Genomic DNA, 110,661 nt, shown 5'->3' with positions numbered 1-110,661 from the left:
AGATCGCGACCATCTCGGGGCGGGAATAGCGCGGGATCATCGTCTCGTCCTTGTGACAAACAAGCCCTCATCCTGAGGAGCACTCTGCAGGAGCGCGTCTCGAAGGATGCTCCAGAAGGCGCTCGCTGGATCATCCTTCGAGACGCCGCTTCGCGGCTCCTCAGGATGAGGGCTGTACTAAAATCTCAAACCCACTGCCCGCGCGCGGCTTCAGCCGCCTTGCGGATCGCGGAGATATTGGCGGCATAGGCGGCAGGCCCGCCCTTGAACACGGCAGAGCCGGCGACGAGAACATTCGCTCCGGCCTTTGCCGCGAGCGGCGCGGTCTCAGGGCTAGCCCCGCCATCGATTTCGAGTGCGATCGGCCGCTCGCCGATCATAGCGCGCACCCGGGCGATCTTCTCGAGCACGGAGCGGATGAAGCTCTGCCCGCCGAAGCCGGGATTGACCGTCATCAGCAGGATCAGGTCGAGATCGTCGAGCAGCGGCTCGATGGCGCTTTCATGCGTGCCGGGATTGAGCACGATGCCGGCCTGCTTGCCGTGGTTCCGAATTGTCTGCAGCGTCCGGTGAGGATGCGGCCCGGCCTCGACATGGAACGAAATGAGATCGGCGCCGGCCTTGGCGAAGGCTTCGACATAAGGATCGACCGGCGCGATCATCAGATGCACGTCGAAGAGCTTCTTGGTGCAGGGGCGGATCGCCTTCAGCACATCCGGCCCGAAGGTGATGTTGGGCACGAAATGCCCATCCATCACATCGCAATGGATCCAGTCGGCCCCCGCCTCGTCGATCGCGCGCACCTCCTCGCCCAGCTTCGAGAAATCGGCCGAGAGGATCGAGGGGGCGATGCGGATGGGAGCGCTCATGCGCCAAGCGTTTAACGCCCGCAGGCCGGCGCCGCAATCAAATCCAGGTGCTTTTTCAGCGCCGCTTCACCGGGTATGACAGCCGCCTGTCGGCCTCAGCCACTTCCTCCGCCGCCGCCGCGAAGGCCGGCCGGCCGCTCAGGCGGCCAAACCAACCGGCAAGCTCGCTATAGTCCGCCAGGGACGGGCCACCGAGACGCAGAGCCCACAGCAAGGTCATAAACAGCCCGATATCGGCCACGGACAACGCTTCGCCGAAGAAGTCGCGGCCGGCCAATCGCTCATTGAGCCCGCAATAATACCGCGCGAGTACGGCCTCGGCGATCAGCGCATCGGTCTCCTGCGCCACCCGCTTGTTGCGGTCTGCCGTCGGCGGCTCGCTGCGATGCATCAGCGGGCGCACGGCCATGAACAGGATTTCGTCGGCAAAAAGCTCGTCCAGTCGGCAGCGCGCGCGCTCTGCCGGGGTCTTGGGATAGAGCGAAGGCTGCGGGTAGGCCTCATCGAGATATTCGAGGATGATCGTGGAATCGTAGACGACCAGCCCCTCATCGTTCAGGATCGGCACCTGCCTTTTCGGGTTCAGCGCCAGCACTTCAGGATGCCTCGGCTCATAGCCCGCGGTCTGGCTGAAGGGCACCATGATGCGCTCAAAAGGCAGCGCCTTCTCTCGCAGCGCGATCTCGACCTTGCGGGAGAACAGGCTGAGCGGTCCGGAATAGAGCGTGATCATGACGGCGAGGCCCCGGTTACGTTGGGGCGACCTTCGCAAAGCGAACCGTCAGCTCGCGGCAGGAGACTTCAGGCCTCAGACTTCAGGCCCAAGACTTCAGGCCTCCCTGCGGCGAATACGCGCCGCAAGGCCGCGCAACAGCCAAGGCTGCAGATAGATCGGGAACTGCGCCAGGGCAAAGAACAGGAAGGTCGAGGGCGGCACGCCGGCTCCCAGCGCGGCGACGATCATGCCCATGTTCCGCTGGCCCGAGCCGTAGCCGATCATGAAGCGCTCCGAGGCCGGCAAGCGGCGCAAGGCGAGATAGGCCGTAAGCAGCCCGAAACCCGAGACAGCAAAGACGCAGGCCAGGAAGAGCAGCACGCGCTTGGGATCGTCGATCGCCGCCTGCGTGACGCCGTCCATCGCGGCGATGGCGAAGATAAAATACATCAGCACGCCAAAACCATCGAGATTGGCCTTCATCCCCTTGATCCGCTCGACACCGAGCCAGACCCGCAAGGCCGCGGCGACCGCCATGCCGCCGCCGACGAAGAGCAGAAGCCTGAACGCCAGCACCCAGCTGTCGAGCGGCACCGCGGCGCCCGCCAGCAATTCGACCAGGAAGGGCGCGACGACAGGACTGACGATCGTGCTCAGGATGACGCAGGCGATGATCAGCGACGGCTCGAAGCCATAGAGGATCGCAACCGCCGGCGACGACATGATCGGCGGTGCAGCGCCCATGATGGCGAGCCCCAGCAGGAGCCCCGGATCGAGCGCCTCCCGGCCAAGCAGAAGGAAGGCCCCGCCGATCAGCAGGACCGGCGCCGCGACCAGCCAGAGACAGGAGAGGATGAGCTTGCCCGGCCGCCGCACAAGCCCGGCGATGATGCCGAGATCGGCCCGCATGAACACAATCGTGGTGAAGCAGAAGATCGTGACCGGCAGCACCGGACGCGCCGCAGCCGAGAACTGCGGCAAGGCCAATCCGAGGAAGATCGAGAGCGCGAAACCCTGCGTGCCATGACGGCCGAGCCAGGCCAAAGCGGCGGCGATTGAAGCGGCGAAACGCGAAAGCATGAAGGCCCGGTTTGGACTGGAAGGGCTGCGACACTCGCCGATCTCGCGCCTTGCGTCACCCGCCATCGCCGCAGGCCCGCCCTGCGTGCGCAGAAAATTGCAAGAAAAAGCCGGCAAAGCGAGACCGGCGCACAGTGTTCGGCCGATTGGCGCAAATCTTGCGAAACTTTGAGCGTAAGGCCGCAAAAATGCGCCGTGGCGCTGACATCGCCCCATAAACGGCTATTTTGCTGCAGCAGCGGGCTGGCAGGAGCACAAGATGCAGACGGATACCATCGTCCTCGGCGCAGGGATCGTCGGCATTTCGGTGGCGCTGCATCTGCAAAAGGCGGGCCGCTCCGTGCTGCTCGTCGACAAGCGCGGTCCGGGCCAGGAGACGAGCTACGGCAATGCCGGGCTGATCCAGCGCGAGGGTGTCTACCCCTACGGCTTCCCGCATGATTTCGGCGCGCTCATCCGCTACGCGATGAACAACACCATCGACGCGCATTACCATTGGAACGCGATCCCCAAGCTCGCGCCCTTCCTGTGGTCGTACTGGATGCATTCGCGCGCTTCGCAGCATGAAGCCATCGCCCATAAATATGCGACGCTGATCGAGCATTGCGTCAGCGAGCATGACGCGCTTGCGCAGGAAGCCGGCGCGACCAATCTGCTGCGCCGCAAGGGCTGGATGAAGGTGTTCCGCACCGCAGCCCAGCAGGACGCGCGCCTGGCCGAGGCAGCACGCTGGAACCGCGATTTCGGCCTGAACTACCGTGCGCTCGACGTCGCCACCTTGCGCAGCGAGGAGCCGCATCTCGACCAGAGCCTGATCGGCGGCCTGCACTGGACCGACCCGGTGACGGTGGTCGATCCGCTGGGCCTGTCCAAAGCCTATGTCGCGCGGTTCGAAGAGCTCGGCGGCAAGCTCGCGCTCGGCGACGCCAGCACGCTGGTGCAGGACGCCACCGGCTGGAGCGTGACGCTCACTGATGGCACCAGGGCCCAGGCCAAGGACGCTGTCGTCGCGCTCGGCCCCTGGGCCGATGTGGTGACCACCAAGCTCGGCTACCATCTGCCGCTCGCGGTCAAGCGCGGCTACCACATGCATTACAAGGCGCAAGGCAACGCCGTGCTCAACCACCCGGTGCTCGACACCGAGCGCGGCTATTTCCTCGCGCCGATGCTGCAAGGCATCCGCCTGACCACGGGCGCCGAATTCGCCGACCGCGATGCACCCAAGACGCCGGTCCAGCTCGCCCGCGCCGAGCCGATCGCCAGGACGCTATTCCCGCTTGGCGAGCGGGTCGATGCCGAGCCCTGGCTCGGCCGCCGGCCCTGCACACCCGACATGATGCCGATCATCGGCCCCGCGCCGAAGCACAAGAACCTGTGGTTCTCGATCGGCCACGCCCATCATGGGCTGACGCTGGCGGCCGTCACGGGCCGGATGATCGCCGAGATGGTGACGGGCCAAAAGGTCTTCGTCGATCCGACGCCGTTCTCGGCTGCGCGCTTCGGCTAGGCGGCGTCATCCCGTGCGCGCTGCAGCGTGAAACGCTGCTGCGCAGACACGGGACCGCGTGACGAGAGGACGCCTCTATTCTAAGAGCGGTCCCGCATCAGCGCAGCAGCACTTCGTGCCGCAGCGCGTGCGGGATGACAGCCCTGCACCGCGCGCCCTCGCCTCGCGCTCCGCGACCTGCCACCATTGCCGCTGCTCTCGATTCCAGCCCAAGGTTGCGCCATGGCCCTCGCCGAAGCCCCCGTTCAGGACAATGCCTACGTCGCCGCGCTCGCACTGCTCGACCGCGCGCCGATGATCGACGGCCATAACGACCTGCCCTATGTCATCAGGCTCGACCGCAACGCCAAGGGCGATGTCGGCGTTTACGATCTGGCGAAACTGCATCCCGAGGTCGACACCGACATTCCGCGCATGCGGGCCGGCAAGCTCGCCGGGCAGTTCTTCGCGGCTTATGTGCCGCCGAACCACCCCAAGCCCGCCGGCTTCGCGCTCGCCCAGATCGCGCTGATGCGCGACATCCTGAAGCGTCATTCGGACGCCTTCCGCCCCGGCCTCTCGGCCGCCGATGTCGCTGCAGCCAAAGCCGAGGGCAGGATCGCGCTGTTCATGACGATCGAGAACGGATCGGCGCTCGACAACGAGCTCGATGCGCTCGACGCCTATTACGATCTCGGCGTCCGGCTGATGACGCTTTGCCACAACGGCACGCATGACTGGTGCGATTCCGCGACTGACGCCCCAAAGCACAACGGCCTCAGCGCTTTCGGCAAGGAGGTCATCGCGCGCATGAACAAGCTCGGCATGGTCGTCGACCTCGCCCATGTCTCGCCCAAGGTGATGCACGATACGCTCGACGTCAGCAGCGCGCCGGTCGTCTGGTCACATTCCAACGCGTTTTCGCTCTGCGACCACCCGCGCAACGTCCCCGATGACGTGCTCGACCGCGTCGCCGGCAATGGCGGCGTGGTGATGGCAACCTTCGTGCCCGATTTCATCAGCCAGGCCGCGCGCGACTGGCACCGCCCGGTCAAGGACCAGTACGGCAAGACGCCCGAAGGGCTCGATTACGCCAAGGCGGAACAAGAGATCGAGCGCAAGGCCGGGCCGCGCCCCAAGGCGACGCTGCCGCAATATTGCGACCATCTCGACTACCTCGCCAAGCGCATCGGTCACGACCATATCGGCGTCGGCTCGGATTTCTTCGGCTGGGTCAATCCCGATGGGCTCGAGGACACCACGGTCTTCCCCTCGCTGATCGCGGAATTGATCCGGCGCGGCTGGTCGGAGGACAACCTCGAAAAGCTTGCCGGCGGCAACACGCTGCGAGTGATGCGGGCGGTGGAGAAGGCTGCCGCCTGATTCGTAGAGGCGGCGCTGAAAGCATCACCTCAGGATTTCAACGTCTCCAGATTGCGCGCTCATCTGAGCGCGCTCAATACGTGTAGAAATGGGTGATTTACCGGCCAGAAACCGTTGATTTCATTGATCCTTAACCGCGTTCGCTAACCATCCCGGCCAGCAGCAGCAGCTCGAGATGGCTATGATCAACCTGAACAATATCAAGATCGGTACGAAATTCGTCAGCGCCATCATCCTGATGGGCCTGATCGGGCTGGGCGCCTGCCTCTATGCGGGCCAGCAGATGAAGCAAGTCGATACCGACTACTCCACCATGCTGGACACCCGCCCCAAGGCAATCCTGGCGAGCGCACGCGCCTCGCGGACAGCAAACGACCTGATCGCGCAAACCTACAAGATCATCGCCTACCCTGCCGGTGCGCCCGGGATCGCCGAGGCCAAGGCCCAAGGCGAGGCCTCCTACAAGGACACCCTCGCTTATCTCGCCGAGGCAGCTACGATTTTGCCCGACATGAAGGAGCGTTTCGAGGGCTTCGCCACGCAGGTGCGCGGCTTGAAGGCCTCCGTCGATCAGGCCATCCAGCTCGGAGAGCAGGATGAGAATACCAAGGCGCTGGCGGTGATGGGCACGCTGGACGGCAAGCTTCGTGGGCTCATCAGCGACATCGTCGCCTTCAACGCGGCGCTGATCAAGGATCTCGATGCCAGATCCAATGCATTGACCGCGACGACCGAGCACACCGCCGCCATCACGCTCGCAGCCAGCGTCGCAGGGCTCCTGCTCGGGCTCGTCGGCGCCATCCTGATGTCGTCGCGCACCATCACGCGCCCGCTGGACCGCCTGAAGCTTGCGATGAGCGAGCTCGCCGCCGGCAATTTCGACACGGCTGTCGAGGGCGACGCCCGCAAGGACGAAGTCGGCGCCATGGCCAAGACCGTGCTCGTCTTCAAGCAGAACGGCCTCGAAATGCGGCGGCTGGAAGAGGAGACCGCGCAGTCCCGCACCGCCTCCGAGACACAGCGCCAGCAGACCGAGCGCGACCGCGCCGCCAATGCCCGCGAGCAGGAACGCCTCGCCACGGAACAGCGCGAGGTCATGGATCTGCTCGCCGGCGGTCTCGACATGCTGTCCAAGGGCGACCTGACCTGCCGGATCGATAGCGATGTCGCAGCCGCCTATGAGAAGCTCCGCGACGACTTCAACACGGCCGTCTCCCGCCTCAGCGAGACGGTCTCGACGATCCAGGCCACTTCCACCGATGTCGGAAACTCGGCTCGCGAGATCAATATGGGCGCTGACGACCTGTCGAAGCGCACCGAGGAGCAGGCCTCCTCGCTTGAAGAGACCGCGGCCACCACGGAGGAACTCGCAGCCTCGGTGAAGGCCTCGGCTACAGCCTCCAGGCAGGCGGTCGCGCTGGCCGAACAGGCCATGTCGGTCGCGGAGAAGGGCGGCGCCATTGTCACCAACGCGGTCGATGCGATGGCTCGGATCGAACTCGCCTCGAAGAAGATTTCGGACATCACCTCGGTCATCGACGAGATCGCCTTCCAGACCAATCTGCTGGCGCTCAACGCCGCGGTCGAGGCCGCCCGTGCCGGCGACGCCGGCAAGGGCTTTGCCGTTGTCGCCTCCGAAGTCCGCACGCTGGCGCAGCGCTCCGGCGACGCCGCCAAGGACATCACCGCGCTGATCGGCGAATCCGGCCGCGAGGTCGAGCAGGGCGTGGCGCTGGTGCGCTCCGCCGGCGAGGCGCTCAACCAGATCGTCGAAGCCTCGCGCAAGGTCTCCGCGACCGTGACCGACATCTCGGCGGCTTCGGCCGAGCAGGCCAACGGCATCGACGAGATGAGCCAGACCGTGGCGCATATGGATGAGATGACCCAGCAGAACGCGGCACTCGCCGAGGAAAGCGCGGCCTCGGCCACATCGCTGCTGAGCCAGATCCAGCGCCTCAATGGCCTGGTCGCGACCTTCCGGACCCATAGCAACTCAGCCGGCCAGCAAGCTCCCGCAGTGCAGCCACAGCGCCGCTACGCCGCCTGATCTCAAGCCGGCAGGCCTTCCGGCAGGGATCGTTTGCTCAAAAGCAGAGATCGCTTCTCAGAGATTGCTTGCCGAAGCTGCTCCATCCGTTAAGGGCTCGCTCTCTATCCGAGAGCGAGCCCATTTCATGACTGGATCCGGCACAGACCGCACGCGCCCGCCGACCACGGCGCCGGCCCCGGTCATCATCCTGGTCGAACCGCAGATGGCCGAGAACATCGGCATGTGCGCCCGCGCCATGGCGAATTTCGGCCTGTCGGAGATGCGCCTCGTCGCGCCGCGCGACGGTTGGCCGACGGGCGGCGGCCTGAAGAAGGGCGCAACCTCCGCAGCCTCTGGCGCGACCCATATCCTGGAGAACGCCAGGCTCTTTCCAGACACCGCCTCGGCCATCGCCGATCTCAACCATGTCCTCGCCACCACCGCCCGCGAGCGCGGCCAGATGAAGCGCGTGGTCACGCCGGCCGAGGCGATGCCACCGCTCACGGAGCGTGTCAGTGCGGGCGAACGCGTCGGCATCCTGTTCGGGCGCGAGCGCATCGGCCTGACCAATGAAGAGATCAGCTTCGCCGACGCGATCCTGACCTTCCCGGTCAACCCGGCCTTCGCCTCGCTCAACCTGGCGCAGGCCGTGCTGCTCGCCGGTTATGAATGGTTCAAGGCGACCGGCGGCGAACCGCCCTTCCGCGAGAGCAACACCTCGCCGCCGGCGACGCGCGAGACGATCCTGTCGATGTTCGATTATGTCGAGGGCGAGCTCGACATCTGCGGCTTCTTTCCACCGGGCAAGAAGCCGGCGATGACCGCCAATCTGCGCGACATCCTGCATCGGCTGAGCCTGACCGAGCAGGAGGCGCGCACCTTGCGCGGTGTGTTCAAATCGCTGGCCGAAGGGCCGCGGCGGCTGCGCGTGCCCAAGCCACCGCATGGCGAATGAAAAAGCCGGCCGCAAGCGGCCGGCTTTCGACAGTGTCAGCCGGCGCCGTAGCGTCGGCCGAGAGATTCGTTCTCAGAACTGGTACTTCATCGTCGCCTTCACGGTGCGGCCGGGCTCGCTGTAGTAGTCACGGCCCTGGGGGCGCGCGAGCGGGACATTGACGGCATCGAAATACTTGCGGTCGAAGATGTTGTAGACGCCGACCTGCAATTCGAGGTCCGCGATCTGCGGCAACGGCCGCCACCACGCCGAAGCATTGAAGATCGCATAACCCGGCGCCTTGAAGCCGGTGCCCGCTGAGACCGTCGAGACGTCGTCGCGCGCCGCCGCCAGCTTGGTCGAAACCTCGGCCCCCCAGACATCGGTGCCATAGGCGATCGCGACGATGCCCTGCACCGGCGGGATCGAGTTCAGGAAGGTGTCGTTGTCCTTGTTCTTGCCGCGGGTATAGGCGAAGGAGCCGCGCACCAGCCAGTTCGGCGCGAAGGCATATTGGCCGTTCGCTTCGAACCCCTGGATCTCCGCGCGGTTGATATTCTGATAGCTGGTGATGCCCCCTTGCGGATACAGCCCACCGACGCCCGCGGCCTGAACCTGATAGGTCTCGATGAAATTGCGGTAGTTGGTGTGGAAATAGGTGATCGAGCCGCCAAGCTGCTTGTCACCGAAGCGCAAGCCGACATCGATGCCGTTGCCGACTTCAGGACGCAGATTCGGATTGCCGGTGCGCAGATAGGTGGAGGTTCCGCCGAAGCGGCCATAGAGTTCGTCCGCCGTCGGCGCCCGGAAGGTCTTGGCCCATTGCGCGAAGACGGTGACGTCCTTCACCAGGGCTGCGTTCTTCAGGATGTCGTATTCGAGCCGGAGGCGCGGCGACCAGCCCGTGTCGCTCGATGACGGCGGCAAACCGACCGGACGCGAGCCGCCATTCGTGTAGGCCGGTGTATCCTGCGGCTTTTCCTCGTACCAGTCGAAGCGCACGCCGGGCGTGATGCGCAGGCGGTTGTCGATCAGGCCGATCTCGTCATGTGCGTAGAGGCCGACGAGCTTTCCGTCGACCTTCGGCTGGTCGGCCTGGTTGGTGAAAAGGTTGTTGCAGGTGGCGAGCGCCCCCGTGAAGGCACCCGACGCCGGGCGCGCCGGGCAGTTGTCGACGCCGGCCGAATACTGCTCGAGCGAGCTGGTGCGCAGCTCGGTGCCGAGCGTAACGCGGTGCGACAGGACACCGGTCTGGAAGCTCTTCAGCACATGGCCGTTGAAGCCGTAGGCGTTTTCTTCGTTCTCGTTGTTGCGGGCATAAGGCCCAATGATGCTGGTGTAGCGCCAGGCGTTGGTGATGTCGTTGCGCTTCAGCCGCTGCCAGTAGAGCGTGGCATGGGCTTCGTCGAGAAACCCTCCCGGCCGCTTGTAGTCATAGGTCAGCGAGACCCGGTTGCGCTCGACGTCCTCGCCGGTCTCGTAGGCGCCCGGACGGAAATTGCCGGTCAGCGAGACCGTGTTGTTCCGGACCTGGGTGCGATCCGCGCGCTTGAAGAACTCGGCGGTGAGGCCGAAGCGATGGTCGCCGACCTCCTGATAGATCTTGCCGAGGAAATTGTACTGGTTGAAGTCGCTCGGGTTCGGCGCCGTACGCGTCGCGCCGATGCTCTTGTTCGAGCCCTTGCTGTCAATCTCGTGGCCGTCGCGGAAGCCGCCCTGCAGCAGGACGGAGGTGTTGCCCATGCGGGCAGCAACCGCACCGCTGCCGAACCAGGCCCGGTCCGTGCTGTCATAGCCGGTCTTGGCGAGCGTGCCATAGGAGCGGCCGTTGCGCAGCAGATCCTCGGGGTCGAGGGTGCGCACGGCGAGCGCGCCGCCGAGCGCACCGCCGCCCAGCGTGCTGGCGCCGCTGCCGCCGCGCAACAGGTCGAGCGTCGAGAGCGAATCGAAATCGAAGGCGTTCTGGGCGCCGCGAGTGATGCGCGTGTCGATCAGGAAGGGTTGGCGGATGCCGTCGATCGTCGTCAGCACGCGCGCGCCGTCGAGGCCACGGATGTTGAGCGAGTTGTTCTGGCGGTTGAAGCTGATCCCGGCTTCGACGCGGTTGGCGAGATCGGAGAGGTTCTGGACCTGCTCGCGGTCGAGCTCCTGGCGCGTCGTGCGGGTCGTCGTCGGCCCGTTGAGCAGCGCTCCACCGGGCACGCCCTCGCCCTGGACGTTGATCTGGTCGAGAACCACAGGACTGTCCGGATTGGCCGCGCTGGCCGCCGGTTGCGAGCGGCTTTGTTGCTGCGCGTAAGCCGGCCCAGCCATCAAAGCCAACATCAAGCTTCCAAGCGCCACGCCCCCGCGCAGTCTAGCGGAATAATCGCCCATCGCCCAAGTCCAGTCCTTGTCACCGCAGCCCAGCGACATCGCCGCGCCATCGGAGATTAAAATGAATATAAACAAGGCCTTATACAGCGGTATAAGACGAAGATCAGATATTTGCCATATTTGTAGCTGTCAATCTTTTGCGGAACCGCGACTAAACTATAGATTTATTCTAACGAACAACTGAGAGGCCAGATCGATCGCCTCGAATGTGGCAACCCGCCAGGGAACGTTTCGCCACAGTCCTCTCCTCCCGATCTCGTGATCGTCACAACGCCGCCGCAAGGCAGCTTGCTATTGCAACGCACAAGCGCCGGCGCATCATGGGCGGGCGCCATCAGGGAACCCACGCATGCTCGATCGCCGGAGCCTCTTGGTCGGAGCCAGCGCCATGGCGGCCACGCTTGCCGGAACCGGGCGCAATGCCTCGGCCGCCGATGTCGATGTCGTCATCATCGGCGCGGGCGCGGCCGGCATCGCTGCCGCCCATGGCCTGAAGGCGGCGGGCCGCACGGTGATCCTGCTCGAAGCCCGCAACCGCATCGGCGGCCGTGCCTTCACCGACACCTCACTCGGCCCCGCCTATGACGCCGGTGCGATGTTCATCCACTGGGCCGAGCGCAACCCCTGGGTCCAGATCGCCCGCGAACTCGGCGTCGAGACGCCGAACGAACCCTGGGGCGGCGGTTTCCGGGTCTTCGCCGACGGCAAGCCCATGCCGGAGACCGACCGGCTGAAGCGCCGCAGCGCCTTCGGGCAGATCGACCGCAGGCTGGAGACTGTCGATCTGACCAAGCGCGACCTTTCGGTCGCCGAGCTGCTCGGCGATCTCGGCCCCGACATGGCCCCGGTCGCCTCCTCGGGCCTGCTGCTCTCGATCGGCGAGGAATCGGAGCGCATCTCGGCGCGCGACTACCAGCGGCTCTGGGCGGGCGACGACCTCGTCGTGCCCTCAGGCTATGGCAATCTCGTCACGCGCCATGGCGCGGGCCTCGACATCCGCCTGAACGAACCGGTCAGCACGATCGCCTGGGATGGGCCGGGCGTCGTCGTCACCAGCCCCTCCGGCAGCTTGCGGGCGAATGCCTGCATCGTCACGGTGCCCGTCGGCGTGCTCAAGGCGGGCGCGATCCGCTTCACGCCCGAATTACCGGCGACGACACGCGACGCACTCTCCGGCATCGGCATGGGCGCATTGACCAAGATCGCGCTCAAGGTCGAAGGCGAACGCTTCGGCGTGACTCCGGGCATGAGCTTTCTCGAGGCCGGCTCGCCCAAGGCGCTGATGAATTTCGACCTGTTCCCCGACGATCAGGACATCGTCATCGGCTATTTCGGCGGCGACCATGCCCGCGAGCTGGCGAAGGCCGGGACAGTCGAGGCACAGGCCCATGTCACCGATCTGCTCTCGCAGATGCTCGGCGGGGATGTCCGCAAGGCGGTCAAGGCCTGCTCCTTCCCCGCCTGGTGGACCGACCCGTTCTCGCTCGGCTCCTATTCGGTCTGCCTGCCCGGCAAGGAGACGGCGCGCGACGCACTGGCCCAGCCGATCGGCGGGCGCATCTTCATCGCAGGCGAGGCAACGGCCGGCGGCGGCGCGATGACGGTCGGCGGCGCAACGCTGGCCGGGCGGGTGGCAGCCGCGGCGGTCGCGCGGCTCAAGGCCTAGCTGTACCGTCGCAACGGGTCAGAGCACGAGCTCCCAGTTCTGCCCGACCAGATCCTGCCCGAAAGAACGGTGCCTCTCCTCAGCCACCAGCGTGAACCCCTCCGCGCGATAGATCGCGCGGGCTGCATGCAGGATGTCATTGGTCCACAGCACCATGCGCCCATAGCCGGCGGCGCGGGCGAAGCTGATCGCCTCCCGCACCAGCGCCTTGCCGAGGCCGAGGCCCCGCGCGTGCCTCTCGACCAGCACCAGCCGTAGCTTGGCGACCTCCACCGTTTCCTCCACCACGAAGGCCGACCCCACCGGCGCGCCGTCCAATTCGGCGATGAAGCAGCGCTCGCGCTCCGGCTTGTACTCGCGCAGGAACTTCGCCGCGATCTCGGCCACCAGCGCCTCGAAGCTGGCATCCCAGCCATACTCCTCGGCATAGAGCCGGCCATGAGCCAAGATCACCCAGCCAATATCGCCCGGCCGGTGCTGGCGGATGAGCGAGCACCCCGGCGCAGGTCGGGTTCCAGCGAGCAGGGCCTCGGACTGGTCGAGCGCATCGATCAGCCTGGCCTGCTCGGCCGGCGAAAGCCGGGTCACGATCGCCGCCGCCTGATCACGAGAGGCCGCATCGAGGGGCTGGAATGCCTCATGCCCCTTCTCCGTCAGCCGCAGGCGCAGCGCCCGCCCATCCTCGCGCGAACGTTCGCGCGCCAGCCAGCCCGAGGCGGCAAACCGCTGGAGGATGCGCGAGAGATAGGCGGGATCGAGCCCGAGCCCACGCGCCAGCTCGCTGGCGAGCCAGTCGTCGCGCTGCGCCAGTTCGTAGAGCACGCGCCCCTCGGTCAGCGCGAAGCCCGAGCCGTGCAGGCTGCCTCCAAGCGCGCCGACCCAGCGGGTATGAAAGCGGTTGAAACGGCGGATCGCCGCGATCGCGGCCAGGTTCGCGCATTGCATGGGTCATCCTCCCCTGGGGAAGGATCAACAAGAATAATGGACGGAGTCAACTAATTGTCGAAATCTGTCACATACCGGAACAGGGGTAGCGGACCCTCGATCGCGGCACCAGCAGCTCGGCCACGGTCTTGTCGCCAATCTCCGCACGCGGCAGCCTGACCAGATCTCCAGCCCGAAACGACCAAATCCGAGACAGTTCCGAAAGCGCCCCTTAACCCTTTCGCAACCCGCCTCTGGCGCAATCGTGGCCCAGTTCTCCCTCGGCAAGCCAGCACTCTTTTTTACGATAAGCGTCGCGTCATGCAGGTCGATCTTTTGGCCGGAACGGCCTATGGCACGGCAGCGATGCCACTGCGCCAACCCACCATCCTGGTTTTCGATTCCGGTCTGGGAGGGCTCACCGTCCTGGCCGAGATGACGCGCGCGCGTCCCGATGCCCGCATCGTCTATGCCGCCGACGATGCCGGCTTTCCCTATGGCCGGCTTGACGAGGCAACCCTGGTCGGGCGCGTGTTGAGCGTGATGGAGCGGCTCGTCGAGCGCTGCCATCCCGATCTTGTCGTCATCGCCTGCAACACCGCCTCGACCTTGGTTCTGCCCGCCTTGCGGGCGCGTTTCAGCATTCCCTTCGTCGGCACGGTTCCTGCGATCAAGCCGGCGGCTGAGCTGACACGCAGCCGCCTGATCTCCGTGCTGGCGACGCCCGGTACGGTCGCCCGCGACTACACCCGTGACCTGATCGCAACCTATGCCGGGGCCTGCCACGTCACGCTGGTCGGCTCGACACGACTTGCCGGCCTCGCCGAAGCGGCACTCAAGGGCGAGGCCATCGACGACGCAGCGGTCCTGGCCGAGATCGCGCCCTGCTTCGTCGCCAGCGACGGCGCCCGCACCGACGTGGTCACGCTGTCCTGCACCCATTACCCCTTGCTGATCGAGCGGATGCGGCGGCTCGCTCCCTGGCCGGTGAACTGGATCGACCCGGCCCCGGCGGTCGCCCGGCGCGTCACTCAGCTCCTCGGGCCGGCCATGCCCCTGCTCGCGGAGGCTGCCGGTGAAGCGCCGGCGATCTTCACCAGCGGCGCCGGCATCAGCGGCCCGCTGCGCATCGCCTTGGCCGGCTACGGGCTGACGCAGATCACCATCGAGGCGATTCCGCTCGCGAACTGAGAGCGCTCCAACGTCGCGGCGGAACCGGTTGAAGCGCCAAGCGTTTTCCTGACGTCGTCGCGTTTTCCTGACGCCGCTTCCGCAGCGCCGCGAAGGAGGAAAGGACATGAAAAAACTTCTTCTGATCATCGCGCTGGCGTTTGGCTTCGCCCTCATCGGAGTCAGCGCGAGTTCCGAGGCTCAGGCCAAGCCGCATGGCTGGCACAAGAGCCATGGCCACCATTACGGGCACCGTCATGGCCCCCGCCGGCATTATGGCTGGCATCGCGGCCATCATTACGGCTGGTACAAGCACCATCGCCACCACCGTTACGGCCATTGGCGCGGCTATTACTGGTGAGATGTCGGGACACCGTCGACCGGTACGGATTTGACTTCGCACCGGCCTTGAGCCTATAGGGCTCCCGTCGCGCGGGTCCATCAGGGCCCGCGTGGCTTTTTCCGCACCCGTGATCCGCTCTCAGGAGCCGGATCTGTCGCCCCGGAGATGGGGAGCAGGAGGGCGCGGTCCTCACTCGCGAACCTAGAGGACACGCGAAACATGACCAAGCGCCACGAGGCGAAGTACAAGATTGACCGCCGTCTCGGTCAGAACATCTGGGGCCGCCCGAAGTCCCCGGTCAACCGCCGCGAATACGGCCCCGGCCAGCACGGCCAGCGCCGCAAGGGCAAGCCTTCCGATTTCGGCACGCAGCTGCGCGCCAAGCAGAAGCTCAAGGGCTATTACGGCTCGATCTCCGAGAAGCAGTTCCGCCGCTACTACGCCGAGGCGATCCGTCTCAAGGGCGATTCGGGCGAGAACCTGATCGGCCTGCTCGAGCGCCGCCTGGACGCCGTGATCTACCGCGCCAAGTTCGTGGCGACGGTCTTCGCCGCCCGCCAGTTCGTCAATCACGGCCATGTCACGGTCAACGGCAAGCGCGTCAACATCGCGTCCTACCAGGTCAAGCCGGGTGACGTGATCGCGGTCAAGGAGAGCTCGCGCCAGCTCGCCATCGTGATCGAGGCCGCTGCCCTGGCCGAGCGCGACGTGCCTGACTACATCGATGCCGACCACAACAAGTCGACCGCCACCTACACCCGCACGCCGACCCTGACGGACGTGCCCTATGCGGTGCAGATGGAACCGAACCTGGTCATCGAGTTCTACTCGCGCTGATTCAGTTTCGCAGAGCCGGGCCGCAAGCGCCTGGCGGGATTCACGAAAGGGCGGCTCGCAAGAGCCGCCCTTTCCGTATTTTGTCCCCCTCACGGTTTTTGCGGGCGCTTCTTCGGTCCGGCTGTTGAGCCTTCGCTCCGGCCCGCCTACGCTCCCCGACGTGACCTCTATTCCTCCCGCTTGGACGCACCTCCAGCCCGACTCGCTCAAGGCGCTCCTGGAGCCGCCCGGCAGGGTCCCGCAGGCTATCCGCCTCACGCCCTATAACATCCCTGTCGAGGCCGCCCTTCAGGTCCCCATGGTCATCGCGGCACGCCTCCTGCTGGCGCTTGCCGTGGAGAAAGGCGGGCTCGTGCTCACGCCTGCCGGAGCCCTGAAGCGCGTCGATGTCTGGCATGTCTTCGACCAAACGGAATGGCCGGGATACGACAAGGCCACCACGCTCGCGGTCAACAAGGTCATCAACGAGCACGACGCCTACGGGGTCCTCTTCACAAGGATCGTGCTGCAAGCTGCGGGGCTCCTGCGGAAGCGTCTAGGAGTCCTGAAGGCGACCAAGGCGGGGAAGGCCCTGCTGGCCCCGGAAGCGGCCCCTGCCCTGCTGGCTGAACTGTTCGAGGCGGTGTTCTGGAAGGTGAACCTTCAGGACTTCGACAGGAATCCCATCGAGTTCTGGCCGCAGCACCACATGGGCGTGATCCTCTGGAGCCTGTCGGTGACGGCGCATGACTGGTCGAGCGCGGAGAGCCTGATGGAGTCCTGCACGATCATGGACACGCTCGACAAGGTGGCGAGGCCCGACCTCCCCGCGTTCGCCATGATGTCACGCGTCCTGCGCCCCCTGACATGGCTGGGGGTTTTCGAAAGCCGAAAGCAGACGAGGCATTCCGGCCGCGGGTTCGATGAGGATTTCCGGAAAGTGCCGCTATTCGGGCAGTTGGTGGCGTTTGAGGTAGAGATGAAGGGGGCGGAAGGAGTGCGACACTGACATGTTTGGACGAGCGAAAGGGTTCACCATGCCATTGCTCCATCGCCGCACGATATAGGCGAAGCCGCCCGATCAAGCCGGCGAGCGGCTCTTTCAAGTTAGCGATAAGCCCGCCTAGGTTAGCTGCCAGATGGCGGGCGGCGGGGGCGAGCTATGCGAATTATCACGACGTCGATGTACTACGACGACGCACAAATCAGATCGGGCGATCGCTCCCGTCGCTTCCGTGGTCGTGGTGAGAAGGTCGATCCGGGTATCGGATTGCTTGGTGTCCCGGCGACACGACAAACCTGATGTCGTTCTCAAATCTGAAGGCTCTTCACGAGCTACCTCTCGGCCGAGACGGGTTCGATGAACAGACGTTGCGGGCATGTATCGATGCGTTCTTGGCCGATGAAGACGAGGATAGGTTTGCTTTTTTAGCGGATCGATCGATCAAGAACTCGGACGCTGTGGACGACGTACTTCGCCAATAGTTCGTGATAGAAAGATCCCCTCCAGAGCTACTCGGCCTCACCAAGGCAATAACGAAAACAAACTTCCCTGTATTTATTGGGACATACATGGGCTGGCACGTTGCCCCTGAACACTCGATCTTGCTGTTCATATCGGTTCCCGGCGGGATCATCATTGTTAGCTCAGCCGTAGGCCTCGCCCAGGCCTTGTCTGCTGGACTGAGCACAGCAGTGAAACGGCTCTTTCGGGAGAAGTAGCCAGAACGCGCTTGGTTTTGTCAGAAAAATCAGAAAACCCACCTCTCTCCGGCCGCTTCCCAAATTTCCCCGTGGCCCCTCGCGTTTCACGTGGGGGATCATCACGGAAGCCCGCCGGGGCCTGAAGAGGGGTCAGACGGTTTGGTGAGCAGCACTGAGCCTTCTTAGCTCTTCGATGCAGCTATCAAGCTCTGCCCTCAGCTTCTCCGCTGCGTGAAGGTCGAAGTTGATGAAGTTGTTGGGTTGCCCCTCAAATCCTGCAGAGGCATCCGCCTTGATTTTGGCGCCGACATAGAGGCGACCGTCTAGCCCCCGTTTGACGCGCCATTGCATATGGCCCTCAGCGGTCTGTCCCTGCACCCGCTGTGTCTCGACTAAGACATCACCCAACGCGGCGCTTAACAACGGCGACTTGGAGACAGCTTTCTTCATCCAATCGAACACGGTGTTTCCCTAACAGCCGACGCAGGCCACAACCTACTGCACCTTGTAGGACTCCTGAAGGGCCTCTGGCCGCTACAGGTCGGAAGCGTACAGGGCGTTGCGGAGGAATGCCGGTAACGATCTAACCGGAGGAGTGTGTGCGGTCCTCGTCGCCAATTGCCTATCGCGAGGAGCCTCTGGTCCGCCCGGCGAAGCGTAGCAGCGTTACAGTCAAAGCAATCAGACCAAATATGACGGCGAAGGCCAATACCCACGATAGAGGGCTGCCGCCCTCGGGAGCATGCGCCAAGAGGCGGCGCATCTGGAAGACAAAAGCAACGGTCATCAAGGCGATCAGCACGAGGCTTAGCAGCCGCTTCATTGTGACGCTCCAAGCTCCCTTGGATGATGAGCATGCCCTCTACCCCTGAACGAACCGTCAAAGACGTGCCAGTTCACGCACAACCTTCTATCGCGCGGCGATCCAATAGGGCAGGCTCGAACGCCCATGTAGTAGCGCCGGCGATCCAGCCTATCGCGGCGGAAGCGCCGGGTCGATGCCGGCACAGGCGGGATGCCCGACCGGGTTCTCGTTCCAGAACAGGATGTCGTCGAACAGGATCGTCTGGACCGCTTCGGGGAGCGCAACACCACGCACCGCCCCAAGTCCGAGACCGCAAGGTGTTCAGGCGGGCTCACAGATGCGAGCCGGCCTCGTCGCGAAAGCAGTAGCAGCCGAGGCCGAGGCAGCCGATCAGGATCGAGATCGCATAGGGCCCCAAGAGGCACAGAACGAAGACCGAGCCGATGAAGCCCCGCATCCCCCATGTCAACCATGTCGCCCTCATGGTCACCTCCTCGCAGTGGATTTACTGCCGAAACGTAAATGCGAAGCGATGAACTCAACTTAAATAAGTATGGTGAATCGCCGGCCCGCCGATTTTACCTGTTGTCAGCAATGTTCGCCTTCCCCTCGGCTGACAGTGCCGCATAATTTTCCAGGCCTTGCCGGCCCTGATTCGGGAAAGGATGACCATGATGAAGACGCTGCTCGCCGCCCTCGCCTTGACCTGTCTCTCCAGCCTCGCCCAGGCGCAAAGCTGCGCGGTCCAGGCCAGCGACAAGAAGCTCAACGGCGCCGCCAAGACCAGCTTCCTGACGAAATGCGAGAAGGATGCCGGCGCGGCTTGCGACAAGCAGGCGGCAGACAAGAAGCTCGCCGGCGCGGCCAAGGCCAGCTTCACCAAGAAATGCGTCTCAGACGCCGCTGGCGGCTGACGGGCACGCTGAACACATGAAAAAGGGCGGCTCCTGAGAGCCGCCCTTATGTGCGGGCTGGAACCTGCTCAGCCGCGGCGGTCGCGGCCGTCCTCGTGCCAGCGACGCGGGCCACGGTCGTCGTCATCGCGGTCACGGCCAACACCGCGGCGCTCCTCGAAGCGCTCGCGCATGCGCTGCATCATGCCGCGCCCCTCGGCCATCGCTTCACGCACGGCGCGGCGGGCCACCGTCTTCTGCTCGTCACTGAGCGTCGTCCAGAGCGGGCGGACAACATCGGCGAGTTCCTTGGTCCGCGCGGCGCGCTCGGCCTGGCGGCCGGACATCATGTCGAGCCGCTCCATGATATCGGCGTGACGGAAGGTCTCGCGCTGCTCGCGCATCGCGGCCCAGCCCTCGCGGCGCTTCTCGGCACCCTTCTTGATGACGTTCTCGACGGCATCGAACAGCGGCACCTGCTCGGGCTTGAGCTTCATGTCGGTGCGCAGCTTGGTCAGGCGCTCGGTCAGGCGTGCCTGCATGCGCTCGGCACGCTGCTCGCGGAATTCGCCGCGCCGGTCGTCACGCGAATCGCTGCGCTCCTGCTGCGGACGATCGCGCTCGGAACCACCGGCAGGCGGCAACGGCTGCGGCTGGGCCAGCGCAAGCGAGGCCGTAATGGCGGCGGCGGCCGAAGCTGCGATCAGGGCTATGCGTTTCATCTTGATCTCCCATGGCTCGAAACGAATATCGGCACGAAACGAATATCGGGTCGCTGAGCGGGTCTCGAAGCCGGTTCACGATGGTCGCAAGGTGAGGCCGCGGGCGTGACCCGGCGATGGCGCAAGCATGAAAAGATCGTAATGTGGGCAGGCTCGGTACGGAAGTCCCGTTCTTCGACGAGAGCGTTTTCAAGCGAATTGGTCACCAGCTCGCGTGAAGAAAACCTATTAAAACAACAATATAGCCTGAAGTCTGCCCTTGATGCGCAATCTCATCACCGATGTTCGCGGCGTCCTCGTCGGCAACGCGCAGAACCCTCAGGCTGCGACCGGCGTCACGGTCGCCCTGTTCGAGCGCCCCAGCATAGCCTCGATCGCCGTGCTCGGCGGTGCGCCCGGGACGCGCGACACTGCGCTGCTGGAGCCGGAGATGACGGTCGAGCATATCGACGCGATCGTGCTCTCGGGCGGCTCGGCCTGGGGACTGGCCGCAGCCGATGGCGTGATGGCGGGGCTCGCTGCAAGGCAGCGTGGCTTTCAAATCGGCAGCCTGCGCGTGCCCCTCGTTCCACAGGCGATCCTGTTCGATCTGCTCAATGGCGGCGAGAAGTCCTGGGCCGGGGACGGCGCAAGCGAGCCGCCCTATCGCGGGCTCGGACGCAGCGCGCTCGATGCCGCGGCAGGCGATTTCGCGCTCGGCACGGCCGGCGCGGGCTATGGTGCCAGCACCGTCAATCTCAAGGGCGGCCTCGGGTCCGCCAGCGCGCGGGCAGCGACGGGGCAGATCGTCGGGGCGCTGGTTGCCGTCAATGCGGTCGGTACGGCGACGATCGGCAAGGGGCCGCATTTCTGGGCGGCGCCCTATGAGCAGGGTGATGAATTCGGCGGGCGCGGCTGGCCCGCCGCGATCACGCCCGCCGACAGCGCGATCCGGTTCAAGGGTGGCCCCGGCCAGAACACCACGATCGCGCTGGTCGCGACCGACGCCACTTTGACCAAGGCCCAGGCCAAGCGGCTGGCGCTCGCAGCCCATGACGGCCTTGCCCGCGCCCTGAGGCCAGCCCATGGCGCGCTCGACGGCGACATCGTCTTCGCCGCGGCCACCGGCCATGCCGGCGCCCCGTCCGACGCCTTTGCGCTGACCGAGCTTTGCGCCACAGCCGCCGACGTGCTGGCGCGCGCCGTCGCGCGCGGCGTCCATGCCGCGACCGCCCTGCCCTTTCCGGGCACGAAACCAGCCTGGCGCGACCTGTTCGGGAGCCGATAGCCCAAACTGCACGCCTGCAACCTTGAGGAGATGCCGATGGCCAGCGTCAGATACTTCGTGAACGACGTCGACGAAGCCGTCGCGTTCTACAGGGACAAGCTGTCTTTCGTGCTGAAGCAGCAGTTCGGTCCGGCCATGGCGATCCTGGAGAGCGAGGGGCTGACCTTATGGCTCGCCGGTCCGCTTGCATCCGCCGCCAGGCCGATGCCGGATGGCCGCAAGCCCGAGCCTGGCGGCTGGAACCGCTTCGTCCTGGAAGTTACCGATCTGCCAGCCCTGGTCGAAGGACTGCGCGCCCGAGGCGTACCGTTCCGCAATGCCATCGTCGAAGGTCCAGGCGGCCGCCAGATCCTGTGCGAGGACCCGTCCGGCAACGTGATCGAGCTTTTCCAGCGCGCTTGACCGACGGCGCGCCGCGATCAGCCTCGCGCGCACCCAGGAGACTGTATTTATTTCCATATACGCGCGGCGGATTTACGTCTTAGAAAGTCAGCGAACCACACAATTCAATCAGCGGTTGCAGTTTCGCTGTTTGGGGGATCGCCTCACGCCAGCGGCATGCAACCGTTGGGAAAGGCTGTGGTATGCGTGAGATCGCCTTCGGCGCCGTCTTCAGCCTCCTCATCGCGATCGGAGCCTTTCTCATCGCCGCCTGGCCCGTGCCGGGCCGCCCGGTCGCGGCCTATTTCCGAGCGGGCACATCGGCCGCGCAGGTCGCGGGCGCCGTCGCCCAGGCCGGCGGTAGCCTGCTTCAGTTCGGCGCCACGCCTGCCCTCATCATCAGCCTCAGTGATCGCCCCGACTACGCCGCCCAGCTCTACCAATCCGGCGCCTGGCTGGTGATCGACGGCGAACTGGCGCGCCTGTGCGCCGGCGGGTCCTGGCAGGCCCGGACATGATGGATGTCGAGCGCTTCAGGGCGCGTTTCGCCTATGTGATCATCGCCGTGCTCTGGAGCAACGCGGTACTGCTGGCGCTTGCGAGCCGGCTGGGACGAGCCAACAATCCCGATCAGATCGTGTTTGCCGGCATCGCGCTCGCGGCGTTCACGACCCTGGTCTGGTGGGCCTGCGGCACCAGCTGGATAACCCGGCAGGTCAGCTCGATCACGTCGCTCGGCCAGGTCATGCTGCTGGTCTACACCTTCTCGGGGCATCCCTATCAGTCCGACATGCACATGTATTTCTTCGCCATATTGGCGGTGCTCGCGGGCTGGCTCGACTGGCGGATTTTCGTCCCCGCCTCGCTTGCGGTCGCGGCGCATCATGCCGTGCTGAGCGTCGTCTATCCGCTCGGCGTCTTTCCCAACGGCAATAGTTTCGACCGCGTCCTGCTGCACGCCGTCATCGTCATCGTCCAGGCGCTGGCACTGAGCTGGACGGTATCCTCTCTCAGGGCCGCCCTGGAGACCTCGGAGACGGAAAAGCAGGAGGCGACCACAGCCAGGCGCGCAGCCGAGGATGCCCGCCATGAGGCCGCCGCCACGACCCAGAAGGCCGCCCAGGAGCGCAAGACGATGCTCTATGCGGTCGCCGAGGATTTCGAGCACAAGATCGCCGGCATCGCCAAGGACGTGATCGCCTCGGTCAGGACCTTGCGCACGGCTTCACAGCAGATGCAGGCCGGTGCCTCCGAGGTGGCGGAGCGGGCGGGGGCCGCCTTCCTGTCCTCGCACCACACCTCGTCCAATGTCGTCGCCATCACCAACGCCACCGCCGAGCTCGCGTCCTCCTTCGGCGAAATCGACAAGCAGGTCGGCGAGACCACCCGCATCGTCGGCGCAACGACCTCCACGGCCAAGACCGTGCTCGCCACGGTCAACCATCTCTCGGCCAAAGCGGAGGATGTCGGCAACATCGTTGGGATGATTTCGACGATCGCGGAGCATACCAATCTGCTCGCGCTCAACGCCGCGATCGAAGCCGCTCGCTTCGGTCGGTCCGGCGGTGGTTTCACGGTCGTCGCACAGGAGATCAAGACGCTCGCGAACCAGACCTCGCGGGCGACAGAAGAGATCCAGGGACAGATCGAAGCGATCCGCAGCTCGAGCGAGGACGCCATCCGCGCCATCGACGCCATGAACGCGACGATCGGCTCGCTGAACGAGGTCTCTGCTGCCGTCGCGACCGTGGTGGAACAGCAGAGCACCGCGACCGCCGGGATCGCCAGCAACATCCAGGTCGCGGCCAAGGAAACCGTGTCGGCGTCCGGCAATATCGAGATCGTCAGTCGCATTGCAACCGAGACCGGCGACGCTGCCGCCTTCGTCGCCAAATCGGCCGACAGGCTGGACAGGCAATCGGCCGATCTCGACCTCGAGGTCGCGCAGTTCCTCAATCGCATCCGCGAGGCTTGAGAAACGACGGGAAGAGCGATTTTCGCAGCCCAGGAAATGCGCTCTCATCTAAGAGTGAGAGCAGGATGCGAAAAACCGGTTTCCACTTTTTCGCATCCTGCTCTATGGGGCTGTCATGTCGACAGATGCCTTCCTTGCACGTTTCGGCGCGCCCGGCGCAAGCCAGCCCGATCCCGTCGCCGCCGCGCAGACCGCGATGCGCAACGCCCTGCCCCGCCGCTTCTACGAAGCGGCGGCTGTGCTGGAGCGCGACGGGCTGTTCCATGTCGCGCTCGACGGCAAGACTGCGCGCACCCCGGCACGCAACCCGCTGGCGGTAACCTCCCGCCCCGCCGCCGAAGCGCTGGCCGCCGAATGGCAGGCGCAGTTGGAGAAGATCGACCCCGCCCGCATGCCGCTGACGCGATTGGTCAATTCGGCGCTCGACGGCGTCGCCGATCAGCACAAGGCCGTGCGTGCCGAGATCGTGCGCTATGCCGGCAGCGACGCGCTCTGCTACCGTGCGGCCGAGCCCGACACGCTGGTCGAGCGCCAGGACGCGATCTGGAATCCGATCATCGCCGGGGTCGAGGCCGCGATCGGGGCCCGCTTCGTGCTGGCCGAGGGCGTGATGTTCGCTGCCCAGCCCGCCGGCACGCTGGAGGCCGTTGCCGCCCGCATCGCCGTGATCCCGGCGCCGCTCGCGCTCGCCGGCGCGCACAACGTCATGACGCTGACCGGCTCGACCATCTTGATGCTGGCGCTCGCCGACGGACAACTCGATCCCGATGCGATCTGGAGCGCTGCCCATCTCGACGAGGACTACCAGATCGCGATCTGGGGCCAGGACGAGGACGCAGCCGAACGCCGCGTCATCCGCCGCCAGGAATTCGACGCGGCGGCGCTGTTGCTGCTGCAAGGCTGAGAGCCTGATTGAATCGGCACGCTCCAACCAGGCGCCCCGCCATCACGCGGCCTGGCAGTGATAGGGCATAGTCCAGACAGACGCCCAAATTGGCCGCCTACTGTCTTCCCTTTTCTATTTTCTATGCACTGAAGGTGGAGCGCATAGGACCCCTTTCCCGTCTTGGCGTCATAAGCAACGTTATGACAATCGATCTTGCGCTTTTCCGGGGTCGACGCCCATATCTTCTGCAGCGTCGAATAGGCGCCCGATTCCTTTTCCCCGCACTTCATATCTTTAGCAAAATCTCCCCCGGAGGCATCTCTGCAGTATTTATCCATGTTATACAGAGGAAACTCTTCAGCATGCGCCTGCACAATAGAGAAATTAGCGATCACGCCAACAGACAGCATCAAGGCATAGCGGCAACGTCTCACGATCCCCCTCCAGAATAGACTCACAGCACATGAGCGCCTCACCCGATAGCCTTCGATAAGCGTCGCCCGCAACGCAGATGTGCGTCCAATCTCCATCGCATTTTTCATTGCATGAGCGTTGCGCGCATCGAGGCCGATTGAGAACACGGCTTGCGTGCGGCTGAGAGCGGCACGCCGACCCGACGAGGCGCTATAGCGCGCCGAGCGCCCGGTCGCACCCGGCCTTGCACCAAAACGGCAGGAGCGCCCGATGGACAGCCCGGCCTTCCGCCCTTAAGCCGGATAGGAAATTGGCTCGGCTCGCGGGGGCTCCATGAAAGACATTCTCGAACAGCTTGAAGACCGTCGCGACGGCGCCCGCAAGGGCGGCGGCGAGCGCCGGATCGAAGCGCAGCACAAGCGTGGCAAGCTGACCGCCCGCGAGCGCATCGAACTCCTGCTCGACCGCGACTCCTTTGAGGAGTTCGACATGTTCGTGCAGCATCGCTGCGTCGATTTCGGCATGGAGAAGGGCGAGAAGATCCCCGGCGACGGCGTCGTCACCGGCTGGGGCACGGTCAATGGCCGCACCGTCTTCGTCTTCTCCAAGGATTTCACCGTCTTCGGCGGCTCGCTCTCCGAGACCCACGCCCAGAAGATCACGAAGATCCAGGACATGGCGCTGAAGATGCGCGCGCCCATCGTCGGCCTGTTCGACGCGGGTGGCGCCCGCATCCAGGAGGGCGTGGCAGCGCTCGGCGGCTATGGCGAGGTCTTCAAGCGCAATGTCGCGGCCTCGGGCGTCATCCCGCAGATCTCGGTGATCATGGGCCCCTGCGCCGGCGGTGACGTCTATTCGCCGGCGATGACCGACTTCATCTTCATGGTCCGCGATACCAGCTACATGTTCGTCACTGGTCCGGAGGTGGTGAAGACCGTCACCAACGAGACCGTGACCTCCGAGGAGCTCGGCGGCGCGAAAGTCCACACCACGAAGTCCTCGGTCGCCGACGGCTCCTTCGAGAACGATGTCGAGGCGTTGTTGCAGGTGCGCCGGCTGATCGACTTCCTGCCCGCCAACAACACCGTTGGCGTGCCGGAATGGCCCTCTTTCGACGTGCCGGACCGTGTCGATATGAGCTTGGACACGCTGGTGCCGGACAACCCGAACAAACCCTACGACATCAAGGAACTGATCCTGAAGACGCTCGACGAGGGCGATTTCTTCGAGATCCAGGCGGCCTACGCCGGCAACATCGTCACCGGCTTCGGCCGCATCGAGGGCCGCACCGTCGGCGTCGTCGCCAACCAGCCCATGGTGCTGGCCGGCGTGCTCGATTCCGACGCCTCAAGGAAGGCCGCGCGCTTCGTGCGCTATTGCGACGCCTTCGAGATCCCGATCGTGACGCTGGTCGACGTGCCGGGCTTCCTGCCGGGCACGGCGCAGGAATATGGCGGGCTGATCAAGCATGGCGCAAAGCTGCTCTACGCTTATAGCGAATGCACCGTGCCGCTGGTCACGGTGATCACCCGCAAGGCCTTTGGCGGCGCCTATGACGTGATGGCGTCAAAGCATATCGGCGCCGATGTGAACTATGCCTGGCCAACCGCGCAGATCGCGGTGATGGGCGCCAAGGGTGCGGTCGAGATCATCTTCCGTGGCGGCGATGCCGAGACGATCGCGCGCCAGACCAAGGAATATGAAGACCGCTTCATGTCGCCCTTCGTGGCGGCCGAGCGCGGCTATATCGACGAGGTCATCCTGCCGCATGGAACGCGCCGCCGTATCGCCCGCGCACTCGCCATGCTGCGCACCAAGAGCGTCGAGCGGCCCTGGCGTAAACACGACAATATTCCGCTGTAAGGGCGCGGCTTACGTCCAGCGCCGGAACACCACGCTGGCGTTCACGCCACCGAACCCAAATCCGTTCGAGATCGCGTGCTCCATCGCAAGCGGCCGCGCTGTCCTGGCGACGAGGTCAAGCCCGGCCGCATCCTCGTCCGGGTGCTCGAGGTTGAGCGTCGGCGGCGCGATCTGGTCGCGCAACGCCAGGATCGTGAAGATCGCTTCCAGCCCGCCGGCTGCGCCGAGCAGGTGGCCCGTCGCCGATTTCGTCGCGCTGATCGCCACGCTCTTCTCCGTTCCGAAGACGGCTTTGATCGCCGCCAATTCGCCGCGGTCGCCAACCTGCGTCGAGGTCGAATGGGCATTGAGGTGCTGGACATCGCCGGGCTTCAGCCCGGCCTGTTTCAGCGCAATCTCCATGGCGCGGCGCGCACCTGAGCCATCCTCGGGTCCGGAGGTGATGTGGTAGGCGTCGGCGCTAGTGCCGTAGCCGGTGATCTCGGCCAGGATTTTGGCGCCGCGCGCCTGCGCATGCTCCAGCGCCTCTATCACCAGCAGGCCGGCGCCCTCGCCCATGACGAAGCCGTCGCGGTCACGGTCGAACGGGCGCGAGGCCTTTTCGGGCTCTTCGCTGAAGCCGGTCGAGAGTGCGCGCGCCGCCGCGAAGCCGCCGAGCGCAACGAGATCGATGCAGGCCTCGCTGCCGCCGCAGAGCGCGATATCGGCCTCGCCGGAGCGGATCAGCCGCGCCGCATCGCCGATCGCCTGAACGCCCGCCGCGCAAGCGGTTACGGGCGCGCCGATCGGCCCCTTGAAGCCATGGTCGATCGAGACATGGCCCGCCGCGAGATTGACCAGGAAGGACGGAATCGTGAAAGGCGAGAGCCGGCGCACGCCGCGCGCATCTGTGATGCGCACGGCCTCGGCGATCGCCGGAAAGCCGCCAATACCGGAAGCGATCACCGTCGCCGTGCGCTCCTGCTCGGCTTCGCTCACTGGGCGCCAATTCGCCTGCGTCAACGCCTCCTTGGCCGCGACCAGCGCGAACTGAATGAAGCGGTCCATCTTGCGTTGGTCTTTTGGCGCGATCGCACCATCGGGATCGAAACCGCCCTCGCCATCCTCCTCCTTCGACGGCACCGCACCTGCGACCTTGGCCGGCAAGCTCTCGACGATCGAATCCGGCAGGCGACGCAAGCCAGAGCGGCCTGCAAGCAGGCGTTGCCAGGCCAGATCTGCTCCGCAGCCAAGGGGCGAAACCACGCCCATACCGGTTACGACCACACGGCGCATTTGCACACCACGCATTTGAATGTCCTATTCGCTAGAGCCGGATGATTTCAGATCGGGTCACGAGGTGATCCGATCTGAAATCTGAATCCGTCTCTCACCAAAGAGTTAGAGCAGGATCAATGCGAAAAACCGGTTCCCACTTTTTCGCATCCTGCTCTATGGGAGGGCGCGGCTGCGCGCATCGTCGCGATGGTGGCCAGGCGCTGGCGCATGCCGGGGCTCGCGCGCGGGCCGGCAACCACCGTGACAGTCTCAGGCGTGACCGGACGCAAGCTCGCGGCATCGACCATGATCGGCTCGATCGGCCGCGCGGTCTCGCGCTCGGCCAGCACCAGCGCCGCGCCTTCGGGCGCCAGATGCCGGTTGCCGAAAGCGACCATCGCGGCGATCACGGGGAAGAAGTCCCTGCCCTTCGCGGTCAAGACGTATTCGTAGCGCTGCGGCCGCGGCTGGTAGAGCCGCCGCTCGAACAGCCCGCTCTCGGTCAGATGCTTAAGCCGCCGCGCCAGCATGTTCGGCGCGATGCCGAGGCTGCGCTGGAATTCGTCGAAGCGCGTGAAACCCTGCAAGGCATCGCGCAGAATCAGGATGCTCCACCATTCGCCAACAGTCTCGACTGTGCGGGCGCAGGGGCATTCGGCAAGCGGAACGAGCTTCGGTTGCATGGTGCACCCGAGCTAAAGCAGTTACTATCCTTTTGCAAGCTACATGAAGCCGTACCCGCCTCCCTCTTGCCTCAATCCAGCGTGCTCCGGAATCGCATCAGCGCGAGCCCGGCATAGACGGGCACGAAGACGGAGAGCCAGAACACCTCGACGCCGACATCGTCGAGGCCCGCGCCCTTCAGCATGATCGCCCGGATGACCCGCAGGAAATGCGTCAGCGGGAACAGCTCGCCGATCGCCTGAGCCCAGCCCGGCATGCCGGCGAACGGAAACATGAAGCCTGAGAGCAGCAGCGATGGCAGGAAGAAGAAAAAAGTCAGCTGCATCGCCTGCAACTGCGTCCGCGCCAGGGTCGAGATCGTGTAGCCGAGCAGGACGAGCGCCAGCACGAAAATCAGCACGCAGGTGAGCAGCAGCAGCAGGCTCCCCAGAAACGGCACGCCGAACAGCAGTTTCGCGGCGCTGAGCACGACCGCTACCTGGACGCTGCCGACGGCGAGATAGGGCAGAACCTTGCCGAGCATGATCTCGGTCGGCGTCGCCGGCATCGCCAGCAGGTTCTCCATGGTGCCGCGCTCGATCTCGCGGGTGAGCGCCATCGAGGTCATCATCACCATCGTCATCTGCAGGATGACGCCGAGCAGGCCGGGGACGATGTTGTACTGGGTGATGCCTTCGGGATTGTAGCGCCGATGCACGATGAAGGAGAGCGCGCTCTGGCTCTGCTCGCGTACCGCCTCCTCATTGCCGAGGGCTCGGGTCAGAGCTCGGCCGGCGATGGTCTGGAGGGCTGAGACTGCGCCGCTCGACGCCGCTGGATCGGTCGCGTCGGCCTCGACCAGGATACGCGGCTCGTCGCCACGCTCGACCCGGGCGCCGAAATCGCTGGGGATGGTGACGAGGAAGGAGATCGCGCCGCGCGCCATCAGGCTTTCGGCCTCAGCCGCGCTCTCCGGCTGCCGGCCGAACCGGTAATAGCCCGAGACCTGCAGCGCGGCGACGACCGAGCGGGTGTAGCGGTCCTGGCCGAGCGCCAGCACCGCCGCCGGCAGGCCCTTGGGGTCGTTATTGATGGCGTAGCCGAACAGGAGCAACTGCACGATCGGCACCGCGAGCATCATCGCAAAGGTGATGCGGTCGCGCCGCATCTGCACGAACTCCTTGGCGAGCATGGCACCAAGCCGCCCCAGGGACAGCACATTGCTGATGGCCATCGCGCTCATGCCGCCCTCGCCTGGGCACCGGTCATGAACTTGATGAAGACGTCCTCGAGGCTGGTCTCGCCGGGCTCGACGCTGACCCCTTGCTGCGCCTTGAGCGGCGCCAGCGCTGCCTCGAGCTTGCCCCTGTCGCTGCCGACGACATGCAGCGTCGTACCGAACGGCGCGACCTGCTCGACGCCATCGACCACTGAGAGTTCGCGGATCTGGGCTGCAGTCAATGTGCCATGCACGACGAAGGTGATCAGGCCCGAGCCCTGCACCACCTCCTCGACCGTACCAGTGGCCAGCATCTTGCCATAGGCGATGTAGCCGATGCGGTGGCAGCGCTCGGCCTCGTCCATGTAATGCGTCGAGACGAGCACCGTCAGGCCGTCACTGGCGAGCCTGTGGATTTCATCCCAGAACTCGCGCCGCGCCTTGGGATCGACGCCGGCCGTCGGCTCGTCGAGCAGGAGCAGTTTCGGCTGGTGCATGATGCAGGCGGCGAGTGCCAGCCGCTGCTTCCAGCCGCCAGACAGCGTGCCGGCGAGCTGGTCCTTGCGCGAGGTCAGGCCAAGGCCATCGAGCGTCCGCGCCACTGCGTCGTGCACAGGCTTCAGCTCGTAGAGCCGCGCGACGAAGGTCAGATTCTCCTCGATCGTCAGATCCTCGTAGAAGGAGAATTTCTGCGTCATGTAGCCGACCTGGCGCTTGATCGCGGCGCTGTCGCGCCTGACATCGAGACCGAGCACCGTGCCCTCGCCGGCATCGGGCGTCAGCAGCCCGCAGATCAGCCGGATCGTCGTCGTCTTGCCCGAGCCGTTGGGGCCGAGGAAGCCGACGATCTCGCCCGTCGCGACCGTGAGATCGACATTGTCGACGACGGTGCGGGTACCGAAGCGCTTGGTCAGCCCCTTGACCTCGATGACGTTCATCGTCGGCCCCGCAGCACGACATCGATGATCTGCCCCGGCTGAAGCTTCGCCGCCTGCGCGCCTTCCGGCCGGGCCTCGACCAGATAGACCAGCTTCTGCCGGGTCTCGGCCGAATAGATCACCGGCGGCGTGAATTCCGGCTCCTGCGCGACATAGGACACGGTGGCGGACAGACCGGACGGACAGCCGCTGCACCGGACATCGAGCTGCGTCCCGACACGGGTGCCGGCCAGCAGCGCCTCCGGCACGTAGACCATCAGCTTGATCGCCCCGTCCGGCAGGAAGGTCAGCACCGGCGCCGCCGGCCCCGCGAGTTCGCCGGGATAGCGCACGAGGTCGGTGACGATCCCGGCCGCCGGCGCAACGAGCCTTCGCTGCAACAGGCGCCATTTCGCCTGGTCGAGAGCGGCCTGCGCCTGCGTCACCTGATTCTGCGCCGCCTTGATCTCCTCCTCGCGCGCCGGCAACCGGGCGACCGCGAGATTGGCAGCGCTCTGGCGTACATTTGCTGCCGCGACGTCGCGCGCCGTCTGCGCCTGGTCGAGATCGGCCTGGGTCGAGACGCCGCGGCGAAAAAGGTCCTGCCGCCGCTCCAGCGCCCGGTCGGCCTCGCGCTCCTGCGCCCTGGAGGAGGCCGCGCTCGCCTCGATCACGGCGATCTCTTCCGGCCGCCGGCCACTGAGCAGATTAGCAAGCTGGGCCTTGGCCTGCACCAATCGGGCATCGCTCTCCGCGACGGCATTTTGCGCATCATCGGTCTGCAGCACCGCGACGACGGCACCGGGCGCGACGCGCTCGCCGCGCCTGACCGCGACGCTCTCGATCCTGGCGGTATCGATCGGGCCGAGGCGAACATATTCGCCTTCGACATAGCCAGCGATGCGCGTCGTCGGTGGTCCGCAGAAGGCGAGTGAGGCGGCGATGCCAAAAGAACAGATGAATTCAGTGATCATGGCTGTCCCTCCCACATGGCGGCGATGCTGGCCCGGACATTGGCGCGGATGACGGTGGCGATCGCCTCACTCTCGGCCTCGCCGATGTCGCTCCAGCCCATGCGCCGCATCACGGCCGGCCGGGCCAGCCGGAAATAAAGCACCTGTCCGACCATCGCGAAGACGGCGAGCTTGGTCGCCTGTGCCTCGGCCTCCAGGCCGGTCGCGACAGCCCAGAGCGTACAGAGACGGCCATGGACCGGGCCGACCAGCCCCTCATAGAGCGTCTCGAACGCCGAGGTCGGCTCCATCATCTCGCGCACGACGAAGCGGGCGATGGTCTCGCTCTCCGGCGAGCGTGCCGCGAAGGCCGTAACCCGGCTCACGACCGCAACCAAAAGCTCCACCGCCGCCTCCGGCGGGAGCCCTTCCAGCGGCGGCATGGTCGCAGCGGCCCCGAAGACCCGTTCCTTCATCGTGGCGACGATGGCCGCGGCGCAGGCCTGACGCAGCCCGTCCTTGCCACCGAAATGATAGGCGATGCCGGCGCTGTTGACTCCGGCCGCCTGCGCGATCTGGCGGATCGAGCTCGCATCAAAGCCGTGCCGCCCGAACAGGTCGAGCCCGGCGCGCATCAGCGCCTCGCGGGCGCCTTGGTCGTTGTCGGGGGCTACTTTCATCCGTCTTGCCTAGCGCAGAAGCTCTATTTAATCAATCGATTGATTAAATAGGCATGCAATGCTCGGCGATTGCTGGGCGCCTTCGGTCGGACTGAACCGGCTCATCGCCGAAGCGTTCCAGCAGACCAAGGCGGGCGTGCTGATCACGCCGCCGCGCCAGCAAGTTCGGCGCGATGCCGAGGCTGCGCCCCTGGAACGTCCAGCGACCTTGGCGCAAGCACGACAATATTCCGCGGTGAGAGGCGTCGCGTGCTCAGCGCGACGCCCGAAACGCCTCGTCCGTCCAGTCGAGCAGCTTGCCGAGGAAGCGTGACGCCGCCGGCATGAAGAAGCTGCCATGGTGATAGAACGGGTCGAGCGTGGTCACGATCATCCGGCCCGGCCCACCGCCGACATTGCGGTGGTCGTAGAGGATCGAGCCGCCCTTGCCTTGCGGATCCCCCTCCGGCGTGATCTCGACCAGCGAGGTCGCGCCCGGCGGCGGCGTCAGCAGCCCGTGATAGTGCCAGACCAATTCGCCCATGCCGACATGGCGGAAGACCTCGTGCTCCGGCGCGACGATGCGGTGGCCCGGATCGGCTCCCTTCTCCAGCCACCACCAGAAATTCGTCGGCCTGAACTCCCAGGCGACGCCCGGCGCCCAGTCCTGCGCCCGGTTTTCGCCCAGCACGATCAGCGTACCGCCCGCCGCGAGATAGCTCAGCAGGAGCGGCCGCTTGCGCCGCAGCACGGCAGGATGAATGCGGTCAGCGACAATCAGCGCGTCGCACCCGGCGAGAGCGGCGGCATCGAGTTCTGGTGCGTATATCGTGCGGTCGAAGCGTCCTGTCAGGCGCTCGCCCTCGATCGCCTCTTTGTGGAAATAGGTTCCACCCTCGAGCAGCGCCAGCATCACCAGGCCTCCATTGGGGCCGTGATCCAGTCGAGCAGTTGCGGCATGATCCGGTCCGCGGTCGAGCCGGAGCCGTGATAGCCCCAGAGATCCGCCCCCGCATGGACCAATAGCCGCCCGCCAACCGCCGGCCGGCACTCGAAATCGACCGGGTGGCGGCCGGGCCCGAGACTGTTGAGCACGCGCGCGCCCGGCGGCGGCGGGTTCGAGCCGCGGCCGTAGAAACCCGCCACGCCCCGGCGGCGCGACAGATGTTCCATCTCGACCCCCTCCCAGACCGGGTGCGCTGCTTCGCGGTTCACTTCGAGATCCTCGACGCGATAGTTCGGGATCGGCGCGAAGGGATTGAGTTCCGCCAGGAAAGGATGGCCGACATGGCCGCAGACCACGATCGTCCCGCCCTGCGCCAGGAAGCCTTCGAGCTGGACCCGGCGCGAGGAAAGATAGCGCTGGTCGGCATGGAGGCCGACCAGCAAGCCGCGAAAGGCGGCGAGATCGGTCCGCTCCAGATCGTAGAGCGGCAGCAGAGCGATGCACGGCCCCAGGACAAGGTCGCGGATGAGATCCTGGACGCCGCCCTCGGCCTGTTCGCAATCGAGCAGGGCGACGTCGTTCACGGCTTGAACGCCAGCGGGTCGATTAGGTCGGCACGGATGTCGATCGTCTTCTGCAGCATTCCGGCCTCGACCATGAAGCGCTGGTCGCCCGCGAGGTTCTCGATGTCGCGATCGGTCATCGCCAGAGTGAAATCGTACCAGGGCAGCTGCTTGCGCGCGTCATCGGTCGAGATCTTCTGGTCCTCGGCCGCGATCTTCAAAGCCTCCTCGGGATTGTCGCGCATGAAGTCGAGCGCCTTGCGATGGGCGGCGAGATAGGCCGCAACCAGAGTGGGCTGCTCCCGCAGGAAGGCACTGCGGACGGCAATCACCGAGATCGGCGCGATCAGCCCCTCTCCGCTCGCGAGGATGCGCCCGCCGGCCGCCTCCACCTGCAGCGCATTGGCACCGGCCAGCGTCGCAGCATCGACCTTCCCGGCGAGCAGCGCGGCGCGCGCAGCCGGCAGGTCCATGTTGAGATACTCGACATCGGTCAGCTTCATGCCCTTGGAAGCGAGCGCCGCCGCGAGGAGCTGGTTGAGCGTCGTGCCTTTCGGCCCGGCGACGCTCTTGCCCTTGAGCGCCTCGATGCTGCCGGGGCCATTCGCACCGGTCATCACGAAGAAGGCCTTGGGCGAGCGCGAATAGGCGGCGATGACCTTGAGATCGATACCGTTGGCACGACCCAGGATCGCCGAGGTGCCGCCGAGCACGCTGGCGATATCGATGGCGCCGGCCGCAAGCGCCTGAATCTGCGCACCACCCGAGGTGATCTCCGGATTCTCCGTCTTGACGCCGAGCGCGCCAAAGGCATCGTCGAGGAAGCCCTTCTTGCGCATGATGATCGAGGGCACGTTGAAGGGCGAGGTGACATAGGTCACGCGCACGCTTGCCGGCTTGTCGGCGGCATGGGCGGCGATCATCGGCGACGTCGCGAGCATTGCCGCGGCGACGAAGAGCTTCAGAAATCTCATGGCACGGTTTCCTTGAGGTGAGAATTTGGCCCTGTTTCGAGCAGCCGCTCCAGCACGGTGCGGCGATGGGCGAGCAGAGCGGGATCGGTGGCGTCGCGCGGATAGGGAAGATCGACCCGATGCAGGCCGACGAGCCGACCTTCGGAGAGTTCGGCGACCGCCTGCCCCAGCAGCACGGCTTCCTCGACATCATGCGTGACGAAGACGATCGTCGTGCCCCGCGCCCGCCAGATCTCGACCAGCTCCATCTGCAAGCTGCGGCGGGTGAAGGCGTCGAGCGCGCCGAAAGGCTCGTCGAGCAGCAACAGGTCGGGTTCGAGCACGAGGGCGCGCGCAAGCGCGACGCGCTGGGCCATGCCGCCGGACAACTGGTCCGGCGTCGCCTCGGCGAAGCCGGACAGGCCGACGAGTTGCAGCGCCTCCGTGACGCGGCGCACCAGCAGCCCCTTGTCGAGGCGGCCCACGAGGCCCAGGCCGACATTGCGGGCGACGCTGAGCCAAGGCATCAGCCGCGGCTCCTGGAAGACGTAGCCGATGCGGGGGCGACCACCGCCCTCGAAGCGCAGTTCGCCATCGCTCGGTTCCGCCAGTCCGGCCAGCAGCCGCAGCAGCGTGGTCTTGCCGCAGCCGCTGCGCCCGACGATGGTGGTGAAGCCGCCGCGAGGCAGGCTGAGGTCAACGCCCTCCAGCGCCGCGAACTCCCGCTCGCCGACCGTATAGCGCAGACCCAGGTTGCGCGCTTCAAACACGGCCGAGCTCCAGCTGCGAGCGCAGCCACGGCGCCGATCTGCGCAAGGCGGCGCGCGCCAGCGCATCGGCGATAAGCCCGAGCACGCCGATGACCAGCACGCCGACGAGCACGATGTCGGTCCGCGCCATGTTTTGGGCGTCGATGATCAGATAGCCGAGCCCCGCACTCGAAGCGATCAGTTCGGCCCCGACCAACGCCCGCCAGCTATAGCCGAGCGCAATCCGCAGCCCGACCACCAGCGCCGGCAGGGAAGCCGGCAGAACGATGCGCGTCAGGATCTCCCGCCGGCTCAGGCCGCAGATGCGCCCGACCTCGATCAGCTTCGGATCAGCTTGGGCGATGCCGCCGAGCGCTCCGAGAAAGATCGGAAAGAAGCAAGACAGCACGATAACGCCAACCTTCTGCACCTCGCCGATGCCGAGCCAGAGAATCAGCAGCGGCAGCAGTGCCAACGGCGGGATCTGGCGCATGAATTCGAGCGCGGGCTCGCAGAAGGAGCGCAGGCGCGGCAACAGCCCAAACAGCAGCGCCAGCGGCAACGCGAGAATGACCGACAATCCGTAGCCGAGGCCGACGCGCTGGAGGCTGATCGCAGCGTGTTTGGCGAGCGAGCCATCCTGGATGAGCTGCCAGCCTGCCTGTGCCACCGTGACGGGCCCCGGCAGAAGAAAGGGTGACACGAAGCCGGTCGCACTGGTCACGAACCAGGCAAGCCCCAAAACCCCAAAGACAAGGAATCCGCTCAAAGCCGACATATCTGAACAAAGGGACCTGCCTAACGCGCGACATCCGCGTCGGCGAGCGAAGCCCTAATGGCGATATGACTAAAAATCCAACATAAACTTCAATTCCGAATATTATTTACTTAGAACAATCAAGGTATAAGCCATAAATTATAATAATTACAAACTTGAACGGAAGACCCGAGAGATAAAACAGATCCGCTATCCTGGCTTACCCGGCTATCCCGGCCGGACGCGCTATGCACGGCAGAATGACACACCTGATGTAATCGTCTAAGGCGACCGTCATGAAAGCGCCGCCCCTCGCCTGATGCTCTTCAACTCCTTCGCTTTCCTGCTCGGCTTCCTGCCGCTTGCACTCGGCCTGCATTGGCTCGCCGAGCGCTTTGCACCGCAGTGGCGGCTGCCCGTGCTGGTGGCGCTGTCCTTCGCCTTCTACGGCTATTGGGACTGGCGCTTCGTACCGTTGCTGGCGCTCTCGATCGGGCTGAACTGGCTCATCGCCGAGGCGTTCCAGCAGACCAAGGCGGGCGCGCTGATCACGCTGGCGATCGTTTTGAACCTCGCCGCGCTTGCGCTGTTCAAGTACGTCAACTTCTTCGCTGATCTCGCTGGGATGATTCCAGGACTTGCGACGCCGCGGCTCGATCTCACGCTGCCGCTCGGCATCTCCTTCTTCACCTTCCACCACGTCATGTACCTGACCGATCTCAGGCGCGGCGAGGCGCCGCGCTACGATCTGGTGCGCTACGCGCTCTACATCGCTTTCTTCCCGCAAGTGCTGGCGGGGCCGTTGGTGCGCTGGCGCGAGATCATGCACCAGTTCGAGGAGCGGCCCTATCAGCGGCCGGATGCGGCCGAGCGGGTCGCGCGCGGCCTGATGCTGCTGAGCGCCGGCCTCGCCAAGAAGGTGCTGCTCGGTGACCCGCTGGCCGAATACGCCAACCCGGTCTTCGCGGCCGCCGCCGTCGGCAAGGTCGTCAGCATGGCTGAGGCCTGGCAAGGCATGCTCGCCTTCACCTTCCAGATCTATTTCGACTTTTCCGGCTACACCGACATGGCGCTCGGGCTGGCGCTGCTCTTCGGCATCGTGCTGCCGCAGAATTTCGAGGCGCCCTATCGCTCGACGAGCATCCAGGATTTCTGGCGGCGCTGGCATATGACGCTGTCGCGCTTCCTGCGCGACTATCTCTACATCTGGCTCGGCGGCTCGCGGCATGGCCTGCCGACCCAGATCTGGGCGCTGTTTGCGACCATGGCACTGGGAGGGCTCTGGCACGGCGCCGGGCTCACCTATGTCGCCTGGGGCATCGCCCATGGGCTCGCCCTGATCGTGGCGCTGCTCTGGCGACGCGCCGAACTGCCGATGCCCAAGCCGCTCAGCTGGCTCCTGACCTTCGTCTTCGTCATGCTGTGCTGGGTGCTCTTCCGCGCCACGAGTTTTGAGGCGGCATTGGCGATCTATAAGGGGCTGATCGGCCTGGCTCCGACGGGGACGGGCTTCAAATGGCGCGCGCTGCTGCCGGCGGCCGCCTTCGCCTTTCTGGGCCCCACGGCCTGGACGCTCGTGCACCGGCTGCCCCCAGCGCGCTGGATCGCGTTGATTGCGGCGCTCCTCTTCGTCATCGTCCTGTTCAAGATCGGCGACGACGCCAATTACGAGTTCATCTACTTCCAGTTCTGAAAGCATCGCAGCGGTCCCGGCCGCGTCTCGGGCCAGCGGAAGAATCGCAAGCCCAGGCTGATTCTACCGCCATCCTCATCCCTGCAGCCGTATCAACGGGACCTGCCGAGGCGGGCAGCCTCCCACCCTGGCACCGCCGCCTTGAAGAAAGGGCAAGAATCAGGGGTAGAAAACGCCTGTTTCGGCGCTCTGTCACCCAGTCGAGGCAATGTGTTGACGGAAGCGGTTGAAGACGCGCAGCGGTGATTGTTACTGCCCATGTCCCTCGCTATAAGGGCGCGAAATCGGCGGGCCTCCCACGGCAGAGTCGGTGGGCGTGCCGAGACGACCAACTCAGAGAGTGCGCCTATGTCGAAGCAAATCATTCTCGAAGCGGACTACAAACCCACCGACAGCGAGCCGTTCATGAACGAGCGGCAGCGCGAGTATTTCCGCGGCAAGCTTTTGTCCTGGAAGAATGAGATTCTGAAGGAAGCAAAAGAAACCCTGGTCACTCTGCAGAGCGAAAGCGAGAACCATCCCGATATCGCCGACCGCGCCTCCTCGGAAACCGACCGCGCCATCGAGCTGCGCGCCCGCGATCGCCAGCGCAAGCTGATCGCCAAGATCGAATCCGCCATCGCCCGCATCGATGAAGGCTCCTATGGCTATTGCGAGGACACCGGCGAGCCGATCTCCCTGAAGCGCCTCGAGGCCCGGCCGATCGCAACGCTCTCGCTGGAAGCGCAGGAACGTCACGAGCGCAATGAGCGTGTGTTCCGCGACGATTAGCCAAGGCCTGCTTCGCAGCCATGCCGAAGGCCTTCCGCGACGCGCGGAGGGCCTTTTTTGATTTGCAGGCAAAAGCCCCGCGCGGGAGGCGCGGGGCTTCTTTCTGGCCGCCAGCCTTGTGAGCTTGGGGAGCGTGGCGGGCGGCCGGGACGAGAGCCGGGTGACGAAAGGCGGGAAGCCGTCTCTCGTCTACCACTCTCACTAGAGCGTTTTCGAGCGAAGTGGATACCGGTTCGCATGAAGAAAACGCGTCAAAACAAAGAGATAGAGCTGTTGAACGATCCAATCGGATCGGAAACTGCTCTCGAGCAGGATGCGAAAAAGTGGGCACCGGTTTTTCGCATTGATCCTGCTCTCACTTTTAGATGAGAGACGGATTCAGATTTCAGCTGGGATCACTTCGTGAGCCCAGCTGAAATCATCCGGCTCTTGGCGATAAGAGCCGGCGGCTCGGGAGAGACCGCCGGCCGGCCAGCGCGGGAATAAGCGGGGAGCGTTCCACGCCGGCCGGGACTTCGTGAGATCTGCGCGACGCCTTTAGAAGGGCAGCAGGATATCCATGACCTGCTGGCCATAGCGCGGCTGCTGGACATCGGTGAGCTGGCCGCGCCCGCCATAGGCGATCCTGGCCTGGGCGATCTTGGTCGAATCGATGGTGTTGTCCGATTCGATGTCCTCGGGTCGGATCACACCGGCGACGATCAGCTCGCGCACTTCGAAATTGACCCGGATCTCCTGCTTGCCCTCAATCACCAGATTGCCGTTGGGCAGGGTTTGCGTGACCACGGCGGCGACATTCGTCGCCAGGGTCTCGGCGCGGCGCACCGAGCCGACGCCCTCGCTTGAAGCGGTCGAATCGAGCTTCAGCAGCGAGCCGGCGGTGGCTCCGTTGGGCAGCTTGTTCTCGTAGCCGAGGATGTTGTCGGCGCCCGCATCCTCGCCGTTCTTGCGGCTGCGCTTGGTCGTGTTGTCGAGCTGGGCCTTGTCGGTGACCTTGACCTTGACCGTCACAAGATCGCCGACCATCCGCGCGCGCTGATCCTTGAAGAAGGCGCGCGAGCCGGTGCGCCAGAGCGAGTTCGGCGCGAAGGAGGCATGCTCCACCGCCGGCATCGGCATCTGCACGGGCTTGTAGCCCTTCACCGCCGTTGGGTCCTCGATCGCGGAGAGGGCTGGCGCCTGGCCGACATTGGCGAGCCGGTCGGCCGCGCCGCAGGCGCTGAGAGCGACACCGAGGGCAAGGAGCCCGGAAAGTCTGACGAGAATGCGTGTGGTCATGATCAGGGTCCGCAACTGTCTGGATCAAGGAGCGCTGGCGACACGGCCGACGGCAGAGCTCTGGACGGAAACCCGCCCGGGCCCGCTGACCGTGCCTTGCAGCACGCGCTTGGATTGAGGATTGGTGACGGTGACGACATCGCCCATCGCACCGGCCTCGCCGGCCTTGCCGCGCATCGAGATGAGCAGGCCGGGCGCTGCGTAGACGATGGTGACGAGATCGCCCTTCCCGACGATCTCCTCGCGCTGTACGTCGCCGACGCGCAGCGGCATGCCGACATTGAGCGCACGCCGCGCCACCTTGTCGATGGCCGCCTTCGCGTCGCCGATGAGTTCGGTCGCCTGCCCATCGCGTGGACGGCGCTCGACCACGACGTCAGTCGCGCTCAGCGTTTCTCCTCGGGCGATGCTGCGGCGAGGCACGACGACCTCGACGGTGTCGACCATCTGACCGGTGATGCGGATGGGCTTCAGGCGCATCGCCGCGCTGCCCGGCACGATCAGCCGGGCCTGCACCCGGCGCGAGCGGACGTCATAGCCGAGATCGAGCACCGTCACGTCGCCGGTCAATTCGGGCTCGATCGCGATCGCCGGCGCGCCGCCGTCGATCGCAAGCGCCAGCGCCCGGGCATCGACCCCGAAACGCTCCTGGAGGCCGGTCTTGACCGCCGCCTCGAGATCGGACGCCATCAGGCGGCGCGCTGCGCGGGTCACGATCACCTGCGCGAAGCCATGGCTCTCGATGTCGCCGGCATCACGAATGATGCCGGCGGCGCGCGCGGCCTCCATGATGCGGCTGACCTGGATCGTGCCGGTCTCGCCGAGTGCCGGTGCCCGGAAGCCCGGGGTCGCGGCGGCCTCGCTCGGCAATCCCGAGAGCAGATCGCCGAAGCTGACGAGCTCGCTCGTGAGCGTGAGTTCGGGACGCAGGAAGGGTTTGCGCACCGGCGTCGGAGCCGGCGGCTGTTGCGGCGCGGGTGTGACGATAGCTGCCACGGCCCCGGCGCGAGCGACTGGATGGGGCTGGGCGGCGAACGCCGTACCAGCCAGCGCGACGGTAGCGAAGAGGGTCGATAAGCGGATCATGGCGCGCATCCTCAGCCCTAACCGCGGAACATCGACGTCGTCGCCGACATCATCTGGTCGGCGGCAGTGATGACCTTGGAGTTCATCTCATAGGCGCGCTGAGCCGCGATCAGCGTGGTGAGTTCGGTCACGGCCTGGACGTTGCCTTCTTCGAGATAGTTCTGCTGCAGCGTGCCGAAGCCCTCGCCGCCGCCGACACCATCGATCGCCGGACCCGAGGCCGCCGTCTCGACGAACAGGTTGTCGCCGATCGATTCGAGCCCGACCTTGTTGACGAAGCGGGTGAGCTGGAGCTGGCCCAGCGTCTGCGGCGCGGTCTGGCCGGGAAGCTGGACCTCGACCGTGCCCTGCGCATTGATGCTGACGCTGGTCGCGTTGTTCGGAACCGTGATGCCGGGCTCGACCGTATAGCCGTCCCGGGTCACGAGCTGGCCCTGGGCGTCGAGATCGAAGGAGCCGTCACGCGAATAGGTCGTGCGGCCATCGGGCATGCGGATCTTGAAGAGGCCCTCGCCCCTGATGGCGACGTCGTACTGCTTCTCGGTCGAGGACAGGTTGCCCTGGCTCATGATGCGCCCGGTCGATGTCGTCTTCACGCCGGAGCCGATGAAGGTGCCGGCCGGAACCATCGTGTTCTGGTCGGAGGTGGCCGAGCCCGCGCGCCGGAAGTTCTCGTAGAGAAGATCCTGGAAATGCACGGTCTGGCGCTTGTAGCCGGTGGTGCGCACGTTGGCGATGTTGTTGGAGATGACCTGGACGTTGAGTTCCTGGGCCATCATGCCGGTGGCGGCTGTCTGCAGGGCGCGCATTGGCTTGCTCCTTCCCCGGTTCAGGCTTGCTGATCGGCCAGGCGAGAAATCGCCTTGGTGCGCAGTTCGTCGGTCTTGGTCATCATGTTAGCGATGCCCTGATAGGAGCGCTGGACCTCCATCAGGCGGGTCATCTCGATGATGGCCTTCACATTCGAGCCCTCGATCGCACCGGGCTCGAGCCTGGCCTGCGGCCCGGCCGGCAGCGGCGGCGTCGCCGAGGCGAACAGGTTGTTGCCGTCGCTGCTCAGCGCACGCGGATTGTTGAAGCGGACCTGCCTGAGCTTGCCGCGGACGCCTTGATCGCTGGAGACGGTACCGTCGACGGCGATGCTGAAATTGGTCTCGGTGTTGCTGAAGCGGATCGGCCCCCCCTCGCCCAGCACCTGCTGCCCGCCTTGGGTCACGAGCTCGCCCTGCTGGTTCAGGCTCAGCGAACCTGCGCGGGTGTAGCGCTGGCCGTTCGGCGTCTGGACCACGAGGTAGTTGTCCTCGCGCAGCGCGACGTCGAGTGGGTTGCCGGTGCGCTCCAGCGCGCCCTGCGACAGGTCGATCGGCGTGCCCTTGTCGATGACATAGGAGAGCCGCCGGTCGCCGCTCGGAAAGGTCTCGGCGCTGGCGACAGGCATGATGAATTCATTGAAGCGCGCCGAGCGCGATTTGAAGCCGTTCGTGCCGGTATTCGCCAGGTTGTTGGCGATGACATCCAGCTCGCGCGCCAAAGCCATTTGACGCGATAGGCCGACGAGAAGCGCGTTCTCCACGGCATGGTCTCCCGAATTGTCCCGCGATCGCTTCGACGCTCCCCAGCGCAGCCATCGCAGCACCACAGCCGCAAGCGCTGTGCCAACATGGTTAAAATCAACCAACATATTGATTTATAATATATATTTTGGATTTCTACGGCATTGCGCGGCCCGGCAAATTCGGGACTTCGGGCAGAAATGACCCGGCAAGATTTGCCGTCCTTAACGACGCGTTAACCGTGATTGATCAGGGTAATGTCAGGGAGCAGGGCATCGATGCCGCACGCGCCCAGCCCGAGGCGGTGCTGCGATGTCGAAGAAGACCGGAAAGACGGACGAAGAGGGTGCCGAAGGCGGCGAAGCCTCCAAGGCCGGCAAGAAGAAGCTGATCATGATCGTCGGCGCCGTGCTGCTGCTCGCCGGGCTCGGCGGCGGCTGGTTCTTCTTCCTGAAGCAGCCCTCCCCGGAGCAGATCGCAGCGGCCGAACATGCGAAGGCCGCCAAGAAGCCGGCGAGCTTCGTCGAGATGAGGGACATGATGATCGGTATCTCGCCGGGCGGTCAGCAGGACCGCCAGCCGATCATCAAGGTCAAGGTCGTGCTCGAGATCGCTGACGCCAAGGTCTCCGAGGAGATCAAGCCCCTGCTGCCGCGTGTCGAGGACGCTTTCCAGGTGTTCATGCGCGAATTGCGCCCGGCCGATCTGGAAGGTTCGGCCGGCATGTATCGCCTCAAGGAAGAATTGCTGCGTCGCGTCAACGTCACGGTCTATCCGGCCAAGATCGACGCGGTGCTGTTCAAGGAATTGCTGGTGCAGTGAGCCCTCCGGGCTCCGCGCACCAGCCGGGATGACGACGAAGACATGAGCAACGACGACCTCGACCTCGCCGGCAAGCCCAAGAACGAGCCCCTCAGCCCGGAAGGGATGGCGGCCGAATGGGCGACCATGCCCGACATGCTGATGGAGGAAGGCGAACAGGATGGCGGCACCGACCGCCTGATGTCGCAGGACGAAATCGACACGATGCTCGGTTTCTCCATCGGCGACGACAGGGACGCCCGCAACGGCATCCAGGCCATCGTCGATTCCGGCTCGGTCGCCTATGAACGCCTGCCGATGCTCGAGATCATCTTCGAGCGTCTCGTGCGCCTGCTCTCGACCAGCCTGCGCAATTTCTTCACCGACAATGTCGAGGTCTCGCTGGAGAGCATCCGCTCGGTGCGCTTCGGCGACTACATCAATTCGATCTCGCTGCCCGCCATGCTCTCGGTGTTCAAGGCCGAGGAGTGGGACAATTTCGGCCTGATCACGATTGAGTCCTCGCTGATCTATTCTGTGCTCGACACGATGTTCGGCGGCAAGCGCGGCCAGCCGGCGCCGCGCGTCGATGGCCGCCCTTTCACCTCGATCGAGATCAACATGCTCAAGCGCGTCATCGCGCTGATCCTGAGTGATGCCGAAGCCGCCTTCAAACCGCTCTCGCCCGTGCGCTTCACGGTCGATCGCATCGAGTCCAATCCGCGCTTCGTCTCGATCTCCCGCCCCGCCAACGCCGCCATCCGCGTCGAGCTCAAATTCGACATGGAAGGCCGGGGCGGCTGCCTGCATCTGCTGCTGCCTTACGCCACGATCGAGCCGATCCGCGAATTGCTGCTCGAAAGCTTCATGGGTGAGAAGCTCGGGCGCGATGCGATCTGGGAAAACCATCTGGCGACCGAGGTCTGGCAGACCGACGTCGCCGTGACCTGCGTGCTCCATGAGACGCAGATGCCGCTGAAGCGGGTGATGAAACTCGAGATCGGCGACACTTTGATGTTCGACGCCAGGCCCGATTCGACAGTCGCACTGCGCTGCGGCGACTTCATCGTCAGCGAGGGCCGGATCGGACGCGTCGATGACAAGATCGCCGTTCAGGTCGTCAGCCCGCTGCGCCGCTCCAAGACCACGATCGCCGCCTTCGACAGCGCCACGAGCCATCTCGGTTCCCCCTCCTGACGCGGATATACCAAGCCATGACGATCACCCTCATCGCCGATGCCCTCGTCGCAAGCCTCCTCGTCGCGACCATCATCACCTGCTACGTACTGGCCAGGCGCATCGAGCGGCTCAAGGCCGACGAAGGCGCCATGCGCCAGACCGTCGGCGCGCTGATCTCGGCGACCGATACCGCCGAGCGCGCCATCGCCGGGTTGAAGCTGACGCTGGGCGACTGCGACCGCACCCTGGCCGAGCGCCTGCGCACCGCCGAGCGCTACGCCGCCGACCTCGCCGCCCAGATCGAAGCCGGCCAGACCGTGATGGAGCGGATCTCGCAGATCGTCAGCGCCGCCACGCTGGTCGCGCCGAAAGCCCCGGAACCGCCAGCGCCCGAGCCCACCCCGATTTCGCGCATGACCAGCGCCGCCGAATCCGCAGCCGCCATCCGCGCCCGCGCCGCCCGGCGCCTGGAAGGCCAGGCCGCGTGATCGAAAGGCCCCGCCTCTTTCCGGCAGTGATTCTCGGCGCCATGGGTCTCCTGGCGCTGAAACTGCTTGCCTGGACGGCGGAGCCCTATCCGGGGAAGGTGCCGTCAAGCGCGAGTGTCTTTTCCTCCGACAGTACTCGCCCAGTGAAGCCGGAGCCCCAGGTCTGGGCCCTCGCCAAGGTGATCGCCGAGGCACATGCACCCGATCGCGTCCTGCGCGACCCGGAGACGACCGGCTCGGTCGACAAGCCTGATCCGAAGAAAGAACAGGAGAAGGCCGAGGCGGAAGCCAAGGCCGATGCGGCGCGCGCCGCCAACCCCAACAACAAGGCCGGCGTCGTCAACGGCACGGCCAAGGTTGCCTCTCCCGCCGAGCGGGCCATTCTCGAACGCCTCGGCGAGCGGCGCGAAGAGATTGATGCCCGGATTCGCGAACTGGAGATGCGCGAACGCCTGCTCGACACCGCCGAGAAGAAGCTCGATGGCCGCGTCGGCGACCTGAAGCAGCTCGAAGACAAGGTCGACGGCCCCAAGCGCAAGCCCGCAGAGGACGAACTCAAGGCGATCAGGAATCTCGTGATCATGTATGAGACGATGAAGCCGAAGGACGCAGCACGCGTCTTCGATCGCCTCAGCCTCGACGTGCTGCTGCCGGTTGTCCAGCAGATGAACCCGCGCAAGATGTCCGACGTGCTCGCCGCCATGGCGCCCGACCGGGCCGAGAAGCTGACGGTGGCCCTCGCCACCAGCTCGCGCGCGCCAGAGCGCAGCACGGCCGAACTCGTGCCGCTACCAGGTAACGAACTGCCGGCCTTCGCGCCCGCTCCGCGCCGGTAGAGCGTTTTCGAGCGAAGTGGATATCGGTTCCCCCGCGACAAACGCGAAGCGTTTGCGCGGAGAAAACGCGTTAAAACAAAAATCTAGAGCAATTGAACGATCCAATCGGATCGGACATTGCTCTGATCGCACCGGTCCGATGCAACACCAGCGGGCAGCGCCCGCAGGCGGCATGCCTCCTCATACATCATGGTTAACAAAGACTTAAGGGGGCGCCACGGCCCTTCAATCGGACCAAGCACGGACTCCAATGATGCTTTGGATCCCGACCATGCTGGCGATCGCGCTGACCCATGTCGTCAGCAGCCTGATCGGCTGGTGGAACGAGATCGGCGCGTGCTGGTGGCATGACGGCAGCAAGGCGCGCCATGGCCATTCCGTCCATGCCGCCGCCGCCAACTCCTGAAGCAATAGAGGCGAGCCGATACCGCCAGGCCGAGGCTTCAGGCCGATCCTGCACTCGCTTGGAAGCTGCGGCGAGATCCGCGCTGGAGCCAGCCCCGTCCCCTTGCCTCGCACTCGGCCGCAGATGGCCATTCCTTCAGGGGAAGATCGAGCTTGACACAACCATTAGTTGTATATCTCTCATGGACGGTCAGGTAATGAAGGATCGTCCTTATGAATTCGGAGTCCGCTACGAGCGATGATCTGGTCGCCGGCATCGGCGACGACGAGCCGGCGCTTGAAAGCCGAACGCCGCAAGCAGATCAGGCCTCGGCAAAGACGCTCGCCCAAAGGTTGATGATCATCACGATAGCGCTGCTTTTTATCAGCGCGACGGTTTTATGGGTCGGGTTTCTGGGATGGATGGCTTGGCGTCTGCTGAACGTCAATCCATGACCGGAGCGCGATCGACCAGTTCCAGGAAGACCGCGAAGCACGACAAATAGAAAATCCCGACATAGATCAGCATCGCGTCCTCCAACCCAGCTCTTGTTTCGGATAGAACGCGACCCTCTACTGACCAGTATGGAAGTATGGTTAATTTCTCGATGATTGCATCAGTTTTTTAGCCGGCGCGGCATGATCCTGGCCTTGCGAGCGCCAAGCCGACGGGCGCCCCCGGCGGATAAACCTAAATCGCGTGCGCCCTGGAAATCATCGCTTGGCTGCCGCCGTGCCATGACCGGTCCGCGATCGCTCCCCTGATTTTCCAAGACCGCAATCCCGACGCCCCTCTAAACGGTTGTTCCGCAAGGATATTATCCCGAGGCCACGTTAACCCGGCATTATCCTTGACGGACTAGCGTCCAAAGCAGGCGGACGGCCTGGTCAGGCCGCTCCGGCCCGTTCGTGTCGCGTTGCGTGAGTTCTCCGGTTTTGCGTGTCCCGCGTTCCCTTGCCTTCGGTATCGGATTGGCTGCGCTCGCCATCGGCGCAGGCCTGTGCGAGCCGACCCTCGCCGCCAACGCCACCTTGCGCGGCCAGGACATGCCGCCGGGCTTCGGCCGCCTCGCCCTGACCTTCGACGAACCGACGCCGACCCGCATCCGCCTCAACAATGGCGTGCTCGTGGTCGCCTTCGCCTCTCCGGTGAAGATCGACATCAACAAGATCGCCAAAGAGCTGCCGGAGTACATCACCCTGGCGCGGCTTGACCCCGACGGGCGCGGCATGCGCTTCGCGCTTCCCAAGAGGTTCCGCGCCAATCTGATCGAGGCCGGAGACAAGGCCTTCATCGATCTTTTGCCCGAGAACTGGACCGGATTGCTGCCCGGCCCGCCACCCGAAGTGATCGCCGAGATGGCGGAGCGCTTGAAGCAGGCCGAAGCCCGCGTCAAGGAAGCTGCCCGCCAGCCACGGCCCCAGAACAAGCCCTTGATCGTGCGCGGCGCCAAGCTGCCGACGCTGGAGCGCCTGATCTTCCAGGCCCCTCCGGGGACCGCTCTCACGACGGCGCTCGAGGACGGTACTCTGAACCTGACCCTCGACCAGCCGCTGGCGGTCGAGCCCATAGCCCTCAAACGCGCCCTGCCGGACGGCGTCGCGCTGCTCTCCCACGAGACCGACGAGACCGCGACACGGCTTGAACTCTCGATTCCGAAGGACTGGCAGGTCAGGAACTTCCAGGACGAGGACGGGCTGACGGTCGATCTCCTGCGCCCTACCAAGACCACCGGACCGACATTGGCGAGCTTGCCGGAGGGAACGGATGCGGCGGTGAAGGCCGCGCCGACGCCCGCTTCCTTACCGGCTGCGGCTCCGGCAGCGGCTCCCGCCGTCACTCCCGACAACCAGCTCGCGACCACTCCTGCGGCTGTCGCCCAGCCGGTCATCGACCCGACACCCCAGGCGGTGAAGATCGAGGCGGCCGGCACTGCACAAGGTGGCCATATCGATTTCCGCTTTCCGCGCATGACCGGCGCGGCCGCCTTCATCGACGCGGGGATCGTCACCCTCGTCTTCGACACACGCGACACGATCAACCCGGCAGATTTCAAGACCATCCTGCCGCAACTCGTCGAAGATGCGACCGTAACCCGCGAGGGCAAGGTCACGCTGGTACGTCTGCGACTGGCGAGTCAGCAATTGACGCGGCTGATCGATGACGGCCCGACCTGGTCGCTGAGCCTTGGCGAGCAGCAGAAGAAGACGGCGACCGCGATTGTGCCGCGCCGCACAATCGACGAGCGCGGCCAGACCATCCTCGCCGTACCGCTGCCTGGCATGACGGGGGTGCACTGGCTCGATCCGGGCCCGTCCGGGACGTCGCTGGCGGTCGCAACAGCGTTCGGCCCGGCACGCGTCATGGCTAAGCCCTATCAGTTCGTCGAATTCAACTTGCTCCAGACCGCCCATGGTCTTGCCGTTGCGCCCCGCGCCGACGATCTCCTGGTGCGCGCCGGGACCGACCAGGCCCAGATCGGCCGCGCCAGTGGCTTGACGGTGACGCTCGACGTAGCCGCCGAGGCGCCGAGCGAAACGAGCCAGCCCGCCGTCGCCCAGCCGCCCCTGCTCGACCCCGAGCAATGGAACAAGCTGCACGTCGACACTGTGCGGGACGGCGCACGCGCCCTGCTGCGCGACGTCGCCGACGCCTCGCGCGGCCGCAAATCCGAGGCGCGCCTCGCCTTGGCGCGCTTCTACGCCGCCAATGGGTTGATGGCGGAAGCCAATGGTCCCCTATCGGCAATGATGGCAGACGACCCGGCCATGCGGAACCAGCGCGAGCCGCTCTTCCTGAAGGGGCTGATCGCGGTGCGCATGCATCGCAATCAGGAGGCGATCAGCGCCTTCGATGCCGGCCCGATCAAGGAGGATGCCGAAGCTGGCCTCTGGCGCGCTTTGCCGGAGCAGAGACTTGGGCGCAACGCCCAGGCGCTCATCGGTTTTCGCCGCGCGGAGGCGATCCTCGATCGCTATCCACCGGAGATCCAGGCCGAACTGCGCTTTGCGAAGGCGCGCGCCGCGCTGGCGATGCAGGACCTCACCGTTGCCGAGCGCGAGATCGAAAAACTCTCGAACCTGCCGCGCGACCTGCTCGACCCCGAGAAACTCGCTCTCCTGCGCGCGCTCCTCGACGATGTCAGCGGCCGGCCGGAAGCGGCACTGAACGGCTACAAGCCCTTGTTCGAGGCACGCAGTCGGCCTGTCGCCGCCGAGGCGCAATTGCGCGCGGTCAAGCTGGTACAGGTCGAAAAGCGGCCGGACATGTCGTCCGACGAAGCCATCGCCCGCCTGGAGACGGTATCGATCATCTGGCGCGGCGGCGATCTGGAGATGGAGGCGCTGGCCGAGCTCGGCCGGCTCTATGCCGACCACCAGCGCTGGCGCGACGCCTTCATGGTCGCACGACGCGCCAATGAGAATTACCCCGACAACCCGCTGACGCGGCGCATGCATGACGAAACCGCCCAGCGCTTCGCCGAGCTGTTCAGCGGGCGCGGCACCGAACAGCTGTCGCGCATCGAAGCGCTGGCCCTGTTCTACGATTTCAAGGAATTCCTGCCGGTCGGCCGGCGCGGCGACGAAATCACCCGGCTCTTGGCCGACAGGCTGGTCGAGCTCGACCTGCTGGATCAGGCGGGCGAAATCCTGCGCTACCAGATCGAGAAGCGCCTGACCGGCGCGGCGCGCTCCACTGTCGCCACCAAGCTCGCCATGATCAGCCTGATGAACGGCAAGCCGGTCGAGGCGCTGCGCGCGCTCAACACGACGCGGCTGATCGAACTGCCCGGCGACGTCAAGCGCGCCCGCCTGCTGCTCGAGGCCAAGGCACTGTCCGATTTGTCGCGCACCGACCAGGCGCTCGAATTGCTGGAAGCGGAGCGCGGGCCGGAGGTCGACCGTTTGCGCTCCGACATCTTCTGGACCGGCAAGCGCTGGCGGGAGGCCGGCGAGGCGCATGAACGCATGCTCGGCGAAAGCTGGCGCGGCACCGCGCCCCTCAGCGAAAGCGAGCGCGCCGACGTGATGCGCAGCGCGATTTCCTATGTCATGTCGAACGAAGCGCTCTCGCTGGACCGGCTGCGGGGCAAGTTCGCCGACAAGATGGCGCAGAGCACGGATGCGCGCACCTTTGCCTTCGTCACCGGAGCCAGCCGCGCCAAGGCCTCCGACATCCGCGAGATGGCGCGCGCGGCGGCGGGCTCCGACACCTTGATCGACTTCATGACGGCCTACCGCGCCCGCTATCCGGGCTACTCCACCGCCGTGCGGCAGCGCCCCAGACCCGAGCAGCCGCCGGCCGACGGCCAGACCGGCGCTGCCGAAAGTGCGACCCCGCCGCCCAGGCAGGGCTGAGCCCTATCCCGACCCGCCATAGCTCTTGACCAGCGAACTCGCGACGAGCCCCCAGCCGTCGACCAGCACGAAGAAGATCAGCTTGAATGGCAATGCCACCGTCACCGGCGGCAGCATCATCATGCCGACCGACATCAGGATCGAAGCCACCACCAGGTCGATGATCAGGAAGGGTACGAACAGCAGGAAGCCGATCTCGAAGGCCCGGCGCAGTTCCGAGATCATGAAGGCCGGCACCAGCACCTGGATCTGGACGTCCTCGGGCCGCGCAGGAGCCGGCTCGCGCGACATCTCCATGAACAGCGCCAGATCCTTCTCGCGTACATTCTTGAGCATGAACGCCTTGAACGGCACGACCCCGCGATTATAGGCCTCCTGCGGCTGGATCTGGCCGGCAACGAGCGGTTCGATCGCCGTGCGATAAGCCTCGCGCAGCGTCGGCGTCATCACGAAGCCGGTCAGGAACAGCGCCAGCCCGATGATCACGGCATTTGGCGGGGCGGTCTGTGTGCCGAGCGCCGAGCGCAGCAACGACAGCACGACGGCGATGCGCGTGAACGATGTCACCATGACCAGGATCGACGGCGCAAGCGACAGCACCGTGATGACGGCGATGAGCTGGAGCGCGCGCTCGGCGACGCCCCCGCCTTGCCCCAAATCGAGCGAAAGCGTCTGCGCCCAAGCGGGAGCCGCCAGCACCGGCAGGAGCGCGAATGCGCCCCATAGGGCGCGGCCGCCTCGCAGCGATCTCTCAAGGGTTCTCGTCAAGGTCACGCCGGGCCGGAACAACGCCCGACTCAGTCGATCGGGCCGGCCAACGCTAGAGCCGGCCATCGCGACCCGGCAACCGAGGACAGGGCGTCAAGCCCGCGCACACCGACAATCCTGTTGATCGCGCCTGTTGAACGTACCCAGGCCGCCTCGCCGAGGCGACGAGGCGGGCCTGTGTGATGTCAGGATTTGGGCTTGGGATCGCGGCCGAGCAGGCGTGCAAACTCCGCCTCGATCGCATCGACAGAGAATGGGTCGATGGCGGCAGGCTTCGGCCCGGGCGCAGCCTCAGGCTTGGGTTCAGGCTTGATGGCAGGTTCTGGTTCGCTCACCGGCTCCTTGGGCTCGAGGGCCGTGCTCGCCTCGTGCTTATGCTCCGGTACGGCCGCAGGTTCGGCAGGCTTGGCCGGAGCTTCGAGGAACGAATCATCGATATCGTCGGCAAGAATCGACTCGGCAGCAGCCTGCTCGGTCACGGCCTCAGGCTCGCTCTCGACTGAGGCAACCTTGACGGATTCCGGCTCCACGACGGGCTCCGGCACGGGAGGCGCGGGCGGCGGTGCGACGGGAGCGGGTTTCACTGTTACGGTGAAGGCAGGCGCCTTGGGCACAATGCGCTCGGGCCTGAGGCCCAGGGCCATTTCGAGCTCGGCCTCGACATCGGCCGGCAACGGAATCGGCCGGCCAGCCGTTTCTGGAGGCGCGGGTGGAGTCGGCGTCGGCATTGCCGGCGTAATAGTGGGGGCCTCGACCACCGGCTCGACCGGCGGCGCAGGCGGCTTGGGCTCGTCCTGAAGCCGCGGCGGCTCTGCAGGCGCATTCGCCGGGCGGACGGCCGAGTGAGGCCGCTTCAGCGCCTCCTCCAATTGCTGTGTCATGCTGTCGAGCTCGACGGCGCTGGCAGATTGCGACGGGGAAAAGTCACGCGTGAAGCTCGGCGGCTGAACCGCCGGCGCCGGTATCTGGGTTGCCGCAGCCGCGAGGCTGGGCAGGACGACGGCGGCAGCAGCGGCAGGAGCCTCGGCCTGCGTCGACCCCTGCTGCGCGGGGCGCGACGGCGCACCGCCCGGGCTCGATCGGATCGGCAACCGCTCCAGTGTGGGCTGTTCCTGGCGCAGGTCTTGGCGCGTGTCTTGACGCGTATCTTGGCGCACATCCTGGCGTGCGGCTTCGGCCGGCGGCAGAGCCTCGAAGGCACCCGGCCGCTCGGGCGCCTGGGTCTCCGTGGGAAGCGCCGTCGCCGCACGGCCGCCGCTGCGCAGAATGTTGGTTTCGACCACGATGTCCGAGACACCGCCGATCATGATCAGGTGTTCGACATTGTCGCGCCGGATCAGGACGAGCTGACGCTGGCGGTCGAGATCGTGGATGTCGACGACGCCGAGACGCGGCTGGCGAGCGCGACCACCGCCCTGCCCTCTCACCCTCAGACGGCCACCCTTGATCTGGCGCGCGAACAAGCCGAGCAGCGCCAGCAGAGCCAGGATGACAGCGAAAGCGATGATCCACTTTTGCCCGGTGGAAAGATCGAAGCCAAACAACGTCTGCAAGGTTTGCCTCATGAGCGACGGCGACGCCTTCGAGCGGCCGATGTTTCCGCCCAAGGTTCAACGCCTTGGCTATAGCATAACGCTTTTCTTATCGGGCAACATGGTGAACGCGTGGTTAACCGTTTCGCTCAGCCAGGCCGATTTTAACCAACCGTTAACCCTGCACCCGGCAATATTTACCCAGTGAGCGAAAGCCTCGCCGCGCAGCCGCCCCTCGGCGACAGCCGGCCCCAGGACGACCGGAACGGAACGAGCGACCATGGCCGACACTGCTTTGGGCACCGGCGGAAACCTGATGCAGGCGCTGAAGACGCGCATGCACTGGCATCAATCGCGTCAGAAGCTGCTGGCCGAGAACGTCGCCAATGCCGACAGTCCGGGCTTTCGCCCGCATGACCTGAAAGCGCCCGCGATCGCGCCCGGCCAGGCCGGCGTCGTGATGGCGCAGACCAGCGCTGGTCATATGGGCCTCTCCGGCCAGCGTGGCGGCTTCAACGGCACGAACGCCCAGCGTTTCGAAATCACGCCGAACGGCAACGCGGTCAATCTCGAGGACGAGATGATGAAGGTCGCGCAGAACCAGTCTGACTACCAGCTCGCCGCCTCGCTCTACACCAAGGGGCTGGGCCTGATGAAGATCGCGATCGGCAAGGGCCGCTGACCGGCACCGCTAAGGTGGGAGGCAAATCATGGATTTGATGAAGAGCATCGCGGTCGCGGCATCGGGCCTGCGCACCCAATCCGGCCGCATGCGCGTGATCGCGGAGAACATGGCCAACGCCGATTCCGGGCCCGCCAGCGCCGGTGCCGACCCTTATCGCCGCAAGATCCCGACCTTCCAGCGCCGTTTCGACCGCGACCTCGATGCACAACTGGTCAATCTCGGCCGCGTCCAGCGCGACCAGAGCGCCTTCCGCACAAAATTCGAGCCCGGTAATCCGGTCGCCGACGCCTCGGGCAATGTCCGCATGCCCAATGTCGACACCCTGATCGAGACCGTGGACATGCGCGAGGCCCAGCGCAGTTACGAGGCCAACCTCAATCTGATCTCCTCCACGCGCCGGATGATCCAGCGCACCATCGACATCCTGCGCACCTGATCGCGCGGCCCGGAACAGGAACCCCAGCCATGGCCACACCCAGCTTCGCCGCGGGAGCCTACGCCTCGATCCAGGGGATGGGCGCGGGCAATCTGATGCGCAAGCCGCTCGCCGCTGCGACCGGCGCAGGCGACGGCCCGGATTTCTCGTCGCTGATCAGCAAGGCGCTCGAAGCCACCGCCGATGCCGGCAAGAAGAGCGACACGCAGACGGCCAATGTCGCCGCCGGCCGCTCCGATGTGGTCGATGTCGTGACCGCCGTCGCCGAAAGCGAGGCCGCGATCGAGACGCTCGTCGCCGTGCGCGACAAGATCATCGCGGCCTATGAGGAAATCATGCGGATGCCGGTCTGACGGCCGCCGCATTTCAGGACGAGAAGCAATGACCTCCGGAGCCATCCTCGACGTCGCGCGCGACGGCATTTTCGTCTTCCTCAAGGCTGGTGGGCCGGTGATGGCGGTTGCGCTCATCGTCGGCCTCGCCGTCTCGCTGGTGCAGGCCCTGACGCAGATCCAGGAACAGACGCTCGTCTACGTTCCGAAGATCCTCGCCGTTTTCGTGACGCTGATGGTGTTTCTTCCGTTCATGGGCGACGCGCTCGCGGGTTATATGGGGCGGGTCGCCGTCCGAATCGCCACGGGCGAATGAACCTGCCGCAGCTTTGCCCGGCCATGGTCGCCCATGGCCCCAGCTTGCGACGCACCGATCGGCGAAGAGGCCCGCCGCGCCCGATGCAGATCGCGATCCTGCCCGAGATCAGCGCCGTTTTCGTGCTCGTCTTCGCGCGGGTCGGAACGATGGTCATGCTGATGCCGGGCATCGGCGAGCGCTTCGTCTTTTCGCGGGCGCGGCTGTCGCTGGCCTTCTTCATCGCGTTGATGCTGGCGCCGATGGTCCGTCCGCTGCTGCGCGTGCCGAGCGACATGCCCGGCGTCGTCGGCCTGCTCGCCAGCGAGGTGCTGATCGGCCTCGTCATCGGCGTCTGCTCGCGCTTCGTCATGGCCTGCCTGCAATCGGCGGGCGCGATCGTCGCGCAGACGATGGGGCTGGGCTTCGCCACGACGATCGACCCGACGGGCGGGCAGCAGAACCCCTCGGTCGGCAACCTGCTGACCATGCTCGGTATCACGCTCATCCTGACGACAGACCTGCATCATGTCGCCATCGTCGCGGTCCATGAGAGCTACCGCGTGCTGCCGCCGGGCGGCCTGCCCGATATCGGCGACGTGATGACCCTGGCCGTCCGCGCCGCCGCGCAGGGGTTCGCGCTCGCTGTGCAGATCTCGGCCCCCTTCATCGTCTTCGGGCTGCTGTTCAATCTGGGGCTGGGCGTGCTCGCGCGCATGATGCCGCAGCTCCAGGTCTTCTTCCTGGCCGTGCCGGCCTCGATCTTCGGCGGCATGGTCGTGCTCGCTGCCGTCCTCGGCGTGATGATGAGCGTCTTCCTCAATGACCTCGGCGTCTTCCTGCGCCAATTCACCGGAAACTGAACGGCGATGTCAGAAGAGGCCGACAACGAGGACAGAACAGAAGACCCGACCCAGCGAAAGCTGGATCAGGCGATCGAGAAGGGCGACGTCGCCCGCTCCAGCGAAATCGGCACCTTCTTCGTGCTTTGCGGCTTCACCCTGGCGCTGCTCGTCGCCGCCGGCTGGTCGGCGCGGGAATCCGCGCTCTCGCTACGCAGCTTCCTGATGAACGCCCATCAGGTGCCCTCCGACGGCACGGCCTTCATGAACGTCACCCGGCAGGGCGTGATGACCGGCTTTTCGGCGATCGGGCTACCGCTTGCCTTCATCCTCTGCGCCGCACTCGCCGGCGCGCTGATCCAGCACAGGCCACTCTGGACCTTCGAGCCGATGATGCCGAAGTTCAGCCGCATCTCGCCCATGGCCGGCGCCAAGCGCATGTTCGGCAAGGAAGCTTGGGTGAATTTCGCCAAGGGGCTCGCCAAGACCGGCCTGATCGGCGTCGTGCTCTGGACCACGCTTTGGAACGAGCATGACCGGCTCGAGAGTTTTGCCCAGATGAACGTCTCGGCGCTGCTGCCGGCGACGCTGGCTTTGACGATCAAGCTGATGGCGAGCGCGCTCGCCCTGTTCGCAGTGATCGCGATCGGCGATTTCGGCTATCAGCGTTACTCCTGGTACCAGCGCCAGAAGATGACGAAGCAGGAGCTGAAGGACGAGTACAAGAACTCGGAAGGCAATCCCGAGGTCAAGGCGAAGCTGCGCCAGATCCGCGCACAGCGCGTGCGCAAGCGCATGATGGCCGCCGTTCCCAAGGCGACCGTGATCATCACCAACCCGACCCACTTCGCCGTCGCGCTGCAATACGAACCCGGCATGGGCGCGCCGCTCTGCCTCGCCAAGGGCGTCGATGCGGTCGCGCTCAGGATCCGCGAGGTCGCGGGCCAGCACAGCGTGCCGATCATCGAGAACCCGCCTTTGGCGCGGGCGCTTTACGCAACCGTCGAGATCGACGAAGAGATTCCTGTCGAACACTACAAGGCCGTCGCCGAAGTGATCGGTTACATCTTGCGCCTGAAGGGCCGGCGCGCCTAACTCGCAAGAGCTTCGCGCGCAAGATAGGCTTAACGCGCAAGACAGGCTGAGCGCGCATCGGCCGGTCGCAGGACCACCGCTGCGGTGTCAATGGAACGGACCAAACCGCAATGAGCGGAACCACGGCGACCACGGCGATCGATCGCTCCGACAAGCCAGGCCATATCGGCGTCATCCTGCTTGTCGCGGGGTTGCTCGTCGGCGCAGCGATCGCGCTCGGCTTCATCGCCAATGAATGGGCGCAGCCGCTGATCCTGGGATTGCTGGCGCTGCTCTCTGTCGTCGGCGTCTTCGGCCTCTTCGCCTTCGCCATCGGCCTCATCCAGTTTTCCGGCCGTGCCGCCCGCAACGACTTGACCAAGGCCATAGTCGATGGCGCCGAGGACGGCGTCGTCGTCACCGAGGGCGAGAACCGCATCGTCTATGCCAACGAGGCCTATCTCGCTTTGGCCGGCGCCCGCGGCGCCAGCGACATCCGCCCGGTCGAGCGCCTCTTCACCGGCCGCGCCGACGTCTCGGAGGCGATCTACCGCCTCGCCACCGCAGCACGCGAGAACCGCCGCCTCATCGAGGAGGTCCGGCTCGAGCCCGCGCTCGACGGGCGCGGCGGCGTCGGCTGGTACCGCATCCGCGTCTCCTCCGTTCACCGCGACGGCAGGCCGGCCACGCTCTGGAGCGTCTCGGACGTAACGCCCGAGCGCGAGCGCCAGGAAAACGCCTTCCAGGAACTGCAGCACGCGATCGATTATCTCGACCATGCGCCGGCCGGTTTCGTCTCGATCGATGCCGATGGCGAGGTCTCCTATCTCAACGCCACCCTCTCCGGCTGGCTCGATTTCGATCTCGCCCGCTTCGGCTCCGGCGGCCTGCACCTCGACGACATCGCGACGCCCAACGCGGCTGCCCTCATCCAGGCCATTCGCGGCCTGCCCGGCGATGTCCGCACCGAGGTGCTCGATGTCGACCTCAAGCGCCGCAACGGCGTGCCGCTGCCCGTCAGGCTGCATCATCAGGTCGCGTTCGGCAGCGATGGCCGCGCCGGCCCCTCGCGCACGCTGGTGCTGAACCGCACCTCCGGCGAGGCCGGCTCCGACGGCCGCAGCGACGCCGAGGCCCGCTTCGCCCGCTTCTTCCACTCCACGCCGATGGCGATCGCCACCGTCGACAAGGCCGGCGCAATCCTGCGCTCCAACGCCGCCTTCACCCGATTGACACAGGCCGGTCCCCAGCCGGCCGCGATCCAGGACCTGGTCACGCCGGGCGCGGCCGAGCTGCAGCGCGCCTTGTCGGACGCGATGGATGGCCGCGCCGACATCGCTCCGCTCGACGTCACGCTTGCCGGCGAGGACGGGCGCTCGGCCAGGCTCTACCTCTCTCCCGTCGCGGCCACTGAGGATGGCGACGGCGAGCGCGCCATCATCTATGCGCTGGAGACCACCGACGAGCGCAAGCTCAAGGACAATATGGACCAGGCCGGCAAGATGCAGGCGGTGGGCCAGCTCGCCGGCGGCATCGCACACGACTTCAACAATGTGCTGCAGGTCATCATCAACGCTTCGGAGTTCCTGCTCGCTAGCCACCGGCCGACGGACCCCTCCTTCCCCGACATCATGCAGATCAAGCAGAACGCCTATCGCGCGGCGGCTCTGGTGCGCCAATTGCTCGCCTTCTCGCGCCGGCAGACGCTGCGCCCGCAGGTGCTCGAACTTGGCGACGTGCTCTCCGATCTCTCGCTGATGCTGAAGCGCGTGGTCGCCGACAAAGTCGGGCTCGATGTCCGCCAGGGCCGCGACCTCTGGCCGGTCAAGGCCGATCTCGGCCAACTCGAACAGGTCATCGTCAATCTCGCAGTCAACGCCCGCGACGCCATGCCCGATGGCGGCAAGCTGACGGTGCGCACCCGCAATGTCGCAGCCGCCGATGCGGCGGGCTTCGGCCATGCCGCCTTGCCAGCCGACGACTATGTGCTGCTCGAGGTCGAGGACACCGGCACCGGCATCTCGCCCGAGCATCTCGACAAGATCTTCGAGCCTTTCTTCACCACCAAGGAGGTCGGCAAAGGCACTGGCTTAGGCCTCTCCATGGTCTATGGCATCGTCAAGCAGACCGGCGGCTTCGTCTTCTGCGATTCCGCCGTCGGCCAGGGTACGACCTTCCGCATCTTCCTGCCCAGGCATGTGCCGAGCGCCGAGGAGATCGCCGCCGAAGCCGCCGCCAAGGAGGCGCCCAAGAAGCTCGCTGCCGATCATACCGGCGCCGGCGTCATCCTGCTGGTCGAGGATGAGGATGCGGTCCGCGCGCTCAACGCCCGCATGCTGGTCTCGCGCGGCTACACGGTCCACGAGGCGGCCTCGGGCGTCGAGGCACTCGACATCTTCATGAAGCATGACGGCCGCATCGACCTCGTCGTCTCCGACGTGGTGATGCCGGAAATGGACGGCCCGACCCTGCTCGGCGAACTGCGCCAGCGCAACCCGGCGACCAAGGTCGTCTTCGTCTCCGGCTACGCCGAGGAAGCCTTCCGCAAGAACCTGCCCGAGGGCGAAGACTTCCAGTTCCTGCCAAAGCCCTTCACGATGAAGCAGCTGGTCGAAACGGTGAAGGCGGCGATGGGGTGAGAGGGATCGGCTGTTGCGCGATCCCGCACGACACCAGCGTCCTCAGCCCCCAGGCACCCTCTCATGCAGGACAGCGAACGCATCGCCGTAGAGCCTGCGCCAGCCGGGCTTTGTGTCGAGCAGCGCGACCAGTGGCTCCTGCGGCGCGAGCACGGTCCACTGCGCATCGATTCGCGCAAGCGCCGCATCGAGCACCGCTGGATCCGCCGATAGCAGACGGTCATTGGCAAACATGCCCTCGTCGCCATACATGTCGGCCCGACCGTCGATCGAGGGGGCGATACCCAGCCAGATTAGATAGCCACCAAAGGCATAGGAGTTCAGGACGGGCTTGGCGCGCAGGGCCTGGGGCACGGTCGCAAGCGCCGCGATGGGCGCGGTCGGCCCGTTACTACGCACGAGCGGCAACGCCAGTCTGAGACCGGCCACGACCGCGAGGCCGGCCATCAACGCGACCAAGTCCGGCCATCCGGCCCGCGCCGACCGGCTCGCTTTCGGCAGATCTCTTCTATCGGCAAAAGCCCGCGCCAGAGGCTCGGCCAGCAGGAGCGCCCCGACGAAACCGAGCAGAAGCTGATGGCGGGTCTGGCCCAGCGCCATGTGCAGCAGGCCCAGCAGCAGCACGACGCGCAGGACCGGCATTCGCACCCGATACTGCAGCACAATGAATAGCACAGCGGCCAGCGCAACCTCCAGCGGCTGGAGCATAGCGAAGCTGGTCGGCTGCCACTCGCCGATCAGCACGATGCTCTTCATCGAGAGCAGCTTGAACGGAAACAGCAGCCCCTCGAACCCATGAGGCGTGACGACGGAGGCCGCGACGCTGGCGATGCCGAACACGCCCCAGCTCCACACCACGCGCCAGCGGGCGGCAGGCTTCGCCTCGACCAGCGCCTCAAGCGCGAAAGGGCATATCAGCGCGATGCCGAAAGCATAGCCGCCGTGCAGGTTCGCCCAGATCACCATCAACGGCAGCAGCAGCAGTGACGGCGCGCGGTCTTGCTCACGGGCCTTCAGCAGGCTGATCGTCCAGGCCACGAGCACCGGCAGGGCCAATATGTGAGGCCGTGCCAGGAACCCCGCCGACATCAGCGAGGCGACGAGCAGCAGCACGCAGGCCAGCGCTAAGCCTTCCAGATCGCGCGCCAACCGCGCTCCAAGCAGCGCAAATGCGAGTGCGGCGGCAAGCCCAGTCAGGACGACCACCCCGCTCCAGCCTGCCCAGCGGAACGCCAGCGCCATCAGCACCTCGGACAACCACTCATGCATCACCCAGGGCAACGCCGGGCGGTGGGTGGCGAAGGGATCGAGATGGGGCACATGGCCGTTGTCGAGGATCCAGAGCCCGGCCTTGACGTGCCACCAGGTGTCGCCATCGCCGAGCACCGGCGGTGCGAACGACGCGATGCCCATCATCGTCAGCATCACGACGCCGACGACCACGAGATTCAACCTGGACATGGTTAGCAACATCGAAACAGACCGCCGCACATTATCAACCATCACTTAAAGGCCCGTTATCCGTTACTTTTAACTGAATGGCGAAGGTCGGCGATCTAGTGTGCAAACGTCGCAGCACGGGATTGGGCATGTCCGACGTCAGCACGGTTTTCGGAAAACCCAAGGTCTCCCTGGTCATCTGCACGCTCGACGAGAGCGCCTCGATCGCCGCAGTCGTCGCCGAGGCTGGTGCTGCTCTCGCCAGCCTGACCTACGAGATCATCGTGGTGGATGATTCCGCCAATGACAGTACGGCCGCAGTCGTCCGCGGGTTGATGAGCCAGGATATCCGCATCCGCCTGCTCAAGCGGGAGGGTGCGCGCGGCCTAGCCTCCGCCTGCATCGCCGGTTGGGATATCGCACGCGGCGATATCCTGGGCGTGATGGACGGAGACGGGCAGCACGATGCCTCCCTCATCGCCGGCATGGTGGAAAAACTGCAGGCCGAGCAGGCCGACATCGCTGTCGCGAGCCGCTTCCGGCCCGATACGCAACTTGGCCTGTCGGGCTTCCGGCGTCTGCTGAGCACGGTCGGAGTCGGCCTGAGCCGGCTCGTCATCGGCGCCCACACCACCGATCCCCTTGCCGGCTTCTTCCTGCAGACGCGCTCATGGTTCGAGCAGGCTCGCGCCGGCATGTCGGGCGTCGGCTTCAAGATTCTGGTCGACGTGCTCGCCTCGGGCCAGCGCGCGCCGAAGGTCGTCGAGGTATCGACCTCGCTGCGAGCCCGCATCGGCGGCGTGTCGAAGCTCGATCTGCGGATCATGCTCGAACTTGCCGCACAGCTCGTGGAAAAGCGCACGGGCAACCTCATTCCCAGCCGCTTCATCATGTTCGCCTGCGTCGGTGTAACCGGTCTCGTCGTGCACATGGCCGCGCTGGCTTTGCTGCGTCATATCGAGGTGACGCCGTTCTGGATCGCCCAGGCGCTGGCGACAGCGACAGCGATGGCCTCAAATTTCACGCTCAACAATCTCCTGACCTTCCGCGATCTGCGCCTGACGGGGCGGGCCTGGTGGGGCGGCCTCGCCCGTTTCGCGATGGCCTGCGCCTCGGGCGCGCTGATTGCCGAATTCATCGCGCTGACCGCCCTGCAGATGCAGACGAGTTGGCTGCTGGCCGGCGGCATGGGCGCCGCGGGCGCCGCCATCTGGAACTATTGGAGCTCGAGCCGGGCCGCCTGGGGAGTGCCGCCCCAGCACCGCGATGCCGCCGCCGGCGTCGTCGTCGTGGTCCAACCCGGTCGGCCCTAGATGCTGCACGGCTGATCCCGAGCCCTTGGCTTGCCGGCTGAGCGGAGGATCTTGCGCGATCGATCATCGTCTTGCGCTCAGAAGGCCTGCCTAGCCGAGTGCGCCGGACAAAAAATAATCTCGAGCATTAGCTCTCCGATCGTTGCATGCAAGGCCTTCACGTCGATCGTCGGAGCGGCGCCCTCAGTCCTGGGATCCCAGCCGAAGCCCTCGCAACTCCCTCCAGAAGTTGGCTGCGCCTTCGCGTGATCTGGTTGGGATGGACGTCAAACTCCTGAGCCAGTTCGGCCGGCGCTTTCTCGCCCTTAATTGCGACCACGCCACCTTCGCCTTGAAAGCCGGTATTGGTTCCGTCGCGGTCGTCTCGTCCTGGTCTCTTCTGTCACGGCCATCATGCCGCCTTCAGGCAGAAACCCCACTTATCCGCGCCGTTCAGACTTCCCGAGTCAGCCCTCTCAGGCAGGGTGTTGGCTCCAATCGCCTTCGAAATAACTTAGTCGGCCATCCGCTTCGCCCCCCGACGAGAACAAAAAAAGAACTTGCCCAAGAGAACAAACCATGATCACATACCGTTATGGCGCGCATTGAGATGTGGTCGCGCCCCTGCCATAAGGAGCGCAACCCGTGAATCAGGCGAATCTCAAGCTCGTGGAAGGCTCCTCGATGGACAAGGCCAAGGCGCTGGACGCAGCGCTCTCGCAGATCGAACGTGCCTTCGGCAAGGGCTCGATCATGCGGCTGGGCAAGAACCAGCAGGCGATCGAGATTGAGACGATTTCGACGGGTTCGCTGGGCCTCGACATTGCGCTCGGCGTGGGTGGCCTGCCGCGCGGCCGCGTCATCGAGATCTACGGGCCTGAATCCTCCGGCAAGACGACGCTCGCGCTCCACACCATCGCCGAAGCCCAGAAGAAGGGCGGCGTCTGCGCCTTCGTCGACGCCGAGCATGCGCTCGACCCGGTCTATGCCCGCAAGCTCGGGGTCAATCTCGACGACCTCCTGATCTCGCAGCCCGACACCGGCGAACAGGCGCTGGAGATCACCGACACGCTGGTGCGCTCGGGAGCGATCGATGTGCTGGTGATCGACTCGGTCGCCGCATTGACTCCGCGCGCCGAAATCGAGGGCGAGATGGGCGATGTCCAGCCCGGCCTGCAGGCCCGCCTGATGAGCCAGGCGCTGCGTAAGCTGACCGCCTCGATCTCGCGCTCGAACTGCATGGTCATCTTCATCAACCAGATCCGCATGAAGATCGGCGTGATGTACGGCTCGCCCGAGACCACCACCGGCGGCAACGCGCTGAAATTCTACGCCTCGGTGCGCCTCGACATCCGCCGCATCTCGACGCTGAAGGACCGCGAGGAAGCGACCGGCAACCAAGTCCGCGTCAAGGTCGTGAAGAACAAGGTCGCCCCGCCCTTCAAACAGGTCGAGTTCGACATCATGTTCGGCGAAGGCATCTCCAAGGTCGGCGAACTGGTCGATCTCGGCGTCAAGGCCGGCATGGTCGAAAAATCAGGCGCCTGGTTCTCCTTCGACAGCCAGCGCCTCGGCCAGGGCCGCGAGAATGCCAAGGCTTTCCTCAAGGCCAATCCAGATGTGGCGGCCAAGATCGAGGCGACGATCCGGCAGAATTCCGGCCTCGTCGCCGAGCGCATCCTCGACCAGGCGACCCCGACCGATGACGATCTCGACGAGGGGGAGGCCTGAGCCCAGAGTAGGATGCGAAAAACTGGGCACCGGTTTTTCGCATTGATCCTGCTCTCACTCTTAGATGAGAGACGGATTCAGATTTCAGCGGGCGGCCGATCGGGCCGCCCGTTTTCGTTTGCGGCCAAGGTTTCGTTTGCAGTCAAGGCTTTGGGACAGCATCTCGCGCTTTGGCTCTCTCGACAGGGGCAAGCCGCCTGACTAGAACGCTGATGTCGCCGGGAAGCGCCCCGGCCCCGTCCTGAACCAGAGTTTCCAATTGCGATGAGCGGCGTCAACGAGATCCGGTCCACCTTCCTCGATTATTTCAAGTCGGCCGGCCATGAGGTCGTCGCCTCGAGCCCGCTCGTGCCGCGCAACGACCCGACGCTGATGTTCGCCAATTCGGGCATGGTGCAGTTCAAGAACGTCTTCACCGGCCAGGAAAAGCGCCCCTATTCCCGCGCCACCACGGCGCAGAAATGCGTGCGCGCCGGCGGCAAGCACAATGATCTCGACAATGTCGGCTACACCGCTCGCCACCACACCTTCTTCGAGATGCTCGGGAACTTCTCCTTCGGCGACTATTTCAAGGAGCAGGCGATCACTCACGCCTGGACGCTGATCACGCGCGAGTTCGGCCTGCCCAAGGACAAGCTGACCGTCACCGTCTATTCCGAGGACGACGAGGCGCATGCCCTCTGGAAGAAGATCGCCGGGCTCCCGGATTCGCGGATCATCCGCATCGCGACCTCGGATAATTTCTGGCGCATGGGCGACACCGGCCCCTGCGGCCCCTGCTCCGAGATATTCTACGACCATGGCGACCATATTCCCGGTGGTCCTCCGGGCTCGCCCGACGAGGATGGCGACCGCTTCATCGAGATCTGGAATCTCGTCTTCATGCAGTATGAAGAGGCGGCGGGCGGCATCAGGACCGACCTGCCGCGCCCCTCGATCGACACCGGCATGGGGCTGGAGCGCATCGCCGCCGTGCTCCAGGGCACGCATGACAATTACGCCATCGACCTGTTTGCGGCCCTGATCGGCGCCATCGCCGACCTGACCTCGGTGGCGTCGGATGGCCCGATGAAGGCGAGCCACCGCGTCATCGCCGACCATCTGCGCTGCTCGGCCTTCCTGATCGCCGACGGCGTGCTGCCCTCGAACGAGGGCCGCGGCTATGTGCTGCGCCGGATCATGCGGCGCGGCATGCGCCATGCCCAGCTGCTCGGCGCCAAGGAGCCGCTACTCTACAAGCTCGTGCCGGTGCTGACCCGCGAGATGGGCCGCGCTTATCCCGAACTGCTGCGTGCCGAGAGCCTGATCTCCGAGACGCTGAAGCTCGAGGAGACGCGCTTCCGCACCACGCTGGCGCGCGGCCTGACGTTGCTCGACGACGCCGCCCGCGACCTGGTCTCCGGCCAGAGCCTGAAAGGCGATGTCGCCTTCACGCTTTACGATACCTATGGCTTCCCGCTCGATCTGACGCAGGACGCACTGCGCGCGCGTGGCGTCTCGGTCGATACCGAGGGGTTCGATGCGGCGATGCAGCAGCAGAAGGCCAAGGCGCGCGCCGCCTGGGCCGGCACCGGCGAAGCCGCGACCGAAAAACTCTGGTTCCCGCTGCGCGACCGGGTCGGCGCAACCGAGTTCCTCGGCTACGACACCGAGACCGCCGAGGGCGTGGTCACGGCGCTGATCCGCGACAATGCCGAGGTCGAGAGCCTGAAATCCGGCGAGAGCGGCTTCGTGATCGTCAACCAGACGCCCTTCTACGGCGAATCCGGCGGCCAGATCGGCGACGCCGGCACGATCCGAGCCTCGGGCACCGTCGCCGAAGTCTCCGACGTCCAGAAGAAGCTCGGCGATGTCTTCGCTCACGTCGTCACGGTGAAAGAAGGCGAATTGAAGCGCGGCCAACCGGTCGAGCTCCTGGTCGATCACGCCCGCCGCGGCGCGATCCGCGCCAACCATTCCGCGACCCATCTGCTGCATGAGGCGCTGCGCCTCGTGCTCGGCGACCATGTCGCCCAGAAGGGCTCGCTGGTCTCGCCCGAGCGTCTGCGTTTCGACTTCTCGCATCCCAAGCCGATCTCGGCGGAGGAGCTGCGCGAGGTCGAGGAGATCGCCAATGCGATCGTGCTGCGCAACGAGCCGGTGACGACGCGATTGATGAGCGTCGACGAGGCGACCGCCTCGGGCGCGCGCGCGCTCTTCGGCGAGAAATATGGCGATGAAGTCCGCGTCGTCTCGATGGGAACGACGGCTGCGGACAAGCCGTTCTCGATCGAGCTCTGCGGCGGCACCCATGCGACGCGCACCGGCGATATCGGCCTCATCAGCGTCGCCGGCGAGAGCGCGGTGGCGGCGGGCGTGCGGCGCTTGGAGGCGATGACCGGAAACCATGCCCGCGCGCATCTGAACTCCGAATCCCGCTTGCTGCAGGGCCTCGCCGGCCTGCTGAAAGTTCCGGCCTCCGAGGCCGGAACCAGGCTCGCGGCCCTGATCGAGGAGCGCCGCAAGCTCGACCGCGACCTGACCGACGCGCGCAAGAAGCTCGCCATGGGCGGCGGTGGCGCAGCGGAAGAGCCCATCCAGGAGATCGCCGGCACAAAGCTGCTCGCGCGCGCCGTCAGCGGCGTCGAGATGAAGGATCTGAAGAGCCTGGCGGACGAAGCCAAGACGCGCGTCGGTTCCGGCGTCGTCGTCATCGTCGGCGTCGCCGAGGATGGCAAGGCCGGCGTGGTCGTTGGTGTCACCGAGGACATGACCGCCCGTTTCGACGCGGTGGCGCTGGTGCGCGCGGCCTCCGAACAGCTTGGCGGCAAGGGCGGCGGCGGCCGGCGCGACATGGCCCAGGCAGGCGGCCCCGACGGCGGCAAGGCGCAGGCTGCGCTCGACGCCGTCGCCGCCGCGATGGGCTGACCCCGTCATGACCGCCGCCGCGTCGTTACCGACCTGGCGGCGGCAAATTCACCTGTGGATCGACCATGGCGCCGGCGACGATCTCGTCGCCACCGTGCTCCATCGCGGCCTGGTGGTGCTGATCTGCGCCAATGTCGTGGCGATCGTCCTGGAATCGGTGCCCTCGATCGCGGCCCGGTTCGGCGCCGGCTTCCAGGCCTTCGAGTTCGTCTCGCTCCTCATCTTCGCACTCGAATACGCAATCCGGCTCTGGACCGCGCCGGAGCATGCGCGTTACCGGGGGCTGAGCCCGACGCGCGCGCGCCTTGCCTATGCCGCCTCCGTGCCGGCGGTGATCGATCTGCTGGCGACCCTGCCGCTCCTGTTCGGGCTCATGGGCTTCGGCGAACTCAAGGTTCTGCTGCTGCTCCGGCTGTTGCGCTTCTTCAAGCTCGGGCGCTATTCCCCCGGCATGGCCTCGCTCTCGGCCGCGCTCACCGCAGAGCGCAAGGCGCTTTTCGCCTGCTTCGTCATCCTGATGGGCGTGATGCTGATGGCGGCCAGCGCCATGCATATCGTCGAGCATGAAGCACAAGCCGAGAAGTTCGGCACGATACCCGACGCGATGTGGTGGGCGATCATCACATTGACCACGGTCGGCTATGGCGACGTCTACCCTGTCACCGCGGCAGGCAAGGCGGTCGCCGCGGTGACGGCCGTGCTCGGTCTCATCATGCTGGCGCTGCCGGTCGGCATCGTGGCGACCGCTTTCGCGCAGGAGATCCACCGGCGCGAATTCGTCGTGACCTGGAGCATGATCGCGCGCGTCCCGCTATTCGGCGGCCTCGACGCGGCCGAGATCGCCGAGGTCATGCAGTTCCTGCGCGCCCAGACCGTCAAGAACGGGGCGGTGGTCATGCATGAAGGTGAGCCCGGCCGGGCGCTCTATTTCATCGCCAGCGGCGAGGTCGAGATTCTGCTGCCGGAGGGCAAAAGGCGGCTGGACGAAGGCCATTTCTTCGGAGAGTTGAGGTTCGGCGACATGGCCATCGCGAGCCACTCACCCTGCCCGAACGCCGCGGTCGCGACGGCGCCGTCGAAGCTCCTGGTGCTCGATCCGATCGATTTCCACGCCTTGACGATGCGCCATCCCAAACTTGCCGAGCATATCAGGACACTGGCCCAGATATGATCAGGCTCATGACCAGGCTGCGGCAGATCACAAGCGGGCTCATGATGCTGCTCGCTCCGGCGCTCTCCCTCGCCCAATCCGGCCCAGCCCGGCCGGGTCCTGGCCTGTCGGCGTCGCGCACGATCATGGCGGGCTCGATGCTTGGCGTCGTCATCAACAACGCTCCCGACAAGGCAAGGCTCGCCATCGCACGGCCAGACGACGCCGCGACGCGCGCCATCATCGTCGTTGAATTGTCCGGCCGGCCCTCCGCAAGCCTTCAGACGCCCGGCGATGCGGGCGCCTACGAATTGCGCTTGACCCAGGATCGCGACGGCGCGCCGATCATCCTGCTACGCCAGCCCCTCGTCACGACGCCGGCCAGCGCGACGCTCTCCGCACCCTCTCGCGTCGCGCGCGGCAATGGCCTGCCCGTGCGTGGCATCGGCCCCAATGGCGAGCAGGATCGCGTCGTCATCGCGCCGAAGGACGCCGCCGCAGACGCTGCAGGTCCCTCATTCTTCCCGGCGGAAAACATCGAGGCGACATTGGAGGCTCCCGAGACGCCGGGCACCTACGAATTGCGCTATGTCATGCACGCGCCGCTGGCCGGACATCGCATCCTGGCGCGCCAGGAGATCACGGTCGAATAATACTGACGGCCTTCGGCGCTAAGCGATGGCGTTGTTCTCCGCCGTCATTCCGGGGCAGGCCGCAGGCCTGAGCCCGGAACCCAGAACCGATGCGGGTCGTCGTGAAGCGAGCCGGCGCCCCGCACCTTCTCAAGCAGCGGCATCGGTTCTGGATTCCGGGCTCGATCCTTCGGATCGCCCCGGAATGACGACGCAACCTCAGCCATAACTCGGTCTCAAAGGCCGTCGGTACAAGCTTCCAAGCCCAGGCCCTCGCTCAGAGTTCGTGGTCAGGATGCTGGCGCGAACGGTATCGGGCGATCTCGCCCGGCGGGATATCGCCCTGCGTGCTGGTGCCGGACAGCCGGCAGAGATCGTCGAACCAGGGCATGCGGCCCTCGACGCCATGGGCCAGGGTCGGCGGATGGTTCGCCGGATCATCGAGACTGCCGGCCGTGACCGAAATCCGACCGCTGCCGCGATAGCTGAAGCTCAAGGGCGTGCCGCAGGCCGAGCAGAAGCCGCGCTCTGCCGCCTCGGAGGACGCGAAGATGCTGGGCTGCCCCTTGGTCCAGACGAGATCATCGAGCGCCGAGCCGGCGAAAGCGCCGAAATAGCCGCCGACAGCCTTCTGGCACATCCGGCAAAAGCAGATCGAAATCCGGGACGGCGGCTGTTCGAGCCGATAGCGCACGGCGCCACATTGGCAGCCACCGGTCACAGGCTGTGTCTTGGCCATGATGTGTGGTCCCCACGAAAAAGCCCGGCCAATCTGGCCGGGCTTGAAAGCGGCGACAAGTCGCGCTGGCGTCTGCCTCAGGCGGCCATCGCCTTGCGCAGGTTGTCGCTGACCTTGTCGAGGAAGCCGGTGGTCGAGAGCCACTTCTGCTCCGCGCCGACCAGCAGCGCCAGGTCCTTGGTCATGTCGCCGGCCTCGACCGTGTCGACAGTGACCTTCTCCAGCAGCGCCGCGAACTTGGCGAGCTCGGCATTGCCGTCGAGCTTGGCGCGGTGGCTGAGGCCGCGGGTCCAGGCGAAGATCGAGGCGATCGAGTTCGTCGAGGTCTCCTTGCCCTTCTGGTGCTCGCGATAGTGGCGCGTCACCGTGCCGTGGGCGGCCTCGGCCTCGACGGTCTTGCCGTCCGGCGTCATCAGCACCGAGGTCATCAGGCCGAGCGAGCCGAAGCCCTGCGCGACGGTATCGGACTGCACGTCGCCATCGTAGTTCTTGCAGGCCCAGACATAACCGCCCGACCACTTCATCGCGGAGGCGACCATGTCGTCGATCAGGCGGTGCTCATAGGTGATGCCGAGCTTGTCGAACTCGGTCTTGAACTCGGCCTGGTAGATCTCCTCGAAGATGTCCTTGAAGCGCCCATCATAGGTCTTGAGGATGGTGTTCTTGGTCGAGAGATAGACCGGGTATTTGCGGATCAGGCCGTAATTCAGCGAAGCGCGGGCGAAATCCCGGATCGAGTCGTCGAGGTTGTACATCGCCATGGCGACGCCGGCGTCGGGAGCCTTGAAGACCTCCTTCTCGATCACGGCACCGTCCTCGCCGACGAACTTGATCGACAGCGTGCCCTTGCCGGGGAACTTGAAATCGGTGGCGCGGTACTGGTCGCCATAGGCGTGGCGGCCGATGACGATCGGCTGGGTCCAGCCCGGCACGAGGCGCGGCACGTTCTTGCAGATGATCGGCTCGCGGAAGATCACGCCGCCGAGGATGTTGCGGATCGTGCCGTTGGGCGACTTCCACATCGACTTCAGGTTGAATTCCTTCACGCGGCCTTCATCGGGCGTGATCGTCGCGCATTTCACCGCGACGCCATGCTTCTTGGTGGCGTTGGCGGCGTCGATCGTGACCTGGTCGTCGGTGGCGTCGCGGTTCTCGACCGAGAGATCGTAATAATCCAGCTCGAGGTCGAGATAGGGGAAGATCAAGGTCTCCTTGATCTTCTGCCAGATGATGCGGGTCATCTCATCGCCGTCCATATCGACGACCGGGTTGGCGACCTTGATCTTGCTCATGTGATTTCGACCCCTGATGCTGGCCAGACTGGAACGATTCCGGCCTGCAGCAAGCACGCGGCAGGCGGCTGCGCGCTTCCTAGCGGGTTCGGGGGCAAGGGGGAAGCACGGCTTTTGGGCGAATGTCTCGAAGGCGATGTTGCACCGCCGCAAAAACTGCACGGTCCCGTTCTAGCATCGCCTGCTGATCGTCATCGCGCAGGGGCGACCACCATGCATCACCGCCGCAGAATTCGCCTTGATCCGTCCTCCTGGATGCACGCCGGTATCGCGGGGGCCGCGCTCATCATCGCAGGCGCCGCGCGGGCCCAGGACGGCCTGCCCTACAGCCCTCGTATCCCGATCCCCAAGCCGGCGCTCGATTTCGAAGCGCCCGGAGACGCGCTCGGCCAGGGCAAGCAGGACAGCGCCAGTGACGCCAAAGCCGCCCTCCTCGAACCCGATCTGACCGGGCTCGCGGCGCAGATCGCCGCATCGAACGCCCATGGCCAGGCTCGCGCGCCGATTCCCGTCGATATCATTCGCAAGGGCTTTGCCGCCCGCAGCACCATGGCAGGCGCGCTGCCGGAACGCTCGGTCGGCTTCAAGCTCGGCGCCGATATCTTCTCGGTCTCCACCAGGCTCACCGCGCCTGGTGGAGATGAGCGAGGTCGCGACGCCCGCATCGACTGGCGGCTCGCCCGCCCGATCGCCAATGCCGGCCCCGGCTTCATCTGGACGATCTCGACGGGCGGCGGCAGCGGCGTCCTCGGCAATCCCGAGCAGAACGCCAATCTGCTCGTCGGCTACCGCCACCAGCTCTTCGAGCATCTGACCATGACCTCGCAATTGAGCATGGGGGGCAATTATGTCTTCGCTCCCGGCGACGGCCCGCATTCCTCCCTCGTGCCGGAAGTCAAGCTCTCGGCCAATCTCGCCGCCCTGGCCGACCTGCCCTGGGAGGCCTCCCTCGACGTAGCGCTGGCCCGGCAGATGCCGCTCGTCGCGAGCGATTTCGAGACGCGCGGCACCGCCATGCTGCGCCTGAAATACACTCTCGATTGATAAGACCCGCTCGATTGACAAGACCCTGCTCGATTGACGAGCCCCTGCCCTGCCTTTCCCAGCCTTCCCCCTTTGCGTCGGCCGCTTTAGCTTGCCGCCATGGATAACTCATCTGCCAAATTCGCCCTCGTTACCGGCGGCGCGCGCGGCATCGGCGCGGGAGCCGCGCTCGCCCTCGCCCGGGCCGGCTACGAGGTTCTCGCCACAGGACTGACCGCGGAGGAGGTTGCGGTCGCCTCGCCCCACCTCGCGATCCGCCACGCGCAGCTCGACGTCACCAGCGACGCGCAGGTCGCAAACATCATGGCCTTGTGCCCGCGTCTCGACGCGCTGGTGAACTGCGCCGGCATGATCCAGCGCAACGGCAAGGAGTTCGAGATCGACGCCTTCCGCATGACCATCGAGGTCAACCTCAATGGCACCATGCGGATGTGCCTTGCGGCGAAGGACAGGCTGGCGGCGAAGGCGCAAGGCAAGGCGGGCGGCGCGATCGTCAACATCGCCTCGATGCTGACCTTCCACGGCTCGGCTTATGCGCCGGGTTACTCCGCCTCCAAGGGCGCTATCGGCCAGCTCACCAAATCGTTGGCGGCGGCCTGGGCGACTGAGGGCATTCGCGTCAACGCGGTCGCCCCGGGCTGGATCGCGACCGAGCTGACGAAACCGCTGGTCGAGGACGCCGCCCGCTCGGCGCCGATCCTGGCGCGCACGCCGATGGGCCGCTGGGGCGAGCCCGGCGATGTCGGCGGCGCGATCGCCTTCCTGCTCTCGGATGCGGAGGCCTTCGTCACGGGCTCGATCCTGCCTGTCGATGGCGGCTATCTCGCGGTTTGAACGCAGGCGCAGCGCGACGTCAGAAACACCAACCGGCGCAATGAGATGCCGGACTTTGCGGAATCAGGTTGGCAACGACTTGAATCAGGATGTCAGAACCGGAGAGACGCCATGAACAAGGTCAGCCCCATCCCCGTCATCGCCTCGGACGCCGAGCGCTGGACACCCTATCGCCATCCCCAGCCGAAGGATTCCCCGCCCGAGCTGATCGTGCCGAACGTCATTCCCAGCGATGAACGCGTCTGGGTGCCGGTCGACGACAATGTCTGGTTCCGGCCGCTCTGCCTTAGCGTGACGCGCGGCTACTGGATGAACCTGCTGCGCGTGCGCCGCTCCGGCGTGCTCTCGCGCCACCGCCACCCCCAGCCGGTGCATGGCTATGTGCTGAAAGGCCAGTGGCGCTATCTCGAACATGACTGGGTCGCGACCGAAGGCGCCTATGTCTATGAGGCGCCGGGCGAGACCCACACGCTAGTGGTCGACCCGGAGACCGAGGAGATGATCACCATGTTCCAGGTCAATGGCGCGATGATCTATGTCGATCCCGACGGCAAATGCCTCGGCTATGACGACGTCTTCACCCGCCTCGACAAGTGCCGGGCGCATTATGCGAGCAACGGGCTTGGAGCAGATTACGCGGATCAGTTCATCCGCTGAGGACCGCATTGTCCTTGTGAACAGGGGGCCCTCCATGTCGCCGCCACCCCTTCATCTTCTCCAGCGATTTCCGACGCGGCGTGCGGCAGCTGCCATGCTGGCCTTACTCGGCCTTGTGTCCGTCGCCGATGCCGCCGAGGCGATCGACCGCCTCGGCATTCCTGGTCCGCTGAACCTCAGTGGCGCCGCCTATATGCTCGCCTGGAGCTCGCATCCCACCGCCACCTACTACAAACATTAGTATCTCCCGACGGGACAAACCTCGAGCAGCTATCGAACCATGCTGGTGATAGAGGTGATTGAATCCGGCACCGACGTGGCGACCGCGCTTGCAGCCCAGGTGCGGAGCCTAAACCAACGCAAAGGCAAGGATCCGCTCCTGAATCTTGCGATCATCCAGAGCCGGCAGACCGGCGAGGCGCTACTCGACTTCATCATAAGCGCCAAAGATTCACACGGCGTCGCGATCGCCGAATGGAACGCTTATCGCTACGCACCCCGCAAGAGCGCGGATGGCAGGAATGGCGTGATTCTCTTTGCGGTCAGCCACCGAGCTTATGGCGACGCTGACATCCGTGAGTTTCTTGGGAAACTGAAGAGCTTTCGCCCCGATGAGATCAACCGCGTCGCGCAGCATCCCCTGCCGACCGCGCACTTGTCCCGTTAGATCAGAGCATTGCGCGAAAAACCGGTACCCGTTTTTTCGCGCAATGCTCTACCGTCCGAGCTTGGCCAGCTCCACAGCCGCCCGCAACTCGATATGCGCCAGCACGTCGTCGAGGCGCGGATCGTCGGTCGTCTCGCGCCGCAGCGAGAGCATCGTCTTCAAATTCTCGAGCTCGGAGATCTGGACGCGGCCCGAGAGCAGCGCCGCCTTCAGCTTGTCGAGCCCGTCGAGCAGGTCATGCCCGCGCTTGGCCTGGCGCTTCTTGCGTTCCAAGGGCTCTTCATAGGCCTGTACGGCGATGAGGGTCTCGAGCCCGCTGGTCGAGTTCACGGCCTGTCCGCGCGCCGAGGTCGCGGTTTCCTTGGTTGGAAGCGTGAACGCCGTCCCCCCACTGCGCCGGGCGGTATTGGCCGAGCCGGCATTGGTGACGGGCGCGCGCTGGTCGATCCGGATCATGGCGGCCTCGCAAAATGGTGCCAGAAGACTAGGGCGTTGCGTGGTTAACAATCGGTAAATCACCCGGCAGAAACTGCCGGGCCGGCAGGAAAGGCGGCAAGGATGCGCCGCCCCCGACCATGCCACCAATTCCCAAAACATTGATAAACAATGGCTTTCGATTTGGACCCAACTGGCACGGGGATCGCAGGGCATCAGCACCATCCCTGTCCTCTTGCCGGTGCATTCATGTTTCGCCTGCCAACCCTCCACACCCTGCTGACACCCGTCGCGGCCCTGCTCGCGCTCGGCCTCGTCATGGCGGCCGGGCCGGCGCAGGCGCTCTCCCGCATCAAGGACCTCGCCTCGGTCGAGGGCGTCCGCACCAACCAGATCCTGGGCTACGGCATCGTCGTCGGCCTCAACGGCACCGGCGATACGCTGAACAACGCCCCCTTCACCAAGCAGTCGCTCACCGCGATGCTGGAGCGGCTCGGCGTCAACACGCGCGGCGCCAATATGCGCACCGCCAACGTCGCCGCCGTGATGGTGACCGCCAACCTGCCGCCCTTCGCCACGCAAGGCACGCGGCTCGACATCACGGTTTCGGCGCTGGGCGACGCCAAGTCGCTGCAGGGCGGCACGCTGCTGGCGACGCCGCTGCTTGGCGCCGATGGCGAGGTCTATGCGGTCTCGCAGGGGCCGGTCGCGATCGCCGGCTTCTCGGCCGAGGGCGAGGCCAGCAAGATCACCCGCGGCGTGCCGACAGTCGGGCGCATCGCCAATGGCGGCCTGGTCGAGCGCGAGATCGACTTCGCGCTGAACAAGCTCAAGACGCTGCGGCTCTCGCTGCGCAATCCCGATCTGACGACGGCGCGCCGGGTGGCCGCCGCCATCAACGACTTCCTCGGCGGCGATGCGGCCGAGCCGACCGACCCCTCGACCATCGTGCTCCAGATCCCGCCGCGCTTCCAAGGCAACATGATCCGGATGCTCACCGATATCGAGCAGCTCAAGATCGAGCCCGACCAGCTCGCCCGCATCGTCATCGACGAGCGCTCCGGCATCATCGTGATGGGCAAGGATGTCCGCGTCTCCACCGTCGCCGTGGCGCAGGGCAACCTGACGGTCACGATCAGCGAGGCGCCGCAGGTCAGCCAGCCCGCCCCGCTCAGCCGCGGCGAGACCACGGTGGTGCCGCGTTCCAACGTCAAGGTCGACACCGAAGGCGGCAACAAGCTGGCGCTCGTCCGCGAGAGCGTGACGCTGGCCGAGCTCGTCGATGGCCTCAACGCGCTCGGCATCGGCCCGCGCGACCTGATCTCCATTCTCCAGGCCATCAAGACGGCCGGCGCCCTCCAGGCAGAAATCGAGGTGATGTGATGACTGCTGCTCTTGCAATCCCCGCCGCCAAGCTGGCTCTGAACACGGCCGGCAGCGTTCTCGACAGCGTCAAGAACGCGCTCGATCCCGCCAAGGTCAAAGCCAAGAAGCAGGCCGACGACTTCGAGACCGTCTTCTTGGAACAGGCGACCGAGCGCCTCCTCGCCACCCCCGAGGGCACCGAGGGTCCGCTGGGCCAGAACGGCACCGGCGGCGGCATCTACAAGTCGATGCTGAGCCAGCAATACGCCAAGCAGCTGCAGAAGGCCGGCGGCGTCGGCCTCTCCGACCAGATCATGCGCGACCTGCTCAAGGTCCAAGAGCAGAGCAGCACACAGAGCAGCGGAGCGACGCATGTCAGTGGCTAAGCGCATCCTTGACGAGCGTCCGCGCATCGCCAGCCCCCTCGAAGCCCGCGCGCTGATCGAGGCGGTGCTCGAGGCGCTCAGCGCCCTGTCCCATCTCGTCGGCGAGGAAACCGAACTCGTCCGCGCCGGACGCCTGCCCGAGGCGATGACGCGCGAGCCGCGCAAGGCCGAGCTCGCCGGCATCTATATGCGCGGCGTCGAGCAGGTGAAGCTCAACGCGGTCGCGCTGGCGCGCTTCGCCCCCGACCAGGTCACGCGGCTCAAGCTCGCCCATATCGGCTTCCAGACGCTGATCGACACCAACCAGCTCGTCCTGGCCACGGCCCGCGCGGTCTCGGAATCGATCGTCCGCGATCTCGCGACGGATGCCGGCAAGCCCTCGCGCGTCGCCGGCTACGGCCCCGCCTCCACAGTCGGTGCCGGAGTCTTCGCGCGCCCCAATGCCGGGCCTTTGGTGGTTTCGCGGCGGCTCTGAAGCCGCTGCCACGTAAACCATCAATATTTACCTAATTCCCTAACGTCAGATTCAAGCTTAGCTGCAATATTGCGCAGCTGGCGCGGCATGCCCACGCCAGACTTGCTATGGAACGCGGCGCATCGGCGCCGTGATATGCTCCAGAAGGAGTGAAGCTATGGATCTTGGCAACGCACCGAGGGTAACGGGAGTAGCCGGCGTCAACATCATTCCGCGCTCCGACGTCGTCGCGGCCAAAGGCAGCGTCACGGTCGAGCTGCCGCCGGAGCAGACAGTCCAGTCGGCGGGCGAGGCCGTCAGGGTTGAGATCCGCACGCAGGATCGCAGAGCCCAGACCAGCGCCGACCGCAGCGCGGCCAGCCGCCAAAGCGAGCAGGCTCCGCAAGACTTGATCAAGAGCCGCCTCTATATCGAGCCGCTGACGCGCAGCCTCGTCCTGCAGAAGAAGGACATGCAGACGGGCGAGACGACGGAGCAAGTGCCCGACGAGGCGACGCTGAAGCTGCGCATCTATAATCGCCAGCTCGCCGACCTTGCCCGCGCGGCCAACGAGACCGCGGCGCACTCTGTCGAACGCACCGCCTGACCAAACCGCCAGAAACGAGCCTGATTTGAACCGCCCGCCTCCAAGCGGGCGGTTTTCGTTTACGCTGGCCGCTCCAGGGCGTCACGGGCCAAAGCCTCTGCCTAATTTAAGAGCAGCTTAACCACGTTCCGGCTCAGCGCCGCATCGGCGCAATTGAACCTCCGAAATTTACCTCTTGTTACGGGCTGGCGACCAAATGTCGCCGGGTCATGGCCAGGACGGCCACGACGCCAGAAGGCACCATCCCAGAAGGGTTTACGATTATGGCCGTTACACTTTCCGCCGGCGTTCGCAGCGCCGTCTCCTCCCTCTCCTCCGTTCAGTCGCAGGCCACCGCGATCCAGAACCGCCTTGCCACCGGCAAGAAGGTCAACTCGGCCATCGACAGCCCGGTGAACTATTTCACCGCCCAGTCGTTGAACGAGCGTTCGAGCCAGCTCACCGGCCTGCTCGACGGCATCTCGAACGGCATCCAGACCATTCAGTCTGCCTCCAAGGGCATCGACGCCATCACCAAGCTGGTGTCTTCGCTCCAGTCGACGGTGAAGCAGGCCCAGGCCGACGCGGCTCAGAACCGCCCGACCAAGGCCGGCACAGCGCTCGCCACAGCCGCAGAAGCGGCTTTGACCAGCAAGAGCCTGAAGGATATCGCGCTCGACAAGAAGCTGAACGACGACGACGCCCTCGGCACCAACAATACGGCGACTGCCTCGACCTCCGGTAACGTTGGCATTGCTACCGCCAGCGTCAATATCGGCCTTTCGATCGTCGCCGGTTCGACGACTTACGAAGCATCCTTCTCATCAGCCGGCGCGACGGTCCGTGACCTTGTCAACGAGATCAACAAGTCTGGCGTTGCCACGGCGTTCGTCGACGAGAAGGGTCAGCTCAACGTCAAGGGCACCGGCTCGGATACGCTTCAGGTCGGTATCGGCGCCGCCGCTGCCGGTCCCGGCGCGATCACCGACGCTCAGACGGGCGGCGCAAACGCGAACTTCGGCCTTATCGCCGCCGACCGCACCACTGGTGTCACCTCGTCGGGTATCACCTCGGCTGTCCGCTCCAACCTGATCCAGCAGTACAACGACCTGCGCACGCAGATCGACGAACTCGCCAAGGATTCGGGCTATAATGGCGTCAACCTGCTGCAGGGCGACAAGGTCTCGATCCAGTTCAACGAAAAGACCGGAAAGAACCAGTCGAAGCTGGACATCCAGGGTTCGACGCTGAGCGCCGACAACCTCGGCATCAACCAGGCGACCAATACGCAGCTTGCCGGCTTCAGCAACTTCCAGAACGACGCTGATCTGGAAGACGCCACGAAGTCGCTGACCGGCGCCCTGACCTCACTGAAGTCGATCTCCTCCTCGCTCGGCGCGAACCTCTCGGTCGCGCAGACTCGCCAGGACTTCACCAAGGATCTGTCGAGCGTGCTGTCGCAGGGTGCCGACAACCTCGTCGCCGCCGACGGCAACCAGGAAGCCGCCAACCTGCTGGCCTTGCAGACCCGTCAGCAGCTCTCGCAGACGGCGCTGTCGCTCTCCAACCAGTCCGACCAGGCCATCCTGCGTCTGTTCTGATCCTTCGTCCGCAGAAGCGGGCTTGCCCACAGAATGTGGGCCGAAGACAAAAGGCGGCGGAGCGCAAGCTTCGCCGCCTTTTCGCATTCGCGTATCAAGGCGTGTTGTCTTGGCGCGGAGACACACCGTCATTCCGGACAAGCCTCGTCAGCGGCGCAGATCCGGAATCCATCGGAGGGCTCCAGAGCTTTACGATGGATCCCCGATCTGCGCTTCGCTCCGTCCGGGATGACGCGGTGTTTCCGGGCGCGAACAGCATGCTCCAGCGCAACCGCCTTCGCAGGCGCTCGGGTGTTAACCCTTTTTTATCCTTAACAAGGAATTATCGGCCCAGATCAAACCGAACGAGCGCGGATTCGCGTTTCAGGGGACCGAAGATGGCCGGACCAATTCTTTCAAGCGGCGTTCGCAACAACCTGCTGACCTTGCAGCAGACCACGGCCCAGCAGAACGTCATCCAGAACCGCCTTGCCACCGGCAAGAAGGTCAATTCGGCCATCGACAACCCGGTGAACTTCTTCACCTCGGCATCCCTGAACGATCGCTCGAACCAGCTCACCGGCCTGCTCGACGGCATCTCGAACGGCATCCAGACAATTCAGTCCGCCTCAAAGGGCATCGACGGCATCACCAAGCTGGTACAATCACTCCAGTCGACGGTGAAGCAGGCCCAGGCCGACGCGGCTCAGAACCGCCCGACCAAGGCCGGCACGGCACTCGCCACTGCCGCCGAAGCCGCAGTGACCAGTAAAAGCCTGAAGGACATCGCGCTCGACAAGTCGATCGTTGGAGCTGACGCCCTCGTAACGCCCGCAACCGCCTCCTCTTCGGGCGACCTCGGCATCATCAACACGCAGACCTTCCTCGGGCTTTCGATCACAGCCGGCAGCACAACCTATACCGCCTCGTTCAGCAGCGCCAACGCCACCGTTCGCGACGTCGTCAACGAGATCAACAAGTCGGGCATTGCCACCGCTTTCGTCGACGAGAAGGGTCAGCTCAACGTCAAGGGCACCGGCTCCGAAACCGTCGGCTTCGGCTTCGCTTCGTCCGCGGTGGATGGCCCCACCGCCATCAGCGATGCAGCCGGCGCAGCCACCAACGACAACGCAGCGCTCGGCTTCAGCGCTGGTGATGCGGTCGTCGGCACCTCTAGCCTGACTTCGTCGAACGTGACATCGGCTGTCCGCTCCAACCTGATCCAGCAGTTTAATGACCTGCGCGCCCAGATTGACCAACTCGCCAAGGATTCGAGCTTCAACGGCATCAACCTGCTGCAGGGCGACCGTCTCTCCGTCGTCTTCAACGAGAAAACCGGCACCAACCAGACCAAGCTCGACATCCAGGGCTCGACCCTGACCGCCGACAATCTCGGCATTTCCCAAGCGGTCAATACACAGCTCGCCGGCTTCTTCAACTTCCAAAACGACGCCGATCTCGACAAGGCCACGGCGGCGCTGACGAGTTCGCTGACCTCGCTGAAGTCGCTCTCCTCGACGCTGGGCTCGAACCTCTCGGTCGCGCAGACCCGGCAGGACTTCACCAAGGAACTCTCCAACGTGCTGACGACCGGCGCCGACAACCTCGTCGCGGCCGACTCGAACGCGGAAGGCGCCAGCCTGCTTGCACTCAACACGCGCCAGCAGCTCTCGCAGACGGCGCTCTCGCTCGCCAACCAGGCCGACCAGGGCGTGCTGCGGCTCTTCCAGTAAGAGTCCGGCCGCCCGACCGCCCTTCTCGCAGCCAGATGGCAGGACAGCTATGGCCCTCAAGGTCGAACTCAAGCCCAATGAGCGCATCATCATCGGCCAGGTGGTGATCCGCAACGACGAGCAGCGCACGCGCTTCTTCATCGAGGGCGATGCGCCGATCCTGCGCGAAAAGGACATCCTGACGGCGGCCAATGCCGACAGCCCGGCCAAGAAGATCTATCTCGCGCTCCAGCTCATGTATCTGGCGCAGGATCCGACGCATGGACACCAGACTTATTTCGAGCTGGTGCGTGAGTTCGTCCAGGCGGCGCCGAGTTCTCTGTCGTATATTCACGAGATCAATAACTGCATCTTAAGCGGTGACCTGTACAAAGCCCTGAAGGCAGCGAAAAAGCTGATCGCCTACGAAGCGGAACTCATCGAGAATGCAACACGGGTTTAACGCGTACGCCTCTGCCGCCAAGACGGCCCAAGCCGCTGTCTCCCCTCGCGAACTCGAAGCCTCCCTGCTGATCAAGGCCGCCATGCGGCTCCAGTCGATCGCCGATGACTGGACAGAACGTGCGGGTGATCTCGACGACGCTCTACAATATAACCGCAAGCTCTGGACCCTGCTGGTCTCGGCCGTGATCGCCGAGGACAATCCGCTGCCCGTCGGCATCAAGCGGAACATCCTTGGCCTGGCGAATTTCATCTTCAACCAGACCTTCCGCATTGCCGCCCAACCTGCGCCCGAAGCACTCGGCGTGCTGGTCAACATCAATCGCGACATCGCCGCAGGCCTGCGCGGCCGCTGAAGCGGCTCCTCAGGTCTTCGTCGCTGAAAACGAAACAGGCGTCGCCCGCAAAGGCGACGCCTGTTTCGTTTGGCGCCACGGCTCCCTGGAGCATGCTGTTCATGCTCGGAACCCCGCCGTTAGCCTGAGCGGAGCCCTCGGGTCAGATCTTCGATCGGCCCAAGGATAAACTCCGCGGAGGCCCAGGATCCGCAGCACGAGGTGGTCGGGCTTGACCCACTGGTGTCCGGTTGGGGTTTCGGCCCCTGAGCGGATCATGCACGGCTCTCCCCTCGCGGGCGAGATGAAGCGAGGTGTCGGATGAAGAGCGCGGGGAACTCTTCTCCCGTATGGGAGAAGGGCAGGGATAAGGGCCTGCCGCAAATTGTTGGGGCGCAACGGAGCCGCAGCGCCTTCTACTGAAAGGGCACACCCTCACCCCTGCCCCTCTCACTGAACCCAGGTATAACCGGGTTCAGCACTTGGAGTGTCGAAGTCGGGTAGACCCGACTTCGATGCGGGAGAGGGGTTCCCCGCGCCTGTCTCATTCGTCACCGCCCGCTGGAAAGCCTGCGAGGAATGGAGCTTTTCGATCGGGCGCTCGCGGCGAACCGAACAGTCGTGGGCTTGCCCCAACCATCTCGTTAACCGGAGCGCGCTGGTCACGCGATTCTCAGGGCGCAAGCCCGAGAATGACGGCGTGGTTCCGCGCGTACATTCTCTACGTCAGATAATTCGTCAGCGAGAGCTTCGACAGAATCGAGGTTACCTGATAGCTCGCCTGCAACTGGTTCTGCAGCGCCAGGATCTGCGTGGCGACCTCTTCGGTGGTGACGTTCTCGACGCCCTGAACCGCCGTCGTCAGGTAGTTCTTCGTGCTCTCGTTGCGATCCTTCGCCGCCGCCAGGGCGGTCTGCGCCGAGCCGAACTCGGTGATGATCTCGGCCGGTTTCTGCACGCTGCCGCCGAAGCCGAGCTTATCGCTGACCCGCTCGGTCAGTGCCGCATAGCGCGCCTGCGAATTGGTGTCGGTCGCGGGAAAGGTCTCGATCGCAAGCGCCGCAAACTGGGCAAGGCCGACCCGGAAAGCCTCCTCATTGGCGCGCGCGCCGGTGCCCACGACCTGGTTCTTGTCGACCTGCACCGTCGCGGTGCTGCGGGCAGGGTCCGTGCCGTCATCGCCCTGATACCAGATCACGGTGTTCGCAGCGGTCCCGGGCGCCGGAGCGCCGGTCGCGGTGTCGAAGGGCGGGCCCGGCACGCGCAATGGCGGGTTGGTCACGCTGCCGTCGAAGAAGTTCTTGGCCGCGACCATCGTGGAGGCCGCCGACAATGTCGTCGCGGCTTGCGTGCCCAGCGCGGCGCTGATCGAAGCGCGCAGATTGGCCGCGGTTGCATTGGCGTCAACGCCGATCTCGAAGCTCTCGCTGGCATTGCCGGTCGTTCCCGTGGCTCGCGCCGTCAGGACCACGTCCTGCTGCGTACCGTCGGGCAGGTTGAGCTTGATATGCAGGCTCTCGCCCGCAACAGGCTGGCTGGCGACGTTGACTGAGATATCGGCCGGTGGGCCGGCCGTATAGGTCGGCACCAGCCCAGCCGAATCCGTCGAAGCGCCGGCAAGCTTGAAGCCATAGGGCTGGGCCGGAATCTCCTCGGCGATCGTCGCCGTCGTGCCAGCGCCCGCCGCCGTCAGCCGTCCGAGGCCGGCTGTGCCGAGATCGGCCGCCTTGCGCTCCGAAACCAGCTGCTTCAGCCCGGCGCGCCCTGCCCCGTCGCCATCCATCATCTCGGAATAGCTCACCGTCGGCTGAACATCCGAGGTCCGGCCTGAGAACAGATAGCGCCCGTTCACATTGGTGTTGAGCAGGTCGAGCGTCTGCTTGAACTTTTCCTCGGCCAGGACCTGCGGCGCCGAGCGGCCGCTGGCGCTCGCGACATAGCTGTTCGAGCGCATGTCGTTCCGGGTCTCGCTCGTCATCGTCGCGAAATTCTCGACGGCCTGCGTCGAGAGGTTGAGATTGACGTCGGCGAGCTGGATGCCAGACAGCCAGGAATCGATCGACGAAACCTTGGCGTTGAGATCGAGGCTGGTGCCGCGCGCGATGCCGAGATCGCCATAGGTCTCGCTGCGCTTCTGCGTCGTGAGCTGGCGCTGCAGATCGTCGAGCTGGCCGCGGGTCGAGACGAATTCATTCGGCTTGGCCGAGCGATAGGCGCCTGTGCCATATGAGGTGATGGTCATCGGTTGCGTCCTTACACTCTCAGCAGAACGTCCATCATCTCCTTGATGGTCGAGATGATGCGCGCATTGGCGGCGTAAGCGGTCTGGAGTTCGATCAGCGTCGACATCTCCTGGTCGACACTGACCTGGGAAGTGGCCTGGAAGCGGCTCTGCACCGAGGCCAGCGCCACCTGCTGCCCCTGATCGAGACGGCTAGCCGCCTCCGCCGCCTGGCCCGTAGAGCTGACCACGCGCTGGACGAAGGAGGAGATGCTCTGGCTGCTGGTCGCGGTCGAGCCGTCGAAGCCCGTCGCATTGGTGAAGGCGCGCTGGCTCTGCGTCAGTCGCTCCAGCATCAGCTTGGGCCGCGTCGCGTCACCTGCCGCGGTCGTAGTGTCATAGGTGACGAGGTTGGCGCGGTTGGCGATCAACCCGGGATTGACGATGATCCGGCCGGCATAGCCGACGAGCTGGGAGCCGTTCTCATAGGAGCCGGTATAGGCGGCGTTGCTGCGCCCGCCATCGACGAAGAAGGGCAGTTCCGCTGCGCCGCCCGCCGAGGACAGCACCGAATTGGTCGGCCGCGCGGTCACGCCGAGGACGTCGCGCGTGCCCGCAGCACCGTCATCGAGGATGGTGAGTGTCGAGCCCGCGCCCGAAACCGTGAAATTCGTGCCGACCGCGGCCTGGATCTGGGCCGCTACGGAGGCGGTGCCGCCGGAGAAATCGATGCCGACGACGCGGTTATTGGCGTCCCCGCCGGCGGAGGCCGGCAGGGGCAGCGAAGCGGCCGAGTCGACCCGCACGAAGGTGAAGCGCTGCGTCTTCGTGCTCGGCGGGATCTGATAATCGAGCGTGACCGTATTGCCCGCCTGCAGGCCGGTGAGATCGACGTCGAAGCCAGTCGCGGCGCCCGAGCTCGCGGCCGTGCCCTTGACCTCGCGGTCCGACAGCGCGCTCGACATCTGCGCGGCGATCTCGTCGAGCTGCGCCTGGGCCTGGACCAGCGTCTTGTCGCGCAATTCGATATTGGCCGCGATCTCGCCGGAGCGGAACGTGCCATTGGCGATCGCATCCCGCGCATTGCCGGAGCTGTCGGTCATCGTGATGGTGCCGACGCCGCGCTTGGTCGGGTCCGTGCTCCACTGCGATCCCGCCCCCAACGTCGAATGCTCGTCGAAGGAGAAGGTCGCGGTAGGCCGGCCATCGAAAAGCTGCGTGCCCGAGCTGGTCGAAACGCTCAGCGAACCCTGCGCGTCTTCGGTGGTCCTGATGTCCACATACTGAGAAAGCTCGGCGACGATCCGGTCGCGCTGGTCCTTGAGATCGGCCGTGGCGCTGTCATTCGGCTTGCCGACGATGCTGGCATTGACCGAGGTCAGAGAGTTCAGCAGCGCATTGACCTTGGTGACCCCGTCGGCGATCCCGGATTCAGCCTGCGCCCGCAGGTTCTGCACGCCGTCGGAGAGCGTGTTCAGTTGGTTCGCGAGCTGCGAGGCGGAGTCGAGAACAGCGGTGCGCAGGCTGTAGGACGACGGATCGTTCTGCAGGGCCTGCAATGAACTGGTGAAATTGCTGTAGATCGAATCCAGCGCCGTCGTGCTGCCTGGCGCGCCGAAGAGCTGATCGAGGTTCGACAGCGCATCGGAGCGCGTCGAGGTATAGGCGGCGCCGGAGGTCTCCTGCCAGAGCTGGCGCTGGACGATCACGTCGAGCAGGCGCTGAACCGCGGTGCTGCCGGTGCTGACCGTGTTGCCGGCCAGCGTGTCCGTGGTCGAGACCTGGCGACGGACATAGCCCGCCGTACCGGCATTGGAGACGTTCTGCGAAACGACGCCGATGCCGATCTGCGTGGCGTTGAGGCCGGAGACCGCGGTGTTCAGGGAAGTGCTGAGGCCCATCGTCAACTCCTGTCGTCACCCGCGGCCCTTCTGGGCCGCGCCAACTCCTGCGAGAATTCAGCGGATGATGGCGAACACGTCGCGCAGCATGTCCTGCGCCGTGGTGATCACCTTGGTGTTGGCCGAATAGGCCTGTTGGGTGACGATCATCTTCGAGAATTCGTCGGCGATATCGGTGTTCGACTGCTCGACATTGCCGCCGATGAGCTGCGAGGTGCCCAGCCCGACGATCGGCGCGCCGGACTCGATCGTCTCCTCGAAGGCGCCGCCATCCAGCCGCTTCAGCGCGTTGCCTGCGTTGAAGCGAGCGGTTGCAATCTGCGCCAGCGCCTTGACCTGACCATTGCTGAAGGTGCCGACGACCTGCCCCGAAGCAGAGATCGCGACACGATCGAGCGTGCCGGCCGTGTAGCCGTCCTGCCGGATGCTGCGGGCGTCGATCTGGCCGCTGACATCGCCATTCTGGGTCAGGCCGTTGCCGCCCGTCGTCAGACTGATACCGGTGATCGTGGTGCCAGCGATCGTCATGGTCGGCAGTGCGATGTTGCCGCTCGCAGGCGCCGTCAACTGGCCGGTGCTGTCGAAGGTGATGTCCTGGTTGGCATTGCGATAGGCCACCGTCGCGCCCGTGGCGCTGGTGTTCTCCGCCACGAACAGGTTCCAGGTGTCGGCGACGGCCGGCGGGCCCGCGGACACATTGGATACCTTGGCCCAGCGCAGCTCGACGCTGGTCGCCTTGCCCAGCGAGTCGTAGACCGTTGCCGAGCCGCCAGGGATCGACTGGGCCAGGAAGTTTGTCAGGTCGGTGCCGATGACGACGCCGTTGCCGCCTGAGGTCGTCGAATGCGGATCCGATCCGGCAGTGTATGAGGCCGCCGGCTGAAGCAATTCGGAGCCCACGACGGTCTTGTCGGAGAGCGTCGTAGCCGGATAGGCCGGGATATTGGCGCGGTACTCGATCGAGGTCGTCGCTTTCGCCGGATATTGCTCCTGCGTGATGCGCAGCACTTCGGGCTGGCTGCCGATCACCTGCCCCGTGACCGTGTCGATCTTCTGGCCCTTCAGGAAGTAGCCGGCACCATTGACGAGATAGCCATTGGCGTCGAAATCGAAATCGCCGCGACGCGTATAGAGACTGGAGTTCGTGAAGGTCGTGTTGGCGCCAAGCCCGCTCTGGCGCTGGTCGACGACGAAGAAGCCGTCGCCGTTGATCGCCGCATTGGTGTCGATCTTGGTCGCCGAAAGATCACCCTGGATCGTCGTGGTCGCCTGGCTGTAGGCCGCCACCGAACCCGAAATCTGGCGGTTCAGCGCCGAATCGGGGATCAGGTCGGAGAAGGTCGTATCGACGCGCTTGAACCCGGCCGTCCGCGAGTTGGCGATGTTGCCGGAAATGTTTTCCAGCGCGTAGGACTGCGCCTGAAGACCCGACACCGCCGTCGTCAACGCACTGAAAACACCCATGGCAACCTCACCTCGACTGGCGCACGATGGGCGCCCCACAACATTGAGGCTTGATCTGCATGGCCTGTGCCATGCGTTTGGGCCTTATTCGTCAAAGGCTTGGATGGTTTCCAAAGCGTAGCGCGGCGGTTTCGACCGGGCAAAACCGCCACACCCCGGCAAAGTTTGCCGGGGTGGACTCAGCTCTCAGACCCGGCTCAGCCCTCGGCTCCAGTGCCGCGCCAGCCCGACAGATCGCCGGCGACATCCGATAGGGACGGCGGCCGCGCCTCGACGAAAGGCAGCGGCCGGCAGACCGCCAGTGCCGCCAACCCGATGCGGGCGGTCAAAAGCCCGTTCAGCACGCCCTCGCCCAGCTTGGCGGAGAGCCTGGCCGCAAGCCCCTGCCCCACCATTTGCTGGATCACCGCATCGCCGGCCGCGATGCCGCCGGTGACCACGAGATGGCCCAGCACCTGCCGCGCCAATCGCAACAGGCCGAGCGCGCCCGGCCTGCCGGCATAGATGCCGGCGATCGCGCGCAGCAGCCTTGCGCAGGCGACGAGCACGAAGACGATATCGACCAGCGCGCGCGGACTCACCGCCGTGACCAGCGAAACACGCCGCGCGGCCTGCGCGATCTGCGCCTGGGCGGCGCTGTCGAGCGGCGCCATCAGGCTGCGTTCGGCAATGGCCAGCACGTCGCGTGCCGCGAAGAGCTGCGGCAGCGCCTCGTCGAGCGCGGCACGGCCCTTGGCCGTTTCGGGGCGCGAGGCGTAAAGTGCCTTGAGCTCGCCGGCGATCGCCTTGGCCTCGTCAGTGCTGCCGCCAGTGAGAAGAGCCGTCGCGCGCAGGCGCAGCGCCTCGACCTTGCGCTCGCGCAGGATGTCGCGCAGGACGCGGGCCAGCATCACCAGCAGCGCAAGCGCGGCGAAACCGGCGCAAACCAGCGCCGCATAGCCGAGCACCGGATTCTGCGTCATCAGCGCGGTGACGGTGTTCTCCACCCAGACGCCGACCGCGAGCGTCAGGAAGCCCGACAAGCCGGCGACGAATACGGTCCCCCAGGAGAAACGCCGCCGCGCCACGTGAGCGGCGGCCGGCTCGCCGGCATCGAACAGCTCGCTTTCGGGCAGGATAGCGATATTGGTTTCCCGGATAGCCCGGTCGCCAGCATCCTCCAACGGTTGCGGATCCAGCCGTACCGCGCGCGGGGCCTTGCCCGTCATGACAGAAGCTCCATCGGTCTGGCCTCCTTCATGCGAGCTTGTCCCCGATCAGGAACTCAAGTGCCCGGTCGAGCCGGATCTGCGGCGGCGGTCGGGTCCGCCCGCCGGCATCGGGCGCGACCAAAGGCGGCCTGAAGCGCGGCGCGCGAATCTGCCAGCGCGCCTGAGGATCGAAGATCGCCTCGGGGCGCTCCGGCAACTCGCCCGGAAAGATCGCCGCCTCCGCCACACCGTCGAAGATCTCCCCGGCGATCTCCTCGCCAGCCTCCGGCACGCCGGCGATCGCGGGCAATTCGTCGCGCCCTTCCTTGATCCGGACCTCGCGCGTCGCGCGCACGGCGGCAAGCGCCATCGATTCCACCCGCGCACCCGCCCCTTGCGCCCGGGAGGCCGCTCGCGCCACGAGATGCGACATCACCGCCGCCAAACGGTCATGGCTGGCATGGTGGATATGGTCCGCCTTGGTCGCAGCGAAGAGCACCCGCTCGATCCGGGGCGCGAACCAGCTCGACAGCCAGGAATTGCGGCCGACCTGGAAGGCCGCCAGCGCCTGTCCCAGCGCCGTCTCCAGGTCGGCCAGGGCCGGCGCGCCGGCATCGAGCGCCGCCAGCGCATCGACCAGCACGATCTGCCGGTCGAGACGGGCAAAATGATCGCGGAAGAACGGCGCCACGACGACGCGCTTATAGGCCTCGAAGCGCTCTGCCATCAGCCCGGCCAACGTGCCGGGCAAAGGCTCGGTATCATGCCCGAGGTCGAGCGGCGCGAAGGTCAGCGCCGGCGAGCCCTCGAGATCGCCCGGCATCAGGAAGCGCCCCGGCGGCGTCACCGCGACGGCCTCGGGATCGGCCCGCAACGCCGCGAGATAGGTCTTGAAGACGATGCTCGCCGCTTCCGCCGCGAGCTCATCGGCCGGCCCCGCCGGATCGCGCCCGCCGAGATCTGCAAGCCAGCCTGAGGCGACGGTACGGCGATGCGGCTTGCGCGCATCGGCCACGGCCTGGGCCGACCAGGCCTTGTAGTCCTGGCCCATCAAGGCGAGATCGAGCAGCCATTCGCCGGGATAGTCGACGATATCGAGCGTCAGCGTCGCCGGTCCCTTGAACCAGCCGGCCGCGCGCTCATAGTCGATCTCGACACGCAGTTCGGAGATCCGCCGTGTCGAATCGGGCCAGCGCCGTTCGGGGCCGTTCAGCGCGGCGCGATGCGCCTCATAGGGAAAGCGCGGAATATCGGGATCGGGCTGCGGCACCAGCCTGACCCGCGCGACCCGCCCCTCAGTCGCGGCTTTCAGCACCGGCAGCTTCGCACCCTCGATCAGGTTCTGGATCAACGCCGTGGTGAAGACGGTCTTGCCCGAGCGCGACAGGCCGGTGACGCCCAACCGCAGGCGCGGCCGCGCCAGGCCAAGCAGGCTGTCGCCGAAGGCAAGTGCGGCGTTGCGGGCCTCGTCGAGATAGGAGGGCTGGCTCATGCGCCGACGCGGATGGTCACGTCAGACGGCCGCCCCGGTGGATGGATCGAGCCATCGCTCACTCGTCAGGCCCTTCGCCCAGGGAAGCTGGCGTGACGAAACGGTCGAGCCGGCCGCCGCGCGGGCTGAGATCGCGCCAGTCCTCGATCGTGAAATCGAGCACGGCGAGCCCGCAGGTCGGATATTTCTGGCTCATCCGCGCCGAGGCGTAGCGGTCGCCATGGCCGGTCAGCAGCGCGGCCAGCTCCTCGAAACCGGGATTGTGGCCGATCATCAGCAGCGTGCGGACCCCGGGATCGACCTCCTGCGTGGTATGCAGCAGGCGTTCCATCTTGGCCTCGTAGATGCGCGGCTCGACATGGCTCGGCGGCTTCTCCGGCAGCATCGCCTTGACCAGGTCCCAGGTCTCGAGCGTGCGCCGCGCCGGCGAGATCAGCACGAGGTCGGGCAGCAGCAACTCCTCAGCGAGATAGCGCCCCATCACCGGTGCCGCCTCGCGTCCGCGTGTCGCGAGCGGCCGCTCGCGATCAGCTACCCCGGTGGGCCAGTTCGACTTGGCGTGTCGCAAGAGCATGAGGCGTCGCATGTGTCGAACCTAACTATCCCCCGGCGGTTTTGCGAGAGCTTCCGGCGGCGGCAGATCGAGCGTCCGCAACGCCGCGATCAGGATCGCCACGAGCTGCCGCGAATAGAGCCCGAGCAGCACCTCGCGGCCTCCCTCCTCAGCCAGGAAATCGAGCTGGCCGTCGATCAGGAGCGTGGTGAAGCCATGCGTCACCGACCAGACGAACAGGATAGCCGCGAGATCGGGCTCGCCGGCGAAACTCGGCGGATGGCGCGTGAGCAGATCGTCTCCGCTCTCGCGGCCCAGTTCGCAGCGCGTTTCGCGCACCAGGATGCCGAAGGCGCGGCCGGACGCGCGCTTGAAATCTGGCTCCTCCCAATTCAGCCCCATCTGACCGAAGACGACGCGAAACCGCCCTGGCTTGTCGAGCGCGGTCGCGAGATAGGCGTCACAGATCGCCGCCATCCTGTTGCCGTTCGCGCGGTGCGAAGCCGCCTCGGCCGCCGCTTCCATCGCGTCGGACAGGCCATCGAAGCCCAGCGTCGCGATTGCCGTCAGCAAGCCGGTGAGATTGCCGAAATGATGCGCCGGCGCGGCCGGTGAGACTCCCGCCCGGCGCGCGCATTCGCGCAGCGTGAACCCGGCTAGGCCCTTCTCGGCCAGAACAGCTTCGGCAGCCGTGATCATCGCCTGCCTGAGGTCGCCATGGTGATAGCCGCCGCGAGCGGAGCCAGCCTCGATCTTCGTCATGTCCGGCCCGCGATCTAAACATCGTCAAAATCAATCTTGACGACGTCAAGATAGCGATTTACTAGGGCACCGCAACTTAACAGCGTTCAGATGGAGGGCATGATGCTGCCGGTGACGCTCGACGACGCCTTCATGCTGGGTTCCCGCCTGGCGATCCTGGGCTGGCTCACCCTTCTCCTGTTGCCGCGCTGGCGCGGCCTCTCGGCGATCCTCGCCGGCACCGTGATTCCAGCTATGCTGTCGCTCGGCTATTTCGTGCTGATCGCCGTGTTCTGGAGCGAGGCGAAGGGGGATTTCTCCTCATTGGACGGCGTCGCCGGGCTTTTCGCCGCCAGGCCGCTGCTGCTCGCCGGCTGGCTGCACTATCTCGCCTTCGACCTCTTCCTCGGCAACTGGATCCTGCGCAGGGCGCAGGAAGCGGCGATCCCGCATCTGCTGATGCTGCCTGTGCTGCTCATGACCTTCCTGTTCGGGCCGATCGGCTACCTCGCATTTCTGCTACTGGAGGCATGCTTTCGCCTGGCGCGCGAGGACCGGATCGCCCGTCTCCAGGCCCGCCGTCCGGCTTGGCTGCCCGATCTCGAACTCGAGCCACGCCTCACCACCGCCGCCTTCGCCATGCTTGCCCTGGCCGTGCCGACCGTCTTCGCCTGGCTGATCGACATCAGGCAATTCCAAGGCGTCGATACCTGGATCAAGCCGCTAAAATTCGAGATCTCGGTTGCCTTCTATCTGCTGACGCTGGCGCTGTTCTTGCCGCTCGCGAGCGAACGCTTCCGTACCACATGGGCCGGGCGCTACATCGTCTGGCCGGTGATCGTGCCGATCATCCTCGAAGTGCTCTACATCGCCTGGCGCGCCTCGCGTGTGGAAGCCTCGCACTACAACAGCGACAGCACGCTCGGCGCAGCGCTCTACACGCTGATGGGCGTCGGCGCGGTGATGTTCACGGTCGCGCCCGGCTTCCTTGCCTATGGACTCGCTCGCCGTGACGCCGCGCCGATACCCGAGGTCCTGCGCTGGTCGCTCGTCGCCGGCCTCGCCCTCACCTGCGTCTTCGGCCTGCTGAGTGGCGCTCTCCTCGGCTCGAGTGCCACCGGTCACTATGTCGGCGCGCAACCAGCCCCGCACCCGACCTTGCCGCTCTTCGGCTGGTCGCTGGCGATCGGCGATCTGCGCGTCGCCCATTTCCTTGGCCTGCACGCCCTGCAGATCATTCCTGCGATCGGCTTGCTGCTCTGGCTGGCAACGAAGCAGGCCAGAGCCGGTCTCGTAGTGCTCGGCGTCGTCTCGACCGCCTATGCCGCCGTCACCACGATCGCGCTTGTCGCGGCTCTGCGGGCACGGCCGTTGCTGGGGCTCGGCTGACCCGTCAGGCTTCCGAACCGATGCCGTCGGGCGCGAGATCGTCCTCGCCGGGCTCGTAGCGCAGGAGATCGCCCGGCTGGCACTCGAGCACGCTGCAGATGCGCATCAGCGTGTCGAAGCGCATGCCGCGGACCTTGCCGGACTTCAGTTGCGAAACCTGCTGCTCGGTCAGGCCGATGCGCTGGGCGAGTTCCTTCGAGCGCATCTTGCGGCGCGCCAGCATGACATCAAGTTCGACGACGATCGGCATCACGTCCGTCCTACACGAAACTCTGATTCTCGTCCGCGAGCCGCACCGCCTCCTTGAGCACCAACCCGAAGGCGACCAGGGTCGCCCCGGCCGCCAGCGCTCCGAATGTCCCGGGATCGAGCGTGATCGCGAGCTGTTTCTGGCCGGCCGGATTGTCGAAGGTCAGCGCCACGCTCTGCAGGGCGCGCGCGACGGGCGTGGCAAGGCCGAGCCCGACGAAAAGCCAGCCGACCCGGCCGAGCCGCCGCGCATTCTCCTCCTCCAGCACAAGCCCCCTGCCGAAACGCCGGAACAAGGCGGCAAGGCTGAGCATGGCGGCGATGAACAGGCCGGCCGGCACCGTGCCGAGCCCCAACGCCGTCCAGTAGCCACGCACCGAAGGCGCGATCGGGCCGCCGCCCAGCCCGATTGTGCCGCGTGCATAGCTCGCGAGGCCTTCGGGATCGCGCCACAGCCAGACCATGCCGAACGCCATCAGCGCCGCCGCCGCATAGCTGAAGAACCGCGCCACGACGCTGATACGCCGCAGCCGGAGCAAGCTCGCGCCGGCGCCCGCCGGGGTCACTGAAATCATCATTTAATTCGTCCCCTGATTGACAAAATTAAACTAATAGATGAATTTTTGAATGTCCAGACCCTATTGCCCAGACAACCAATGAGAGCCGCGATGCGCCCTTTCCTGTTTGCGTCCCTGATCACTGCCGCTCTTGCCGGTGCCTGCGGCCATGTTCCGCTCACCTCCCTGCCGAAGCTCTCGCGGGTCGATATCCGCAGCACCAGGCTGGCCGATCTGCGCGCCGGCCTCAGCCTGCCGGCCGATATCCGCACCTTGCCCGGCGGCGTCACCATGACGATCGTCGTCGAGCCCAGGGAAGGCGGACGCCATGAGCGCAAGGTCGTGCTCGAAGAGGTGCGCGACGCGATCGAACTCGCCGCCCTGCCGGTGATGGTCTCGCCTGGCCGGCGCCTGACCGTGTTCCGCCTCAGCGCCAACGATGCGGCAAGGCTCTCCGCCTTTCGCGAAGAGCAGCTGCTCGGCTCCGGCCAGAGCGGCAATCGCGGCAGCCTCTCGCTCGGCGCGGACAAGGCCTGCCGCCTCGGTGATCTCAGCGGCAAGCCGATCCCGATGACGAGCTATCTGAAGACGTCGGAGACGCAGGACTATATCGTGGTGACGCGCGATCTCGACCTGCGCGAGGCTGTCCGTGCCGTCGACCCCAAGGTCGATCTCGCAGACGCTATCCCGCCTTGCGATACGCCCACCGGCCAGCGCCTCAGCGGCTCTCCCGGCGCGTCATGAAGGCGAGCTTCTCGAACAGCGAGACGTCCTGCTCGTTCTTGAGCAGCGCGCCATGCAGTGGTGGGATCAGCTTGCGCGGGTCGCGCTCGCGCAGCATCTCGGGCGTCATCTCGTCGGCGAGCAGAAGCTTGAGCCAGTCGAGCAGTTCCGAGGTCGAAGGCTTCTTCTTGATGCCGGGAACCTCGCGCACCTCGAAGAACAGCTTCAGCGCCTCCTCCATCAACCGCTTCTTGATGCCGGGGAAATGCACCTCGACGATTGCCTGCATCGTCTCGGCGTCGGGGAAGCGGATGTAATGGAAAAAGCAGCGCCGCAGGAAGGCGTCGGGCAATTCCTTTTCGTTGTTGGAGGTGATGATCATCACCGGCCGCCGCGCCGCCTTGATCGTCTCGCCGGTCTCGTAGACATGGAACTCCATGCGATCGAGCTCGAGCAGCAGATCGTTGGGGAACTCGATATCGGCCTTGTCGATCTCGTCGATCAGCAGCACCGGCCGCTCAGCCGAGACGAAGGCCTCCCAGAGCTTGCCGCGCTTGATGTAGTTGGCGATGTCGGAGACGCGCGCATCGCCGAGCTGGCTGTCGCGTAACCGGCTGACGGCATCGTATTCGTAGAGCCCCTGCTGCGCCTTGGTGGTCGATTTGATGTGCCAGGTGATCAGCGGCGCACCCAGTGCCGCAGCGATCTCCTCCGCCAGCACCGTCTTGCCCGTGCCGGGTTCGCCCTTGACCAGCAGCGGCCGCTCCAGCCGGATCGCAGCATTGACGGCAACCGTCAGATCCTCGGTCGCAACGTAATTCTCGGTGCCTGCAAAACGCATCGTCGGTCCCTTTGAAAGATGCTGAGGACGCTAGCCCAGGATCGTCGAAACCGGAAACCCGCTTGCCGTGAAGTCGTGCCCGAACCACGAGGCGTAAAGCCGCATGCGCAAAGGGTAGAGGCTGTTAGGGACTATGGAGATGATTTGATGAGGTCAAAACGACGGAGATGGGAGGAGCATTGCGCAGGCGATACCGTTGGTATCGGCAAGCGATGCGACGCTGCAGCTCCGCCGTTTTCACCTCACCCGCAGGGCGCGGCGCTTTTGCGCGACTGCGGCGTCGTTCTTCGTAGCAAACCGGAAGGTTTGCGTCCTCGAACTTCTGACATTCGCGCAAAATCGCCAGCGTCAAATCACCCCCATAGTCCCTAACAGCCTCTGGTTCCGGCATGATCGCGGGCCTCCGCCGGTTGTATTGCCGTCGCGTAACCCGCAAGCTCCCAGGCCTCTTCTCACCGCCGACTCGCAAGGACTGACGTGGCCGGAACTGTCGACCCTTCCGTCTATAAGGACGCCATCGTCGTGCTCGCCACGGCCGGCGTCATCGTGCCCTTCGCCAAGCGCTTCAAGGTCAATTCGGTCGTCGCCTTCATGGCCTGCGGCGCGCTGCTGGGGCCTTTCGGTCTCGGCGGGCTCGCCTCCTCGGTCCCGCTATTGAGCAGCATCACCGTGGCGAAGGCCGAAGCCCTGGCGGGGCCGGCCGAACTCGGTGTCGCCTTCCTGCTCTTCGTCATCGGGCTCGAGCTGTCCTTCGAGCGCCTGATGACCATGCGCCGGCTCGTCTTCGGCCTCGGGCTAGGCCAGGTCGCGCTCTCGGGCGGCGTCATCGGCGCGATAGCCTATTGGCTGGGGCAACCGGCGGCGGCCGCGCTCATCATCGGCTTCGGCCTCGCCTTGTCGTCGACCGCCATGGTCGTCGAATTGCTCTCGGCCAAGCGCCGCATGACCTCGTCGGCCGGCCGCGCCAGCTTTGCCATCCTGCTCTGCCAGGACATTGCCGTCATCCCGCTGCTCTTCCTGGTCAGCGTACTCGGCGCGCAGGCCGATGGTGGCTCCCTGCTGGCGGGCCTCGCCCAGGCCCTGGTCCAGGCTTTCGGGGCGATCGCCGCCATCGTGGTGATCGGCCGGCTGGCGCTGCGGCCGCTGTTTCGCTTGGTCGCTTCGACCGATTCGTCGGAGAGCTTCATGGCGGCGACATTGCTGATTGCGCTCGGAACCGGCCTGATCGCCGCAGCCGCCGGCCTGTCGATGGGGCTGGGCGCTTTCATTGCCGGCCTGCTCCTGGCCGAGACGGAATATCGCCGCGCCATCGAGGTCACGATCGAGCCGTTCAAATCACTGCTGATCGGCGTGTTCTTCCTCACCGTCGGCATGGGCGTGAACCCGGCCGATCTCGCTGCCCACCCCTTCGCCATCCTGGGCATCGCGATCGGCCTGTTCGCGGCGAAATCCCTGCTCGTCTTCGCGCTGGCGCGCCGGTTCAGGCTGTCACGCGCGACCGCGCTTGAAACCGCGATCATGATCGGGCCCGGCGGCGAGTTCGCCTTCGTGCTGTTCGGCGGCGCGGTCTCGGCCAAGCTGCTCTCGCAGAATGCCGAGAGCCTCGTGCTGGCGGCGGTCTCCCTGACCATGGTCGTGCTGCCGCTCCTGGCCCGGCTGGCCCGGGCCTTGTCGCAGCGACTGGCCGTGCCCTCGACCCTGCCCGAAGAGGCCAAGGTGCTGCCGCCGGATGATCATTCGGCGCGCGCCATCGTCGTCGGCTGCGGCCGCGTCGGCCGGCTCGTCGGCGCAATGCTGGACGAGCACGGCAAGCCCTATATCGCGATCGATTTCGACCCTGCGCTGGTCGCGACCCAGCGCCGGGCCGGCCGGCCCGTCTTCTACGGCGATGCGGCGAATCTGGACTTCCTGCGCCTCAGCGGCCTCGACGAGGCGACAGCGCTGATCGTGACCATCGACAATCCGCGCGCCGTCGATGCGACCGTGCTGGCCGCGCGCACGCTCAGGCCCGATCTGGTGATCGTCGCCCGCGCCCGCGACGCCAGCCATGCCCGCCATCTCTACCAGATCGGCGTCAACGATGCGGTTCCAGAGACGATCGAAGCGAGTCTGCAGCTCTCGGAGGCGGCTTTGGTCGGGCTCGGCGTGCCGATGGGCCTCGTCATCGCCTCGATCCATGAGCGGCGCGATCAGTTCCGCACCGAACTCAAGCCCGCAGACGCTCCGGCACAGGCCCTTCCGCGGGACGCGCGCTCACGAAGGTTGTGACGCTCTGCAGGGGCGCGCAGGGCGGCTCGTTGCGCAGCGCCTGCCCCGACGGCTGCGCCACCCGCTGGATATGGCCGTAGAACTGCTCGGCACTGCGGCGCCAGCTATAATGCGAGGCGAGCTCCAGGCAGATCTCACGCGGGATGCGCAGCGCCGCCAGCGCCGCCGCCCGCAAATCCTCGCCCAGCACGGCAGCCCCGCTGCCGGCGAAGACATCGCTCGGCCCCTGAACCGGGAAGGCAGCGACCGGAAGGCCGCTGGCCGCCGCCTCGAGCAGCACGATGCCGAAGGTGTCGGTCAGGCTCGGAAACACGAAGACGTCGGAGGAGGCATAGATCGAGGCCAGATCCTCGCCTTCGCGCGTGCCGAGGAAATGCGCGTCCGGATAAGCGCGCTGCAGATCGGCCCGCGCCGGCCCATCGCCGATCACCACCTTGCTGCCGGGCAAGCGCAGCGAGAGGAAGGCCTCGAGGTTCTTCTCGACGGCGACGCGCCCGACGCTGAGGAAGATCGGCCGAGGCAAATCGAGTACGCTCACCGGGCGCGGATGGAACAGCCCGAGATCGACGCCGCGCCCCCAGCGCACGATCTTCTCGAAGCCATGCTGCCTGAGCTCGGCCTCGACCGACGCCGTCGACACCATGATCGCCTCGGCCGGGCCATGGAACCGACGCAGGAAGCGGTAGCTCCAGCTCTCGGGAATGGGCCAGCGCGCCGCGACATATTGCGGAAAGCGCGTGTGATAGCTCGTCGTGAAGGGCCGCTTCTGAGCCAGGCAGACGGCACGCGTCAGCCAGCCGATCGGCCCTTCCGTGGCGATGTGGATATGGTCCGGCTTGAACTCGGCGATCCGCGCTGCAACCGCCCGGCGCGTCGCCAGCGCGATCCTGATATCGGGATAGGTCGGCAAGCCGATCTGCCGAAAACCTTCCGGCGTCAGCACCTGCGGCGTCACCCCGAAGGCCGGGGCCGCCTCGAACATCCGCTCCAGCGACCTGACCACCCCGTTGATCTGGGGCCGCCAGGCATCCGTCGCGATCAGCAGGCGCATCACGCCGCCTCGACGAGCGCGGCGGCCGGCTCCGGGCGCGCCTTGACGACGACCGGCACCGGCGCCTCGCCCTTCAGCCGGTATTGCGGCCAGCGGATCATCTCGAAGCGCCCGTCATGATGCTCGACGAAGGCGGTACAGCTTTCGACCCAATCGCCGGTGTTGATATAGGTCAGGCCCTCGATCTCGCGATGCGCGGCGTGGTGGATATGCCCGCAGATCACGCCGTCGGCATGGTGCCTGCGCGCCTCGGCAGCCAGGCAGGTCTCGAACTCGCCGATATAGTTGACCGCGTTCTTGACCTTGAGCTTGGCCCAGGCCGAGAGCGACCAATGCGGCAGGTGCAGCCGGCGGCGCACCTTGTTGACGACGGTGTTGCAGGCGAGCGCGACCGTGTAGGCCCAGTCGCCCATCAGCGCGAGCCATTTGGCGTTGCGCACGACGAGATCGAACAGATCGCCATGGATCACGAGCAGGCGCTTGCCGTCGGCGGTCTCGTGGATGATCTCGTCGACCAGCGTGATGCCGCCGAACTGCAAGCCGGCGAAGTCCCGCAGGAAATCATCGTGGTTGCCGGTGACGTAGATCAGCTTCGAGCCCTTGCGCACCTTGCGCAGCAGCTTCTGGACGACGTCGTTATGCGCCTGCGGGAAATACCAGCCGCTCTTCAGCCGCCAGCCATCGATGATGTCGCCGACCAGATAGATCTGCGGCGCGTCATAGGCGCGCAGGAATTCCAGCACGAGATCGGCCTGTGCGCCGCGCGTGCCCAGATGCAGATCGGAGATGAAGATGCTGCGAACCTGCTTAGCCTCGTCATCGTCGCTCATGCCCGCTTGCCTGTTCCGTTGCGATGCTGTCGGCGTTTGGCTGATTTGCGTTGCGCTTTGATGACGGAACCAGCGATCCGTGCTCTGGCTCGCTTTCGAGGCAACTAGTTTCCGGAGAAAAATTATGGATCTTGGGATTTCCGGCCGCACGGCCATCGTCTGCGCCTCCAGCAAGGGTCTTGGCCGCGGCTGCGCGCAAGCGCTCGCCGAGGCTGGTTGCATTGTCGTGGTCAATGGCCGCGACGCGGCCACGCTCGAAGCCACCGCGAGCCAGATTCGTGCCAGCACCGGCGCGACGGTCATCGCCGTGGTGGCTGACGTGTCGACACGCGCTGGGCAGGACGCCTTGCTCGCGGCGGCGCCCGAGCCCGACATCCTGATCAACAACAATGGCGGGCCTCCGCCGAAACCGTTTCGCGATGTGTCTCGCGAAGCGCTGCTCGAAGGCGTCATCCAGAACATGGCGACGCCGCTGGAGCTGGTTCAGCGCGTCGTCGACGGCATGATCGCGCGGCGCTTCGGCCGCATCGTCAACATCACCTCGGCAAGCGTGCTGACGCCGCTGACCGGGCTTGACGTCTCCTCGGCGGCGCGCGCGGGGCTGACGGCCTTCCTCTCCGGTGTGGCGCGCGAGGTGGCGCATGCCAACGTCACCATCAACAACGTCCTGCCCGGATCCTTCGACACCGACCGGCTCAAGAGCGGAACGGCGCGAATGGCTGCCATCAAGAGCATGACGCCGGAGGACTTCGCCGCCGCCCGCAAGGCCGAGATCCCGGCCAGGCGCTTCGGCACGGCCGAGGAATTCGGCAATGTCTGCGCTTTCCTCGCCAGCCAGCATGCCGGCTACATCACCGGCCAGAACCTGCTGATCGACGGAGGCGTGTTCAGGGGGAGTTTCTGAGCCCCGCCCGGCCATCCTCCGATCGTCGAGACGAGGATGGCCGCCGACCAGCAGCCATCAGGCCAGGACACCAGCGTCAGACAAGACATGGTCGTAGACGCCGCTTGGGCGGCTCGCTATCGGCCGCCCGGGAAAATGGCCGGAACGAACATCTGCGGAGACTGGAAAATGCTCAAATATGCGATCGCATTCGGCGGCATATACTTGCTTTGCATCGTCATTTCGGTCGCGGCTTCGAGCCTGCTGAATTTTGATCTGCCCTCTTCGATGGGCATCATCATTCTGATCGCAGCGCTCACCGCCCCCGTGCAAAGCTTCGTGAAAGACCATCAGCGCGTTTTCACCATGGGCGAGCGGGCGCTCTTCGCGGCCTGGATCGGCATTGCCGTGGTCGTGCTCAATCTCTGCCTGGGAGTTGCGTTTCTCTACGGCGTCGACGCCCTGCTTGGCGGGACAAACCCGATCAAGGCCATGCTCGCCCAGGCGGCAAGGAGCGGTATTTCCGCGCCAGTCGCCTTTTTGGGCATGGCGGCGATATCCTTCGTGGTCAGCTGGATCGTCACCTTCTTCTTCGCTGGCTTCTATGCGCGGCAAAGCCTGAAGCGCCTGGGGGTTTCGTAAATCCATCATGCCCGCGGCCATGGAGAATCCCACTCGCCGCCTAGCAGGGTTGCAGAGTTGACGCTTTGAAGCCTGGGCTGGACATGGTCTAAGGGGAGCGGTCTTCTACAAGACCCTCCTCCCTGCCCTCCCTCCGCGCCGGTCCGTTGTCACCTCTCCTTGGCATTTGCCTGAAGCTCTTCTCGGCCTTGGTCTTCACCTTGATGGCGGCGGGCGTGAAATCGATCGCAGGTCGCTACCCGACGGGCGAAATCGTCTTTGTGCGATCCTTCTTCGCCCTGATTCCCCTGCTCATCTGGCTCGCCTGGCAGGGCGGCGTCGTCGCCTCGCTGAGAACCAGCAATCTGCGCGGCCATCTCAAGCGCGGCGTCATCGGCTCGACTGGCATGTTCTGCGGCTTCGCCTCGCTGCAGTTCCTGCCTCTCTCCGATTCGATCGCGATCGGCTATGCCGCCCCGCTTGCCGTCGTCGTGCTGGCCGCCGTCATCCTGAAGGAGCGCGTGCGGATCTATCGCTGGAGCGCGGTCACGATCGGCTTCGCCGGTGTGCTGATCATGCTCTCGCCCTATATCAGCGGCGTCGGCAAGGGGCTTGCTCCCGGGCCGGCCTTCGGCGCGGCGATCGGCCTCGCCGGCGCCTGCTGCTCGGCCTTCGCCTCGATCGAGGTCCGGCAATTGACCCGCAGCGAGGGCACCGGTGCGATCGTGTTCTATTTCATGCTGATGACCAGCGCGCTCGGGCTCTCCACAGCGATGTTCGGCTGGCACATGCCGAACCTGCAGGATGCGGCGATGATGCTGGCGATCGGCATTCTCGGCGGCCTCGGCCAGATCTTCCTTGTCCAGGCCTATCGCTATGGCGACGCCTCGCTGATCGCGCCCTTCGAATACTCGACCATGCTCTGGGCCGTCGCGATCGGCTGGTTCATCTTCGGCGAATGGCCGGCGACCGCCGTGCTGATCGGCGCGACGATCGTCATCACCTCCGGCATCTATGTCATCCTGCGCGAACAGCAGCTCGGCCTGCTCAGGCGCGAGCAGCGCGAAGTCGGGTCGACGCGCACGACTTGAGGCCGGCGCAACCGCGAGCTTCGGCTTGCCGCTTGCATCAGGAACTTGCCGCTTGCGTCAGGAACGGGCATTGTCCGCTTAGACAAACAATCGTTCGCCTCCGCAAACGACAGACAGGTAAGACGGTCAAAACGCATGGGTATCGAGACCAAGGAGCGCGGGGGCCGGGAGCTTGAATCCGGGGCCCAGATCGTCTCCGGGCAACTCGGAAAGACGATTCAGCGCCTGCGCAAGGCCTATAATCTCTCGCTTTCGGAACTCGCCGAGCAATCGGGCGTGGCGAAGTCCATCATCAGCCAGATCGAGCGCAACGAGACCAACCCGACGCTGGCGACGATCTGGCGGCTGTCGCAGGCGCTCGACATCTCGATCGAGCGCGTGCTCTCCAGCGGCGAGGAAGAGCCTTTCATCGACAAGACCAGCCGCAGCGACACGCCGATCCTGGTCTCGGAGGACGGCAAGCTCAGGCTCGCCATCATCGGCTGGATCAAGACCGTCGAATGGCTGCAATGGTACGAGATCCAGGCCGAGCCGGGCGGCGAGCTCGACTCGGAAGGCCATCAGCGCGGCTCGATCGAATCGCTCTCCGTCACGTCGGGCGAGTTCGAGGTCGAGGTCGGCGACATCATCCAGCGCGCCAAGGCCGGCGACACGCTGCGCTATCGCTGCGACCGGCGCCACATCGTCCGCTGCGTCGGCGACCAGTCCGGCTCGGCGCTGATGGTGTGCATCCTCAAGGCGGCGGTGATGGAGTAAGGCCCGCCTGCGGCTTGCTTGTTACTTCGGAATTTCTGCACGCCCTCGGCACACGCCGGTCCGCCGCGTGAGCCGATGCGCGCTCATGTCTGCCGTCCGCCAGCCCCTGTCGCAAGGCGCGCGAGCACAAAGCGGATGAAGCTCAAGACCTTCTCGGGCCGACGACGATCGGACACATAGAGCATGTTGACCGGCTGCGATGGCGGGGTGAATTCCGGCAGCACTTCGACGAGCCGGCCGGTATCCAGATCATCCGCAAGCATCTGCGCCGAATGGAGCACGATGCCGAACCCGCCGACGGCCGCCCGCCTCGCAGCTTCCGCGTCGTTCACCAGAAGACGGGGTTGCACCGCGATCTCGATGGCTTCCCCACCGCGTTGCAGCCGCCAGAAACGACGCGCCTCCCACTGACGAAAGCCGATGATCTCGTGAGCCGCGAGATCCTCCGGCACGAGCGGGATCCCTGCGGCGGCGACATAGATCGGGCTGGCCGCCAGCTTCAATCCATATGGTGGGAGGCGGCGGGCGACGAGCGCGTCGTCGTCGATCGAGCCGATGCGGAAGCCAATCTCGAAGCCCTCCTCGATGAAATCGACCTTTCGATCGGTCAGGACGAGGTCGATTGAGATATCGCGATAGCGCTGGAGAAAATCGACGATCAGAGGTGAGAGCACGAGATTGCCGAAAGTCGGCGGGGCCGTGACGCGCAGCATCCCCTTCGGCTGTTGGAGCATATGTTCCGCCAGCGCGTCAGCCTGAGCGACCTCGTCGATTATGCGCAGGCAACGTTCGTAGAAAGCCTCGCCCAGCAGTGTCAGACCCTGCCGGCGCGTCGTCTTGACGAGCAACTGCCCGCCGAAATGCTGCTCGAGGTCGGAGATGTGCTTGGCGACCATGGTTGCGGAGATTCGGCCCGCCTCCGCAGCTCCGCGGAAACTACCGAGATCAACCGCGTTCACGAAGGTCCGCATGCTGGTCAGACGATCCATTGCACACCTGTGGTTCTTTCTCTAGCGACCCGCTGCCAGCATATGCGCCAAAACCATCGTGGTAACCCTCCTATATCCAAACCAGAGGTTTTCCATGACTTCATTCGCGGGCAAGATTGCAATCGTCACCGGCGGCGGCACGGGTATCGGGCGCGCCACCGCTCAGGCGCTCGCAGGACAAGGCGCAGCGGTGGCGATCGTCTATTCGCGCAGTCTCTTCGAGGCAGACGAGACGGTCCGATCAATCCGCGATGCTGGCGGGACCGCAACCGCAGTGCGGGCCGATATCCGGGACGAACGCCCCATCACTGCCGCGATCGAGACCATCGCCGGCGAATTCGGTGGAATCGACTATCTCGTCAACAATGCCGGTATCACGCATCAACTTCCATTCGCAGACCTCGATGCAGCGACCGATGCGATCTGGGACGAGCTTCTCGCGGTGAACGTCAAAGGGACATTCAACTGCTGCCGTGCGGCGAGCCGCCACATGCAGGCGCGTCCCGGCTCGTCGATCGTCAATATCGGCAGTATCGCCGGCGAAACCGGATATGGATCGTCATTGCCCTACGCCGTATCGAAGGCAGCGGTCCACGGCATGACCCGTTCTCTCGCTCGCGCGCTGGCTCCGGCGACGCGCGTCAACTGCATCGCGCCCGGCGCCGTCGCGACCCGCTGGTGGCAAGGCCACGAGGACAAGATGCAGGCGCTGGCCGGCGATCTTCCGCTAGGACGGACATCGACGCCGGAGGAGGTCGCTGAACTCACCTTGTACCTGCTGCAAGCAAGCTCCGTCACCGGTCAGGTCTGGCGTATCGAGAACGGGCAGACGCTATAGTCCGGCTGGCCTGCGAACTGCCGGCAGGATTTCGGACATGCGCCGTTCGCCTCCCTGGCGCTGATGCGACGAGCAAAGATGCTTCCATCTCACCGGCAGGCTTGTATCTGCTATGGCTTGTCCTTCCGCCCGCGCGGCTTGATCCGGACGTTCCGCTGGTCGATGACAACATCAAAGCGCGAGAGGAAGCTCATTCCAAGAAGTCCATCTATGCCGTTGCCGTAGGTGCCGCGACTATCGCTCTGGACAATGACCGGAACATCCATCGCTTGCACACGTCGAAGCTCGATCCGCGATGCGCGTCCTCGTCTTGCCTCGGCGATGCCATTTGCAGTGTGCATCTGAACTTTGCTCGTCATATCGACAGCGATTTTTGCACGGTCGGCAAAGCTCTGCTTCAGGGATACAAAGGTCGCGCCCGTATCGATCAAGAACATCCCTTTAATGCCGTTGATCGTCGCCGGGACAGTTATGGTCTGGCCCTTGCGTGTGATCGGGATCGTCTCATCGACCGCCACGGCCTTCGCAGCGCATTGGCCCTTGGCGTGCAAGGCGCCGATCATGGCCTGGGTCCGGCTGTTGTCGTTCCGCGCCGGGTTCAGGGCAATCCAAGCCTCTATGGGAACAATCGCCTCGCAGAACTGCCCGCTTTTTTCGTAAGCGCGCGAAACGCCGAAATACCCTGCCGAGGAAATGCGATCCTTGTCTCCAAACAGCGCAATGGCCGTCAGATAGTCATCGATGGCGTCATTGGGTTTGCCCGCTCGATCGCGTGCCAGCGCACGGAGATAGTAGCCGTTATCGGAATGGGGCTGCTCCTCGATGATCTTGCTGGCGACCTCCGCTGCAGCAGCCCAGTCCGACAGGTCGAGCAACAGATTGGCGGCACGGCGCAGTCCGTCGAGGTGGCCCCCGCAATTGTCCGAGAAGCGGATCAGGGCTTTGGCGGCCTCGCGGCGATATCCTGCCTGCTTCAACCCCTCTGCAAGTCCGACAACCGCCTCCCTGTCGCAAGGTTCACGGAAAAGCGCTTCGACATGGGGCCCCAGAGTCCGCGCCAAAGCGAAAGTGTAGGGGAATTCGATACCGAGCGCCGACTGTACTGACGCCACGCGGTCAAGGTCGGACTGCGCGAGGGCACCGCCGCCAAACGCTACGAGCAGGCCAAAGACAACTGCGATAAATCTTGACACGACCTGGACAGGCGGGCGGTCACCAACCCGCGCTCTGATACCGCCTGCCACGTAGCGCGCCCCACATGAATTTTGTTTTGAACCCCATGCCAGGCTGACGCATCGGCAGTTCAAGCGCAAGGCGGCCTGCTTTTCATCCAAAGCCGACTTCGCCCCGACAGAGTAGCCCTTCCCCCGTCTTCGCCGCCCTCCGAACCGCCCGCCGAAGCCGGCTGACTTTCCGCCGAACCACGCCGTCATTCCGAGGCAGGCCGCAAGCTTGAGCCCGGAGCGGAGAAACGATGCGTGTCGCGTCATCGCTTCTCCGCTACTGGGGCGCTGTTCAGCCTCCCGCCGCAGTCTTGACCGAGACAGTGGGCGAAGCGACAGCGAGCTCCAGCGCCTTCTCCGTCATCGCCCACTCATCGGCGATCATGCCGGGATTGTCGTTGAGCTTCACCCCATAGCTCGGGATGATCTCGCGGAGCTTCTTCTGCCATTCAGGGGTCGCGACCTTGTCCGCGAACACCTTGGCGAGGAGATTGATCATGATCGGAGGCGAGGTCGAAGCCCCCGGGGACGCGCCGAGCAGCGCCGCCATGGACCCGTCCGCAGCCGCCACGATCTCGGTTCCGAAAGTCAGAACGCCGCCGCCCTCGGGCTTCCGCTTGATGATCTGAACGCGCTGCCCCGCCTGCCAGAGGCGCCAGTCTTCGTCCTTTGCCTGAGGCAGATATTCCCGCAGCGCATCCATTTGGCCGCCATGGGACATCAGCAACTGGCCGGCGAGATATTCGACCAGATCGAACTCGTTCCACCCCACCGACACCATCGGCCGGATGTTTTCCAGCGAGACCGAGGACGGCAGATCGAAATAGGAGCCGTTCTTGAGGAACTTGGTCGAGAAGGTCGCGAACGGCCCGAAAAGCAGGACCTGCTTTCCGTCGAGCATCCGCGTATCGAGATGCGGGACGGACATCGGCGGCGAACCGACCGACGCCTTGCCGTAGACCTTCGCCAGATGGCGGTTGACGATTTCGGGCTTCTCCGTGACCAGGAAGGAACCGCCGACCGGGAACCCGCCATAGCCATGGGCTTCGGGAATGCCCGCGAGCTGCAGGAGAGGCAGTGCGGTGCCGCCCGCGCCGATGAAGACGAAACGGGCGTCAACTGTTTGCACCGCTTTGCCGGTCTTCAGGTCGAATGCCGAGACGCGCCAGGTGCCGTCCCCATTCCGGGTGATCGAGCGGACCTCATGCCCGGTGAGCAGGCGAAACTCCGGCTGGCCCTTCAGGAATGCGGTGAACTGGCGTGTGATTTCACCGAAATTGACGTCGGTCCCAAGCGGAGATTTCGTCGCCGCGAGCGGCATCGAGGCCTTGCGGCCCTCCATCATGATCGGGACCCATTCGGCGATCTTCGCGGGGTCCTTCGTGAACTCCATCCCTGAGAACAGCGGGCTGGCTTTCAGCGCCTCGAAGCGCTTCTCGAGAAAGGTGACGTTGTCGTCACCCCAGACGAGATTCATATGCGGCGTCGAGTTGATGAAGGAGCGTGGCTCCTTCAGGACGCCCTGCTTCAATTGATGCGCCCAGAACTGACGCGAGATCTGAAACTGCTCGTTGACGGCAACCGCCGTGGCGATCTGCACATTCCCTTTCGCATCCTCAGGGGTGTAGTTCAGCTCGCAAAGCGCTGAATGGCCCGTGCCCGCATTGTTCCAGCCATTGGAGCTCTCCTCCGCGACGCTGTCGAGACGCTCCATCAGCTCCATGGTCCAGCGCGGCTCGAGCTCATGGAGCAGCACGGCAAGCGTGGCGCTCATGATGCCGCCGCCAATCAACAGGACATCGACCTTCCGGTCCGCAGCCGCGGCGCGGTACTGTCCACCCGTCAGCGAAATCCCTGCAGCCGCAACGGCCCCGACCGCCACAGCCGAACCAACCAGCCGGCGACGGGTCAGAGAGAACCGGCTCTTATCCTTCTTCGAGCCGGCCGGCTGCGTTTGTCATTAGTATCGTTCAATGTAGCCATCCACGTTAGCTGTTCGAGCGCTTGGAGCGGAGCCTGATCAGCAGATAAGAGCGATATAGCCTGCGTATAGGGTATATCGACCTGACCCTAAACCGGGCACCGAGCGCTGATCGATCTTGTCACGGAGCGTCAAGACGAGGCATCAACTACCGCAGCGGAAGCATTGGCGCGGGCTCGCATAGTTGCGGACGAAATCGATACGAGACGAATTCGAACCCGATCGCTTCGCGGAGCGCAGGACAGCCCGCCCGCTTGCGCATGCGTAGCGCTCGAGCTCAACGCCGCTGAATGAGCTCGCGTCCGATGAATTTCGGTGGCTCGTCGCGCAAGACCAGAGAGGTCGTAACGGCGCCGAACCGCGCGATCGAATCCACGATCGTTTCGAGCTCTCCCGGTGACGGCACCAGAACCTTCAGGAGAAAGCAGTCCTCGCCCGTCAACCGCAACACCTCCATGACCTGAGGCATCTCGGAAAATTGCTTCAGGCATGGGCGGATATTCTCATGCGTGGTGCGCAATCGGATGATCGCCATCATGCACAGCCCCAGGCTGGTAGGATCGATCCTGGCCCCGTAGCCGGCGATGATGCCCCGCTCCTCCAGGCGCTTGACCCTTTCCGAAGTCGCCGGCTGCGACAGTCCTATCCTGCGGCCGAGCTCGGAGATCGCAATTCGTCCGTCCGCCTGCAACGCCTCGATGATGGCGATGTCTGTCGGATCGAGAGCGAGATGAATGTCGCGAGCAGACGGCATGCCTCACCTTGAATCTATCGGAAAATGGACGCGCTTTCCGATGATTGCTCATTCCGAACGACGAGCAAAGCGACCATCCTCTCCAAATATCGAATGAGAGGAAAGCATGACTGATATCATTATCCTGCCCGGCATCGGCGGTTCCGGGGAAACGCATTGGCAAACCCATTGGGAATGCGGCAATCCGCATATCAGGCGTTTTCAGCCGACGAGCTGGGACCAGCCGGATCTCGGCGACTGGATCGCCGCGCTGGATCGCATGGTAGCCTCGGCACGAACTCCGCCTCTCCTCGTCGCCCACAGCCTGGCCTGCCTGCTGGTCGCCCATTGGCAAAGCATCTCGTCTCTTCCGGTCGCCGGGGCGTTCCTCGTCGCGGTTCCCGATCCGACCGGGGCTGCCTTCCCGGCGGAGGCCGCCAGCTTCGCGCCCGTGCCTGAAGGCAGATTGCGCTTCCCCTCCCTCATCGTCGCCAGCACCGACGACCCCTATGGGGAGTTCCACTATGCCGAACGGCGCGCCGTCCAATGGGGCAGTGGCCTTGTCGAGGTCGGAGCGCTCGGTCATATCAATGGCAGCAGCGGACTGGGCAACTGGCCCGGAGGCTTGGCTCTTTTTCAAGCATTCGCCGCTGGAGCCCGGCATGTCGCAGCTGAAGCGGATTCAGCCGTAACACCATGAGAACCTCGATCGAACGCACTCGGAACGAGCGGCATCTGGCAAGCGGCCCTGCGCATTGAAGCGCTGGAGGTCTCATCCCCCCACCTTCGCCGGCCTCGCCGGCCCCTGCACCGCCGGGAGCGACTTCAGATACTCCGCCATCGCCAGACGGTCGGCATCAGAAAGCTGCGCGATGTTGCGCACCACGGCCGCCATCGAGCCGCCGACGCTGTCGAAGCTCGGCGTGAAGCCGGTCTTGAGCAGTTCGGCGATCTCCTCCTTCGACCATTTGCCCAGGCCATCCTCGGCCTGGGTGATGTTGGGCACCCAGCCCTTGCCGTCCGGATCAGGCCCGCCGGCGAAGCGCGTCGCCTGGATGATGGCGCCCAGCGCGTTGCGGCTCGAATGGCATTCGGCGCAATGGCCGGGGCCGTTTACCAGATAGAAGCCGCGATTCCATTCCTCGCTCTTGCCCGGATCGGGCTTGAACGAGGCCCCGTCGAAGAAGAGCAGCTTCCAGCCACCGACGACGCGCCGGATGTTGAAGGGGAACGGCAATTCATGCGGCGCGGCCTTGCCTTCGACCGGCGCGAGCGTGCGGATATAGGCGAAGAGATCGGCCAGCGCCTTGGGCGGGATCAGCCGGTAGGAGGTATAGGGGAAGGCTGGGTAATAATGCTGTCCGGCCGGCGAGACGCCCGTCGCCATCGCATCGACGAAGTCCTTCACGCCCCAATTGCCGATGCCGTCGCGCGTATGCGGCGAAATGTTGGGCGCGTGGAAGCTGCCGAAGGGCGAGCCCAATGCAAGTCCGCCTCCGAGCCTGAGCTTGTCGTCCTGGCCGGGCGTGGCGTGGCAGGACGAACAGCCACCCGCCGCAAAGAGCAGCTTGCCGTTCTCGATGTCCGGCGCCGGCAGCGCACCGATCTGCGGAGCAGGCGAAACCACGCGCGGGTCGGTCAATACGTAGAAACCGGCAAGGCCGAGCGCCGCCAGCGCGACGAGGGTGACCAGCAAGCGGCGCAGCAGCAGCATTCTCATCCTCTCCCGAGATTGCGCGCAGTCTAGAGCGTTTTCGAGCGAAGTGGATACCGGTTCGCATGAAGAAAACGCGTCAAGAGCAAAGACCTAGAGCAATTTAGCGATCCGATTGCATCGAAAATTGCTCTAGGTCAGAACCACTGCGTCATCCCGAACACGCCGCGAAGCGACGCCGCCGGGATGACACCGCATGTTCGAGCAAGAACGATACAGTGCTGGAGTGGAACGCGCCGCGCAGCAGAAAGCTCCGCCAGCCGCCGTCAAAAACCGGCAGCGCTCACTTCTTGATGCGATAGGTCTCGTGGCAAGCAGCGCAGTTCTTGGTGACGGTGCCGAACGCGGTGCGGAACGAGGCGAGATCGGTGGTGGCAGTCGCTGCAGCCGCGGCATCGCTTTCGAACTTGATCTGTGCTGCCTTGAAGTTCGCCTGATCTTCCCAGATCTTCGGGCCAGCGGTGGTGTCGCCGGTCTTGGAGCTGTCGGGAAACAGCGTCTCCATCTTCTTGCCGGACTCGACATAGGTCTTGAAGATGCCCTGGACCTTGGCGGCGTCGAACGCCTCCTCGCCCTTGGCAATCTTGGCGCCGAGCCCGGTGGCTCCGCCGATCATCTTCATCGTGGCCTTGCGCTCGGCAATCGGATCAGACTGCGCCAAGACGGTGGAAAAACCGAGCATCAGAGCAGTGGCGGCAAGAGCAAAGCGGATCATGCGTCGTCATCCCCGAAGGCTGTCCGGCGCTCAGGATGACGCCGGTTAGAACCTTTCCAGATCACAACAGCCGAGCGCTGCCGCCAAGCCGGTCTCACGCGATTGGCATTTGCATTAGAGCAAATGCAATCTTGCATCAGGGCCAGATAGCTTCAGATGGAGGCACAAAGTGACCCCATCTGAAGTCTGAATCCGTCGCTCATCAAAAAGTGAGGGCAGGATCAATGCTCTTAGAGCGGATATCCAGCCTGCTTCAGCGCATTGAAGACCTTGATCGGGGTCGCCGGCATGTCGATCGCCTTGATGCCGGCCGCGCGGTCGAGCGCATCCACCATCGCGTTCATCACGGCCGGGCAGGCTCCGATGGCGCCCGCCTCGCCCGCGCCCTTCACACCCAACGCATTGGTGAGGCAGCGCACATTGCGCGTCTCGAAATGGAAGTTCGGCACGTCGACCGCACGTGGCAGGGCATAGTCCATGAAGGTCGCGGTCAGCATCTGCCCCTCAGCGTCGAAGCGGATTTCCTCCATCAGGGCCTGGCCGATGCCTTGCGCCGCGCCACCATGAACCTGCCCCTGC

At 65.3% G+C, this 110,661-nt stretch carries 111 protein-coding genes and 1 pseudogene (2 of these 112 only partly in view); 60 read left to right on the top strand and 52 right to left on the bottom strand.

Features of this window, described 5'->3' with window-relative positions; translation table 11 throughout:
• The 4 genes from purB to ACSQ3P_RS01055 form a co-directional block, all read right to left on the bottom strand.
• Positions 1-40: the 5' end (the start) of an adenylosuccinate lyase gene (purB, locus tag ACSQ3P_RS01070; protein WP_436163856.1), read on the bottom strand. Its footprint begins 1,268 nt before the window's first position; the window shows 40 of its 1,308 coding nt (coding positions 1-40); its start codon is at positions 38-40; its stop codon lies off the left edge, out of view.
• A gap of 145 nt (positions 41-185) precedes the next feature.
• Positions 186-869, bottom strand: coding sequence for a ribulose-phosphate 3-epimerase (rpe, locus tag ACSQ3P_RS01065; RefSeq protein ID WP_436163855.1), 684 nt, complete (start codon positions 867-869; stop codon positions 186-188).
• A 55-nt stretch (positions 870-924) separates the two neighbouring features.
• Positions 925-1,602 carry a glutathione S-transferase family protein gene (locus ACSQ3P_RS01060; RefSeq protein ID WP_436163854.1) on the bottom strand — a complete coding sequence of 226 codons (678 nt, stop codon included), beginning with the start codon at positions 1,600-1,602 and terminating at the stop codon, positions 925-927.
• A 96-nt stretch (positions 1,603-1,698) separates the two neighbouring features.
• A complete protein-coding gene (locus ACSQ3P_RS01055; protein WP_436163853.1) occupies positions 1,699-2,664 on the bottom strand; it encodes a hypothetical protein in 966 nt (321 codons plus the stop codon).
• Between the two features lie 259 nt (positions 2,665-2,923).
• On the opposite strand from ACSQ3P_RS01055, the gene ACSQ3P_RS01050 reads away from it, so the two are divergent.
• The 4 genes from ACSQ3P_RS01050 (at position 2,924) to ACSQ3P_RS01035 (ending at position 8,517) form a co-directional block, all read left to right on the top strand.
• Positions 2,924-4,171 carry an NAD(P)/FAD-dependent oxidoreductase gene (locus ACSQ3P_RS01050; protein ID WP_436163852.1) on the top strand — a complete coding sequence of 416 codons (1,248 nt, stop codon included), beginning with the start codon at positions 2,924-2,926 and terminating at the stop codon, positions 4,169-4,171.
• Between the two features lie 222 nt (positions 4,172-4,393).
• A complete protein-coding gene (locus tag ACSQ3P_RS01045; protein ID WP_436163851.1) occupies positions 4,394-5,533 on the top strand; it encodes a dipeptidase in 1,140 nt (379 codons plus the stop codon).
• 175 nt (positions 5,534-5,708) lie between these two features.
• The gene (locus ACSQ3P_RS01040) at positions 5,709-7,580 is read left to right on the top strand and encodes a methyl-accepting chemotaxis protein (protein ID WP_436163850.1); all 1,872 of its coding nucleotides are present in this window, start codon (positions 5,709-5,711) and stop codon (positions 7,578-7,580) included.
• Positions 7,581-7,707: 127 nt separating this feature from the next.
• Entirely contained in the window at positions 7,708-8,517 is an 810-nt protein-coding gene (locus tag ACSQ3P_RS01035; RefSeq protein WP_436163849.1) for an RNA methyltransferase, read from the top strand.
• Between the two features lie 72 nt (positions 8,518-8,589).
• Here the strand turns inward: ACSQ3P_RS01035 and ACSQ3P_RS01030 are convergent, their stop codons facing one another.
• The gene (locus ACSQ3P_RS01030; protein ID WP_436163848.1) at positions 8,590-10,734 is read right to left on the bottom strand and encodes a TonB-dependent hemoglobin/transferrin/lactoferrin family receptor; all 2,145 of its coding nucleotides are present in this window, start codon (positions 10,732-10,734) and stop codon (positions 8,590-8,592) included.
• Positions 10,735-11,221: 487 nt separating this feature from the next.
• On the opposite strand from ACSQ3P_RS01030, the gene ACSQ3P_RS01025 reads away from it, so the two are divergent.
• A complete protein-coding gene (locus ACSQ3P_RS01025; RefSeq protein ID WP_436163847.1) occupies positions 11,222-12,538 on the top strand; it encodes a flavin monoamine oxidase family protein in 1,317 nt (438 codons plus the stop codon).
• A gap of 18 nt (positions 12,539-12,556) precedes the next feature.
• Here ACSQ3P_RS01025 and ACSQ3P_RS01020 read toward each other — a convergent pair whose 3' ends face one another.
• On the bottom strand, positions 12,557-13,483 hold the full coding sequence (locus tag ACSQ3P_RS01020; RefSeq protein WP_436163846.1) for a bifunctional helix-turn-helix transcriptional regulator/GNAT family N-acetyltransferase: 927 nt from the start codon (positions 13,481-13,483) through the stop codon (positions 12,557-12,559).
• A 300-nt stretch (positions 13,484-13,783) separates the two neighbouring features.
• Here ACSQ3P_RS01020 and murI point away from each other — a divergent pair, with 300 nt between their 5' ends.
• From murI to ACSQ3P_RS01000, 4 genes are all read left to right on the top strand, one after another.
• Positions 13,784-14,653 (top strand): glutamate racemase, encoded by an 870-nt coding sequence (gene murI, locus ACSQ3P_RS01015; protein ID WP_436163845.1) that lies wholly within the window; start codon positions 13,784-13,786, stop codon positions 14,651-14,653.
• A gap of 106 nt (positions 14,654-14,759) precedes the next feature.
• The gene (locus ACSQ3P_RS01010; RefSeq protein WP_069692311.1) at positions 14,760-14,993 is read left to right on the top strand and encodes a hypothetical protein; all 234 of its coding nucleotides are present in this window, start codon (positions 14,760-14,762) and stop codon (positions 14,991-14,993) included.
• A 201-nt stretch (positions 14,994-15,194) separates the two neighbouring features.
• Entirely contained in the window at positions 15,195-15,812 is a 618-nt protein-coding gene (gene rpsD, locus ACSQ3P_RS01005; RefSeq protein ID WP_069692312.1) for a 30S ribosomal protein S4, read from the top strand.
• 298 nt (positions 15,813-16,110) lie between these two features.
• Positions 16,111-16,800 carry a hypothetical protein gene (locus ACSQ3P_RS01000; RefSeq protein WP_436163844.1) on the top strand — a complete coding sequence of 230 codons (690 nt, stop codon included), beginning with the start codon at positions 16,111-16,113 and terminating at the stop codon, positions 16,798-16,800.
• 845 nt (positions 16,801-17,645) lie between these two features.
• Here ACSQ3P_RS01000 and ACSQ3P_RS00995 read toward each other — a convergent pair.
• From ACSQ3P_RS00995 to ACSQ3P_RS00980, 4 genes are all read right to left on the bottom strand, one after another.
• The gene (locus ACSQ3P_RS00995) at positions 17,646-17,957 is read right to left on the bottom strand and encodes a hypothetical protein (protein WP_436163843.1); all 312 of its coding nucleotides are present in this window, start codon (positions 17,955-17,957) and stop codon (positions 17,646-17,648) included.
• A gap of 160 nt (positions 17,958-18,117) precedes the next feature.
• Entirely contained in the window at positions 18,118-18,318 is a 201-nt protein-coding gene (locus ACSQ3P_RS00990) for a hypothetical protein (RefSeq protein ID WP_436163842.1), read from the bottom strand.
• 150 nt (positions 18,319-18,468) lie between these two features.
• Positions 18,469-18,594 carry a hypothetical protein gene (locus tag ACSQ3P_RS00985; protein WP_436163841.1) on the bottom strand — a complete coding sequence of 42 codons (126 nt, stop codon included), beginning with the start codon at positions 18,592-18,594 and terminating at the stop codon, positions 18,469-18,471.
• A 37-nt stretch (positions 18,595-18,631) separates the two neighbouring features.
• Positions 18,632-18,784 (bottom strand): hypothetical protein, encoded by a 153-nt coding sequence (locus ACSQ3P_RS00980; RefSeq protein WP_436163840.1) that lies wholly within the window; start codon positions 18,782-18,784, stop codon positions 18,632-18,634.
• A 190-nt stretch (positions 18,785-18,974) separates the two neighbouring features.
• On the opposite strand from ACSQ3P_RS00980, the gene ACSQ3P_RS00975 reads away from it, so the two are divergent.
• Positions 18,975-19,214, top strand: coding sequence for a hypothetical protein (locus ACSQ3P_RS00975; RefSeq protein ID WP_436163839.1), 240 nt, complete (start codon positions 18,975-18,977; stop codon positions 19,212-19,214).
• A gap of 68 nt (positions 19,215-19,282) precedes the next feature.
• Here the strand turns inward: ACSQ3P_RS00975 and ACSQ3P_RS00970 are convergent, their stop codons facing one another.
• Entirely contained in the window at positions 19,283-19,915 is a 633-nt protein-coding gene (locus ACSQ3P_RS00970; RefSeq protein WP_436163838.1) for a Spy/CpxP family protein refolding chaperone, read from the bottom strand.
• 262 nt (positions 19,916-20,177) lie between these two features.
• Between ACSQ3P_RS00970 and ACSQ3P_RS00965 the strand changes: the two genes are divergently transcribed.
• The 6 genes from ACSQ3P_RS00965 (at position 20,178) to ACSQ3P_RS00940 (ending at position 26,701) form a co-directional block, all read left to right on the top strand.
• On the top strand, positions 20,178-21,182 hold the full coding sequence (locus ACSQ3P_RS00965) for a P1 family peptidase (protein ID WP_436163837.1): 1,005 nt from the start codon (positions 20,178-20,180) through the stop codon (positions 21,180-21,182).
• Positions 21,183-21,218: 36 nt separating this feature from the next.
• Entirely contained in the window at positions 21,219-21,584 is a 366-nt protein-coding gene (locus ACSQ3P_RS00960; protein ID WP_436163836.1) for a VOC family protein, read from the top strand.
• Between the two features lie 182 nt (positions 21,585-21,766).
• Entirely contained in the window at positions 21,767-22,081 is a 315-nt protein-coding gene (locus ACSQ3P_RS00955; protein ID WP_436163835.1) for a hypothetical protein, read from the top strand.
• The gene (locus ACSQ3P_RS00950; RefSeq protein ID WP_436163834.1) at positions 22,078-23,538 is read left to right on the top strand and encodes a methyl-accepting chemotaxis protein; all 1,461 of its coding nucleotides are present in this window, start codon (positions 22,078-22,080) and stop codon (positions 23,536-23,538) included. Before ACSQ3P_RS00955 ends, ACSQ3P_RS00950 begins: the two co-directional genes overlap by 4 nt.
• 115 nt (positions 23,539-23,653) lie before the next feature.
• Positions 23,654-24,442: an ATP12 family chaperone protein gene (locus ACSQ3P_RS00945; RefSeq protein WP_436163833.1), complete on the top strand. Its 789-nt coding sequence runs from the start codon at positions 23,654-23,656 to the stop codon at positions 24,440-24,442.
• 729 nt (positions 24,443-25,171) lie between these two features.
• Positions 25,172-26,701, top strand: coding sequence for an acyl-CoA carboxylase subunit beta (locus ACSQ3P_RS00940; protein ID WP_436163832.1), 1,530 nt, complete (start codon positions 25,172-25,174; stop codon positions 26,699-26,701).
• Positions 26,702-26,710: 9 nt separating this feature from the next.
• Here ACSQ3P_RS00940 and fabF read toward each other — a convergent pair whose 3' ends face one another.
• The 11 genes from fabF to ACSQ3P_RS00885 all read right to left on the bottom strand — a co-directional run bounded on the left by fabF (position 26,711) and on the right by ACSQ3P_RS00885 (position 36,283).
• Entirely contained in the window at positions 26,711-27,976 is a 1,266-nt protein-coding gene (gene fabF / locus ACSQ3P_RS00935) for a beta-ketoacyl-ACP synthase II (RefSeq protein ID WP_436165134.1), read from the bottom strand.
• A gap of 116 nt (positions 27,977-28,092) precedes the next feature.
• Positions 28,093-28,641 (bottom strand): winged helix-turn-helix transcriptional regulator, encoded by a 549-nt coding sequence (locus tag ACSQ3P_RS00930; protein ID WP_436163831.1) that lies wholly within the window; start codon positions 28,639-28,641, stop codon positions 28,093-28,095.
• Positions 28,642-28,712: 71 nt separating this feature from the next.
• Positions 28,713-29,855, bottom strand: coding sequence for an ABC transporter permease (locus tag ACSQ3P_RS00925; protein WP_436165133.1), 1,143 nt, complete (start codon positions 29,853-29,855; stop codon positions 28,713-28,715).
• 5 nt (positions 29,856-29,860) lie between these two features.
• Positions 29,861-30,778, bottom strand: coding sequence for an ABC transporter ATP-binding protein (locus tag ACSQ3P_RS00920; protein WP_436163830.1), 918 nt, complete (start codon positions 30,776-30,778; stop codon positions 29,861-29,863).
• Positions 30,775-31,731, bottom strand: a complete 957-nt coding sequence (locus ACSQ3P_RS00915) for an HlyD family secretion protein (protein WP_436163829.1) — start codon at positions 31,729-31,731, stop codon at positions 30,775-30,777. The genes ACSQ3P_RS00920 and ACSQ3P_RS00915 overlap by 4 nt, the downstream gene beginning before the upstream one ends.
• Positions 31,728-32,390 (bottom strand): CerR family C-terminal domain-containing protein, encoded by a 663-nt coding sequence (locus ACSQ3P_RS00910; RefSeq protein ID WP_436163828.1) that lies wholly within the window; start codon positions 32,388-32,390, stop codon positions 31,728-31,730. Before ACSQ3P_RS00910 ends, ACSQ3P_RS00915 begins: the two co-directional genes overlap by 4 nt.
• 253 nt (positions 32,391-32,643) lie before the next feature.
• Positions 32,644-33,282, bottom strand: a complete 639-nt coding sequence (locus tag ACSQ3P_RS00905; protein ID WP_436163827.1) for a hypothetical protein — start codon at positions 33,280-33,282, stop codon at positions 32,644-32,646.
• Positions 33,282-33,899 (bottom strand): hypothetical protein, encoded by a 618-nt coding sequence (locus ACSQ3P_RS00900; protein ID WP_436163826.1) that lies wholly within the window; start codon positions 33,897-33,899, stop codon positions 33,282-33,284. The genes ACSQ3P_RS00905 and ACSQ3P_RS00900 overlap by 1 nt, the downstream gene beginning before the upstream one ends.
• Entirely contained in the window at positions 33,896-34,852 is a 957-nt protein-coding gene (locus tag ACSQ3P_RS00895; RefSeq protein WP_436163825.1) for an ABC transporter substrate-binding protein, read from the bottom strand. Before ACSQ3P_RS00895 ends, ACSQ3P_RS00900 begins: the two co-directional genes overlap by 4 nt.
• Positions 34,849-35,601: an ABC transporter ATP-binding protein gene (locus ACSQ3P_RS00890; RefSeq protein ID WP_436163824.1), complete on the bottom strand. Its 753-nt coding sequence runs from the start codon at positions 35,599-35,601 to the stop codon at positions 34,849-34,851. Before ACSQ3P_RS00890 ends, ACSQ3P_RS00895 begins: the two co-directional genes overlap by 4 nt.
• Positions 35,594-36,283 carry an ABC transporter permease gene (locus ACSQ3P_RS00885; protein ID WP_436163823.1) on the bottom strand — a complete coding sequence of 230 codons (690 nt, stop codon included), beginning with the start codon at positions 36,281-36,283 and terminating at the stop codon, positions 35,594-35,596. Before ACSQ3P_RS00885 ends, ACSQ3P_RS00890 begins: the two co-directional genes overlap by 8 nt.
• Positions 36,284-36,656: 373 nt before the next feature.
• Between ACSQ3P_RS00885 and ACSQ3P_RS00880 the strand changes: the two genes are divergently transcribed.
• Positions 36,657-38,030, top strand: a complete 1,374-nt coding sequence (locus tag ACSQ3P_RS00880; protein WP_436163822.1) for an MBOAT family O-acyltransferase — start codon at positions 36,657-36,659, stop codon at positions 38,028-38,030.
• A gap of 348 nt (positions 38,031-38,378) precedes the next feature.
• Positions 38,379-38,801, top strand: a complete 423-nt coding sequence (dksA, locus tag ACSQ3P_RS00875; protein WP_069692337.1) for an RNA polymerase-binding protein DksA — start codon at positions 38,379-38,381, stop codon at positions 38,799-38,801.
• A gap of 537 nt (positions 38,802-39,338) precedes the next feature.
• Here the strand turns inward: dksA and flgH are convergent.
• The 4 genes from flgH to flgF are packed head-to-tail and all read right to left on the bottom strand — an operon-like array spanning position 39,339 to position 42,738.
• Entirely contained in the window at positions 39,339-40,079 is a 741-nt protein-coding gene (gene flgH / locus ACSQ3P_RS00870; protein ID WP_436163821.1) for a flagellar basal body L-ring protein FlgH, read from the bottom strand.
• 24 nt (positions 40,080-40,103) lie between these two features.
• A complete protein-coding gene (flgA, locus tag ACSQ3P_RS00865; RefSeq protein WP_436163820.1) occupies positions 40,104-41,165 on the bottom strand; it encodes a flagellar basal body P-ring formation chaperone FlgA in 1,062 nt (353 codons plus the stop codon).
• A 17-nt stretch (positions 41,166-41,182) separates the two neighbouring features.
• The gene (gene flgG, locus ACSQ3P_RS00860; RefSeq protein ID WP_310156768.1) at positions 41,183-41,974 is read right to left on the bottom strand and encodes a flagellar basal-body rod protein FlgG; all 792 of its coding nucleotides are present in this window, start codon (positions 41,972-41,974) and stop codon (positions 41,183-41,185) included.
• 20 nt (positions 41,975-41,994) lie between these two features.
• The gene (gene flgF / locus ACSQ3P_RS00855; RefSeq protein WP_436163819.1) at positions 41,995-42,738 is read right to left on the bottom strand and encodes a flagellar basal-body rod protein FlgF; all 744 of its coding nucleotides are present in this window, start codon (positions 42,736-42,738) and stop codon (positions 41,995-41,997) included.
• A gap of 292 nt (positions 42,739-43,030) precedes the next feature.
• On the opposite strand from flgF, the gene fliL reads away from it, so the two are divergent.
• The 7 genes from fliL to ACSQ3P_RS00820 all read left to right on the top strand — a co-directional run bounded on the left by fliL (position 43,031) and on the right by ACSQ3P_RS00820 (position 50,765).
• A complete protein-coding gene (gene fliL / locus ACSQ3P_RS00850; RefSeq protein WP_436163818.1) occupies positions 43,031-43,540 on the top strand; it encodes a flagellar basal body-associated protein FliL in 510 nt (169 codons plus the stop codon).
• Positions 43,541-43,582: 42 nt separating this feature from the next.
• Complete coding sequence (gene fliM / locus ACSQ3P_RS00845) at positions 43,583-44,716, top strand: flagellar motor switch protein FliM (RefSeq protein WP_436163817.1); 1,134 nt, start codon at positions 43,583-43,585, stop codon at positions 44,714-44,716.
• A 17-nt stretch (positions 44,717-44,733) separates the two neighbouring features.
• Positions 44,734-45,186 (top strand): DUF6468 domain-containing protein, encoded by a 453-nt coding sequence (locus ACSQ3P_RS00840; protein WP_436163816.1) that lies wholly within the window; start codon positions 44,734-44,736, stop codon positions 45,184-45,186.
• On the top strand, positions 45,183-46,022 hold the full coding sequence (locus ACSQ3P_RS00835; protein WP_436163815.1) for a MotE family protein: 840 nt from the start codon (positions 45,183-45,185) through the stop codon (positions 46,020-46,022). The genes ACSQ3P_RS00840 and ACSQ3P_RS00835 overlap by 4 nt, the downstream gene beginning before the upstream one ends.
• Before the next feature lie 253 nt (positions 46,023-46,275).
• Positions 46,276-46,428: a hypothetical protein gene (locus tag ACSQ3P_RS00830; RefSeq protein ID WP_436163814.1), complete on the top strand. Its 153-nt coding sequence runs from the start codon at positions 46,276-46,278 to the stop codon at positions 46,426-46,428.
• Positions 46,429-46,640: 212 nt separating this feature from the next.
• On the top strand, positions 46,641-46,862 hold the full coding sequence (locus tag ACSQ3P_RS00825) for a hypothetical protein (RefSeq protein ID WP_436163813.1): 222 nt from the start codon (positions 46,641-46,643) through the stop codon (positions 46,860-46,862).
• A gap of 516 nt (positions 46,863-47,378) precedes the next feature.
• Positions 47,379-50,765 carry a tetratricopeptide repeat protein gene (locus ACSQ3P_RS00820; RefSeq protein WP_436163812.1) on the top strand — a complete coding sequence of 1,129 codons (3,387 nt, stop codon included), beginning with the start codon at positions 47,379-47,381 and terminating at the stop codon, positions 50,763-50,765.
• A 3-nt stretch (positions 50,766-50,768) separates the two neighbouring features.
• On the opposite strand, the gene fliP is transcribed toward ACSQ3P_RS00820, so the two are convergent.
• Both fliP and ACSQ3P_RS00810 read right to left on the bottom strand, forming a co-directional pair.
• Entirely contained in the window at positions 50,769-51,509 is a 741-nt protein-coding gene (gene fliP / locus ACSQ3P_RS00815) for a flagellar type III secretion system pore protein FliP (RefSeq protein ID WP_069693929.1), read from the bottom strand.
• A 209-nt stretch (positions 51,510-51,718) separates the two neighbouring features.
• A complete protein-coding gene (locus ACSQ3P_RS00810; RefSeq protein ID WP_436163811.1) occupies positions 51,719-53,086 on the bottom strand; it encodes a hypothetical protein in 1,368 nt (455 codons plus the stop codon).
• A gap of 10 nt (positions 53,087-53,096) precedes the next feature.
• On the opposite strand from ACSQ3P_RS00810, the gene ACSQ3P_RS00805 reads away from it, so the two are divergent.
• From ACSQ3P_RS00805 to cckA, 8 genes are all read left to right on the top strand, one after another.
• The gene (locus ACSQ3P_RS00805) at positions 53,097-53,273 is read left to right on the top strand and encodes a hypothetical protein (RefSeq protein ID WP_436163810.1); all 177 of its coding nucleotides are present in this window, start codon (positions 53,097-53,099) and stop codon (positions 53,271-53,273) included.
• A 72-nt stretch (positions 53,274-53,345) separates the two neighbouring features.
• A complete protein-coding gene (gene flgB / locus ACSQ3P_RS00800; protein WP_436163809.1) occupies positions 53,346-53,747 on the top strand; it encodes a flagellar basal body rod protein FlgB in 402 nt (133 codons plus the stop codon).
• A gap of 28 nt (positions 53,748-53,775) precedes the next feature.
• Positions 53,776-54,186 carry a flagellar basal body rod protein FlgC gene (gene flgC / locus ACSQ3P_RS00795; protein ID WP_069692351.1) on the top strand — a complete coding sequence of 137 codons (411 nt, stop codon included), beginning with the start codon at positions 53,776-53,778 and terminating at the stop codon, positions 54,184-54,186.
• A gap of 29 nt (positions 54,187-54,215) precedes the next feature.
• A complete protein-coding gene (locus ACSQ3P_RS00790) occupies positions 54,216-54,539 on the top strand; it encodes a flagellar hook-basal body complex protein FliE (protein ID WP_103717184.1) in 324 nt (107 codons plus the stop codon).
• Between the two features lie 28 nt (positions 54,540-54,567).
• Positions 54,568-54,834: a flagellar biosynthesis protein FliQ gene (gene fliQ, locus ACSQ3P_RS00785; RefSeq protein ID WP_069692353.1), complete on the top strand. Its 267-nt coding sequence runs from the start codon at positions 54,568-54,570 to the stop codon at positions 54,832-54,834.
• A gap of 83 nt (positions 54,835-54,917) precedes the next feature.
• Positions 54,918-55,676 carry a flagellar biosynthetic protein FliR gene (fliR, locus tag ACSQ3P_RS00780; RefSeq protein ID WP_436163808.1) on the top strand — a complete coding sequence of 253 codons (759 nt, stop codon included), beginning with the start codon at positions 54,918-54,920 and terminating at the stop codon, positions 55,674-55,676.
• Between the two features lie 6 nt (positions 55,677-55,682).
• The gene (gene flhB, locus ACSQ3P_RS00775; protein ID WP_436163807.1) at positions 55,683-56,750 is read left to right on the top strand and encodes a flagellar biosynthesis protein FlhB; all 1,068 of its coding nucleotides are present in this window, start codon (positions 55,683-55,685) and stop codon (positions 56,748-56,750) included.
• Positions 56,751-56,860: 110 nt separating this feature from the next.
• A complete protein-coding gene (gene cckA, locus ACSQ3P_RS00770; RefSeq protein WP_436163806.1) occupies positions 56,861-59,368 on the top strand; it encodes a cell cycle histidine kinase CckA in 2,508 nt (835 codons plus the stop codon).
• 42 nt (positions 59,369-59,410) lie between these two features.
• On the opposite strand, the gene ACSQ3P_RS00765 is transcribed toward cckA, so the two are convergent.
• The gene (locus ACSQ3P_RS00765; RefSeq protein WP_436163805.1) at positions 59,411-60,829 is read right to left on the bottom strand and encodes a hypothetical protein; all 1,419 of its coding nucleotides are present in this window, start codon (positions 60,827-60,829) and stop codon (positions 59,411-59,413) included.
• Between the two features lie 128 nt (positions 60,830-60,957).
• Between ACSQ3P_RS00765 and ACSQ3P_RS00760 the strand changes: the two genes are divergently transcribed.
• A complete protein-coding gene (locus ACSQ3P_RS00760) occupies positions 60,958-62,121 on the top strand; it encodes a glycosyltransferase (RefSeq protein ID WP_436163804.1) in 1,164 nt (387 codons plus the stop codon).
• A 15-nt stretch (positions 62,122-62,136) separates the two neighbouring features.
• Here ACSQ3P_RS00760 and ACSQ3P_RS00755 read toward each other — a convergent pair.
• A pseudogene (locus ACSQ3P_RS00755) lies at positions 62,137-62,513 on the bottom strand (transposase); the annotation flags it as partial.
• Between the two features lie 232 nt (positions 62,514-62,745).
• Between ACSQ3P_RS00755 and recA the strand changes: the two are divergent.
• From recA to ACSQ3P_RS00735, 4 genes are all read left to right on the top strand, one after another.
• The gene (gene recA / locus ACSQ3P_RS00750; protein WP_436163803.1) at positions 62,746-63,831 is read left to right on the top strand and encodes a recombinase RecA; all 1,086 of its coding nucleotides are present in this window, start codon (positions 62,746-62,748) and stop codon (positions 63,829-63,831) included.
• Between the two features lie 264 nt (positions 63,832-64,095).
• Positions 64,096-66,738 (top strand): alanine--tRNA ligase, encoded by a 2,643-nt coding sequence (gene alaS / locus ACSQ3P_RS00745; protein ID WP_436163802.1) that lies wholly within the window; start codon positions 64,096-64,098, stop codon positions 66,736-66,738.
• 7 nt (positions 66,739-66,745) lie between these two features.
• Entirely contained in the window at positions 66,746-67,909 is a 1,164-nt protein-coding gene (locus ACSQ3P_RS00740) for an ion transporter (protein WP_436163801.1), read from the top strand.
• An 8-nt stretch (positions 67,910-67,917) separates the two neighbouring features.
• A complete protein-coding gene (locus tag ACSQ3P_RS00735; RefSeq protein WP_436163800.1) occupies positions 67,918-68,541 on the top strand; it encodes a hypothetical protein in 624 nt (207 codons plus the stop codon).
• Between the two features lie 256 nt (positions 68,542-68,797).
• Here the strand turns inward: ACSQ3P_RS00735 and ACSQ3P_RS00730 are convergent, their stop codons facing one another.
• Positions 68,798-69,259 carry a GFA family protein gene (locus ACSQ3P_RS00730; RefSeq protein ID WP_436163799.1) on the bottom strand — a complete coding sequence of 154 codons (462 nt, stop codon included), beginning with the start codon at positions 69,257-69,259 and terminating at the stop codon, positions 68,798-68,800.
• A 77-nt stretch (positions 69,260-69,336) separates the two neighbouring features.
• Positions 69,337-70,551 (bottom strand): NADP-dependent isocitrate dehydrogenase, encoded by a 1,215-nt coding sequence (locus ACSQ3P_RS00725; protein WP_436163798.1) that lies wholly within the window; start codon positions 70,549-70,551, stop codon positions 69,337-69,339.
• Positions 70,552-70,764: 213 nt separating this feature from the next.
• Here ACSQ3P_RS00725 and ACSQ3P_RS00720 point away from each other — a divergent pair, with 213 nt between their 5' ends.
• From ACSQ3P_RS00720 to ACSQ3P_RS00700, 5 genes are all read left to right on the top strand, one after another.
• On the top strand, positions 70,765-71,595 hold the full coding sequence (locus ACSQ3P_RS00720; protein ID WP_436163797.1) for a hypothetical protein: 831 nt from the start codon (positions 70,765-70,767) through the stop codon (positions 71,593-71,595).
• Between the two features lie 99 nt (positions 71,596-71,694).
• Complete coding sequence (locus tag ACSQ3P_RS00715) at positions 71,695-72,429, top strand: SDR family NAD(P)-dependent oxidoreductase (protein WP_436163796.1); 735 nt, start codon at positions 71,695-71,697, stop codon at positions 72,427-72,429.
• 111 nt (positions 72,430-72,540) lie between these two features.
• The gene (locus ACSQ3P_RS00710; protein WP_092173484.1) at positions 72,541-73,086 is read left to right on the top strand and encodes a 2,4'-dihydroxyacetophenone dioxygenase family protein; all 546 of its coding nucleotides are present in this window, start codon (positions 72,541-72,543) and stop codon (positions 73,084-73,086) included.
• A 94-nt stretch (positions 73,087-73,180) separates the two neighbouring features.
• Positions 73,181-73,327 carry a hypothetical protein gene (locus ACSQ3P_RS00705; RefSeq protein WP_436163795.1) on the top strand — a complete coding sequence of 49 codons (147 nt, stop codon included), beginning with the start codon at positions 73,181-73,183 and terminating at the stop codon, positions 73,325-73,327.
• A gap of 39 nt (positions 73,328-73,366) precedes the next feature.
• Positions 73,367-73,753 carry a hypothetical protein gene (locus tag ACSQ3P_RS00700; RefSeq protein WP_436163794.1) on the top strand — a complete coding sequence of 129 codons (387 nt, stop codon included), beginning with the start codon at positions 73,367-73,369 and terminating at the stop codon, positions 73,751-73,753.
• A 48-nt stretch (positions 73,754-73,801) separates the two neighbouring features.
• Here the strand turns inward: ACSQ3P_RS00700 and ACSQ3P_RS00695 are convergent, their stop codons facing one another.
• Positions 73,802-74,209 carry a flagellar assembly protein FliX gene (locus tag ACSQ3P_RS00695; RefSeq protein WP_436163793.1) on the bottom strand — a complete coding sequence of 136 codons (408 nt, stop codon included), beginning with the start codon at positions 74,207-74,209 and terminating at the stop codon, positions 73,802-73,804.
• Between the two features lie 228 nt (positions 74,210-74,437).
• Between ACSQ3P_RS00695 and ACSQ3P_RS00690 the strand changes: the two genes are divergently transcribed.
• From ACSQ3P_RS00690 to flaF, 8 genes are all read left to right on the top strand, one after another.
• Complete coding sequence (locus ACSQ3P_RS00690; RefSeq protein ID WP_436163792.1) at positions 74,438-75,571, top strand: flagellar basal body P-ring protein FlgI; 1,134 nt, start codon at positions 74,438-74,440, stop codon at positions 75,569-75,571.
• Positions 75,571-75,939 carry a rod-binding protein gene (locus tag ACSQ3P_RS00685; protein WP_436163791.1) on the top strand — a complete coding sequence of 123 codons (369 nt, stop codon included), beginning with the start codon at positions 75,571-75,573 and terminating at the stop codon, positions 75,937-75,939. Before ACSQ3P_RS00690 ends, ACSQ3P_RS00685 begins: the two co-directional genes overlap by 1 nt.
• Complete coding sequence (locus tag ACSQ3P_RS00680) at positions 75,926-76,414, top strand: hypothetical protein (protein ID WP_436163790.1); 489 nt, start codon at positions 75,926-75,928, stop codon at positions 76,412-76,414. The genes ACSQ3P_RS00685 and ACSQ3P_RS00680 overlap by 14 nt, the downstream gene beginning before the upstream one ends.
• Before the next feature lie 157 nt (positions 76,415-76,571).
• Positions 76,572-77,000, top strand: coding sequence for a hypothetical protein (locus ACSQ3P_RS00675; protein ID WP_436163789.1), 429 nt, complete (start codon positions 76,572-76,574; stop codon positions 76,998-77,000).
• Between the two features lie 263 nt (positions 77,001-77,263).
• Positions 77,264-78,580, top strand: a complete 1,317-nt coding sequence (locus tag ACSQ3P_RS00670) for a flagellin (RefSeq protein WP_436163788.1) — start codon at positions 77,264-77,266, stop codon at positions 78,578-78,580.
• Positions 78,581-78,957: 377 nt separating this feature from the next.
• A complete protein-coding gene (locus ACSQ3P_RS00665) occupies positions 78,958-80,292 on the top strand; it encodes a flagellin (RefSeq protein ID WP_436163787.1) in 1,335 nt (444 codons plus the stop codon).
• 49 nt (positions 80,293-80,341) lie between these two features.
• Entirely contained in the window at positions 80,342-80,734 is a 393-nt protein-coding gene (gene flbT / locus ACSQ3P_RS00660; RefSeq protein ID WP_436163786.1) for a flagellar biosynthesis repressor FlbT, read from the top strand.
• A complete protein-coding gene (flaF, locus tag ACSQ3P_RS00655; protein WP_436163785.1) occupies positions 80,718-81,089 on the top strand; it encodes a flagellar biosynthesis regulator FlaF in 372 nt (123 codons plus the stop codon). The genes flbT and flaF overlap by 17 nt, the downstream gene beginning before the upstream one ends.
• A 700-nt stretch (positions 81,090-81,789) precedes the next feature.
• Here the strand turns inward: flaF and ACSQ3P_RS00650 are convergent.
• From ACSQ3P_RS00650 to ACSQ3P_RS00620, 7 genes are all read right to left on the bottom strand, one after another.
• Positions 81,790-83,310 carry a hypothetical protein gene (locus tag ACSQ3P_RS00650; RefSeq protein ID WP_436163784.1) on the bottom strand — a complete coding sequence of 507 codons (1,521 nt, stop codon included), beginning with the start codon at positions 83,308-83,310 and terminating at the stop codon, positions 81,790-81,792.
• 11 nt (positions 83,311-83,321) lie between these two features.
• On the bottom strand, positions 83,322-85,190 hold the full coding sequence (flgK, locus tag ACSQ3P_RS00645; protein ID WP_436163783.1) for a flagellar hook-associated protein FlgK: 1,869 nt from the start codon (positions 85,188-85,190) through the stop codon (positions 83,322-83,324).
• 57 nt (positions 85,191-85,247) lie between these two features.
• Positions 85,248-86,654: a flagellar hook protein FlgE gene (locus ACSQ3P_RS00640; protein ID WP_436163782.1), complete on the bottom strand. Its 1,407-nt coding sequence runs from the start codon at positions 86,652-86,654 to the stop codon at positions 85,248-85,250.
• Positions 86,655-86,851: 197 nt separating this feature from the next.
• Entirely contained in the window at positions 86,852-87,862 is a 1,011-nt protein-coding gene (locus ACSQ3P_RS00635) for a YcjF family protein (RefSeq protein ID WP_436163781.1), read from the bottom strand.
• Between the two features lie 28 nt (positions 87,863-87,890).
• A complete protein-coding gene (locus tag ACSQ3P_RS00630) occupies positions 87,891-89,336 on the bottom strand; it encodes a YcjX family protein (RefSeq protein ID WP_436163780.1) in 1,446 nt (481 codons plus the stop codon).
• Positions 89,337-89,394: 58 nt separating this feature from the next.
• Positions 89,395-89,922, bottom strand: coding sequence for a SixA phosphatase family protein (locus ACSQ3P_RS00625; RefSeq protein WP_436163779.1), 528 nt, complete (start codon positions 89,920-89,922; stop codon positions 89,395-89,397).
• 9 nt (positions 89,923-89,931) lie between these two features.
• Positions 89,932-90,651 carry a TetR/AcrR family transcriptional regulator gene (locus ACSQ3P_RS00620; RefSeq protein WP_436163778.1) on the bottom strand — a complete coding sequence of 240 codons (720 nt, stop codon included), beginning with the start codon at positions 90,649-90,651 and terminating at the stop codon, positions 89,932-89,934.
• Positions 90,652-90,753: 102 nt separating this feature from the next.
• On the opposite strand from ACSQ3P_RS00620, the gene ACSQ3P_RS00615 reads away from it, so the two are divergent.
• Positions 90,754-92,019: an ABA4-like family protein gene (locus ACSQ3P_RS00615; protein ID WP_436163777.1), complete on the top strand. Its 1,266-nt coding sequence runs from the start codon at positions 90,754-90,756 to the stop codon at positions 92,017-92,019.
• Positions 92,020-92,023: 4 nt separating this feature from the next.
• Here ACSQ3P_RS00615 and ACSQ3P_RS00610 read toward each other — a convergent pair whose 3' ends face one another.
• Both ACSQ3P_RS00610 and ACSQ3P_RS00605 read right to left on the bottom strand, forming a co-directional pair.
• A complete protein-coding gene (locus ACSQ3P_RS00610; protein WP_436163776.1) occupies positions 92,024-92,269 on the bottom strand; it encodes a helix-turn-helix domain-containing protein in 246 nt (81 codons plus the stop codon).
• Positions 92,270-92,279: 10 nt separating this feature from the next.
• The gene (locus ACSQ3P_RS00605; RefSeq protein WP_436163775.1) at positions 92,280-92,846 is read right to left on the bottom strand and encodes a DUF2975 domain-containing protein; all 567 of its coding nucleotides are present in this window, start codon (positions 92,844-92,846) and stop codon (positions 92,280-92,282) included.
• Positions 92,847-92,936: 90 nt separating this feature from the next.
• Between ACSQ3P_RS00605 and ACSQ3P_RS00600 the strand changes: the two genes are divergently transcribed.
• Complete coding sequence (locus ACSQ3P_RS00600; RefSeq protein ID WP_436163774.1) at positions 92,937-93,569, top strand: hypothetical protein; 633 nt, start codon at positions 92,937-92,939, stop codon at positions 93,567-93,569.
• On the opposite strand, the gene ACSQ3P_RS00595 is transcribed toward ACSQ3P_RS00600, so the two are convergent.
• A complete protein-coding gene (locus ACSQ3P_RS00595; RefSeq protein WP_069692384.1) occupies positions 93,544-94,389 on the bottom strand; it encodes an AAA family ATPase in 846 nt (281 codons plus the stop codon). The two genes, ACSQ3P_RS00600 and ACSQ3P_RS00595, sit on opposite strands and share 26 nt — an antisense overlap.
• Positions 94,390-94,866: 477 nt before the next feature.
• Here ACSQ3P_RS00595 and ACSQ3P_RS00590 point away from each other — a divergent pair, with 477 nt between their 5' ends.
• On the top strand, positions 94,867-96,657 hold the full coding sequence (locus ACSQ3P_RS00590) for a cation:proton antiporter domain-containing protein (protein ID WP_436163773.1): 1,791 nt from the start codon (positions 94,867-94,869) through the stop codon (positions 96,655-96,657).
• Here ACSQ3P_RS00590 and ACSQ3P_RS00585 read toward each other — a convergent pair.
• The gene (locus ACSQ3P_RS00585) at positions 96,596-97,708 is read right to left on the bottom strand and encodes a glycosyltransferase family 4 protein (RefSeq protein WP_436163772.1); all 1,113 of its coding nucleotides are present in this window, start codon (positions 97,706-97,708) and stop codon (positions 96,596-96,598) included. The two genes, ACSQ3P_RS00590 and ACSQ3P_RS00585, sit on opposite strands and share 62 nt — an antisense overlap.
• Positions 97,708-98,538 (bottom strand): UDP-2,3-diacylglucosamine diphosphatase, encoded by an 831-nt coding sequence (locus ACSQ3P_RS00580; RefSeq protein WP_436163771.1) that lies wholly within the window; start codon positions 98,536-98,538, stop codon positions 97,708-97,710. The genes ACSQ3P_RS00585 and ACSQ3P_RS00580 overlap by 1 nt, the downstream gene beginning before the upstream one ends.
• A gap of 124 nt (positions 98,539-98,662) precedes the next feature.
• Here ACSQ3P_RS00580 and ACSQ3P_RS00575 point away from each other — a divergent pair, with 124 nt between their 5' ends.
• The 4 genes from ACSQ3P_RS00575 to ACSQ3P_RS00560 all read left to right on the top strand — a co-directional run bounded on the left by ACSQ3P_RS00575 (position 98,663) and on the right by ACSQ3P_RS00560 (position 101,889).
• On the top strand, positions 98,663-99,442 hold the full coding sequence (locus tag ACSQ3P_RS00575; protein ID WP_310156861.1) for an SDR family oxidoreductase: 780 nt from the start codon (positions 98,663-98,665) through the stop codon (positions 99,440-99,442).
• Between the two features lie 36 nt (positions 99,443-99,478).
• Complete coding sequence (locus tag ACSQ3P_RS00570; protein WP_436163770.1) at positions 99,479-100,063, top strand: ABZJ_00895 family protein; 585 nt, start codon at positions 99,479-99,481, stop codon at positions 100,061-100,063.
• 146 nt (positions 100,064-100,209) lie between these two features.
• Entirely contained in the window at positions 100,210-101,133 is a 924-nt protein-coding gene (locus ACSQ3P_RS00565; protein ID WP_069692389.1) for a DMT family transporter, read from the top strand.
• Between the two features lie 135 nt (positions 101,134-101,268).
• Positions 101,269-101,889, top strand: coding sequence for a helix-turn-helix domain-containing protein (locus ACSQ3P_RS00560; RefSeq protein WP_436163769.1), 621 nt, complete (start codon positions 101,269-101,271; stop codon positions 101,887-101,889).
• A gap of 83 nt (positions 101,890-101,972) precedes the next feature.
• On the opposite strand, the gene ACSQ3P_RS00555 is transcribed toward ACSQ3P_RS00560, so the two are convergent.
• On the bottom strand, positions 101,973-102,860 hold the full coding sequence (locus tag ACSQ3P_RS00555; RefSeq protein ID WP_436163768.1) for a LysR substrate-binding domain-containing protein: 888 nt from the start codon (positions 102,858-102,860) through the stop codon (positions 101,973-101,975).
• A 112-nt stretch (positions 102,861-102,972) separates the two neighbouring features.
• Between ACSQ3P_RS00555 and ACSQ3P_RS00550 the strand changes: the two genes are divergently transcribed.
• Positions 102,973-103,716, top strand: coding sequence for an SDR family NAD(P)-dependent oxidoreductase (locus ACSQ3P_RS00550; RefSeq protein WP_436163767.1), 744 nt, complete (start codon positions 102,973-102,975; stop codon positions 103,714-103,716).
• Between the two features lie 110 nt (positions 103,717-103,826).
• Here the strand turns inward: ACSQ3P_RS00550 and ACSQ3P_RS00545 are convergent, their stop codons facing one another.
• The 3 genes from ACSQ3P_RS00545 to ACSQ3P_RS00535 form a co-directional block, all read right to left on the bottom strand.
• The gene (locus tag ACSQ3P_RS00545; protein ID WP_436163766.1) at positions 103,827-105,206 is read right to left on the bottom strand and encodes a retroviral-like aspartic protease family protein; all 1,380 of its coding nucleotides are present in this window, start codon (positions 105,204-105,206) and stop codon (positions 103,827-103,829) included.
• Between the two features lie 25 nt (positions 105,207-105,231).
• The gene (gene mqo, locus ACSQ3P_RS00540) at positions 105,232-106,851 is read right to left on the bottom strand and encodes a malate dehydrogenase (quinone) (RefSeq protein ID WP_436165132.1); all 1,620 of its coding nucleotides are present in this window, start codon (positions 106,849-106,851) and stop codon (positions 105,232-105,234) included.
• 346 nt (positions 106,852-107,197) lie between these two features.
• The gene (locus ACSQ3P_RS00535; protein WP_436163765.1) at positions 107,198-107,674 is read right to left on the bottom strand and encodes an Lrp/AsnC family transcriptional regulator; all 477 of its coding nucleotides are present in this window, start codon (positions 107,672-107,674) and stop codon (positions 107,198-107,200) included.
• Between the two features lie 106 nt (positions 107,675-107,780).
• Here ACSQ3P_RS00535 and ACSQ3P_RS00530 point away from each other — a divergent pair, with 106 nt between their 5' ends.
• On the top strand, positions 107,781-108,353 hold the full coding sequence (locus ACSQ3P_RS00530; RefSeq protein WP_436163764.1) for an RBBP9/YdeN family alpha/beta hydrolase: 573 nt from the start codon (positions 107,781-107,783) through the stop codon (positions 108,351-108,353).
• Between the two features lie 72 nt (positions 108,354-108,425).
• Here ACSQ3P_RS00530 and ACSQ3P_RS00525 read toward each other — a convergent pair whose 3' ends face one another.
• The 3 genes from ACSQ3P_RS00525 to ACSQ3P_RS00515 form a co-directional block, all read right to left on the bottom strand.
• Positions 108,426-109,367, bottom strand: a complete 942-nt coding sequence (locus tag ACSQ3P_RS00525) for a c-type cytochrome (RefSeq protein ID WP_436163763.1) — start codon at positions 109,365-109,367, stop codon at positions 108,426-108,428.
• A 283-nt stretch (positions 109,368-109,650) separates the two neighbouring features.
• Positions 109,651-110,082: a c-type cytochrome gene (locus ACSQ3P_RS00520; protein ID WP_436163762.1), complete on the bottom strand. Its 432-nt coding sequence runs from the start codon at positions 110,080-110,082 to the stop codon at positions 109,651-109,653.
• A gap of 230 nt (positions 110,083-110,312) precedes the next feature.
• On the bottom strand, positions 110,313-110,661 hold the 3' portion of the coding sequence (locus tag ACSQ3P_RS00515) for a xanthine dehydrogenase family protein molybdopterin-binding subunit (RefSeq protein WP_436163761.1). It continues 1,961 nt past the right edge of the window; only the last 349 of its 2,310 coding nucleotides appear in the window; its start codon lies off the right edge, out of view; the stop codon is at positions 110,313-110,315.

Source organism: Allobosea sp. LjRoot9, from assembly GCF_964252745.1.
Classification (GTDB): Bacteria; Pseudomonadota; Alphaproteobacteria; order Rhizobiales; family Beijerinckiaceae; genus Allobosea.
The sequence above is the reverse complement of the archived record's forward strand: the minus strand, read 5'-3'. Positions and strand labels throughout refer to the sequence as shown.

What these genes read in the sequence shown, in the direction of transcription:
- rpe (WP_436163855.1), bottom strand. Translation starts at nt 869, where the DNA reads ATGAGCGCTCCCATCCGCATCGCCCCCTCGATCCTCTCGGCCGATTTC.
- ACSQ3P_RS01060 (WP_436163854.1), bottom strand. Translation starts at nt 1,602, where the DNA reads ATGATCACGCTCTATTCCGGACCGCTCAGCCTGTTCTCCCGCAAGGTC.
- ACSQ3P_RS01055 (WP_436163853.1), bottom strand. Translation starts at nt 2,664, where the DNA reads ATGCTTTCGCGTTTCGCCGCTTCAATCGCCGCCGCTTTGGCCTGGCTC.
- ACSQ3P_RS01050 (WP_436163852.1), top strand. Translation starts at nt 2,924, where the DNA reads ATGCAGACGGATACCATCGTCCTCGGCGCAGGGATCGTCGGCATTTCG.
- ACSQ3P_RS01045 (WP_436163851.1), top strand. Translation starts at nt 4,394, where the DNA reads ATGGCCCTCGCCGAAGCCCCCGTTCAGGACAATGCCTACGTCGCCGCG.
- ACSQ3P_RS01040 (WP_436163850.1), top strand. Translation starts at nt 5,709, where the DNA reads ATGGCTATGATCAACCTGAACAATATCAAGATCGGTACGAAATTCGTC.
- ACSQ3P_RS01035 (WP_436163849.1), top strand. Translation starts at nt 7,708, where the DNA reads ATGACTGGATCCGGCACAGACCGCACGCGCCCGCCGACCACGGCGCCG.
- ACSQ3P_RS01025 (WP_436163847.1), top strand. Translation starts at nt 11,222, where the DNA reads ATGCTCGATCGCCGGAGCCTCTTGGTCGGAGCCAGCGCCATGGCGGCC.
- ACSQ3P_RS01020 (WP_436163846.1), bottom strand. Translation starts at nt 13,483, where the DNA reads ATGCAATGCGCGAACCTGGCCGCGATCGCGGCGATCCGCCGTTTCAAC.
- murI (WP_436163845.1), top strand. Translation starts at nt 13,784, where the DNA reads ATGCAGGTCGATCTTTTGGCCGGAACGGCCTATGGCACGGCAGCGATG.
- ACSQ3P_RS01010 (WP_069692311.1), top strand. Translation starts at nt 14,760, where the DNA reads ATGAAAAAACTTCTTCTGATCATCGCGCTGGCGTTTGGCTTCGCCCTC.
- rpsD (WP_069692312.1), top strand. Translation starts at nt 15,195, where the DNA reads ATGACCAAGCGCCACGAGGCGAAGTACAAGATTGACCGCCGTCTCGGT.
- ACSQ3P_RS01000 (WP_436163844.1), top strand. Translation starts at nt 16,111, where the DNA reads ATGGTCATCGCGGCACGCCTCCTGCTGGCGCTTGCCGTGGAGAAAGGC.
- ACSQ3P_RS00990 (WP_436163842.1), bottom strand. Translation starts at nt 18,318, where the DNA reads ATGAAGCGGCTGCTAAGCCTCGTGCTGATCGCCTTGATGACCGTTGCT.
- ACSQ3P_RS00980 (WP_436163840.1), bottom strand. Translation starts at nt 18,784, where the DNA reads ATGAGGGCGACATGGTTGACATGGGGGATGCGGGGCTTCATCGGCTCG.
- ACSQ3P_RS00975 (WP_436163839.1), top strand. Translation starts at nt 18,975, where the DNA reads ATGAAGACGCTGCTCGCCGCCCTCGCCTTGACCTGTCTCTCCAGCCTC.
- ACSQ3P_RS00970 (WP_436163838.1), bottom strand. Translation starts at nt 19,915, where the DNA reads ATGAAACGCATAGCCCTGATCGCAGCTTCGGCCGCCGCCGCCATTACG.
- ACSQ3P_RS00965 (WP_436163837.1), top strand. Translation starts at nt 20,178, where the DNA reads ATGCGCAATCTCATCACCGATGTTCGCGGCGTCCTCGTCGGCAACGCG.
- ACSQ3P_RS00960 (WP_436163836.1), top strand. Translation starts at nt 21,219, where the DNA reads ATGGCCAGCGTCAGATACTTCGTGAACGACGTCGACGAAGCCGTCGCG.
- ACSQ3P_RS00955 (WP_436163835.1), top strand. Translation starts at nt 21,767, where the DNA reads ATGCGTGAGATCGCCTTCGGCGCCGTCTTCAGCCTCCTCATCGCGATC.
- ACSQ3P_RS00950 (WP_436163834.1), top strand. Translation starts at nt 22,078, where the DNA reads ATGATGGATGTCGAGCGCTTCAGGGCGCGTTTCGCCTATGTGATCATC.
- ACSQ3P_RS00945 (WP_436163833.1), top strand. Translation starts at nt 23,654, where the DNA reads ATGTCGACAGATGCCTTCCTTGCACGTTTCGGCGCGCCCGGCGCAAGC.
- ACSQ3P_RS00940 (WP_436163832.1), top strand. Translation starts at nt 25,172, where the DNA reads ATGAAAGACATTCTCGAACAGCTTGAAGACCGTCGCGACGGCGCCCGC.
- fabF (WP_436165134.1), bottom strand. Translation starts at nt 27,976, where the DNA reads ATGCGCCGTGTGGTCGTAACCGGTATGGGCGTGGTTTCGCCCCTTGGC.
- ACSQ3P_RS00930 (WP_436163831.1), bottom strand. Translation starts at nt 28,641, where the DNA reads ATGCAACCGAAGCTCGTTCCGCTTGCCGAATGCCCCTGCGCCCGCACA.
- ACSQ3P_RS00925 (WP_436165133.1), bottom strand. Translation starts at nt 29,855, where the DNA reads ATGGCCATCAGCAATGTGCTGTCCCTGGGGCGGCTTGGTGCCATGCTC.
- ACSQ3P_RS00920 (WP_436163830.1), bottom strand. Translation starts at nt 30,778, where the DNA reads ATGAACGTCATCGAGGTCAAGGGGCTGACCAAGCGCTTCGGTACCCGC.
- ACSQ3P_RS00915 (WP_436163829.1), bottom strand. Translation starts at nt 31,731, where the DNA reads ATGATCACTGAATTCATCTGTTCTTTTGGCATCGCCGCCTCACTCGCC.
- ACSQ3P_RS00910 (WP_436163828.1), bottom strand. Translation starts at nt 32,390, where the DNA reads ATGAAAGTAGCCCCCGACAACGACCAAGGCGCCCGCGAGGCGCTGATG.
- ACSQ3P_RS00905 (WP_436163827.1), bottom strand. Translation starts at nt 33,282, where the DNA reads ATGCTGGCGCTGCTCGAGGGTGGAACCTATTTCCACAAAGAGGCGATC.
- ACSQ3P_RS00895 (WP_436163825.1), bottom strand. Translation starts at nt 34,852, where the DNA reads ATGAGATTTCTGAAGCTCTTCGTCGCCGCGGCAATGCTCGCGACGTCG.
- ACSQ3P_RS00880 (WP_436163822.1), top strand. Translation starts at nt 36,657, where the DNA reads ATGCTCTTCAACTCCTTCGCTTTCCTGCTCGGCTTCCTGCCGCTTGCA.
- dksA (WP_069692337.1), top strand. Translation starts at nt 38,379, where the DNA reads ATGTCGAAGCAAATCATTCTCGAAGCGGACTACAAACCCACCGACAGC.
- flgH (WP_436163821.1), bottom strand. Translation starts at nt 40,079, where the DNA reads ATGACCACACGCATTCTCGTCAGACTTTCCGGGCTCCTTGCCCTCGGT.
- flgA (WP_436163820.1), bottom strand. Translation starts at nt 41,165, where the DNA reads ATGATCCGCTTATCGACCCTCTTCGCTACCGTCGCGCTGGCTGGTACG.
- flgG (WP_310156768.1), bottom strand. Translation starts at nt 41,974, where the DNA reads ATGCGCGCCCTGCAGACAGCCGCCACCGGCATGATGGCCCAGGAACTC.
- fliL (WP_436163818.1), top strand. Translation starts at nt 43,031, where the DNA reads ATGTCGAAGAAGACCGGAAAGACGGACGAAGAGGGTGCCGAAGGCGGC.
- fliM (WP_436163817.1), top strand. Translation starts at nt 43,583, where the DNA reads ATGAGCAACGACGACCTCGACCTCGCCGGCAAGCCCAAGAACGAGCCC.
- ACSQ3P_RS00840 (WP_436163816.1), top strand. Translation starts at nt 44,734, where the DNA reads ATGACGATCACCCTCATCGCCGATGCCCTCGTCGCAAGCCTCCTCGTC.
- ACSQ3P_RS00830 (WP_436163814.1), top strand. Translation starts at nt 46,276, where the DNA reads ATGCTTTGGATCCCGACCATGCTGGCGATCGCGCTGACCCATGTCGTC.
- ACSQ3P_RS00825 (WP_436163813.1), top strand. Translation starts at nt 46,641, where the DNA reads ATGAATTCGGAGTCCGCTACGAGCGATGATCTGGTCGCCGGCATCGGC.
- ACSQ3P_RS00805 (WP_436163810.1), top strand. Translation starts at nt 53,097, where the DNA reads ATGAGCGACGGCGACGCCTTCGAGCGGCCGATGTTTCCGCCCAAGGTT.
- flgB (WP_436163809.1), top strand. Translation starts at nt 53,346, where the DNA reads ATGGCCGACACTGCTTTGGGCACCGGCGGAAACCTGATGCAGGCGCTG.
- flgC (WP_069692351.1), top strand. Translation starts at nt 53,776, where the DNA reads ATGGATTTGATGAAGAGCATCGCGGTCGCGGCATCGGGCCTGCGCACC.
- ACSQ3P_RS00790 (WP_103717184.1), top strand. Translation starts at nt 54,216, where the DNA reads ATGGCCACACCCAGCTTCGCCGCGGGAGCCTACGCCTCGATCCAGGGG.
- fliQ (WP_069692353.1), top strand. Translation starts at nt 54,568, where the DNA reads ATGACCTCCGGAGCCATCCTCGACGTCGCGCGCGACGGCATTTTCGTC.
- fliR (WP_436163808.1), top strand. Translation starts at nt 54,918, where the DNA reads ATGCAGATCGCGATCCTGCCCGAGATCAGCGCCGTTTTCGTGCTCGTC.
- flhB (WP_436163807.1), top strand. Translation starts at nt 55,683, where the DNA reads ATGTCAGAAGAGGCCGACAACGAGGACAGAACAGAAGACCCGACCCAG.
- cckA (WP_436163806.1), top strand. Translation starts at nt 56,861, where the DNA reads ATGAGCGGAACCACGGCGACCACGGCGATCGATCGCTCCGACAAGCCA.
- ACSQ3P_RS00765 (WP_436163805.1), bottom strand. Translation starts at nt 60,829, where the DNA reads ATGTCCAGGTTGAATCTCGTGGTCGTCGGCGTCGTGATGCTGACGATG.
- ACSQ3P_RS00760 (WP_436163804.1), top strand. Translation starts at nt 60,958, where the DNA reads ATGTCCGACGTCAGCACGGTTTTCGGAAAACCCAAGGTCTCCCTGGTC.
- alaS (WP_436163802.1), top strand. Translation starts at nt 64,096, where the DNA reads ATGAGCGGCGTCAACGAGATCCGGTCCACCTTCCTCGATTATTTCAAG.
- ACSQ3P_RS00740 (WP_436163801.1), top strand. Translation starts at nt 66,746, where the DNA reads ATGACCGCCGCCGCGTCGTTACCGACCTGGCGGCGGCAAATTCACCTG.
- ACSQ3P_RS00735 (WP_436163800.1), top strand. Translation starts at nt 67,918, where the DNA reads ATGACCAGGCTGCGGCAGATCACAAGCGGGCTCATGATGCTGCTCGCT.
- ACSQ3P_RS00730 (WP_436163799.1), bottom strand. Translation starts at nt 69,259, where the DNA reads ATGGCCAAGACACAGCCTGTGACCGGTGGCTGCCAATGTGGCGCCGTG.
- ACSQ3P_RS00725 (WP_436163798.1), bottom strand. Translation starts at nt 70,551, where the DNA reads ATGAGCAAGATCAAGGTCGCCAACCCGGTCGTCGATATGGACGGCGAT.
- ACSQ3P_RS00720 (WP_436163797.1), top strand. Translation starts at nt 70,765, where the DNA reads ATGCATCACCGCCGCAGAATTCGCCTTGATCCGTCCTCCTGGATGCAC.
- ACSQ3P_RS00715 (WP_436163796.1), top strand. Translation starts at nt 71,695, where the DNA reads ATGGATAACTCATCTGCCAAATTCGCCCTCGTTACCGGCGGCGCGCGC.
- ACSQ3P_RS00710 (WP_092173484.1), top strand. Translation starts at nt 72,541, where the DNA reads ATGAACAAGGTCAGCCCCATCCCCGTCATCGCCTCGGACGCCGAGCGC.
- ACSQ3P_RS00705 (WP_436163795.1), top strand. Translation starts at nt 73,181, where the DNA reads ATGCTGGCCTTACTCGGCCTTGTGTCCGTCGCCGATGCCGCCGAGGCG.
- ACSQ3P_RS00700 (WP_436163794.1), top strand. Translation starts at nt 73,367, where the DNA reads ATGCTGGTGATAGAGGTGATTGAATCCGGCACCGACGTGGCGACCGCG.
- ACSQ3P_RS00695 (WP_436163793.1), bottom strand. Translation starts at nt 74,209, where the DNA reads ATGATCCGGATCGACCAGCGCGCGCCCGTCACCAATGCCGGCTCGGCC.
- ACSQ3P_RS00690 (WP_436163792.1), top strand. Translation starts at nt 74,438, where the DNA reads ATGTTTCGCCTGCCAACCCTCCACACCCTGCTGACACCCGTCGCGGCC.
- ACSQ3P_RS00685 (WP_436163791.1), top strand. Translation starts at nt 75,571, where the DNA reads ATGACTGCTGCTCTTGCAATCCCCGCCGCCAAGCTGGCTCTGAACACG.
- ACSQ3P_RS00680 (WP_436163790.1), top strand. Translation starts at nt 75,926, where the DNA reads ATGTCAGTGGCTAAGCGCATCCTTGACGAGCGTCCGCGCATCGCCAGC.
- ACSQ3P_RS00675 (WP_436163789.1), top strand. Translation starts at nt 76,572, where the DNA reads ATGGATCTTGGCAACGCACCGAGGGTAACGGGAGTAGCCGGCGTCAAC.
- ACSQ3P_RS00670 (WP_436163788.1), top strand. Translation starts at nt 77,264, where the DNA reads ATGGCCGTTACACTTTCCGCCGGCGTTCGCAGCGCCGTCTCCTCCCTC.
- ACSQ3P_RS00665 (WP_436163787.1), top strand. Translation starts at nt 78,958, where the DNA reads ATGGCCGGACCAATTCTTTCAAGCGGCGTTCGCAACAACCTGCTGACC.
- flbT (WP_436163786.1), top strand. Translation starts at nt 80,342, where the DNA reads ATGGCCCTCAAGGTCGAACTCAAGCCCAATGAGCGCATCATCATCGGC.
- flaF (WP_436163785.1), top strand. Translation starts at nt 80,718, where the DNA reads ATGCAACACGGGTTTAACGCGTACGCCTCTGCCGCCAAGACGGCCCAA.
- ACSQ3P_RS00650 (WP_436163784.1), bottom strand. Translation starts at nt 83,310, where the DNA reads ATGACCATCACCTCATATGGCACAGGCGCCTATCGCTCGGCCAAGCCG.
- flgK (WP_436163783.1), bottom strand. Translation starts at nt 85,190, where the DNA reads ATGGGCCTCAGCACTTCCCTGAACACCGCGGTCTCCGGCCTCAACGCC.
- ACSQ3P_RS00640 (WP_436163782.1), bottom strand. Translation starts at nt 86,654, where the DNA reads ATGGGTGTTTTCAGTGCGTTGACGACGGCGGTGTCGGGTCTTCAGGCG.
- ACSQ3P_RS00635 (WP_436163781.1), bottom strand. Translation starts at nt 87,862, where the DNA reads ATGACGGGCAAGGCCCCGCGCGCGGTACGGCTGGATCCGCAACCGTTG.
- ACSQ3P_RS00630 (WP_436163780.1), bottom strand. Translation starts at nt 89,336, where the DNA reads ATGAGCCAGCCCTCCTATCTCGACGAGGCCCGCAACGCCGCACTTGCC.
- ACSQ3P_RS00625 (WP_436163779.1), bottom strand. Translation starts at nt 89,922, where the DNA reads ATGCGACGCCTCATGCTCTTGCGACACGCCAAGTCGAACTGGCCCACC.
- ACSQ3P_RS00620 (WP_436163778.1), bottom strand. Translation starts at nt 90,651, where the DNA reads ATGACGAAGATCGAGGCTGGCTCCGCTCGCGGCGGCTATCACCATGGC.
- ACSQ3P_RS00615 (WP_436163777.1), top strand. Translation starts at nt 90,754, where the DNA reads ATGCTGCCGGTGACGCTCGACGACGCCTTCATGCTGGGTTCCCGCCTG.
- ACSQ3P_RS00610 (WP_436163776.1), bottom strand. Translation starts at nt 92,269, where the DNA reads ATGCCGATCGTCGTCGAACTTGATGTCATGCTGGCGCGCCGCAAGATG.
- ACSQ3P_RS00605 (WP_436163775.1), bottom strand. Translation starts at nt 92,846, where the DNA reads ATGATGATTTCAGTGACCCCGGCGGGCGCCGGCGCGAGCTTGCTCCGG.
- ACSQ3P_RS00600 (WP_436163774.1), top strand. Translation starts at nt 92,937, where the DNA reads ATGCGCCCTTTCCTGTTTGCGTCCCTGATCACTGCCGCTCTTGCCGGT.
- ACSQ3P_RS00595 (WP_069692384.1), bottom strand. Translation starts at nt 94,389, where the DNA reads ATGCGTTTTGCAGGCACCGAGAATTACGTTGCGACCGAGGATCTGACG.
- ACSQ3P_RS00585 (WP_436163772.1), bottom strand. Translation starts at nt 97,708, where the DNA reads ATGCGCCTGCTGATCGCGACGGATGCCTGGCGGCCCCAGATCAACGGG.
- ACSQ3P_RS00580 (WP_436163771.1), bottom strand. Translation starts at nt 98,538, where the DNA reads ATGAGCGACGATGACGAGGCTAAGCAGGTTCGCAGCATCTTCATCTCC.
- ACSQ3P_RS00575 (WP_310156861.1), top strand. Translation starts at nt 98,663, where the DNA reads ATGGATCTTGGGATTTCCGGCCGCACGGCCATCGTCTGCGCCTCCAGC.
- ACSQ3P_RS00570 (WP_436163770.1), top strand. Translation starts at nt 99,479, where the DNA reads ATGGCCGCCGACCAGCAGCCATCAGGCCAGGACACCAGCGTCAGACAA.
- ACSQ3P_RS00560 (WP_436163769.1), top strand. Translation starts at nt 101,269, where the DNA reads ATGGGTATCGAGACCAAGGAGCGCGGGGGCCGGGAGCTTGAATCCGGG.
- ACSQ3P_RS00555 (WP_436163768.1), bottom strand. Translation starts at nt 102,860, where the DNA reads ATGCGGACCTTCGTGAACGCGGTTGATCTCGGTAGTTTCCGCGGAGCT.
- ACSQ3P_RS00550 (WP_436163767.1), top strand. Translation starts at nt 102,973, where the DNA reads ATGACTTCATTCGCGGGCAAGATTGCAATCGTCACCGGCGGCGGCACG.
- ACSQ3P_RS00545 (WP_436163766.1), bottom strand. Translation starts at nt 105,206, where the DNA reads ATGACGCGACACGCATCGTTTCTCCGCTCCGGGCTCAAGCTTGCGGCC.
- ACSQ3P_RS00535 (WP_436163765.1), bottom strand. Translation starts at nt 107,674, where the DNA reads ATGCCGTCTGCTCGCGACATTCATCTCGCTCTCGATCCGACAGACATC.
- ACSQ3P_RS00530 (WP_436163764.1), top strand. Translation starts at nt 107,781, where the DNA reads ATGACTGATATCATTATCCTGCCCGGCATCGGCGGTTCCGGGGAAACG.
- ACSQ3P_RS00525 (WP_436163763.1), bottom strand. Translation starts at nt 109,367, where the DNA reads ATGCTGCTGCTGCGCCGCTTGCTGGTCACCCTCGTCGCGCTGGCGGCG.
- ACSQ3P_RS00520 (WP_436163762.1), bottom strand. Translation starts at nt 110,082, where the DNA reads ATGATCCGCTTTGCTCTTGCCGCCACTGCTCTGATGCTCGGTTTTTCC.